General features: G+C 69.3%; 78 protein-coding genes and 1 pseudogene. 41 read left to right on the forward strand and 38 right to left on the reverse strand.

Annotation, left to right across the window (positions count from 1 at the left end; translation table 11 throughout):
* Window positions 1-934: 934 nt before the first annotated feature.
* The 3 genes and pseudogenes from G6048_RS08140 to G6048_RS08150 all read left to right on the forward strand — a co-directional run bounded on the left by G6048_RS08140 (window position 935) and on the right by G6048_RS08150 (window position 4,329).
* Window positions 935-1,870 carry a dihydropteroate synthase gene (locus G6048_RS08140; protein ID WP_165338771.1) on the forward strand — a complete coding sequence of 312 codons (936 nt, stop codon included), beginning with the start codon at window positions 935-937 and terminating at the stop codon, window positions 1,868-1,870.
* 150 nt (window positions 1,871-2,020) lie between these two features.
* Window positions 2,021-2,771 (forward strand): annotated as a pseudogene (locus tag G6048_RS08145) (transposase family protein).
* Between the two features lie 340 nt (window positions 2,772-3,111).
* A complete protein-coding gene (locus G6048_RS08150) occupies window positions 3,112-4,329 on the forward strand; it encodes a DUF6236 family protein (protein ID WP_165338772.1) in 1,218 nt (405 codons plus the stop codon).
* A gap of 125 nt (window positions 4,330-4,454) precedes the next feature.
* Here G6048_RS08150 and G6048_RS08155 read toward each other — a convergent pair whose 3' ends face one another.
* The 3 genes from G6048_RS08155 to G6048_RS08165 form a co-directional block, all read right to left on the reverse strand.
* Window positions 4,455-4,787: a hypothetical protein gene (locus tag G6048_RS08155; protein ID WP_165338773.1), complete on the reverse strand. Its 333-nt coding sequence runs from the start codon at window positions 4,785-4,787 to the stop codon at window positions 4,455-4,457.
* Between the two features lie 502 nt (window positions 4,788-5,289).
* Window positions 5,290-5,967 carry a response regulator gene (locus tag G6048_RS08160; protein ID WP_165338774.1) on the reverse strand — a complete coding sequence of 226 codons (678 nt, stop codon included), beginning with the start codon at window positions 5,965-5,967 and terminating at the stop codon, window positions 5,290-5,292.
* Window positions 5,964-7,169 carry a sensor histidine kinase gene (locus tag G6048_RS08165; RefSeq protein WP_165338775.1) on the reverse strand — a complete coding sequence of 402 codons (1,206 nt, stop codon included), beginning with the start codon at window positions 7,167-7,169 and terminating at the stop codon, window positions 5,964-5,966. The genes G6048_RS08160 and G6048_RS08165 overlap by 4 nt, the downstream gene beginning before the upstream one ends.
* 472 nt (window positions 7,170-7,641) lie before the next feature.
* On the opposite strand from G6048_RS08165, the gene G6048_RS08170 reads away from it, so the two are divergent.
* Entirely contained in the window at window positions 7,642-9,837 is a 2,196-nt protein-coding gene (locus tag G6048_RS08170; protein WP_165338776.1) for an MMPL family transporter, read from the forward strand.
* A gap of 33 nt (window positions 9,838-9,870) precedes the next feature.
* Here G6048_RS08170 and G6048_RS08175 read toward each other — a convergent pair whose 3' ends face one another.
* The 6 genes from G6048_RS08175 to G6048_RS08200 form a co-directional block, all read right to left on the reverse strand.
* A complete protein-coding gene (locus G6048_RS08175) occupies window positions 9,871-11,820 on the reverse strand; it encodes a DUF2264 domain-containing protein (RefSeq protein WP_165338777.1) in 1,950 nt (649 codons plus the stop codon).
* 43 nt (window positions 11,821-11,863) lie between these two features.
* On the reverse strand, window positions 11,864-12,844 hold the full coding sequence (locus G6048_RS08180; RefSeq protein WP_165338840.1) for a hydroxyacid dehydrogenase: 981 nt from the start codon (window positions 12,842-12,844) through the stop codon (window positions 11,864-11,866).
* 83 nt (window positions 12,845-12,927) lie between these two features.
* Window positions 12,928-13,797 (reverse strand): carbohydrate ABC transporter permease, encoded by an 870-nt coding sequence (locus G6048_RS08185; protein WP_165338778.1) that lies wholly within the window; start codon window positions 13,795-13,797, stop codon window positions 12,928-12,930.
* On the reverse strand, window positions 13,794-14,771 hold the full coding sequence (locus G6048_RS08190; RefSeq protein WP_165338779.1) for a carbohydrate ABC transporter permease: 978 nt from the start codon (window positions 14,769-14,771) through the stop codon (window positions 13,794-13,796). Before G6048_RS08190 ends, G6048_RS08185 begins: the two co-directional genes overlap by 4 nt.
* Before the next feature lie 8 nt (window positions 14,772-14,779).
* Window positions 14,780-16,090 (reverse strand): ABC transporter substrate-binding protein, encoded by a 1,311-nt coding sequence (locus G6048_RS08195; RefSeq protein WP_165338780.1) that lies wholly within the window; start codon window positions 16,088-16,090, stop codon window positions 14,780-14,782.
* Between the two features lie 172 nt (window positions 16,091-16,262).
* Window positions 16,263-17,378: a LacI family DNA-binding transcriptional regulator gene (locus G6048_RS08200; protein WP_165338781.1), complete on the reverse strand. Its 1,116-nt coding sequence runs from the start codon at window positions 17,376-17,378 to the stop codon at window positions 16,263-16,265.
* A 246-nt stretch (window positions 17,379-17,624) separates the two neighbouring features.
* On the opposite strand from G6048_RS08200, the gene G6048_RS08205 reads away from it, so the two are divergent.
* The 6 genes from G6048_RS08205 (at window position 17,625) to G6048_RS08230 (ending at window position 22,277) form a co-directional block, all read left to right on the forward strand.
* Window positions 17,625-18,776 (forward strand): acyl-CoA dehydrogenase family protein, encoded by a 1,152-nt coding sequence (locus G6048_RS08205; protein ID WP_165338782.1) that lies wholly within the window; start codon window positions 17,625-17,627, stop codon window positions 18,774-18,776.
* Window positions 18,777-19,211: 435 nt separating this feature from the next.
* Window positions 19,212-19,607: a TetR/AcrR family transcriptional regulator C-terminal domain-containing protein gene (locus G6048_RS08210; RefSeq protein WP_235989539.1), complete on the forward strand. Its 396-nt coding sequence runs from the start codon at window positions 19,212-19,214 to the stop codon at window positions 19,605-19,607.
* A 122-nt stretch (window positions 19,608-19,729) separates the two neighbouring features.
* Window positions 19,730-20,599 carry an alpha/beta fold hydrolase gene (locus G6048_RS08215; RefSeq protein WP_165338783.1) on the forward strand — a complete coding sequence of 290 codons (870 nt, stop codon included), beginning with the start codon at window positions 19,730-19,732 and terminating at the stop codon, window positions 20,597-20,599.
* Window positions 20,600-20,741: 142 nt separating this feature from the next.
* A complete protein-coding gene (locus G6048_RS08220; RefSeq protein WP_165338784.1) occupies window positions 20,742-20,978 on the forward strand; it encodes a hypothetical protein in 237 nt (78 codons plus the stop codon).
* Window positions 20,978-21,361 (forward strand): toxin Doc, encoded by a 384-nt coding sequence (locus G6048_RS08225; RefSeq protein ID WP_165338785.1) that lies wholly within the window; start codon window positions 20,978-20,980, stop codon window positions 21,359-21,361. The genes G6048_RS08220 and G6048_RS08225 overlap by 1 nt, the downstream gene beginning before the upstream one ends.
* A gap of 103 nt (window positions 21,362-21,464) precedes the next feature.
* Window positions 21,465-22,277 carry an SAM-dependent methyltransferase gene (locus G6048_RS08230; RefSeq protein ID WP_165338786.1) on the forward strand — a complete coding sequence of 271 codons (813 nt, stop codon included), beginning with the start codon at window positions 21,465-21,467 and terminating at the stop codon, window positions 22,275-22,277.
* Window positions 22,278-22,296: 19 nt separating this feature from the next.
* On the opposite strand, the gene G6048_RS08235 is transcribed toward G6048_RS08230, so the two are convergent.
* The 11 genes from G6048_RS08235 to G6048_RS08285 form a co-directional block, all read right to left on the reverse strand.
* Window positions 22,297-23,106, reverse strand: coding sequence for a creatininase family protein (locus tag G6048_RS08235; protein ID WP_165338787.1), 810 nt, complete (start codon window positions 23,104-23,106; stop codon window positions 22,297-22,299).
* Window positions 23,103-24,104 carry an aldo/keto reductase gene (locus G6048_RS08240; protein ID WP_165338788.1) on the reverse strand — a complete coding sequence of 334 codons (1,002 nt, stop codon included), beginning with the start codon at window positions 24,102-24,104 and terminating at the stop codon, window positions 23,103-23,105. Before G6048_RS08240 ends, G6048_RS08235 begins: the two co-directional genes overlap by 4 nt.
* A gap of 16 nt (window positions 24,105-24,120) precedes the next feature.
* Window positions 24,121-25,479, reverse strand: a complete 1,359-nt coding sequence (locus G6048_RS08245) for an NAD(P)/FAD-dependent oxidoreductase (RefSeq protein ID WP_206341327.1) — start codon at window positions 25,477-25,479, stop codon at window positions 24,121-24,123.
* A 3-nt stretch (window positions 25,480-25,482) separates the two neighbouring features.
* Window positions 25,483-25,797, reverse strand: coding sequence for a MocE family 2Fe-2S type ferredoxin (locus G6048_RS08250; RefSeq protein ID WP_165338789.1), 315 nt, complete (start codon window positions 25,795-25,797; stop codon window positions 25,483-25,485).
* A gap of 13 nt (window positions 25,798-25,810) precedes the next feature.
* On the reverse strand, window positions 25,811-26,899 hold the full coding sequence (locus tag G6048_RS08255) for a fatty acid desaturase family protein (protein ID WP_206341328.1): 1,089 nt from the start codon (window positions 26,897-26,899) through the stop codon (window positions 25,811-25,813).
* Window positions 26,900-27,073: 174 nt separating this feature from the next.
* Entirely contained in the window at window positions 27,074-27,568 is a 495-nt protein-coding gene (locus G6048_RS08260; protein ID WP_165338790.1) for a PaaI family thioesterase, read from the reverse strand.
* Window positions 27,569-27,611: 43 nt separating this feature from the next.
* Window positions 27,612-28,586, reverse strand: a complete 975-nt coding sequence (locus G6048_RS08265) for an LLM class flavin-dependent oxidoreductase (RefSeq protein ID WP_165338791.1) — start codon at window positions 28,584-28,586, stop codon at window positions 27,612-27,614.
* 27 nt (window positions 28,587-28,613) lie between these two features.
* Entirely contained in the window at window positions 28,614-31,064 is a 2,451-nt protein-coding gene (locus G6048_RS08270) for a bifunctional acetate--CoA ligase family protein/GNAT family N-acetyltransferase (RefSeq protein ID WP_165338792.1), read from the reverse strand.
* A 64-nt stretch (window positions 31,065-31,128) separates the two neighbouring features.
* Entirely contained in the window at window positions 31,129-32,208 is a 1,080-nt protein-coding gene (locus G6048_RS08275) for an amidohydrolase family protein (RefSeq protein ID WP_165338793.1), read from the reverse strand.
* Between the two features lie 70 nt (window positions 32,209-32,278).
* Window positions 32,279-33,244: an electron transfer flavoprotein subunit alpha/FixB family protein gene (locus G6048_RS08280; protein ID WP_165338794.1), complete on the reverse strand. Its 966-nt coding sequence runs from the start codon at window positions 33,242-33,244 to the stop codon at window positions 32,279-32,281.
* 43 nt (window positions 33,245-33,287) lie between these two features.
* Window positions 33,288-34,073, reverse strand: a complete 786-nt coding sequence (locus G6048_RS08285; RefSeq protein ID WP_165338795.1) for an electron transfer flavoprotein subunit beta/FixA family protein — start codon at window positions 34,071-34,073, stop codon at window positions 33,288-33,290.
* A gap of 175 nt (window positions 34,074-34,248) precedes the next feature.
* Between G6048_RS08285 and G6048_RS08290 the strand changes: the two genes are divergently transcribed.
* The 8 genes from G6048_RS08290 (at window position 34,249) to G6048_RS08325 (ending at window position 42,640) form a co-directional block, all read left to right on the forward strand.
* Window positions 34,249-35,556 (forward strand): phenylacetate--CoA ligase family protein, encoded by a 1,308-nt coding sequence (locus G6048_RS08290; protein ID WP_165338796.1) that lies wholly within the window; start codon window positions 34,249-34,251, stop codon window positions 35,554-35,556.
* Entirely contained in the window at window positions 35,556-36,266 is a 711-nt protein-coding gene (locus tag G6048_RS08295; protein ID WP_165338797.1) for a hypothetical protein, read from the forward strand. The genes G6048_RS08290 and G6048_RS08295 overlap by 1 nt, the downstream gene beginning before the upstream one ends.
* 22 nt (window positions 36,267-36,288) lie before the next feature.
* Window positions 36,289-37,203, forward strand: coding sequence for an SDR family oxidoreductase (locus tag G6048_RS08300; RefSeq protein ID WP_165338798.1), 915 nt, complete (start codon window positions 36,289-36,291; stop codon window positions 37,201-37,203).
* Between the two features lie 11 nt (window positions 37,204-37,214).
* Window positions 37,215-37,709: a Zn-ribbon domain-containing OB-fold protein gene (locus G6048_RS08305; protein ID WP_165338799.1), complete on the forward strand. Its 495-nt coding sequence runs from the start codon at window positions 37,215-37,217 to the stop codon at window positions 37,707-37,709.
* The gene (locus tag G6048_RS08310) at window positions 37,706-38,857 is read left to right on the forward strand and encodes a thiolase family protein (protein ID WP_165338800.1); all 1,152 of its coding nucleotides are present in this window, start codon (window positions 37,706-37,708) and stop codon (window positions 38,855-38,857) included. Before G6048_RS08305 ends, G6048_RS08310 begins: the two co-directional genes overlap by 4 nt.
* A 14-nt stretch (window positions 38,858-38,871) precedes the next feature.
* The gene (locus G6048_RS08315; RefSeq protein ID WP_165338801.1) at window positions 38,872-40,116 is read left to right on the forward strand and encodes an acyl-CoA dehydrogenase family protein; all 1,245 of its coding nucleotides are present in this window, start codon (window positions 38,872-38,874) and stop codon (window positions 40,114-40,116) included.
* A gap of 244 nt (window positions 40,117-40,360) precedes the next feature.
* Entirely contained in the window at window positions 40,361-41,494 is a 1,134-nt protein-coding gene (locus tag G6048_RS08320) for an acyl-CoA dehydrogenase family protein (RefSeq protein WP_165338802.1), read from the forward strand.
* 207 nt (window positions 41,495-41,701) lie between these two features.
* Complete coding sequence (locus G6048_RS08325) at window positions 41,702-42,640, forward strand: serine protein kinase RIO (protein ID WP_165338803.1); 939 nt, start codon at window positions 41,702-41,704, stop codon at window positions 42,638-42,640.
* A gap of 123 nt (window positions 42,641-42,763) precedes the next feature.
* Here the strand turns inward: G6048_RS08325 and G6048_RS08330 are convergent, their stop codons facing one another.
* Genes G6048_RS08330 through G6048_RS08355 form a run of 6 tightly spaced genes read right to left on the reverse strand, consistent with a single transcriptional unit; the run spans window position 42,764 to window position 48,164 of the window.
* Window positions 42,764-43,921, reverse strand: a complete 1,158-nt coding sequence (locus G6048_RS08330) for an acyl-CoA dehydrogenase family protein (protein ID WP_165338804.1) — start codon at window positions 43,919-43,921, stop codon at window positions 42,764-42,766.
* A gap of 15 nt (window positions 43,922-43,936) precedes the next feature.
* Window positions 43,937-44,467, reverse strand: a complete 531-nt coding sequence (locus G6048_RS08335) for a DoxX family protein (protein ID WP_328825710.1) — start codon at window positions 44,465-44,467, stop codon at window positions 43,937-43,939.
* Complete coding sequence (locus tag G6048_RS08340) at window positions 44,464-45,375, reverse strand: SDR family NAD(P)-dependent oxidoreductase (protein ID WP_165338805.1); 912 nt, start codon at window positions 45,373-45,375, stop codon at window positions 44,464-44,466. Before G6048_RS08340 ends, G6048_RS08335 begins: the two co-directional genes overlap by 4 nt.
* 44 nt (window positions 45,376-45,419) lie before the next feature.
* A complete protein-coding gene (locus G6048_RS08345) occupies window positions 45,420-46,574 on the reverse strand; it encodes a CaiB/BaiF CoA transferase family protein (protein ID WP_165338806.1) in 1,155 nt (384 codons plus the stop codon).
* 44 nt (window positions 46,575-46,618) lie between these two features.
* Complete coding sequence (locus tag G6048_RS08350; RefSeq protein ID WP_235989540.1) at window positions 46,619-47,395, reverse strand: enoyl-CoA hydratase/isomerase family protein; 777 nt, start codon at window positions 47,393-47,395, stop codon at window positions 46,619-46,621.
* 13 nt (window positions 47,396-47,408) lie between these two features.
* Window positions 47,409-48,164, reverse strand: a complete 756-nt coding sequence (locus G6048_RS08355; RefSeq protein ID WP_165338807.1) for an SDR family NAD(P)-dependent oxidoreductase — start codon at window positions 48,162-48,164, stop codon at window positions 47,409-47,411.
* A 129-nt stretch (window positions 48,165-48,293) separates the two neighbouring features.
* Here G6048_RS08355 and G6048_RS08360 point away from each other — a divergent pair, with 129 nt between their 5' ends.
* The 6 genes from G6048_RS08360 (at window position 48,294) to G6048_RS08385 (ending at window position 54,984) form a co-directional block, all read left to right on the forward strand.
* The gene (locus G6048_RS08360; protein ID WP_165338808.1) at window positions 48,294-49,436 is read left to right on the forward strand and encodes an acyl-CoA dehydrogenase family protein; all 1,143 of its coding nucleotides are present in this window, start codon (window positions 48,294-48,296) and stop codon (window positions 49,434-49,436) included.
* An 81-nt stretch (window positions 49,437-49,517) separates the two neighbouring features.
* Window positions 49,518-51,008 carry an aldehyde dehydrogenase family protein gene (locus G6048_RS08365; protein WP_165338809.1) on the forward strand — a complete coding sequence of 497 codons (1,491 nt, stop codon included), beginning with the start codon at window positions 49,518-49,520 and terminating at the stop codon, window positions 51,006-51,008.
* Between the two features lie 46 nt (window positions 51,009-51,054).
* The gene (locus tag G6048_RS08370; protein ID WP_328825711.1) at window positions 51,055-52,626 is read left to right on the forward strand and encodes an AMP-binding protein; all 1,572 of its coding nucleotides are present in this window, start codon (window positions 51,055-51,057) and stop codon (window positions 52,624-52,626) included.
* A 4-nt stretch (window positions 52,627-52,630) separates the two neighbouring features.
* Entirely contained in the window at window positions 52,631-53,785 is a 1,155-nt protein-coding gene (locus G6048_RS08375; protein WP_165338811.1) for a thiolase family protein, read from the forward strand.
* Entirely contained in the window at window positions 53,782-54,195 is a 414-nt protein-coding gene (locus G6048_RS08380; RefSeq protein ID WP_165338812.1) for a Zn-ribbon domain-containing OB-fold protein, read from the forward strand. Before G6048_RS08375 ends, G6048_RS08380 begins: the two co-directional genes overlap by 4 nt.
* Window positions 54,196-54,234: 39 nt before the next feature.
* On the forward strand, window positions 54,235-54,984 hold the full coding sequence (locus G6048_RS08385; protein WP_328825712.1) for a FadR/GntR family transcriptional regulator: 750 nt from the start codon (window positions 54,235-54,237) through the stop codon (window positions 54,982-54,984).
* Window positions 54,985-55,158: 174 nt separating this feature from the next.
* Here G6048_RS08385 and G6048_RS08390 read toward each other — a convergent pair whose 3' ends face one another.
* The 3 genes from G6048_RS08390 to G6048_RS08400 form a co-directional block, all read right to left on the reverse strand.
* Window positions 55,159-56,130, reverse strand: a complete 972-nt coding sequence (locus tag G6048_RS08390) for an ABC transporter substrate-binding protein (RefSeq protein WP_165338813.1) — start codon at window positions 56,128-56,130, stop codon at window positions 55,159-55,161.
* An 86-nt stretch (window positions 56,131-56,216) separates the two neighbouring features.
* On the reverse strand, window positions 56,217-56,534 hold the full coding sequence (locus tag G6048_RS08395; RefSeq protein ID WP_328825713.1) for an SUMF1/EgtB/PvdO family nonheme iron enzyme: 318 nt from the start codon (window positions 56,532-56,534) through the stop codon (window positions 56,217-56,219).
* Between the two features lie 86 nt (window positions 56,535-56,620).
* Window positions 56,621-58,981, reverse strand: coding sequence for an arylsulfatase (locus tag G6048_RS08400; protein ID WP_165338814.1), 2,361 nt, complete (start codon window positions 58,979-58,981; stop codon window positions 56,621-56,623).
* Window positions 58,982-59,388: 407 nt separating this feature from the next.
* Here G6048_RS08400 and G6048_RS08405 point away from each other — a divergent pair, with 407 nt between their 5' ends.
* A complete protein-coding gene (locus tag G6048_RS08405; protein WP_165338815.1) occupies window positions 59,389-60,306 on the forward strand; it encodes a LysR family transcriptional regulator in 918 nt (305 codons plus the stop codon).
* Window positions 60,307-60,458: 152 nt separating this feature from the next.
* Window positions 60,459-61,439 carry a zinc-binding dehydrogenase gene (locus G6048_RS08410; RefSeq protein ID WP_165338816.1) on the forward strand — a complete coding sequence of 327 codons (981 nt, stop codon included), beginning with the start codon at window positions 60,459-60,461 and terminating at the stop codon, window positions 61,437-61,439.
* A gap of 46 nt (window positions 61,440-61,485) precedes the next feature.
* On the opposite strand, the gene G6048_RS08415 is transcribed toward G6048_RS08410, so the two are convergent.
* The gene (locus G6048_RS08415; RefSeq protein WP_165338817.1) at window positions 61,486-62,259 is read right to left on the reverse strand and encodes a methyltransferase domain-containing protein; all 774 of its coding nucleotides are present in this window, start codon (window positions 62,257-62,259) and stop codon (window positions 61,486-61,488) included.
* Between the two features lie 230 nt (window positions 62,260-62,489).
* Here G6048_RS08415 and G6048_RS08420 point away from each other — a divergent pair, with 230 nt between their 5' ends.
* The gene (locus tag G6048_RS08420) at window positions 62,490-62,849 is read left to right on the forward strand and encodes a hypothetical protein (protein ID WP_235989541.1); all 360 of its coding nucleotides are present in this window, start codon (window positions 62,490-62,492) and stop codon (window positions 62,847-62,849) included.
* Between the two features lie 94 nt (window positions 62,850-62,943).
* On the opposite strand, the gene G6048_RS08425 is transcribed toward G6048_RS08420, so the two are convergent.
* Window positions 62,944-64,119 (reverse strand): epoxide hydrolase family protein, encoded by a 1,176-nt coding sequence (locus G6048_RS08425; protein WP_165338818.1) that lies wholly within the window; start codon window positions 64,117-64,119, stop codon window positions 62,944-62,946.
* A 102-nt stretch (window positions 64,120-64,221) separates the two neighbouring features.
* Here G6048_RS08425 and G6048_RS08430 point away from each other — a divergent pair, with 102 nt between their 5' ends.
* Window positions 64,222-64,797 carry a CGNR zinc finger domain-containing protein gene (locus G6048_RS08430; RefSeq protein WP_165338819.1) on the forward strand — a complete coding sequence of 192 codons (576 nt, stop codon included), beginning with the start codon at window positions 64,222-64,224 and terminating at the stop codon, window positions 64,795-64,797.
* 67 nt (window positions 64,798-64,864) lie between these two features.
* Window positions 64,865-65,269 (forward strand): nuclear transport factor 2 family protein, encoded by a 405-nt coding sequence (locus tag G6048_RS08435; protein ID WP_165338820.1) that lies wholly within the window; start codon window positions 64,865-64,867, stop codon window positions 65,267-65,269.
* 47 nt (window positions 65,270-65,316) lie between these two features.
* Here the strand turns inward: G6048_RS08435 and G6048_RS08440 are convergent, their stop codons facing one another.
* The 3 genes from G6048_RS08440 to G6048_RS08450 are packed head-to-tail and all read right to left on the reverse strand — an operon-like array spanning window position 65,317 to window position 68,261.
* Entirely contained in the window at window positions 65,317-66,339 is a 1,023-nt protein-coding gene (locus tag G6048_RS08440) for an LLM class F420-dependent oxidoreductase (RefSeq protein WP_165338821.1), read from the reverse strand.
* Window positions 66,336-67,472 (reverse strand): acyl-CoA dehydrogenase family protein, encoded by a 1,137-nt coding sequence (locus G6048_RS08445; protein ID WP_165338822.1) that lies wholly within the window; start codon window positions 67,470-67,472, stop codon window positions 66,336-66,338. The genes G6048_RS08440 and G6048_RS08445 overlap by 4 nt, the downstream gene beginning before the upstream one ends.
* 21 nt (window positions 67,473-67,493) lie before the next feature.
* The gene (locus G6048_RS08450) at window positions 67,494-68,261 is read right to left on the reverse strand and encodes an enoyl-CoA hydratase/isomerase family protein (protein ID WP_165338823.1); all 768 of its coding nucleotides are present in this window, start codon (window positions 68,259-68,261) and stop codon (window positions 67,494-67,496) included.
* 101 nt (window positions 68,262-68,362) lie between these two features.
* Here G6048_RS08450 and G6048_RS08455 point away from each other — a divergent pair, with 101 nt between their 5' ends.
* The 3 genes from G6048_RS08455 (at window position 68,363) to G6048_RS08465 (ending at window position 72,445) form a co-directional block, all read left to right on the forward strand.
* A complete protein-coding gene (locus G6048_RS08455; RefSeq protein WP_165338824.1) occupies window positions 68,363-69,229 on the forward strand; it encodes a crotonase/enoyl-CoA hydratase family protein in 867 nt (288 codons plus the stop codon).
* A gap of 28 nt (window positions 69,230-69,257) precedes the next feature.
* Entirely contained in the window at window positions 69,258-70,859 is a 1,602-nt protein-coding gene (locus G6048_RS08460) for a GMC family oxidoreductase (RefSeq protein ID WP_165338825.1), read from the forward strand.
* Window positions 70,860-70,987: 128 nt separating this feature from the next.
* Window positions 70,988-72,445 carry a glycoside hydrolase family 1 protein gene (locus tag G6048_RS08465; RefSeq protein WP_165338826.1) on the forward strand — a complete coding sequence of 486 codons (1,458 nt, stop codon included), beginning with the start codon at window positions 70,988-70,990 and terminating at the stop codon, window positions 72,443-72,445.
* Here the strand turns inward: G6048_RS08465 and G6048_RS08470 are convergent.
* Both G6048_RS08470 and G6048_RS08475 read right to left on the reverse strand, forming a co-directional pair.
* Complete coding sequence (locus G6048_RS08470; RefSeq protein WP_165338827.1) at window positions 72,424-72,942, reverse strand: MaoC family dehydratase; 519 nt, start codon at window positions 72,940-72,942, stop codon at window positions 72,424-72,426. The genes G6048_RS08465 and G6048_RS08470 overlap by 22 nt on opposite strands.
* Before the next feature lie 70 nt (window positions 72,943-73,012).
* The gene (locus tag G6048_RS08475) at window positions 73,013-73,834 is read right to left on the reverse strand and encodes an enoyl-CoA hydratase/isomerase family protein (protein ID WP_165338828.1); all 822 of its coding nucleotides are present in this window, start codon (window positions 73,832-73,834) and stop codon (window positions 73,013-73,015) included.
* A gap of 146 nt (window positions 73,835-73,980) precedes the next feature.
* Here G6048_RS08475 and G6048_RS08480 point away from each other — a divergent pair, with 146 nt between their 5' ends.
* From G6048_RS08480 to G6048_RS08495, 4 genes are read left to right on the forward strand one after another with little or no spacing between them, the layout of a single operon-like run.
* On the forward strand, window positions 73,981-75,105 hold the full coding sequence (locus tag G6048_RS08480) for an acyl-CoA dehydrogenase family protein (protein WP_165338829.1): 1,125 nt from the start codon (window positions 73,981-73,983) through the stop codon (window positions 75,103-75,105).
* Between the two features lie 38 nt (window positions 75,106-75,143).
* Window positions 75,144-76,322 carry an acyl-CoA dehydrogenase family protein gene (locus G6048_RS08485; RefSeq protein ID WP_165338830.1) on the forward strand — a complete coding sequence of 393 codons (1,179 nt, stop codon included), beginning with the start codon at window positions 75,144-75,146 and terminating at the stop codon, window positions 76,320-76,322.
* Window positions 76,319-76,849 carry a nuclear transport factor 2 family protein gene (locus G6048_RS08490; RefSeq protein ID WP_165338831.1) on the forward strand — a complete coding sequence of 177 codons (531 nt, stop codon included), beginning with the start codon at window positions 76,319-76,321 and terminating at the stop codon, window positions 76,847-76,849. The genes G6048_RS08485 and G6048_RS08490 overlap by 4 nt, the downstream gene beginning before the upstream one ends.
* Window positions 76,846-77,613 (forward strand): SDR family NAD(P)-dependent oxidoreductase, encoded by a 768-nt coding sequence (locus tag G6048_RS08495; protein ID WP_165338832.1) that lies wholly within the window; start codon window positions 76,846-76,848, stop codon window positions 77,611-77,613. Before G6048_RS08490 ends, G6048_RS08495 begins: the two co-directional genes overlap by 4 nt.
* 32 nt (window positions 77,614-77,645) lie before the next feature.
* On the opposite strand, the gene G6048_RS08500 is transcribed toward G6048_RS08495, so the two are convergent.
* Window positions 77,646-78,857, reverse strand: a complete 1,212-nt coding sequence (locus G6048_RS08500) for a CaiB/BaiF CoA transferase family protein (RefSeq protein WP_165338833.1) — start codon at window positions 78,855-78,857, stop codon at window positions 77,646-77,648.
* 143 nt (window positions 78,858-79,000) lie between these two features.
* Here G6048_RS08500 and G6048_RS08505 point away from each other — a divergent pair, with 143 nt between their 5' ends.
* Genes G6048_RS08505 through G6048_RS08525 form a run of 5 tightly spaced genes read left to right on the forward strand, consistent with a single transcriptional unit; the run spans window position 79,001 to window position 82,419 of the window.
* A complete protein-coding gene (locus G6048_RS08505; RefSeq protein ID WP_165338834.1) occupies window positions 79,001-79,495 on the forward strand; it encodes a PaaI family thioesterase in 495 nt (164 codons plus the stop codon).
* A 4-nt stretch (window positions 79,496-79,499) separates the two neighbouring features.
* Window positions 79,500-80,345 (forward strand): enoyl-CoA hydratase-related protein, encoded by an 846-nt coding sequence (locus tag G6048_RS08510; protein WP_165338835.1) that lies wholly within the window; start codon window positions 79,500-79,502, stop codon window positions 80,343-80,345.
* A gap of 49 nt (window positions 80,346-80,394) precedes the next feature.
* Window positions 80,395-80,874, forward strand: a complete 480-nt coding sequence (locus G6048_RS08515; protein WP_165338836.1) for an FAS1-like dehydratase domain-containing protein — start codon at window positions 80,395-80,397, stop codon at window positions 80,872-80,874.
* Window positions 80,871-81,293: a MaoC family dehydratase gene (locus tag G6048_RS08520; protein ID WP_165338837.1), complete on the forward strand. Its 423-nt coding sequence runs from the start codon at window positions 80,871-80,873 to the stop codon at window positions 81,291-81,293. Before G6048_RS08515 ends, G6048_RS08520 begins: the two co-directional genes overlap by 4 nt.
* 1 nt (window position 81,294) lies before the next feature.
* Window positions 81,295-82,419, forward strand: a complete 1,125-nt coding sequence (locus tag G6048_RS08525) for a serine hydrolase domain-containing protein (RefSeq protein WP_165338838.1) — start codon at window positions 81,295-81,297, stop codon at window positions 82,417-82,419.
* A gap of 40 nt (window positions 82,420-82,459) precedes the next feature.
* On the opposite strand, the gene G6048_RS08530 is transcribed toward G6048_RS08525, so the two are convergent.
* Window positions 82,460-83,641 carry an amidohydrolase family protein gene (locus G6048_RS08530; protein ID WP_165338839.1) on the reverse strand — a complete coding sequence of 394 codons (1,182 nt, stop codon included), beginning with the start codon at window positions 83,639-83,641 and terminating at the stop codon, window positions 82,460-82,462.
* Between the last annotated feature and the right edge of the window lie 189 nt (window positions 83,642-83,830).

The raw sequence follows: 83,830 nt of genomic DNA on the forward strand, positions 1-83,830 counted from the left end.
CCCCCATCCCGGGGGCCCCACCCCCCGTAGTCCCAGAAGTCTCGCCGGAGGCGTCGCCCACCGGCCGGGTCGCTGTCTTTTCGGTCACAGGGAAAAGGCGTCGCATGCCGTGCAGTGTGGCACGGCCCTTACTGATCGTTTCAGAATGAGGTGTGGGGCTCGTCAGGCTGCTTCAGCCATTGAGGCGATGCAGGATCTGATTTGGGATCATCGCCCGGCAATACATCTACCGGGGAACGTGGTAAGCGACAACGTCCTGGTCAAACAGATCGGTGGCTACATCAAACTTTTAGTGCGAAAACGCGAAAACCCTCGCCTGGACCGCTACCGCAGACGAGATCCTCGCCAGCTCTGACTCGTCCAGACCAGTGTGAAGAGACTCGTCAATAGCAACTCGAAGTAGTGCAATTCAGAGTAAGAAGACACTAATCGGATTTGCGGCACCATTAGTCCAGGGCCGGGACCTGTGATCCCCTTAACGAATTGTTGCATCTTGGGGGAAGATATTGCATGTGCCGAACTAATTTGGTGCGGTGGATTCTTGACGCCGGATCCATCCCTGATGCATGCTCGACCAGCGCGCAGTTCTCTGGTCGGACCCACCAATTTCCGTCCGTGGGCCAAGTGGCGAAGATGTTTTCACTCGGCCCGCACCGGCAGCCCCGCGCCTCTCGCAGCCCTTCGCAGCCTTGCGAGTAACCTCACCCCCCTCGCCGAATGAACCAACAACGCCGCCATCCACGACCGCACCCCGACGCCGTACGCGAGTGATGAGCACGCATCATGCCTGACGGCTGGCTCATCCTGCCGACATAGGAATGTTGCATGGCTTGCCGAGACGGAATGCAGTGGATTGACTCGAAGCGATCTATATGTCCACCGGACAGGTATTTGCAGTGGCTCATGATCTGTATCCTATTGAGAGTGAGTTCGGATGATTTCCCTGACTGATTTGGTAGATTTAGCGCGGCGGTTTGAGAGTGACCTCTCCTTACCAGTCGACCTGCTTCGCGTGGGGAATCGGAAAATCGATGTCGACGCCACCCCTGCCATCATGGGATGTGTCAATCTTTCTCAGGACTCGACCTATCGAGAGAGCATCGCGACCTCAACTCATTCCGCTATCCGAAAAGGGCGCATTCTCGCGGCGCAAGGAGCCGATATCGTCGATATAGGCGCTGAGTCCAGCAATCCCCGTACTGTGCAGGTCACCATACGCGAGCAGATCTCCGCCTTGGTGCCAGTCGTGGAGGAACTTGCTTCGCAAGGCATCGTCGTTTCGATCGAGACCTACGAGCCTGCAGTTGCCCGATCGTGTCTGGAAGCTGGGGCGCTCGTCTTGAATTACTCCGGTGGGTTGGCGTCAGATGGTGACATATTTCCCATGGTAGCCGAACATCAGGCCACGATTATTCTGTGTTATGTCGAAGGGGAGAACTCTCGGGACGTCAGCGCAAAGGGTATCGACGAAGACCCCATTCCTGGGATGCTTGACTACTTTGATAGGCGCGTGGATCACGCTCGCTCGGTGGGAGTCGATCGAATCGTCATTGACCCTGGAATCGGCTTCTCCCATGAGAGATCTGTACCCGCCAATGTTCGCACTCATTATCAGGCCAGGGCCCTCCTCAATACATTCCGGTTGCGACGCATAGGTCTTCCAATCTGCCACGCCTTGCCGCATGCTTTCAGTCTCTTCGAGGATGAGTTCCGCACCGCCGAAGGCTTCTTTACGGTGTTGGCACACCTTGGAGGAACAGGCATTTACCGCACGCATGAAGTACCTAGGATCAGGGCGATACTAGGTGCTCTCCGGGCACTCGGCCCTCAAACGTTCAATCTGGACAAGGCCGAATCGACCGCCCAGTGAATTCGTTGAGGTTGAAGTCGGGTTGTCGTCGGCGTGAGTGAACTCTTTTTCCAACCTGCCAAGCCAGATGGGTAGTTGGGCTGACAGGCAGGTGAAACCCCTGGTAGATGGGTTTTCGACCAAGAGAACCTTCTCCACCAGGGGCTTAGTGTGCTTGTCTACCCGTCCGGCATCGACGTGTCCAGCTCCACCCTGCGCTTCCTTACCGCCCGGCTGCGGGCCCGGCGCCGCGAGCGCGGGACGCGCTGGCGCTGTGTGAGCGCGGGCCGCCAGGCCCTGCTCGCTCTCGCGCACCCGTGCTCCGGTCACACCTACGCCCAGCTCGCCGCCGGGTTCGGCGTCCGCACCACCGCCTTCCGGTACATGGCCGAGGCCGTCGACGTTCTGGCCGCCCTCGCGCCGAGCCTCTCCGAGGCGATGAAGACCGCCTCCACCAAAGCATTCGTGATGCTGGACAGCACCCTGCTCCCGATCGACCGGATCGCCGCCGACCGGCCCTTCTACTCCGGGAAACACGGGATGAACGTGCAAGTCCTCACCGATCCGGTGGGACGGCTGCTGTGGGCATCGCCCGCGCTGCCCGGAGCCGTCCACGACCTCAACGCCGCGCGGACCCACGGTGTCATCGACGCACTGGCGGAAGCTGGCGTGGTGTGCTGGGCCGCCAAGCTACCGGGGCGCCAGCGGCACCATACGCGTTCCCTTCTGGGGGCGCTGGGAGAAACTGTCTGCAGGTCAGCAGGCCGCCAACCGCTCACACGCGAGGATCCGCGCACTCGTCGAACAGGCCATGGCCACCCTCAAGACCTGGCGGCTCCTGCGCAGGCTGCGCTGCTCCACCACCCGTATCACCAGCCTCGTCCAGGCCATCCTCACCTTGCACCTGACCTGCTCAAACTGAGGTTGGTAAACGCTCAATGTCGTGATAATCCGCTTGAGACAGGAGAGTTTCGAGGTCCAGGTGGCTGGGTGACTTCAACGCTCGCACGAGTTTCGCACGGACCACTGACATGCCGGCCGCGTTTCTCCGTAGCCCGCTAGCCGTGGAACAGGGACTGGCGAAGGCCCGCAACCGGCGCATCCCGAGGACCGCGCAGCTGCGCCGCGAGATGCCGGCTCATGTTGGTCAGGCGACATCGCTACGCCGGCTGACTCCGAGATGTGGGATCGCCGTGTCCGGGAAAGAGATCCTGAGTACGGTCGGTGCCGGAGATCCCGCAGCAGACGCCCAAGGGGGAGCGGTGGCACCGCGTATCGGCCTGTACTTTCCGTACGTTCATATCCGGGACGCCGCTTGGGTCAAGGCCACCGCGCTGTACTGGCCGGCGCTGGCGCGCGTCGCCGCGGCCGAGTATCCGGTCCACGACTCCGACACCGTCCGCGCTCTCGCGGACGGACTCGACTTCATCCAGCAGCTGCCTCCGGGCCCGGCGGCCGAAGCGGTCGCCCCGCACTTCATCAACGTCATCCGCGAGCACCACGCCGAGCTGCACCGCTACCTTGGCGTGTCCCCCGAGGACATCGACGAGAGCGACCCGAGCGATCCGGAGTGGCGAGCGGTGAACCGTTACGGTCTCCCGGGGGAGATCTGGCGGCCGCGTGACGAGCGGACGTCCCTGGTCGAAGTGCACTGGGATGAGTTCGCTCCTGCCCTGCGCCAGGTGCTGCTCGACTCCCAGCTGGGCCTGAACACCCACCGCCCCACCCTCCTGTCCGGCGACGAGGAGTACGACTGGATGTCGGTGGACCCGAAGCTCGCCTGGGTCTACAAGTTGGCTTTGACGGAGGAGCTGGCCCGGCAGCACGGGCTGACGCCGATCACCGACAACCCCGCCTCCCAACAGCAGGTGCACGACTGGGATGAGGCGCGGATCTTCGCTGAGCTCTTCGATCACCACCCGCACGACTCAAGCCCGGTATCCGTGGTCGGAATGCTGACCGCACAGCTCCCGCTGCCCGAGGGTATCGCGGACGTACCCGTCGACATCATCATCAAGCTGCGCACCGACTACCAACCCGAGTTCGACCGCTTCGTCGACGCCCTCGACGCGGCCGCCGCCGAGCTGACCAGCTCCCTCCTGGAAGAACAGGGTCCGCAGATCGTCGCCCTCCACGTGGCGCATATCCGCCGGACGCACTTCGAACAGCCACTCAACGACCTCAAGGCCGCGATCAAAGGACTCAAGCTCGGCACGGGACTCGGGTTGATGAACCTGCAGACGCAACTGCCCGCCTTGGGAGCCATCGGCGGCGCGGCAGCGCAGTGGCCGGCCGTCACCGCCGCATCGATCGGCTTCGGCCTGGTCGGGCTCCACCACGTCACGGCCAAAGAACGCGACCGCATCCGGTCCGACTCGCCCGTCACCTACCTGCTCCAGGCCGAGAAGGTGGCCGACCCGCCCTCCTTCATCAACAGATGGACGATCGCAGGCGCCCGCGGTCTCGGCATCAACATCTAGTCGGCTCCAGCGGCTACTTGTAGCGCCAGGTCCGATGCACGCTTAGCACTTCCGTCTGCCACAACGCCTGTGCTTCGCCGCTGTCCCGAGGCACCGTGCGGCCGACGGCAGCGGCGACTCATCGATCACCCTGCGCCTGACCTGCTCAAACTGAGGTTGGAAACGCTCAGTGACAGCCCGGTTCTGACGAAGTAGTCGTCGATCAGGGCGGGGCGGTGCCGGATCGTATTCACGCCGTAAAGGTCTGGGCCAGGTGCTCTGGTGTGGTGAAGGCGGTGTTGGACAGCCAGCCGCGCCGCCGCAGCGACCGACCGCGAGCTGGGTCTTGCCGACGCCCACAGCCCGTGCACGACCAGCATCGCGACGTCGTTCGCCGAGGTGAGGCACTGCCGCAACCCCCGCAGCGTGGCGTCGCGGCCGGTGAAGTTGGTGTTGCGCGGCGGCAGCCGGTACGCCACGGTCGCGGCGCGGCGCGGCGCCTGCCCCAGCCCGACTCAATGCCAGGGGCATCAGGATGAGGAGCACCACCCACGGGTGGGCCCGCACAAAGTCGAGTGGCCCTGGCCGGACGCCGCGTTGAAGGCAAGGCTGCCGACGAACAGCACGAGCAAACCGGCCATCGCGCTGGCTAGCCTTCGCCACATGGTTCCCGATGACGGACGATGCGCTCAATCGGCCCACGGTTCACGCCCTACTCCCGGACGGCACCACCGTGTGCATCTGCCCGCTGGTGAGGGCCGATCACGAGCAGGTGCAGGGGTTCTACGAGGAGATGTCCCCGGAGAACCTGCGGCTGCGGTTCTTCGCCGCGAGCCGCCGGTTCCGGGGTATCGGGTCCTACTGGCCGCGATGCTGGGGCGGGTCATCAGCCTCGCCGACAGGAGAAGACGAGCTCTTGACAAGCAGTGCATCGAGCGCCTGTTGAGCGCCTACGACCAGCCGCCAGAACAGGGCCGTAGCTCAGTGGCCGACATCGTGGTCGCCCGCTTCGATGAGGCCGCTTTCGTAGGCGCAGATCACGATCTGGATGCGGTCACGCAGCCCGAGCTTGGTGAGGATGCTCGACACATGTGACTTGACGGTGGCGGCACCGATGACGAGCTGCTCGGCGATCTCCGCGTTGCTCGCGCCCCGGGCGACGGCGGTCATGATCTCGCGTTCGCGGCCGGTGAGCCGTTCCAGGCGGGCTGCGACGGCGGTGTTGACGGTACGGCGCTGTGTGAATCGGTCGATGAAGCGTCGGGTGATCGAGGGGGCCAGCAGCGTTCCGCCTTCGGCCACGGTGCGTACGGCGGTGGCCAGTTGTTCGGGGGGAATGTCCTTGAGTACGAAGGCACTGGCGCCGGCGCGCAGCGCCTCGTAGACGTACTCGTCCGGGTCGAACGTGGTCAGGATCAGTACGCGGGGGCCCCAGTCGGCCTCCTGAAGGATCCGGGAGGTCGCTTCCAGGCCGTCCATCTCGGGCATGCGGATGTCCATGAGGATCACGTCCGGGCGGTGCCGGCGTGCCGCCTCGAGCGCCTCGAGGCCGGTGCCCGCCTCGGCCACGACCTCGATGTCGTGATGGACCCGGAGAATCATGGTGAAGCCCCGCCGTACCAGCGCCTGGTCGTCGGCCACGACGACGCGGATGCTCACGTGGGCTCCCCCTTGACGGGCAGACGGGCGGTGAGCCGGAATCCGCCGCCAGGACGCGGCTGGGCGTCGAGGCTTCCGCCGAGCAGATGGGCTCTTTCCCGCATGCCGACGATGCCGTGGCCGGGCGGCCCCTTGTGTGCGGTCGGCACAGTCTGGACGGCGGCGCCGTGACCGTCGTCGAGCACCTCGATGGTGAGGCCGTCGCCTTCGTCGCGCAGATGCACGTGGGTGTGGGTGCGTGGTCCGCTGTGTTTGAGCACGTTGGTCAGGGCCTCCTGGACGATGCGGTACGCCGAGAGGTCGACGCGGGCCGGAAGAGGGTCCCGGATGCCGTTGGTGACCGAGACGTCAAGGCCCGCCTCGCGGACCTCGGCCACGAGGCGGGGCAGATCGGCCAGACCCGGCTGGGGCCCCAGACCGTCGCGCTCGGAGTCCGGCCGCAACACTCCCAGCAGGTGCCGTAGTTCGTCCAGCGCCTGGCGTCCCGCCTCCTCCACCGCCGCCATCGCCTCCAGGGCGCCCTGCGGATCCTCGGCGGCCACCATCCGGGCCGCGCCGGCCTGCACCGTCATCATGCTCACCCGGTGGGCGACCACGTCGTGCAGCTCACGGGCGATGTGGGTGCGCTCCTCGGCCACGATCCGCCGCGCCTCGGCGGCCCGCTCCTGGACGAGCCGGGCGGCCCGCCAGGCACGCAGCCGCAGGCGCCGGCCGAGATACCAGGCGCCGGACATGACGAGGACGCCGAAGAGGTCCCCCGAGGGAGTGTCGAGGAGAAGGCCGTCGATGACGAGGCCGGCGACGGCCGCGACGACGGCGAGCGGGCCCCACCGCTGGTCGTCGGCGTGCCGCCCGACGCTGTACAGCGCGACGATCACCAGGAGGCCCAGCGTGGAATAGCTGCTTCCCAGCGTCGGCGCCCACATGGCCAGCACCACGTACGCGACCGCGACCGGCCGCGTACGGCGGACGTAGATCGCCGCACCGGCCACCGCGCAGAGCAGCAGGGCGGGGTGGAAGATGCCGGTGGCCGGGCGGACGGCCATCGAATCTCCCGCGGCCTCCTCGAGGAGCGCCACCCACAGGAACAGCGCCACCGCGAGGACGGCGTCCGCGCCGCGCGGCCAGCGCGTGAACGGGCCGCGGAACCTGCGCGGCACGCTCCGGCCCGGCATCTCGGCATGCGGCGCCCTGCGGTCCATCGTCGCTCCAACAAGAGGCGTCCGGTGCCCTGGTGGGACGGTGCAGGTCATCGGGACGCACCGGGCACGTCATCGTAAATCCGGCTCGCAGGCACCGTCACCCGCCTGGGGACGGATACGGTCTCCGCCGCCGGCAGGAGGCGCCGCACGGTTCTCCCCGCCGCGCGCCGGAGAACCGAACCCGCCGTGCGGCGGGAGACGGCACCGCTGCCGTCTCCCAGGATGGGACTGCTCACTCCTGCTGCCGCCGAACGCCGATCAGGTGTGGCCGGTCGGCAGCCAACCACCGGAGCCCGTCCGGCAGTTGATGCCGGTCGGCTAACCCAACCACGGGACTCCAGTCGGCAGTTGTGACCTGTCGGCAGTCCAACCACGGAAGCCCGCCCGGCAGTTGTCGCCGGTCGGCGACCCAACCACCGGAGCTCAGCCGACACGTGCCGTCAGCCGGCACCCGTCCCTCAGGAGCACCACCATGAACCACGTCACGCGCCGCATCGGCGACGCGAGTGCCCGCCGGCCATGGGTGACCATCGCCTCCTGGCTGGCCGCCCTGGTCCTCGTGCTGCCTCTGGCCGGCCTGGCCGGTGGCTCGTTCGTCGACGACCTCGTCGCTCCCGGCAGCCAGAGCGAGGAGGCGATGGAACTCCTCGAAGAGCGCTTCCCCGAAGCGTCCGGCGGCAACGCCATGGCGGTGTTCGCCGCGCCGGAAGGGGAGCGGATCGATCGCCACCGGCCCGCCATTGAGGCGGCGGTCGCCCGGATCGCCGAGGTCGAGCACATCACTACGGTCACCGATCCCTTCACCGCCGGCACGGTCTCGCCCGACGGACGGATCGGCTACGCCCAAGTCACCTTCGACGTACCGACGATGGAGGTGAGTCCCGAGCAGATCGATGCCCTGGGCGGCGCGATCGAACCCGTACGCGGCGACGGTGTCGTCGCCGAACTCGGCGGCGACACCGTCTTCATCAACGCCGAGACGCCGACTTCGGGCGCGGAGGCGGCGGGTCTGCTGGCCGCCCTGGTCATCCTGGTGGTCGCGTTCGGCACGATCGTGTCCGCGCTGGTCCCGATCGCGCTCGCCCTCGTCGCCGTCGCCGCCGGACTGGGCGGCATCACGCTGCTGGCCCATGCGATGGACGTCTCCACCGCCGCCCCCACGATCGGCGCGATGATCGGCCTGGGCGTCGGCATCGACTACGCCCTGTTCATCATGGCCCGCTACCGCGAGAACCGCGCCGCCGGCCAGGACAACTCCAACGCGCTCTCGAACGCCATGGGTTCGTCGGGCGCGGCGGTCCTGTTCGCCGGCGGCACCGTCGTCGTGGCGATGACCGCGCTCGCATTGACCGGCCTGGGCTTTCTGACCTCGATCGGTCTGAGCACCTCACTGGTCGTGCTGTTCGCCGTGGCGACCGCCCTGACGCTGCTGCCCGCACTGCTGTCCCTGCTGGGGGACCGCATCCACAAGGGCCGGCGCCGGAGCTTCCGTACGCGCCGGGTGAAGAACCCCGACAACCCCGACACCCCAGAGAACCTCAAGAACCCCGAGAACACGGCATGGTGGCGGTTCGCCCACCGCGTCTCCGGCCGGCCGTGGCCGTACCTGCTCGCCGCGTCCGCGGCGCTGTTGGCACTGGCGCTCCCGGCGCTGCGTATGGAGACGGGCTTCCCCGACGCGGGCAACGACGCCACCAGCACGACCCACCGCCGCGCCTACGACCTGCTGGCGGAGGGCTTCGGCCCCGGTTTCAACGCCCCGCTGCTGATCGTCGCCGACCTGCGCAGTCCCGGCGTGGACGCCGAGGGCATCCCCGGGCTGTCCCGCCGCCTCGCCGACGACCCCGGCATCGCGTCGGTCGGCGAGCCCCAGATCTCCGCGGCGGGGGACACCGTCGTCCTGCCCACGCTCCCCACCACCGCCCCCGCGGACGCCGCGACCTCCGACACCCTCGAACGCATCCGCGACGTCGTCCCCGACAACGTCGCCGTGTCCGGCCTGACCGCCATGACCGACGACCTCACCCGCCAACTCGCCGACACACTCCCGGTGTTCATTGCCGCGATCATCATGGTGTCGTTCCTGCTGCTGATGCTGGTGTTCCGCTCCATCGTGGTACCGCTGAAGGCCGCCGTGATGAACCTGCTGTCCATCGGCGGCGCGTACGGCGTCGTCGTGGCCGTCTTCCAATGGGGCTGGCTCGGGGAGCTGTTCAACCTCGACGAAACCCTGCCGATCGCCTCACCCATGCCGACGATCTTCTTCGCCGTTCTCTTCGGCCTGTCCATGGACTACGAGGTGTTCCTGCTCTCGCGCGTCCGAGAGGAGTACGACGCCACGGGTGACCCCAAGGAGTCGGTGGCCCGCGGCATGGCGGTCACAGGTCGCGTCATCACCTCCGCCGCGCTGATCATGACGGTGGTCTTCCTCAGCTTCGTCGTGAACCCCTCACCGCTCGTCAAGATGATGGGCCTGGGGCTGGCGACGGCCGTCGTGCTCGACGCCACGCTCGTCCGGATGGTGCTCGTACCCGCGGCCATGGCGTTGCTGGGCCGCGCGGCCTGGTGGCTGCCCGGTCCTCTCGACCGCCGACTGCCCCGCTTCGGCACGGAGGTCGCGGCTGTCCCAACCTCGCCCGAACCCGTGCTTGCCCCCAACCGTCAGTGACACGGAGCACCGATGACGAAATGCGGCCTGGCGTCACGCCGGCAACTCGGTGACCGTGGGGAGCGTGAGCACGCCGTCGCCGAAGTCCACGACCGTACGGGTCCCTTCGGCCCAACTCACGGTGACGGTCAGGCCGTTCACCTCGGCGGTGGCCTGCCCGGCGAGCGGTGCAGCGTCGCCTTCGCCGGTGAGGGAGGCGAGCGCGGCGAACACCGTGTCCGCCGGGTCCCCGCCGACCCTTCCAGTGAGTTCGGGGACCAGGGCCCATTGGCCGTACGCCGTGCCCTGTGGGGCGCGGACGGTGCGCTGCGTCTGCCAGCCGTGCAGGCCGAGCAGTTGACTGGTCACCTCCGGTCCGGCGAGACGTAGCTCCGCGGCCTGCTGGGTCTCCGCTTCGGCGGCGGCCTCCGGTGACAGGGCGACGGCCCAGCCGCTGTGGTGGATCGGTGTCCCGGCCGGTACGCCGACGGTGCGGTGGACGCGCAGTTCGAGGTTGCCGCGCGCCAGCGTCAGGCTCTCGATCCGGACCGAGGGCAGGACCGGGCCGTCCTCGGGGAAGACCGGCCGGTGCCAGGAGGCGAGCCAATTCGGGCCTGCGGCAAGGGGGTTGATGCGGATACGGGCGCTGCGGGAGCCGCGTACCTGGAGCGCTATGTGGTTGTCGGGGGTGTTGGCGGCACTGGTCGGGCCGGTGCGGGTGGAGTACGCGAGGCGGGCGTAGAGCGGGTTGCCGGGGGCCCGCTCCGGCTCCCCCGAGAGGAGTTTGTAGCTGCCGTGGTTGTGGAGGCGTACGAGACCGTCCCGGCCCGTGGTCTGGATGAGCAGTCCGGGGGAGGGCAGGGCCAGTGCGCGGTCGGGGCCCTCGGAGGGGGCTTTCTCCTCGGTGGCCGTCCATACCGGGTCCTCCGGCGGGAGGAGCAATCCCAAGAAGCCTTTGGACGCCCAGTACGGGGAACCGGGCCCCGAATAGCGCTGGAGCGTCGCCTCGTGCGGCCCGTACCAGCCGAGGCTGAGGATGCCGTCGTCGGTGAGTGCGCCGCGGTCGAGGAAGTGGCGCAGCGCGCCGCTGAGGATGCGGCGGGTGGCGCCGGGGGCCAGTGGCGTCACGCCGGTGAGGGCGCCGAGGGCCACGGCGGCGACCGCCGCGAAGCGGTACGTCAGGGAGCGGCCGTGGTGGATGGGGGCGCCGTTCGCGTCGAAGAGCAGGGCGAAGCCGTCGAGGAACTCCCGTAGTCGCGGGCCGAGTTGGTCGAGCAGCGCCTGGTCGCCGGCGAGGTGTGCGTGGAGGAGCGGGTACATGTGCAGGGCCCAGCCGTTGTAGTGGTCGAAGGCCCGGCCGTCGCCGTCGGAGTACCAGCCCTGCCCCTGGTACCAGCCCTCCAGCAGACCGAGCCCGCGCTCGATCGCGCCGCGCGTCTCGGCGTCGCCCCGCCCGGCGGACTCCAGGAAGCCCGCGACGGTCAGCGGGAACAGGTACCAGTTGTTGGGAGCGGGCGTGTGCCGCAGCGCGCCGCGCAGCCACTCCTCGACGCGGTCCTGGTCGTCGGCGGGCAGCGCATCCCAGGTCCACGGCGCGGTCAGCCGCAGGGCCAGCGCCACGGACGCGGACTCCACCATGGGCTGGCCGTGGATGCCGTGGTGGCCGATCACCGGCCAGGACTCCAAGTCACCGCGGCCGGGCGTGCGGGTGCCGCGCGCGAGCCCGGCCGTGTAGCGCTCCAGGAAGCCGTGCGGGTCCTTGCCGGACGCTCCGGCGGTACGGAACGCCGCCAGCAGGAACGTACGGGCGAAACCTTCAAGACCGTCCGAGCGCACCCCCGACTTCGAGGGCGGGCCCGGCAGGTCGATCAGGGCCTGGCCGGGGGTGGCGTAGCGGAGGACGGCCGCGAGCAGCCGGTCGGCGGTGGCCTCCCAGTGGGCGCGGGTGTACCCGGTGTAGGGGCTCAGGGTGCGGTCTTCGGCGGGCAGCGGATGCTCTGACACTCCAGCCACGTCTCCTGTTCATTTCCGGCTCCGGCGGACGCGCTCAGGCGAGCCGGGCCAGATGTTCGGGCCGTACGGGATGGGCGAACGGGCGGCCGAGGGCGTACGACTCGACCTCGGCCAGCGCCAGATCGGCGAGGCGGCGCAGCTCGCCGCCCTTCGAACCGGCGATGTGCGGGGTGACCAGGACGTTGGGGCAGTCGAACAGCGGTGAGTCGGCGGGCAGCACCTCCGGCTCGGTGACGTCCAGGATCGCGTTCAGCCGCCCGGAGACCACCTCACGGGTGAGCGCGGTCTGGTCGAGGACGGCGCCGCGGGCGGTGTTGATCAGCGTGCCGCCGGTACGCAGTCGCGCCAGCAGGTCGCGGCCGACCATGCCGCGGGTCTCGGGCAGCAGCGGCGTATGCACACTGACGACGTCGCTCTGCTCGAACAGCTCCGGAAGCGCGACCGGCTGCGCTCCGAGCGCACGCGCCTCGGTGGGCGTGACGTAGGGGTCGTGGAGCAGCACCGTCAGGTCGTGCGGGCGGAGCAGGTCGATGACGCGGCGTCCGATGATCGAGGCGCTCAAAATGCCAACGGTTTTACGGTAGTTGCCCGCGTCGGGATGGCGTTCGTTCCAGTCGACGCGGCGGCGCTCGGTGCGGTAGACGCGGGCGGTGTCCAGGACCCGCTTGTTGGCGAGCAGGATCATGGCGAGGGTGTACTCGGCGACCGGCACGGCGTTGGCCGCGGCGGCCGACGATACCGCGAGGCCGCGCTCCCAGCAGGCGGGGGTGATGTGGTGGCGTACGGTGCCGGCGGTGTGCACGACCGCGCGCAGCCGGGGCGCGGCGTCCAGGGCCGCCGCGTCGAGGGGCGGGCAGCCCCAGCCCGTGATGAGCAGTTCGGCGTCGGCGAGCGCGCGGTGCGCGGTGGGGGTGGTGAGGTCGTCCAGGACGAGGTGCGGGTCGATGTCGGTGAGGGCGGCGAGGCGGGTCCATACATCGGTGTCGAGGACCTGTTCCGCGGTCTTCTTCGCCATGGCCAGTACGGCGCGCGGTCGGGGCCGGGGGCCGGGATCGGTGACTTGGGGTTCCGTACGGTGCAACTGGCGCTCCCTGCTGGTCACTTGACGCTTCCCGCGGTCAGTCCGGACTTCCAGTAACGCTGCAGCGCGACGAACGTGACGATCAGCGGGACGACGGCGAGCAGCGAGCCGATGACGACGAGCGGGTAGTACTCGGGGGAGACGGTGGCGGAGCTGTTCCAGGTGTAGAGGCCGAGGCTGAGCGGATACAGGTGCTGGTCGGACAGCATCACCATGGGCAGGAAGAAGTTGTTCCAGATCGCGGTCAGCTGGAAGAGGAAGACGGTGACGAAACCGGGGCCGAGCATGCGCAGGCTGACGCGTATGTACGTCTGCAGTTCGCCCGCGCCGTCCACGCGGGAGGCCTCCAGCACCTCGTTGGGTACGTAGCCGCTGCTGAGGATGCGGGCGAGGTAGACGCCGAAGGGGTTGAACAGGACGGGGATGAAGACCGCCCAGAAGGTGTTGACCAGGCCGATGCCGGAGGCCACCAGGTACAGCGGGAGGGCCAGCACGGTCTGCGGGACCATGACGCCGGTGAGGACGAGCCCGAACAGCTTCTCCTTGTGCCGGAACTCGTACTTGTCGAAGGCGTACCCGGCACTGACGCTGATCAGCGAGCCGACGAGGGCGCCCACGACCGCGTACAGCAGGCTGTTGAGGTACCACTCGCCGTAGAGGCCGCCGTCCATGGCGAACAGGTCGGAGAGGTTCTGGGCGAAGGAGAAGTCGCTGAGGGAGAAGATGTCCGAGCCGAAGAGGGCGTCGGCGTTCTTGGTGGAGGCGAAGAGCAGCCACAGGGCGGGCAGCAGGGTGTAGAGGGTGGCGATCAGGACGACGGCGTTGACGACCGTACGGCTCGTGAGTCTGCTCGTGGCGATCCTGCCAGGGGTGGTGGTCGTGGTCATCGAGCGCTCCGATCCCTGCGGCCGGCCCAGCGCGTCACCGCGTACGACAGGGCGCAGGTGACGATGAGGAGGATGACGGAGGCCGCGGAGGCCAGTCCGTAGTTGTTGCGGCGGAAGGCCGCGTCGTAGATGTACATGTTCAGCGTGAAGCGGGAGTTGACCATCGGCGTGGCCTGGTTCATCAGCATCGGCTCGGTGAACAGCTGGAGCGCGGCGATCAGGGAGAACATGCACACCATGAGGACGGAGCTCCTGATGATGGGCACCTTGACCAGCAGCGCCGTACGCACACCGCCCGCGCCGTCGATACGGGCCGCCTCCAGCACCTCGCGCGGGAGGGCCTGCAGCGCCGCGTAGAAAATCACCATGTTGTAGCCGAGGCCGCTCCACAGCGCGATGTTGACGATCGACGGCAGCACGGTGTGCAGTCCGAGGAAGTCGATGGTGATGTCGGCCTGGGCGAAGAGCTTGATGACCGGGCTGAGGCCGGGGGTGTAGAGGTACAGCCAGATCACGGCGGCGATGATGCCCGGCACGGCGTGCGGCAGGTACAGCAGCATCTGCGCGGTGCGGCGCAGCCGGATCAGGCCCGAGTCGAGCAGCAGGGCCAGCGCGAGGGCGCCGATGACCACGGCCGGGACGAAGATCACGCAGTAGAGGGCGACGCTGCCGAACCCGGCGAGGAAGCTCGGGTCGCTCAACACCGCGATATAGCTGCGCAGTCCGGTGAAGACGGTCTCCCCGCCGCCGAAGCCGAGGCCGTCGTGGTCCTCGGAGAAGAAGCTGAGGCCGATGGCGTAGCCGACGGGGACGAGGAACACGGCGACGAGCAGCGCCGTGAACGGGGCGAGCAGTGCGACGGTGGCGAGTGTCTGCTGCCGGCGTCCGGCGCGGCGGGTGCGGACGGGGCTCGCGGCAGGCGGTGCTGTGCCCGTCCGCTTGCCCCGCTTTCCTGGGGTTATCACTGTGCTCACGGCGCACCTCAGTGGGTAGTGACCGACAGGCCGAGGCTCTTCAGGTCGGGCAGGGTCTTGCTCTGCGCTTCGCGGAGGGCGTCCAGGACGGTGCCGCTGCCCGCACCGGCCCGCGCGAGTCCGTCGTCGCCGGAGCTGATCGTCGACACCATGCGCGGCCCCCACTTCCAGCGGGGGTCGATCAGCTCGGCTTCCTTCTCGAAGAGACCGAAGATGTCCTGGCCCGAGAAGTAACTGGTGTCCATCTCCTTGCGGGCCACCGGCACCAGGTCGGGCACGGACGGATACGCGCTGCTGATGCCGCTGGAGAGCTTGGCGCGCAGCGCGTCCGCGCTGGTGACCATCCAGGAGATGAACTCGAGTGCTTCCTCAGGGTGGTTGCTGTCCTTGGTGACCATGAAGGTCGAGCCGCCCTGGGTGCCGAGAACCGGCTTCTTCGGGTCCCACTGCGGCAGGGGCGCGATGGCCCATTTGCCCTTGCCGCCCGGTGTGGAGGCCATCATCGAGCCCGCCGCCCAGGCGCCCGCCAGCCAGCCCGCCGTCTCACCGCTCTGCAGATGCGCTCGCCACTGCTGGCTGGACGCGGGCTCGACACGCACCAGGTCGTCGTCCAGCAGGCGCTGCCAGTACGCGGTGACCTTGCGGGTCGGGGCGTCGTCCATGGAGATACGCCACGTCTCGCCGGAGGTGTCGTACCACCGTGCGCCGGCCTGCCAGCAGTAGCTGGCCATGTAGAGCGTGCCGTTGGTGGTAAAGAGGCTGGCGATACGGGAACGGGGCTGGGCCTCCTTGAGCTTGCGGGCCGAACTCTCGAACTCGGCCCAGGTCTTGGGAACGGGGATGTCGTGCTCGGTGAACAGGTCCTTGCGGTACAGGAAGACCATCGGCTCGATGTCGACCGGCACGGCGTAGGTGCGCTCGTCGAAGGTGGTGAGGTCCATCGCCTGCGGCATGATTCGCCGGCGTACGGACTCGGGCAGCAGGGTGGTGATGTCCCGGGGCACGCCGTCGATGGCGAAACCGGGCAGCTGGGGGTACTCGATGGTGGCGACATCGGGGGCGTTGCCGGCCCGCGCGGCGTTGCTGAGCTTGGCCCAGCCTCCCTGGTCGCCCGAAGGGACCTGCTCGAAGTCGACCTGGATCTTGGTGTGGGTGCGGTTGTACTCGTCCACCATCTCCTGGCTGCCGCGCAGCGGTGACCAGAAGCTGAGGCGAACCGGCCCGCTCTCGGCGGTGTCGCTGCCGCTGGAGGCGGTGCAGCCCGCCAGCAGCAGGGTGAAGATCATGAGCAGTACCGCCGGGCGTCCTCGACCAGGCATGGGCCCTCCCGCGTCCTTGCTGGGGTTAGGGGCATCCTGATCGCTGACAGAAAAAAGCGTCAATACATCGAACAGAAGAAACTGAAACGGTCAAACGCTCATTCGTGTTCGGGGAGCCTCCCGGCGGGCCGCTGGGCCGCTGGGTCGCCGTCCGCGCCGCCCGGCCACTGCTTCAACCGCTCGACCGCGGACCGGTCGGGGACGCGGGCGCGACGGCCGTGGACTCCCTGATCACCAGGCCCGGCAGCAGCTCCAGATGACGGGTGGCACCGGGACGCAGGCCGTCGCGCGCCGCGTCGAGCCGGCGCAGCAGCAGGTCGATCCCGGTCCGGCCGAGCTCCGCCTTGGGCGGGGCGACCGCCGTCAGCGGGACGGGCCCCATGTCGGCGACCACGTCGTTGTACGCGACCACCGAGCAGCGTCCCGGCACATCGATCCCCGCGGCCTGCAGCCGCTGCACCAGCACCAGAGCGTCCCGGTCGCTGTGGATCAGCACCGCCGTCGCGCCGCTGTCACCCACGACCTCGGCCAGATCCTCCGCCCGTGGGTCCGACGCGCTCGGGTCCGGCCCCGCGGTACGCGAGCTGAGGATCGTACGGCAGTCCTCGGCCAGCCCTCGTGCGGCGGTCTGCGCGGCGAACTCGGCGCGGATCACGCGCGCGGTGGGGCTGTCGTCGCGCGCCGCCAGTACGATCCGCCGGTGCCCGAGGCGGACCAGGTGCCCGAGCGCCAGATGCACCCCGTACGCGTGGTCCGAACGCACGCAGTCCAGCGAGTAGATCGCACTGGTCCGCGCCGGACGCCGCTCCACCAGCACCGTGGGCACATCCAGGGCGGACAGCCACGAGTGGTCCGCCTCGGCCTCGGCCTGTGTGCGCCAGTGCGGCGACAGCAGTAGCCCGCGCGCCCCCGCGTCCAGCGCCTGGCGCACCGCCTCCCGCTCCGCCCCGCCCTCGTCGGCGGCGAGGTGCAGGGCGAGCCGCAGGCCGGCCTTCTCCGCGGCCTCCCGCGCGCCCTGCACGGCCTCGGTGAGGTAGGTGTTGCGCTCGGAAACGATCATGGCGACCGCGTCGCCCCCCGCTGCGCTCTCCTCGGGCACCGGCCGCAGCGAACGCGCCACCCCGTGCCCGCGGCGCACTTCTCCGCGCTGCGCCAGCTCCTCGACGTCCCGGCGCACGGTGACGACGGAAACGCCGAGTTCGTCGGCGAGATCGGTGATCCGCGCGACACCCCGGCCCCGCACCACCTCCGCGATCCGGTCCTGCCGCTTCTGCGCCGACTCCCGCATGTCCCCACCGCTCCGTCCGCGTCGGCCGCGCGGCCCGGGCGTGAGCGCGCGGCGGCTTGCGCGATCGTATTCGCGCGATGCGGCCATGATAGCGATCAATCGATCAGGTGGGGTGGGGTAGTACTGGGACCGGCTCGGGGCGGTCCTGGTCTCGGAGCCGCGCCATGTCCGCCGGCATCAGCATCCGCTAACATAAAATAATTAGATAGATGAATCGGCGATTTAATGGAGCTGCTAGGAGTGGCCGTGGACTTCGGGCTGACCGACGAGCAGGACCTGTTGCGCGCGACGGCACGGCAGTTCGTCGCGGACGTCTGCCCCGCCGAGCGGGCGAAGGAGTGGGACGAGGGCGGAGTCGTACCGCCCGAGTTGTTCGCCGGGATGGCCGAACTCGGCTGGTTCTCTTTGCCGTTCGCCGAGGACGAAGGCGGTGACGGCGGCGGACCGCTGGAGCTCGTCCTGATCGCCGAGGAGCTCGGGCGGGCCAGTTTCGACGTGGCCATGTGCTACATCGGCGTACTCATCCCGGGCATTACCGTGTTCCGCTGGGGAAACGAGGAACAGCGCCGCTTCATCCGCGACCGCGTCATGACCGGACGCCACCGGCTCGCCGTCGGCCTCAGCGAACCGGACAGCGGCTCCGACGCCGCGGCGCTGCGCACCACCGCGGAGGACCACGGCGACCATTTCCTCGTACGCGGCCAGAAGGCCTGGTGCACGGGCGCCGGGCTGCCGGACACCACCATCGCGACGTACGTGCGTACGGGCCCTCGTGAGCCCAAGCACGGCGGTATCAGCCTGCTGCTCGTCGACCCAGCGACCGAGGGGGTCGAGGTGCGGCGGACGCCGACCCTGGCCCGGCACATCCTCGGTACCAACGAGGTCTTCTTCAACGATGCCCTGGTACCGAAGGAGAATCTGGTCGGCCCGCGGGACGAGGGCTGGAAGGTCATGCTCTCCAACATCGAGCTGGAGAAGGTGATCATCAGTGGCGGCTATCTGGGCGCCGCCCAGGCCACGTTGGACGAGATGCTGGAGTACGCGCGAACCCGGCACGCCTTCGGCCGCCCGATCGGCAACTTCCAGTCGCTCGCCCACGCCATGGCCGACCTGCAGACCGAGATCGACTCCGCCCGCCTGCTCGCGTACCGCGCGGCATGGCTGCTGGCCCAGGGCAAGCCCTGCACCAGGGAGGGCTCGATGGCCAAGCTCAAGGGCTCGGAGACGTACGTGGCCGCCGCACGACTGGGCATGCAGGTCTGCGCGGGGCACGGCTTCTCGACGGAGAGCGTGATGAGCTTCCGCTACCGCGAATCCATCGTCGCCACGATCTCCGGCGGCACGAGCCAGATCCAGCGGAACGGGATAGCCCGGAGCATGGGCCTGCGGTCCTACTGAGTGCGGGCCGACTTCGTGCTGATCTCGAGCTGAGTTCGAGTTCCCACCGACGCCCGCCCTTGTCCTGGACGTCACCCGGCCGTCAACGCGCGCCGCGATCCTGTGGCGATGGACATGACGGCACTGGCCGCACGCTGCTCGAGCCCATCCCGGCCCACCGCACCGCCGGTATCGAGGTGCTCCGGGCCGCCGACGGCATGGCCGAGGTCGCGCTGGAGGCCCCCAAGGAGCTGACGAACGTCATCGGTTCACTGCATTCCAGCGGCCTCATCGCCCTGATCGACGCGGTCGGGCTGGCCGCGATCATCGCCACGAGCGAGGCGAACGAAGAGATGGAGGACGTCGTCCCCCTGGGCGCGGCGGCTTCCCTGGAGTTCCTGGCCCCCGCCCGAGGCCGCATCCTGGCCACCTGCCGCGTCTCAGCGGACGCTCTCGATGCGCCGGGTCCTGTCCCGGCACCGCTGGGCGATCGGTCTGATGGAATCGCGGGCCTCACCCGGGCCGGAGACGCTGCGGCATCACGATGCCGTCCTCGGATGCCTTCGCAAGGCCGGTTTCTCCGTCGCGCTGACCGCGCACGCGTACTCGGCCCTCGACAGCTACATCTACGGGTTCGCCCTCCAGGAACGCGACTTGCCCTTCGACACGCCCGACAAGACCGCGGAGCTGGCGCAGGCCATCCTGGCGCAGGTCCCGGCCGACCAGTACCCACACCTGGCCGAACTGACCACCGAGCACATCCTCAGCCCCGGCTACGACTGCAGCAACGAATTCGAATTCGGCCTCGACCTGATCCTCGACGGACTCCAGAGGGCCGGACAGGCCACGTGACCGGCGTCTCCAGGTGGGGAGGGCGGCCCAGCGCCGCTGCGCGACGCCGTCTTGCGCCAAGGCCGTCGAGGCTGCGGGCACGGGGCCGATGAGTTTCCGATGGGGACGGGGTCTACACGGTTATGACTGCACACAAGCTCGAGACCCCCGAGGTCGACCTCGTCTACGACGTCCACGGCCCGCTGCCGACGGCCGACGGACGCCCACCGCTGGTCATGATCGGCCAGCCCATGGACGCCAGTGGCTTCCGCGCGTTGGCGTCGCACCTCCCCGACCGCACCGTGATCACCTACGACCCGCGCGGCCTTGGCCGTAGTACCCGCAAGGACGGCCGCGTCGACCACGTACCCCAGACCCAGGCGGCCGACGTGCACGCCGTCATCCAGGCGCTCGGCGCGGGCCCGGTCGAAATGTTCGCGAGCAGCGGCGGTGCGGTGACCGCGCTCGCCCTCGTGGCGGCCTACCCCGAGGACGTGACCACCCTGGTGGCGCACGAGCCGCCGCTCATTGAGGTGCTCCCCGACGCCAAGGCCGCCGAGTGCGCCCGGGCCGGCTTCCGGGACGCGTACCAGGAGAAGGGCTGGGGTGCCGGCATGGCGGCGTTCATCGCGATGACGTCGTGGGAGGGCGAGTTCACCGACGACTACTTCGCCCAGCCCGCGCCGGATCCCGCCGCCTTCGGGATGCCGGCCGAGGATGACGGCTCTCGTGACGATCCGCTGCTGTCCGACCGGTCCTGGGCGGTCAGCAGCTACCAGCCCGACGTCGACGCGCTCACTGCCGCGCCGACCCGGATCGTGATCGCCGTGGGCGAGGAGTCCCAGGACACCTTCACCGGACGCACCTCGGTGGCGACGGCCGAGCTGCTCGGTCAGCAGGCAACGGTGTTCCCGAGCCACCACGGCGGCTTCGTCGACGGCGAGTTCGGCTACCCCGGGCAGCCCGAGGCCTTCGCACACAAGCTGCGCGAGGTCCTCGACAACGCCGGCTGACGATCGTCCTGCAGTAATCCGCCGCCCTGACGGATCGGCGCAGGGGGCCGTGCGTTCGTCCAGAAGCCGTGTGGTGACTCCGTCCGCGGCCGACGGAGTCACCAGTTCACACGGGCGGCACCTACTAGGTACCATCCGGTGTATGCCATCCCTGAACGTGTCCTTCACCGACGAGGAGCTCGAGGGCGTGCGCGTGGCCGCCGCGGCCGAGGGCAAGAGCCTCAAGCAGTACCTGCACGACCTCGGCGTCCGCGAGATGCAGCGCCAGCGGTTCGTCGCCGGAGCCACCGCATGGGCCGACAGGCTGCGCGGTGAGTTCGACGAGGCATTCCCCGACGAGGTGCCGCCCTCCGAACGCGACGGGGCCGCAGCCGCCTGATGCCGCCCATCCTCTACATCGACGTCCCCTGGCTTCTGGACGTCCAGGAGGCCGCCCTCGGGCACGAGGACATGACGGTTTCCGACTACTCCGCGCTCGTCGCGGCCGTCGGGCGCCACAAGACCAAGCTGCCGACGCTCCAAGCCTCCGACCCGGACGCCGCATGGCGTGCGGCCGCACTGATGCACACGCTCGTGCGCCTTGAGCCGCTTCCGCACCGCAACAGCCTGTTTGCGGCGTTCGTCACCGCGCAGTACATGGGCCAGTCCGGTGAGGGCATCGACCCGCCCTACGGCGCCCTGTCCGACCTCGTACGCAAAATCCGCGACACCCGCCTCAGCGTCCACGCAGTCGCCGACCAACTGCGCTCCTGGAGACTGTGATCAGCCCAGGTTCGCCGTGCGGGGCTGAACTCGCTGAGATGCAGGGGCCGTTGCGGCTAGGTTGGGTGAGAGCCACTGGACGCGCAGCAGGGGGATGTTCTCCATGGGGGACGACGACTCAGCACGGCAGGTAGGGGCCAGGATCGATACGTCAGTGCCGCACTCGGCGCGGATCTGGAATTACTGGGTGGGGGGCAAGGACAACTACGAGGTCGACCGCGAGGCGGGGGACCAGGTGAAGGCGGTGTTCCCGGGCATCGTCGACGACGCCCGTCACACCCGGGCATTCCTGGCGCGTGTGGTCCGCTATCTGGCGGGCGAGGCGGGCATCCGGCAGTTCCTGGACATCGGCACGGGCCTGCCGACCGCCGACAACACGCACGAGATCGCCCAGCGGGTGGCGCCGGAGTCACGGATCGTCTACGTCGACAATGATCCCCTCGTACTGAGGCACGCCCAGGCGCTGCTGACCAGCACCCCCGAGGGCGTCTGCGACTACATCGATGCCGACGTACGAAACCCGGACCTGATCCTGGCCGAAGCCGCCAAGACGCTGGATTTCCGCCGCCCCATCGGGCTGATGATGCTGGGGATTCTGGGCAACGTCCCTGACTACCAAGAGGCGCGAGCCGCCCTGAAGCGCCTGCTGGACGCCCTGCCCTCCGGCAGCTACCTCGTGGTCAACGACGGCACCACCACCGACCAGAAACGGAGCGAGGCCGTCCGCCAGTTCAACGAGAACAGCGGCAGCCCGCATCCCTACACCAACCGAAGCCCAGAACAGATCACCGAGTACTTCCGCGGGCTGGACCTCGTGGAGCCCGGAGTGGTGCCCACCTCCATGTGGCGGCCCGACCCCAGCCCGTGGCCGGCCGGCGACGTAGCGGTGCTGTGTGGTGTGGGTCGTAAGAGCTGAGTAGGGTCGGGGACGGGAGTCACTCCCGAAGGGTGCACCATTCGTCGGAGCGGGCGGCGACGCGCTGCCAGACCTCCTCGGCCTCCTCGAAGGACATGAAGGGGGCGTCGGCTTCGGGAAGTGGCTGGCACCCGTCCACGATCACCTTGATCGCGTCGAGGCTGGCCTCGATGATGGCCCGGCCCTCGTTCTCGCTGGCGAGATGGGCGTCGTCGCCCTGGGCGAAGCGGCCGAGGGGTGTGGTGTTGCGGTCGTCCAGGCGGGTGAGGTCGACCAGTTCCGGGCGGACATACATGAGTTGGGAGATCTCGTAGCGGCCTGCGTGGTCGCCTTCGAACTGGCCCATGACCAGTTCAGGGTCGCTGACCGCGGTGATCGGAATGTCGCGGGCGCGGCGGAACTCCTCGACCGCCAGCCGCAGATCGGGCTGGTTGGCGTTGTGGCCCGTCAGAATCACGGCGGCGCGGAAGCCCGCGTTGACGAACGCCCGGAGCTGGTGGACCAGCAGGCGCAGGACCACATCGGGCGGGAGGCTTCCCATGCGCGGGTTGACGTCGCCCATCACTTCCTTGAGCCACGGCCGGTGGTAGCCGGTCTCGTGGATCTGGTACGTCTGCGTCGGCGCGACGATGCCGCCGAACCGGCGCGCCGCCTCATCGCACAGGTAGACGGCCTTGTGGGTGTCCAGGCCGAATGCGGCGACGTGGCCGTGCGGCTCGCACAGGCCCATCGGCATGTAGACCAGGGGTAGTTGGGCCAGGCGCTCTTCGAACTCGCGCGGCAGCAGGTCTTCCCAGCGGACTGTGTCCGGCGGTGTGCTGGTCGTCATCGGTACTCCCCAAAGATCTTGGTTTCGTTGAAGTTCTTGATGAAGCGGTGCTTGAAGCGCAGCAACTCGTGGATCTCGGCGGGGAGTTCGGGCTCTTCCAACGCCGCGATGTTCGCCTCGCAGTACTCCCGGACCTGCATCGAGGAGATCGCCGTGGTCACGCCCTGCGCCTGGACGACGAACTTCAGGGCGAGCGCGGCGAGCGAGCCGGCGTACTGGGGCACGTACTGCCGTAGCTCGTCGACCTTCCGCAGGTAGACGGCGCGGGGCACGATGTCGTCGAAGTAGCCGTACCGGAAGTCGTCCTCGGCGAAGACGGTGTCCTCGGTGAGCGTGCCGGTCAGTCCGCCCTCGTCCAGGACGCAGCGCGCGATCACGGCGACGTCGTGCTCGACACAGGTCGGCAGGAGGTTGTCCAGGGCGATCGGGTCGAAGATGTTGATGATCGTCTGGACGGAGTCGATCAGGCCGGACTGCACCAACGGCAGCGCCATGTCGCTGCGGTGGTCCGGGATCGAGATCCCGATGTGGCGTACGAGTCCTTCCTGCTTGAGCTGTTGCAACTCGTCCATCCAGTGCCCGTTCACGCCCCAGGTGGGCCACCAGATGTGCAGCTGGAGGAGGTCGACGTGGTCGAGGCCGAGTTCGGTGAGCGAGCGCTGGGTGCTGGCGATGATGTGGCCGGGCGGGTGGGCGAGTTCGGGGTCTACGGGGGTGCCCCAGCCGCGCTGCCCGGAGAGGTTCTCGACTTTGGTGGCGACGAAGGGACGCGTTCCGGACCACTGGCTCAGTGCTTTGCCGACGATGCGTTCGGAGTTGCCGTAGGCCCGGGCGGTGTCGATGAAGTTGACGCCGCGGTCCAGGGCGTACAGCAGGCTGTCGATCCAGTGGGACTTCGAGTCGTCGGCGTTGCCGCCGAACCAGCCGGCGAGTCCCATGGCTCCGAAACCGAGTTTGCTGATCGGTTCGCCGGAGCGGGGGAAGGACGAGTGGTGCATGGAGGGTGTCTCCTGTTCAGCTCGGTGCCTGCCGCAGCAGGGTCTTGAGCGGTACGGCCGGGTCGGTCAGGGGTGCCGGGTCCGGGACCGCCCGGCGGGCGATGAGGATCTCGGCCAGGCTGATGTCCTTGGCCACGGCGTTGCCGGTGCCGACCGCTGCGGCGTACAGCAGCCGGCCGTCGTCCCCGAGGCCGAACCGGATGGTCACCCCGTCCGGACGGTCGCGTACGACTTCTCGCGCTGCGGCGTCGGGCAGTCCGGCGATCTGCAGAGTGAGGTCGAACTGGTCGGACCAGAACCACGGAACGGCGGCGAACGGCCGGCCGTCGCCCAGCATGTTCCGCGCCACCGCCCGGCCCTGGTCCTGGGCATTGCGCCAGGCCTCCAGGCGGATGCGGCGCCCGCCGTAGAGAGGGTGCGGAAAGGAGCAGCAGTCGCCGGCGGCGAAGATGTCGGGGTCGGAGGTGATGAGGCGGTCGTCCACCCGTACGCCGTTGTCGATGGCGAGGCCGGCCTTCTCCGCGAGCGCGGTCTCGGGTACGGCACCGACACCGGCGACGACGGTGTCGAAGGCCAGCGGCAACGCTTCCGAGGGGCGCGGGACTGTGTACGTGTGCGGCTCCGCCGCGGGGCCCGACCAGCCACGACGGTGCGGCAGACGTTGGACGGCAGGTCCCGGCGCTTCCCGCGGAGCGCCAAGCTCCAGCAACAGCGCGCCGTCCTGGCGCGTGAGCCGTTCCATCGCCAGCCCGCAGCGCAGATCGACACCGGCCTGTCGGTGCCGGTCGGCGACCGCGGTGGCGATGGCGGCCGGTACCGCCCGGCTCATCGGGCGCGGCGCCGCCTCGATCACGGTGACGGCACAGCCCCGCGCCGCAGCGGCCGCGGCCACCTCCAGGCCGATGAAACCGGCGCCGATCACGCCGATGCGCGCACCCGGCCGCAGCCGGTCCCGCAGGACGATCGCGTCCGCACGGCTGCGCAGATAGTGCACGCCGCCTGCTTCGATGCCGGCCACCGGCAGTCGCCGGGCACTCGCCCCCGTGGCCAACAGCAGCCGCTCGTACGGGATCCGGCGCCCGTCGGCGAGCACGGCCTCGTGACCTTCGCGGTCGACACCGGTGACGGTGGCTGCCGCGACGTACTCGATCCCGGCGTCCCGCAGCGCGCCGTCCTCGTACAGCGCCGGGGGCTCGACGTTTCCTTCGGACCCGGTGAGCACGTACTTGGACAACGGCGGGCGCTCGTACGGCCGCGAGTGCTCCGCGCCCACCAGAGTGATCGGGCCGTTCCAGCCCGCCTCACGCAGCTCGAACGCGGCCCGCGTACCGCACTCACCGGCCCCGACGACCACCATCCCCGGTGCGGCACCCACGGGTCAGCCGATCCCGATGAAGACGGTGCCGTCCTCGACCCGGACCGGATAGGTCGGCAGATCGACGAGGACGGGAGCGCCATCGGCTCTCCCGGTCGTGTAGTCGAACCGCCCGTTGTGCTTGGGACATTCGATGGTGTTGTCCATGACCAGGCCGTCGCAGAGGAGCATCCGTTCGTGGGTGCAGTGCCCCGCGGTGGCGTAGAAGTCGTCCTCCGGGGAGCGGTAGATGGCGTAGCCGACCCCCTCATGCTGAAAGGGGATGACGTCTTCAGGGTCGATGTCGTCGGTCTGACATGCGGCGATCCACGTGGACATGCGGGTGTACCTCCTACTGGGCGAGCGCACGGCCATCGGAGCGGGCGTGCAACGGCGGCGCCCCCGGCGGCAGTTCACGGCGCACGTAATACGTCGGGTCCTTCAGCTGGCGCAGCACCGCCGGGATGATCTCCTTGTACGCCGCCCACAGGGACGGGTACGCGGGAGCCAGCTGGTCCTTGATCTCCTCGTGCAGCTCCGGCAGCCGGTGGTAGGGGATCATCGGGAACATGTGGTGCTCGACGTGGTAGTTCATGTTCCAGTACAGGAACCGGTGGACGCGGTTCATGTGCACCGTGCGGGTGTTGAGCCGGTGGTCGAGTACGTTCTCGCCCATCCCGGCGTGCTGCGTGAGGCCGTACACGTAGAGCATGTAGCCGCCGTACACCCGCGGCAGGCCGACGAACATCGCCGGCAGGATCGAGCCGGTCAGCACACAGGCGGCGATCACGGCGGCGTAGATCGCCAGCCAGATACGCGCCGTACGGAACACCTTGGCCCGCTCGATATCGGGGACGTAGGTGCGCTGCTCGGCGGTGAGCCGTCCGAACGCGTGCAGCACGGTGTCGCGCAGCGCCACGGGTACGTCGACCAGGCCGAAGAAGTTGGCCAGGAGCTTGGCCAGCCGGGCCGGGCGCATCACCTGGATCTCCGGGTCGCGGCCGAGGATCAGCGTGTCGGTGTGGTGCCGGGTGTGGCTCCAGCGCGACACGGTCGGGTTCCTCATGACCATGAAACAGGCCAGCTGGTACACGGCGTCGTCAAGCCGGCGGCTCTTGAAAGCGGTGCCGTGCCCGCACTCGTGCCAGCGTGAGTCCGACGCCGACCCGTACAGCACTCCGTAGGCGGCGAAGAACGGCACCGCGAGCCAACTGCCCCAGAAGACGGCGCCCAGTGTCCCGAACACCGCCATGGCGCCCAGCCAGATGACCGTGTCACGGATCGCCGGGCCGTCCGAGCGGCGCATGAGCTCCTTCATCCGGCGGCGCGGCACGTCGCTGCGAAACCAGTCGGTGCCGTCGGCCAGCCCCGCCTCCACGGCGCGTTCGCCCTCAGGGCCGACCAGGCTGTAGCGCTGCAGACGTTCTCTGGCCTTCACCATGCATCCCTGTCCTCTCCATCGAGCCGGTCATGCGCGGGTAACTGGAGCGCTCTACTGGAGCGCTCTAATTCCGGTAATGGTGAGAGCGGCCACCTCGCATGTCAAGACATTCGGTTGCAATAAGTTTCGGCAGGCGGCAGGAGCGCTTCCGCCGGTTCCCGCTAGCAGCGGAAGTTACTGGTCCGCCAGCCACGCCTCGTGGCGAGCGAAGTGCCCCGGATCCCGCGTGACCCAGATCCCCGACGCCCGCGCCAGCACCGCGCCGCCCGGCAGCAGTGTCATCTCGCCGGCGATGTACCAGCGAGAACCCTCGCGCCGCTCGACCCAGGCCCGTACCTGAACCGGTCGTTCCACCGGCACCGGTTTCACGAAGCTCACCGTCAGTTCGGCCGTTACGCTCAACACCCGGTTCAGCAAGGGGAGATGGCCCAGGCACTCGTCCATGACGGACGCCGTCCAGCCGCCGTGCGCGACGTTCGGCCCGCCTTCCTGGGAGCGGGGGCAGGCCAGTTCGAACCACGCCACGCCGTCGTCACGGAGCCATTCCTTGTCCACGCCGAGACGGCACGCGCCGGCCGCTCGGCAGGCCCCGCACAGCGCGACCCCGCCTGTCGTACGCGGCGGCTCCTGGAAGTCCGATCCGGCCCACTGGGCGTTTGGCGTCGGCATGCGCGCACTCCCTCGTCTCGAACGTCGGCAGATCGTCGGCGGATCAGACGTCGGCCAACAGCGGCCGCAGCTTCCCGGCGATCAGCTGAACCTGCCGGGCGACCATCTCCTCGGGCATCCCGGCCAGTGAAGCCCACAGGAACACCCCTTCGGCCGGCAACCCGGCCACGTACTCCTTGACGGCCTCGGCCACCAACTCCGGCGTACCGTAGAGGAATTGGGCGAACCCGTTCGCGCGCAGGCCGGTCTCCCGCCACTTCTCCGGATCGATGGGGCGGGGGAGCGGCTGGTCGGTGCCCTCCACCATGTACCGGCGATAGCTGTCCCACTGGTACGCCAAATGCTGGCGCACCACCGGCCAGTCCCCATCCGGATCCTCGGTGACGAAGGTCGTGAACGAACCCTGCATCCGGGCCACCGACTCCGCGTGCCCGCCCTCCGCGAGCCCCTCGCGATACGGCGCGAGCAGCGCGGGATTCAGCGACAGCAGCCCCGTGCCCAGCCGGCCCGCCCGCCGGGCCCCTTGCGGGCCCTGGTAACCGAGCCAGATCGGCAGCGGGTCCTGGACCGGACCCGGGGTGACCGAGGACGATGCCCACAGTTCGCGGATCTCGCGGACCCGGCGGTCGGTGGTGGAGTACCGCTTGCCGAGATCCGCCCCGTACAACCGGTATTCGGGTACGCGATACCCGGTGCCGAGTCCGAGATCGAGCCGTCCCTCGCTCAGGATGTCCACGAGTGCGGCCTGTTCGGCTATCTCGGGTGCCGCGTGCAGCGGCGCGGGGATCACGGCCGTGCCCAGGCGCACCCGGCGGGTGCGCGCGGCAGCGGCGGCGGCCATGGTGAGTGGCTGCGGGAGGTAGCCGTCCTCGAAGCCGTGGTGCTCGGAGAACCAGACCGAGTCGATCCCCAGACGGTCCGCCTCCTCGCACATCTCGAGGGCGAAGCCGTAGACCCGGGACCAACTCCGTTGCCAGAGCGGCGGGTTGCGCAGATCGAAGTAGATGCCGACCTTCATGACTCAGACCACCTCACGGTCATTCACTCAGACTGCTTCCCGGCTCTTCGGCTCGCAGAGCCGGATCTCGGCCCGGGTGACCGCGACCCCTTCTCCAGGAGGCGAGAGTCGTACCGGCCGCAGGTCCATCGACTCGATCTCCGGGAGGTCCTCGACCATCGCGGAGATCCGCAGCACGGTCTCCTCAAGGGCTGCCAGGTCCACACCTCGGCCACCCACCCGGCCGTCCAGCAGCGGTGCCGCCCGCAGCGAGCGGATCATCTCGCGCGCGTCGCGGTCGCTGAGCGGGGTGACGCGGTACGCGACGTCCGCCATGAGGTCGGCGTAGTCCCCGGTGAGCCCGAACGCGACCACCGGCCCGAAGACGGGATCGGCGTCGACGCGCAGGAACGCGTCCCGGCCGGGACCGGATCCCGTTTCGTCGCTTACATCGCTTACGTCGATCCCGTAGCACCCCAGCAACTCCCGGGCCACGGACGCCGGAACCGAACCAGCGGACAGCCCGGCGAGCAGCGCCCGCGCCCGCTCCGTGTCGATGCCGTCGAGGTCCGGTACGAAACCGGCCGGGCGGCTCCGCCATGCCTCGTACGCCGCCGCATGACCGAGTGAGGCGGCGGCCGACTCGGGGAACGCGTACGTCGGTACGACCAGTTCGCCCCGGCGCAGCAGATCGGCGACGCCCGCGCCGCCGAGGAAACTGGTCACCACCGGCTTGGAGGGCTGGGCCGACGCCGCGTCGAGGATCGCCGACGCCACCTCGTCGGCCTTGTCCGCCAGCGGAGGCATGAACAGCACGATCGCGGCGTCGACCTCGTCGTCGGCGAGTACGGCGTCCAGTGCCTGCCGGTAGTGCGCGGCGGTGGCCATCGGCGTGAGGTCGACCGGGTTGGCGACCTCCGCCCGGGGCGCGAGCGCCGAGCGGAGCGTCTGACGGGTGCGGTCGCCGAGCGTGGCGACCCGCAGCCCGCTCGCCGCGCAGGCCCCGACCGTCAGCGCGGCCGGGCCGCCCGCGTTGGTGAGTACGGCGACCCGGTTGCCGGGTGGGGGAGGTTGATGGGACAACAGCAGGGCGACGTCGAACAGTTCCTGGAGGCTCCGCGTGCGGATCACCCCGGACTGCGCGAACAGCGAGTCGACTGCCGAGTCGGCGTGCCCTGGATGCACCGCGACGATCGGCTTGCGCGGCGCGACCCGGCGGGCGATCCGGGCGAACCGGCGCGGATCTCCGAAGTGCTCGACGTGCAGCAGGATCACCGAAGTGCCGGGGTCCTCGTCCCACCACTGGAGCAGATCGTTGGTCGACACGTCGACGGAGTGCCCGACCGACACGAAACCGGAGAAGCCGAGGCGCAGCCGCCGGGCGAGGTCCAGCACGGTGAGGCCGAGCGGTCCGGACTGGCTGGACATCGCGACCCGGCCGGGCGCGGGCAGGGCGGGCGAGAAGGTCGCGGCCAGCCGCGCCCCGGAGCTCGTGTTGACCACGCCCATGCAGTTCGGGCCCACCAGCCGCATCCCGGAGGCCCGTGCGAACCGGGCCAGCTCCAACTCGGCCGCGCGCCCGGCGGGACCCGTCTCCCCGAAACCGGTGGACACGACAACCACCGCCTTGACGCCGACCCCCGCACACTCCCGTACGACTCCGGGAACGGCCTCGGCCCGTACGGCGACCAGCACCAGATCCGGAGGCTCGGGCAGCTCCCGGATGCTGGGATAGGCCCGTGCCCCGGCGATCTCGTCCGCGTGCGGATTGACGGGGAAGACGCCGCCGGGGAAGCCGTCGCGCAGCAGATTGGCCACGAGCTCGTGGCCGATGGTCAGCGGACTGCGGTTGGCGCCGACGACGGCGACGGAGCGCGGTTCGAGCAGGGGCCGCAGCGAGCGCCGTACGGCCGTGTGCTCACGCCGCTCTGCCCGGGCGACGGCCTCGGCCTGCGGGTCGATGGCGATGTCGAAGTGGATGATCTGGCCGGGCGGCCCAGTCTCGACCCGGTAGCCGGAGCCGAGGAACACATTGATCATGCGTACGTTGTCGGCGAGCAGGTCCGCTTCCAGGACCCGGATCCCACGGTCCCGGGCCGCCGCGGCGATGTGTTCGAGCAGCAGCCGCCCGAAGCCCTCGCTCTGGTGGTCGTCCCGGATCGTGAACGTGACCTCGGCGTGGTCCGGCCGTTCGGCGTCGCGCAGATAGCGGACCAGGCCGACGATGTCGTCACCGGCGAGGGCGACGAGGGCCAGCTCGTTGAGGTAGTCGACGTGCGCGCCGCGCCGGATCACCTCGTCCCGGGCCCGGACCACCGGGCCGAGGGAACGGAACGCCAGAGTCGCCCGCGACAGCCGGCCGACGAAGTCGACCAGCCGGTCGGCGTCGTCCGGCCGGATGGGGCGGATGAACGTCGACCGGCCGGTCCGTACGAGCCCCGGCTGTTCCAGATCCTCTGGATATTCGGGAGATGCGGGAGCTTCGGGTTGGCGGGTCATGAGCGCTTCTTCGCGCCTCCTCGCGGACGGGGGTTCAGCGGCCGGGCTTCAGCGGATGGCGCGTTCAGACGGCGGCCTCTTCGGGCGTCTGCTCCGGCGGGCTGAACAGTTCGTTGAAGGTGCCGCGGGTGACCCGTTCACGGATCTTGTCGTCCACGCCCTCGAAGAGCTCGTGCAGCGTCGACTGGGTGTGGCCGTACGTGCCCTCGAGGTGGGGATAGTCGTCGCCCCACATCACGTTGTAATAGCCCGTCGCCTCCACGACCTCCACGGAGCTCTTGTCGTGCTGGAAGGAGGCGTACACCTGCTGGCGGATGATCTCACTCGGCAGCCGGTTCAGTTTCGGCCGTACGAACATGCCGTGCTGGCGGTAGGCCTCGTCCATCCGGTCGCCGATCGCAGGCACCCACCCGGCGCCGCCCTCGGCGATGAGGATCTTCAGGTCGGGGTGGCGGTCCAGGGCGCCGCCCGCGACCATGTGGGCCACCACGCGCATGCCCGGGTAGGTCGTCTCCATGTAGTTGACGACCGCGCCGCCGGGGCCGCGGAAGACCACGTTCTCGCCGCCGGTGCCGATGTGGAAGGCGAGCACCACCCCTGCTCGTTCGGCGGCGGTCCACAGCGGCTCCCAGTGGTCCAGCGCGTACTCCTCGCCGGGCCGTGTGGAGCACGGCAGGAACACCGACTTGAAGCCGAGCTCCGCCACGCGTTCGACCTCGGCGACCGCGTCGTCGATGTCGGCCGTGGACACGCAGGCGGGTGTGATGACGCGCTTGTTCTTGCCGAGGATCTCGGAGTGCGCCCAGTCGTTCCAGGCGCGTACGGTCTCCCGGGCCAGCTCCCGCTCGGTGATCGAGACCAGCCAGAAACCCATGGAGGGGAAGGCCAGTTGGCTCCACACGCCCTCCTGGTCGAGGTCCTTCAGGCGTACGTCGAGATCCTTGGCGCCCGGCGGGCGCATGGCGTCCATGAAGTCGTTGAGCTGGCGGTCGATGCGCTCGCCGTCGATGTACAGCACCTCGTACTTCTCGCCGCGCTCACTGCGTGGCGCCCGGTCGGCGAGACGCGGTGGCAGGGCCTCGGTCCACAGGTCGTCGGGCTCCATCACATGGGAGTCTCCCGAGTTGACCCAGATCTTCGTCATAGCGCTTCCTTCGGGTCAATGGATGCAATTAGTTAGACACTTTAGTTGTTGCTTTGGGCTACGGGAAGCCTCAGCCGCGCCGCCGGTCGATCTCCTCGGCCAACTGCGGCAGCACCTTGAAGAGATCACCCACGACGCCGTAGTCGGCGAGCTCGAAGATCGGGGCGTCCGCGTCCTTGTTGACCGCGACGATGGTCTTCGAGGTCTGCATGCCCGCCCGGTGCTGGATCGCTCCGGAGATCCCGGCGGCGATGTAGAGCTGCGGGGAGACCTGGGTGCCCGTCTGCCCGACCTGGTGGCTGTGCGGATACCAGCCGGCGTCCACCGCGGCCCGCGAGGCGCCGACGGCCGCGCCCAGCGCGTCCGCGAGCCGCTCGATGACGGCGAAGTTCTCGGCGCCGTTCACGCCCCGGCCCCCGGAGACCACGATGTCGGCCTCGGTCAGCTCGGGGCGGTCGCCGCCGACGCGCGGCGTGCGCGACAGGACGCGGGTGGCGGTGGCGGCCGGGTCGAAGGTGACGTCCACCTTCTCTACGACGGGGGTGGCCGGTGCGGGTTCGGGGGCGGTGGCGTTCGGCTTGACCGTGATGACTGGAACGCCTTCGGTGACATGGGCCGTGACCTGGTACGTCGCCGCGAACACGGACTGCTCGGTGACCGGCCGCCCGTCCTCGTCCGCCGTGATGTCGACGGCGTCGGTGATCAGCCCCGCTTCCAGACGCACCGCGAGCCGCGCGGCGATCTCCTTGCCGTCGAGGCTCGACGGCAGCAGCACGGCGGCCGGCCCGCTGCTCGCGGCGATCTGCGTGAGGGCGTCGACGGCCGGGGTGACCAGGTGCTCCGCGACGTCCGGGGCGTCCACGACGTACACCTTCTGTGCGCCGTACGTGCCGAGGACATCGGTCGCGGTGTCCGCGCCCGGCCCGAGGTAGACGGCCGACGGCTCGCCCAAGCGGCGTGCCAGGGTGAGGAGTTCGAGGGTCGGCTTGCGTACGGTGCCGTCGACATGGTCGACGAGGACGAGGATCTCGGCCATGGTGGAGTGCTCTGCCTTTCTGGTGGTTGGGGGCTGGGGACTGTCAGGCGAACTTCTTGGCCGTGAGGAATGCGGCAAGGCCGACGCCGCCCGCCCCCTCGTCCGCGACGATCTCTCCCTTGGCGCGCGGCGGTCGCTTGGCCGCGGTGTCGACCGCCGACCGGGCGGCGGACCGGCCGGTCCACTCCGGCTCGATGTCCAGGTCGGCCAGGTCAAGGGTCTCCACGGGTTTCTTCTTCGCCGCCATGATCCCTTTGAAGGATGGATAGCGGGCGTCGCCGGACCGGTCGGTCACCGACACCACGGCCGGCAGCGTGCCCTGGACGCGTACGGTCGCGGACTCGCCCTCGCGGCGGCCGGTCACCGAGCCGTCCTCGATGGAGATCGCGAGCTCGTCGAGATGGGTGACGGCCGGGACGCCGAGCCGTTCGGCCAGCATCGCCGGGACGACGCCCATCGAGCCGTCCGTCGAGGCCATCCCGCAGACGACCAGGTCGAAGCCGTGTCGCTCGATCGCCTTGGCCAGCACCAGTGACGTACCGAGCGCGTCACTGCCCTGGATGTCGTCGTCGCTCACATGGATCGCGCGGTCGCCGCCCATCGCGAGCGCTTTGCGCAGGGCGTCCTTCGCGTCGTCCGGGCCGACGGTGAGGTACGTGACTTCGGCGTCGACGCCCGACTCGGTGATGCGCAGGGCCTGTTCGACGGCGTACTCGTCGAGTTCCGACAGGACGGAGTCGACCGCGTCCCGGTCGGTGGTGCCGTCCTCGGTGAACGTCCGGTCCGCCGTGGCGTCCGGCACGTGCTTCACGCAGACAACGATCTTCAACGCGGTACCTCCACTCTGGTTGAATGAGTGCTAATAGTTAACTATATCCTGAGGGCTGATGCGAGAGACGGCTCAGTGTCGGTCGGAGTCTCGACTCGATTCCGACGAATTAGTTGACTCATTACGCTGATAGCTGGAAGATCTGGGCAGCCGAACGAGGCTGCGAGGAGGCGCCATGGCCGGTGACAGGTACTTCGAGCCGCAGGTGGAGACGATGCCCCGCGATCAGCTCCGGGCGTGGCAGCAGGAGCGCGTCGTGGAGCTGGTCGAGTACGCGTATGGCAACTCGGCCTTCTACCGCGAGCTCTGGGACGATCACGGGGTACATCCGCGGGACATCCGGACCCTGGAGGACTTCCAGAACCGTGTCCCCTTCATCACCAAGGACATGGTGCGCGCCTACCGTGCCCGCACCAAGGACCCCTTCGGCGGACTGCTCTGCGTCCCGCCCGAGGAGCTGACCTCGGTGTCCTCCAGTTCGGGCACCACCGGCGACCCGGAGTTCTTCGCGGAGATCTGGGAGGACGCACCGCCCCTGGTCACCGCACAGGTACGCGACCTGTGGGAGGTCGGGCTGCGGCCCGGAGACATGGTACTGAGCCCGCCCGGGACCTTCCGCAACTTCATGGACGGCGGCTACCAGGCGCTCGGCGCCGTGGTGGTCGAGGTGGACACCTGGCTCGGCAAGATGCACGAGGTCGTCGAGGCCGTCCGTACCTACCGGCCCGCCTACCTCCAGATGATCTACCCACAGCTGGTGGAGCTGGAACACCTGGCCGACAAGGTGGACCTCAAGGAGGCGTTCTCCTCCCTCAAGGGCGCCTCGTGTGCCGGCCAGCCGCTCAGCCGCAGGATGCGCGAGCGGGTCCGCGACGACTGGGGCATCGACGTCTACGAGTACACCAGCGCGGCCGACACCGGCACCGCCTGGGAGTGCCGGGAGCACGACGGCTTCCACCTCTGGGAGGACACCGTCTTCGCGGAGTGCCTGGACATCGACGAGTCCGGGTCGCGGGAGGTCGCGGACGGCGACGTCGGTGAACTGGTGGCCACCGACCTCGACAACCGGGCCGCGCCGCTGATCCGTTACCGCAGCGAGGACCTCGTACGGCTGTCCCGAGACGCCTGCGGCTGCGGACGCACCCACGCCCGGATGTGGGTGGCAGGCCGACGCGGCGACGAGACGCTGGTCCAGGGACGTTCCGTGGTCCTGCGGGACATCTGGCAGGCGGTGGAGGACCAGCCCGAGACCGTGGCGGGCGTCTTCCAGATCGTACGAGCGTCACGCGAGGTCGACGAGCTGCGGCTGCGGGTCGGCTACGACCCCGAACTGACCGGCGACGTCGAGGCGTTGGCAGGGCGGCTCGGTAAGGCCGTGCACGAGCGGACGGGTGTCGAGCCGGTGCTCGACCTGCGGACCGAGGAGGAGCTGTTGCAGACCATGACCAGCGTCGCCAAGTTCCCGAGGGTGGTGAAGAGCTGATGGCACGCGCCGACACTCTGGCCAGGGCCCGCGAACTCGACCGGCCCCAAGTCGCCTACATCGTGCGTTTCCCCGCCGCCGACGGCATGCGGGACACCGAGCTGACCTGGGCGGAGATGGACCGCGACGCCGCGTGGACCGCCGAACGACTGCGCGGCCACGGATTCGCCGCCGGGCAACGGGCGCTGCTGACCGCCTCCGGGTTCGAGGGCTTCTGGGGCCGCTCGGTCATCGGCGCGCTGCGCACGCTGAAGGTGACGTACGGCATCGCCGAGGCGATGGGCTGGGACCACCGCCGCACCGCGGTCTTCCACCGCGAACTGAAGCCGCACGCGGTGATAGGCCTGTCCGCCGAGACCTTGGAGGGCCTCAGCGGCGGCGCCGACATCGGCGAGATGTTCCGGGCGACTCAGGTCGTACTGGCCCGCCCGGCCGCCGTGCCGGTGCTGCGCCAGGCGGGCGTGCCGGCCTCCTTGATGACGACGGTGGGCCCGGCCCTCGCGCTGGAGTGTCCCGAGCGGGCCGGAGCACACGTCAACGGAGCCGAGTGGCGGGTCGGTGAGCGGGACGGAGGGCTGTTCATCGCGGCGGGGGAGGGGCGCGGGTCCGGGCTCCCCGAGACGCCGCTGGGCATCGCGGGCCAGGTGGTCACCGGCCGGTGCGGCTGCGGCAGCCATGACCCGCGCGTGCTGCTCACCGAGATCAACTAAGCGTCAACGTCTAGGAGTTGGGATGTCGCAAGGAGTGGTCGACGGCCGCGTCGTGGTCGTCACCGGTGCCGGCAACGGGATCGGCCGGGCACATGCCCTGGCGTTCGCCGCGCAGGGCGCGAAGGTCGTGGTCAACGACCTGGGCGGCTCGCGCGACGGCGCAGGCGCCTCGGCCGGCCCCGCCCAGACCGTGGTGGACGAGATCACCGCGGCCGGCGGCGAGGCGGTGGCCAACACCGACGACATCTCGTCCTGGGACGGTGCCGCGCACCTCGTCCAGCAGGCCGTCGACACCTTCGGCGGCCTGGACGTACTGGTCAACAACGCGGGCATCCTCCGCGACCGGATGATCGTGTCGATGACCGAACAGGACTGGGACAGCGTGCTCGCCGTCCACCTCAAGGGCAGCTTCGCCACCCTGCACCACGCGGCGGCGTACTGGCGCGAGCGCGCCAAGGCCGGGCAGCAGAACGACGCCCGCGTCATCAACACGACGTCGCCGTCCGGCATCTTCGGCAACCCCGGCCAGTCGAACTACGGCTCGGCGAAAGCGGGTCTCGCCAGCCTCACGATCATCGCCGCCGCCGAGCTCGCCCGGTACGGAGTGACGGTCAACGCCATCGCGCCGACCGCTCTCACTCGGCTGACCGAGGACATCGAGATGATGAAACGGGCCGCCGAGACCCAGGACCTGACCCCGGAGGCCATCTCGCCCCTCGTGGTGTGGCTGGGCTCGGCCGCCTCCCGCGAGGTCACCGGCCGCGTCTTCGGTGTCATGGGCAACCGCATCACCGTCCTGGAGGGCTGGGTCAACGGCCCCGGCGCGAGCGCCGAGTCCCGCTGGACTCCGGAGGAGCTGTCCTCCGTCGTCCCGAACCTCGTGGCCAAGGCGGCACCGAACGCCGACGCCCTGGGCAACCGCAACGGCACGGCGTGATGGGGCGCGACATGATGCAGCAAAAGCCTGTAGCCGACGGCCTGTTCACCTGGCCCCCCACCGCACAGCCCCGGCTCATCGGCACCGAGTGCACGGCCTGCGGACTGGTCAGCTTCCCCACCGAGACGCACTGCGTACGCTGCGGCAGCCCGGACGCCAAGGAGCGGCTCCTGGCCGACAGCGGCACGCTGTGGACCTTCAGCACCCAGGGCTTTCGCCCACCCTCACCGCCGTACGACGGATCCGACACGGCCGCCACTTTCGAGCCGTACGCCGTCGGCTACGTCGAACTCCCCGGCGAGGTCCTGGTCGAGGCCCGGCTCACCGAACCCGACCCGGAGAAGCTGACCATCGGGCAGCGGATGCGGCTCACGCTCGTGCCCTACACCGTGGACGCCGACGGCACCGAGGTCCTGACCTTCGCGTTCACCCCGGCCGACGAGCCGAACGAGCCCGTAGAGGCCAACGAGCCCGGCCAGCCCATCGCGCCCGAGGAGCAGTCATGACGGAAGCGGTCATCATCGGAACGGGACTGCACCCCTTCGGCCGCTTCCCGGGCAAGCCCGCGATGGACATGGGCGCGGACGCCGTACGCATGGCGCTCACCGACGCGGGCGTCAACTGGCCCCAGATCCAGGCCGGTTACGTCGGCAGCTTCGAGGTCGCCAACCCGGACGCGATCGTCGGCCGCCTCGGCCTGACCGGCGTACCCCTGCGCGGCGTCTTCAACGGCTGCGCCACGGCCGGTACGGCGGTGGCCATGGCCGCCCGCGCCATCGAGACCGGCGAGCACGACCTGACCATCGCCATCGGCATGGACAAGCACCCGCGCGGCGCCTTCGCCGCCGACCCGTCCGTCGCCGGAATCCCCTCCTGGTACGGGCAGACCGGGCTCTTCCTCACCACCCACTTCTTCGGCATGAAGATCAACCGCTATATGCACGACCACGGCATCTCCCACGAGACGCTCGCACGGGTGGCGGCCAAGAACTTCGGCAACGCCGCCGGTAACGAGAAGGCCTGGCGACGTACGCCGCTCACCGTCGAGGAAATCCTCGCCTCACCGGTCCTCAACTACCCGCTGCGGCAGTTCATGTACTGCGGACCCGACGAGGGCGCCGCCGCCGTCGTCATGTGCCGGGCCGACCAGGCCCACAAATACACCACCTCGACGCCGATACGGGTCCGGGCCACCGCCCTGCGCAGCCGCCGCTTCGGCGCCTTCGAGGTGCAGAGTCCGTCCGTGCCGGTGGGGGAGCCGGTGGCGAGTCCGACCGTGGACGCTTCCCGGGCCGCGTACGAGCAGGCGGGCATCGGGCCCGAGGACGTCGACATCGCCCAACTCCAGGACACCGACGCCGGATCCGAGATCATCCACATGGCCGAGAACGGGCTCTGCAAGGACGGCGAGCAGGAACGCCTCATCGCCGAGGGCGCCACCGAGATCGGTGGCCGGCTCCCCGTCAACACCGACGGCGGACTGCTCGGCAACGGCGAGCCCATCGGCGCGTCCGGACTGCGCCAGATCCACGAGATCGTGCTCCAGTTGCGCGGCGCCGCAGGGACCCGGCAGATCCCCGGCACGCCCCGCGTCGGCTATACCCACCTGTACGGCGCGCCCGGCGTGTCGGCGGTGACCATCCTGTCCACCTGACCGCGGAGCCCCAAATGGAACACGACATGCAGGCCTTCGCCGCCGAGGTACGCCGCTTCCTGGACGCCCACGTGGCGAAGGCCCCCGACCGCACCGCCTTCACCTGGGGCGAGGGCGACGACTCGATGGCGTACTTCAGCTCCCTCCCGCCCGAGGAGGAGCGCGAGCAGGTGCGGCGGGCGCGGGAGTGGCAGCGGATCCGTTACGAGAACGGCTTCGGCTGGATCACCGGCCCGCCCGAGTACGGCGGACGCGGACTCACCCCCGTACACGATCTCCTCTACGACGCGATCGAGTCCGAGTACGACGTCGCCGACACCGGCACGCTCAGCGTGATCGGCCTGGGCATGATCGGCCCGACGATCCTCGCCCACGCCCCGCAGCCGCTGAAGGACCACTGGCTGCCCGCGATGTACCGCGGGGACGCCATCGCCTGCCAGCTGTTCAGCGAGCCCGGCGCCGGCTCCGACCTGGCGAGCGTGACGACCCGCGCCGTACGCGACGGCGAGGACTGGGTGCTGAACGGTCAGAAGGTGTGGACCTCGGTCGCCCAGCACAGCCAGATCGGCCTCGCGCTCACGCGCACGAATCCGGACGCGCCCAAGCACCGCGGCATCACCGCCTTCCTCGTACCCATGGACACGCCCGGCGTGGAGGTCCGCCCGCTGCGGCAGATGACCGGCGGCGCGGACTTCAACGAGGTGTTCCTCACCGACGTCCGCATCCCCGACGACCACCGTCTCGGCGAGGTCGACGGCGGCTGGACCGTCGCCCTGACGACCCTGATGAACGAGCGCGCCACGGTCGGCAGCGAGGGCGCCGGACCGGTGGCCGCCGCCCTGTCGCCCGACCGGCTCTCCGCGCTGATGCGCGCCACCTGGACCTGGGACGACCGGGCCCTGCGCGGCCGGCTCGCCGAACTGCTCGTCGACGTCCTCGCCACCGAACACCTCAACGCCCGCGCTCTGCGCAAGCTGCACGCGGGCGTCGCCCCCGGCCCCGAGATGTCCGTGTCCAAGCTGCTCTACGGCCAGAACCTCACCAAGGCCGCGCACTTCGTCTCCGACGTCCTCGGCCCGCGCGCCATCGCCGACACCGGTCAGTGGGGCACGTACGCCTGGACCGAACTCCTCCTGGCCACCCCGGCGTTGAGGATCCTCGGCGGCACCGAGGAGATCATGAAGAACATCCTCGCGGAACGCGTCCTCGGCCTGCCGAAGGAACCGGTGACGACCGCTGCCAAGGAGGTACGTCATTGAATCCTCCCCCGGCTGAAGCAGGGGGATTCCTGGCTCACGCCGCCTGCGGGTCAGCGACCCGACAGGTCTTCCACGATCAACACCAGCCGGGTTGAAACCAGCCCGGGTTCGTACAGCAAAGCCTGGAGGTGCATGTGCTGTCTTGGTTCTCGATCAGCACGGCGTACGCGCTTGGTTCTCGCAACACACCGCAGACAGCTTACCCGACCGCGCGGGCGGTCCGGGGCATCCTCGGAGGAATCAAGTGATCGCCGACGAGAGCGAACTGGACGAACTGCGGTCTGCTGTACGGGACTTCCTTGAGGCGAAGTCGCCCGAGGAAGCCGTCCGCAAGCTCATGGAGAGCGAGCCGCGTTACGACCCGGCCGTGTGGGCCCAGTTGACCGAGCAGCTGCGGCTGCCGGGCCTGGCGATCCCCGAGGAGTACGGCGGTGACGGCTTCGGTCCCGTCGAACTCGGCGTCGTCCTGGAGGAGATGGGCCGCGCACTGCTGTGCGCACCGTTCTTCGCGACGGTCGTCCTGGCCGCCCAGGCCGTGCTGGCTTCGGGTGACGCCGAAGCCTGCGCGCGTCTTCTCCCCGGTATCGCCGCGGGAGCGACCACGGCCACGCTGGCCGTCGCCGAGAACAGCGGTTCCTGGGACCCGGCCCTGATCTCCGCGCGTGCGGTGCGCGACGGGGAGGGCGGAGTGGGCGGAGGGGGCGGCTGGAGACTGACCGGCCGCAAGGGCTTCGTCATCGACGGTACGACGGCCGACCTGGTCCTGGTCGTCGCCCGTACCGTCGGTGGTCCCTCGCTCTTCGCCGTCGACGGTCCAGCGCCCGGCCTGACCGCCGAGTCCATGGAGACGCTGGACGCCACCCGGGCGATGGCCCGGCTGACGCTGGACGCCGTCCCCGCGACGCTCATCGGCTCCGACGGTGCCGGCGGACGCATCATGGCCAAGGTCCTGGACTACGCCTCGGTCGCCCTCGCCGCCGAACAGTCCGGCGGCTCCCGCCGCTGCCTGGAAACGGCGGCCGAATACGCCCGCACCCGCCACCAGTTCGGCCGGCCCATCGGCTCCTTCCAGGCCGTCAAGCACAAGTGCGCCGACATGCTGGTCCAGGTCGAACTGGCCGAGGCCGCCTCCCGCGAGGCCGCCCGGCTGGCCGCCGAGGGCTCCCCGGACTACCCGGTCGCCGCAGGCGTGGCACATGTGGCCTGCTCACGGGCGTACATGTTCACGGCGATGGAGAACATCCAGGTCCACGGCGGCATCGGCTTCACCTGGGAGCATCCCGCCCATCTGTACTTCCGCCGCGCCAAGTCCTCCCAACTCCTGTTCGGGGGCCCGGCGGTGTACTCCGAGCGGCTGCTGGACCGGCTCGGTATCTGACCGAACCGCTGCGCCGCCGCCAGGCCCTTGGGGCCACTCGACGCGGGCCGACTTTATTCGGTTGCCGCTCCCCGTGTCCGCCCCTCACCATGGGCGAGACACCGGGAGCTGCCCGGTGCTCCACGAGAGGAGGCACGACCGTGACTACGACTGTCCTCGGCCTGCCCGCAGACCGCCTCCCTCTCACTTCATGGAGCACCTCCAGCGATGTCTCACGACGATCTCTCGCAGCACCTTCAACACCCGGCATTTCCTGACGACTTCAGCACCGACGCCTACCGCTATGTCCCGCCGTCGGACGACCTGGGCGACGTCGACGACCGGTTCGTCTTCGACTTCCGTCCCTACGACGACCTCGAGGACGGCCAGCGCTGGTCGACCTGGCTCAGCGTCGAACCCCTCTGCCGAGGCCCCGAGCCGCTCCCGGACTGGGTGGTGACCTCGCAGGGCGCGATCGACACCGAGCTCGGCGTCCTCAAGACCGGCAAGGAGGCCGACGTCCACCTCGTCGAGCGCGCCGACCCGCTCGACCCCGCCGCCAGCGTGGTCATGGCGGCCAAGCGGTACCGCTCTGCCGAGCACCGGACCTTCCACCGCTCCGCGTCCTACACCGAGGGCCGCTCGATGAAGCGCTCACGTGACGAGCGGGCCCTCAAGCGGAAGAGCACCTTCGGCCGACGGGTCGCGGCCGGCGAGTGGGCGGTGTCCGAGTGGGGTGCGCTGGTGCGGCTCTGGGACCTCGGGCTGCCGGTTCCCTACCCGGTCCAGATCGACGGCACCGAGATCCTGATGGAGTGGATCACCGTCGTCGACGAGGACGGCGCCGTCGAGACCGCGCCCCGGCTCGCCCAGACTCGACCCTCACCCGAGCTGCTGGCAGCGTACTTCGAGCAACTCACCGATGCGCTCGCGACGATGGTGCAGAACGGCCTCGTGCACGGCGACCTCTCGGCGTACAACATCCTGGCGGCGGGCGAGCGACTGGTCATCATCGACCTGCCACAGATCGTCGACCTGGTCGGCAACCTCAACGGGATGAACTTCCTCCAGCGCGACTGCGCCAACATCTGTGGCTGGTTCCGCTCACGGGGCCTCGATGTCGACGAGCACGCGCTGTTCGCGGAGCTGATGGCGCACGCCTTCTAGGACCGGGCCGGGGGAGGCGATTCCGCGCGGAGCGAGTACAGGATCGGCAGGTGGGAGTCTCCGAAGGGGAGCCGGTACAGGCCGTCTTCGCCCGCCGGGAATGACACATCTCGGTGGGCGGGTTCAGCCGCGGGCGGCCTCACCGAGCAGCGCCTTCGCGATAATGACCTGCTGGATCTGGCTGGTGCCCTCGTAGATGCGGAACAGCCGGGCGTCGCGGTAGAAGCGCTCCACGGCGACCCCGCGCATATAGCCCGCGCCGCCGTGGATCTGCACCGCGCGGTCCGCCACCCGCCACACCATCTCACTGGCGAAGTACTTCGTGCAGGACGGGCCGATCTTGGTGTCCTCGCCCGAGTCGAAGCCCCGGGCCGCCTCCAGGACCGTGGCCCGCCCGGCGTAGTAGTCGGTCATCGAGTCGGCGATCAGGCCCTGGATGAGCTGGAAGGAACCGATGAGCTTTCCGGACTGCTTGCGGGTGCTCGCGTATGCGACCGACTCGTCGACCAGGCGCTCGGCCATCCCGACCATCAGGGCCGAGATGTGCACCCGCCCGTGCGCGATACAGCCCATCGCAGTGGAGAAGCCCCGGTTCAAGCCGTCCTCGCCGCCGACCAGGGCTTCGGCCGGTACGCGTACGTCGTCGAAGAAGACGTCCGCTGTCCAGGCCCCGAGCTGACCCATCTTGTGGTCCTTGGGTGCCACGGTCAGGCCGGGCGTGCCCGCCGGGACCAGGAACGTGGAGATGCCGCGCGTGGGCGGGGCATCGGGGTCGGTGCGGGCGAAGACCATGAAGACATCGGCGAGCGGCGCGTTGGTGATGTAGCGCTTGGCGCCGTTGATCACCCATTCATCGCCGTCGCGGTGCGCTCGCGTGGTCAGCGTCGACGGGTCCGATCCGGCATCGGGTTCAGTGAGGGCGAAGGACGCCAGCACGTCGCCGGAGGCGATCCGCGGCAGCCAGTGCGTCTTCTGCTCCTCGGTGCCGCCGACCATGAGGACATGCCCCGCGATGCCGTTGTTGGTGCCGAACATCGAGCGCAGGGATGGGGTCGTGTAGCCGAGCTCGAACATCAACTGGGCTTCCTCGTACGTCGACAGGCCGAGCCCGCCGTACTCCTCGGGCAGCGCGAAGCCGAAGAGTCCCATCTTCTTGGCCGCCTCGCGGATGTCCGCGGGCATCTCGTCCTTCTCGTCGATCTCCGCCTCGAGCGGCACGACGCGTTCCCGGACGAAACGCCGGACCTCGGACAGCACCGCGGAGAAGTCATCCGCGTCCATGTCGCCTCCCTGGGCTCACTGCTCTGACTCGTCGGGATCATTGGGATCATCGGGATCCGGCCGGTAGCACACCGCGAGCAGCGCCGCCGCGCTCGCCGCGCCCACCGCGGCGGCGAGCAACGCGGGCCCCGCGCCTGCCCGTTGGCTTCGCAGCAGCCCGTCGACCGAGTACCGGCCGTTGCCGAGCGCGGCCAGCGCCACGGCAGCTCCGCCGACGACACCGACGTACTCCCAGCCGCCCTTGAAGACGAAGAAACCCTTGCCACGGTGGTCGGTTCGGGCCGCCACGGCCATCAGGCCGACGGCCGCCGCGGCCGGGAGCGGGTTCGCGGCGCCCAGAGTGAGGCCGACGCCCGCCGCCATCTCGGTGCCGGCCGCCATACGGGCGTGTACGGGGGCGGGTTCGAGCCCGAGCGATTTGAACCATCCCGTGGTGCCCTCGATACCACCCGGCCCCGCGACCTTGTTCCAGCCGTGCGCGAACAGCATCGGCCCGAGCGTCGCGCGCAGCAGCAACGCCGCGACGTCGCCGCTTCGCGCCTTCACTGGCCCACTCCGGTGGCCCGGCCCGCGGGAGCGGCGCCGTACAACTGCGGTACGGCCTCGACGAGTTCCTCAGGAGTGAGCGCTTCGCCGGACCGGCTGGGGTGCACTCCGGTCACCGTCCAGCCCTGCAGGCGGTTGAGCCGATTGCCCTCGATGCGCAGCACCTGGCCGGTCAGCCAGGACGCGGCGTCGGAGGCCAAGTACACGATCACACCCGAGGCGTTGGCCGGATCGCCCGGGTCGAAGCCGTCGACGGCCGTCTGCGGCTGGCCGACCGCCAGGCCCTCCGTCATCCGGGTGGTCGCGATCGGTGAGATGGCGTTCGCGGTGACGCCGTACCGTCGCATCTCCAGTGCGGTGACGACCGTGAGACCGGCGATCCCGGCCTTCGCGGCGGCGTAGTTGGACTGGCCCTGGTTGCCGAACAGCCCAGTACCGGACGTTGTGTTGATGACGCGACCGGCGACGCGCTCGCCCCGCTTCGACGCCTCGCGCCAGTACGCGCACGCATGCCGCGTCAGCGCGAAGGTGCCCTTGAGATGGACGGCGATCACCGCGTCGAACTCGGTCTCGCTCATCGAGAACAGCATGCGGTCGCGCACGATCCCCGCGTTGCTCACGACGATGTCCAGCCGCCCGAACTCCGCGACGGTGTCCGCCACCATGGTCTCGGTCGCCGCCCAGTCGGTGACCGAGGCGTGGTTGGCCATCGCCCGGCCGCCGAGCTTGGTGATCTCGGCGACCACGTCGTCGGCGGGGGAGTCGCCGGTCTGTTCACCGTGTACGCCGGCACCGGGATCGTTCACCACCACGGCCGCCCCGGCCTCGGCGAGCGCCAGGCAGTGCGCGCGGCCGAGGCCCCGCCCGCCACCCGTCACGATCGCGACCTTGTCGTCGAGGATGCCCACGCCGTACCTCCGGATCAGTTGAATCAGCTTGCTTGTCAGCTCAGTCAGTTCAGTTCGCCGAGTACTTCGTCGGTGTGCTCGCCGAGCGTCGGCGCACCCGCCCGCGGTTTCTCGTCCACACCCCAGAAGCCGACGGGCGTGGCCACCGTTCGCAGCGGCGGCGCGTCACCCATGCCGGGCTGCTCGACGAACGCCCCCACCGCCTCGGCCTGCGGATCCGCCGCAACCTCCGCCAGCGTCTGCACCGGAGCCCACCACACGCCCTCCGCGTCGAGACGCTCCGCCCACTCGGCGAGCGGCAGCTTCGCGAACTCCTCGTCGAAGATCGCGATCAGCTCCCGTACGTGGCCACGCCTGGCCTTGCCCGTCGCGAACCGCTCGTCCGTCCCCAAGTCGTCCCGGCCGAGCGCCTTGATGACTCCGGGCCAGTGCCGGCTGCCCTCCAGACCGACCAGCCAGAACCAGCGTCCGTCGGCGGCCTGGTAGGAGTTGTAGAGCGGGGACTCGTGCTCGGTGCGCGGCCGGGTGCGACCGCGCTTGCCGAAGAAGTTCTGCAGCGCCAGGTCGTTGCCGTTCGCGTACGTCCCGGAACGCAGCAGCGATACGTCCACCACGCCGCCCTCGCCCGTACGCGCCCGCCGCAGCAGCGCGGCCAGCACCCCGGCCACCAGGTTGGCGGCGGCGGTACGGTCACCGAGTCCGGGCCGGATGCCGGGCGGCGGCTCACCGGCCGGGTTCAGCATGGCGGCGATACCGGGCCGCGCCCAGAACGCGGAGACGTCGTATCCGGCCCGGTCACGCTCGGCTCCGGTCCAGCCGTACCCCGTCAACGTGCCGATGACCAGGCGGGGATGGCGTACCCGTATCTCCTCCGGGGCCAGGCCAAGCCGCTCGAGCGCACCGGGCCGGAGGTTGGTGACGAACACGTCGGCGCGTTCCAGCAGGCGCTCGAGCGCGTCCTTCCCCTCCTCGGACCGCAGGTCGAGGACCACGCTGCGCTTGCCCCGGTTGTCCGTCTCGAAGGGCGGTGCGCTGTCGATGTCCTGGCCCACGTGCCGCAGCGTGTAGCGGTTCGGGTCACCGGTCGGCGCCTCCACCTTGATCACGTCCGCGCCCCAGTCGGCCAGCATGGTGGCGGCGGCCGGAGCCGCCACCCACATGCCCAGCTCGACCACGGAAAAGCCCTCAAGTGGCCGCACGGCCCACCTCCACAAGCGGTTCTGCACATCTCGGAAGTTGCTTGCTACGCCCCGCGGAACTCCGCCGGACGCCGCTCACGAAAGGCCCTCAGCCCCTCGGTCTGGTCCTCGGTGCAGAACAGCACCGACACGGTCTCGCGCTCGTACGCGATCGCCGTCTCAAGGTCCATGCCGAGCCCGTGGTCGATCAGCCGTTTGCCGGCGGCGAGCGCGAGCGGCGCACCGGCGGCCAACCGCGCGGCCAGCGTCTCGGCGGCTTTCAACGCCTCACAGGGCTCGGCCAGTTCGTTGACCAGGCCCAGCGCGTACGCCCGCTCGGCGTCGATCGGTTCGCCGGTGAGGATCATCTGCTTGGCGATCGCGGGCGGTACCAGTCGCGGGAGCCGCTGGGTGCCGCCCGCGCCCGGCAGCACCCCGAGCTTCATCTCGGGCAGCCCGAGCCGGGACCCGCGTTCGGCGACCCGCAGATCGCAGGCGAGCGCGAGCTCCAGACCGCCGCCGAAGGCGAATCCGTGGACTGCCGCCACCGAGGGTTTGGGGAAGTTCTCCAGGAGGGCGTACGCGTCGGTCAGCCGGCCCACGAAGGCGCGGAACTGCCCGGGCGTCGTGCACGACTCGATCTCCCCGAGGTCGGCCCCGGCCGAGAAGGCCCGGCCCGCTCCGGTCAGTACCAGCGCCCGGACGTTGTCGTCCTCGCGTACGTCGGCCAGCGCGTCCCGCAGCAGGCCGACGGTCCCGGAGCCGATGGCGTTGAGCCGCTCCGGCCGGTTCAGGGTGAACACGGCCACCCGGTCGCGTACTTCGACGCGCAGCACGCTCATCAGCTCAGCCCTTTCAGACCATCGTGAGGCCGCCGCTGACCGAGAGCGTCTGCCCGGTCATGTACGCGGCGTCGTCGGACGCGAGGAAGGCCACCACACCGGCGATGTCGGCGGGCTGGGCGATACGGCGCAGCGGAATCGCCCGCGCGGTCGCCTCGTACATCTTCTGGCTGTACTCGGCGACCTGGCCGAGCAGTGCCGTCTCGGTGGGTCCCGGACAGACGCTGTTGACGGTGATGCCGTGCCGGGCGACCTCGCGGGCCAGTGCCTTGCCGAAGGCGATGACGCCGCCCTTGGTCGCGGAGTACACGACCTCGCCGGAGGAGCCGACGCGGCCGGCGTCGGAGGCGATGTGGATGATGCGTCCGCTCTCGCGCTCGATCATCGAGTCCAGGACGGCCCGGGTCATGGTGATCGTGCCGCGCAGATTGACGGCGATGATGCGGTCCCAGTCCTCTTCGCGGCTGTCGGCGAAGCGGCCGATCACATCGACCGCCGCGTTGTTCACGAGGACGTCCACCGGGCCGAGTTCGGCGCTCACCCGCTCGACGGCGGCGCGTACGGCCGCGCCGTCGGAGATGTCCGCACCGACTCCGGTGGCGCGGACGGAGTACCGCTCGGCGAGCTGGGCCGCGACCTTGTCGGCGGCCTGCGGGTCCAGATCGCAGACGGCGACGGCGGTCCCGTTCGTCGCGAGCCGCTCGGCGATCGCCTCGCCGATGCCGCGTCCTGCTCCGGTGACGAGGGCCACCTTGTCCCGTCCGCTCACGCGTCCTCCACTCGCCAGCTGCCTCGGTGCTCGCCTCGGTACTCGTCTGGGCACTCGCTTGGGCGCCGATACAGCGCTATCGTATAACTACTTCAGCTAAATAAGCGAGATGCATGAGTGGAGTCGAGCATGCGCCGTACGATCTTCACCGCGGAACACGAGCTGTTCCGGGACACCGCCCGGACGTACTACCAGCGCGAATGCGCTCCGTACACCGAGCAGTGGGAGCGCGAGGGCCAGGTGAGCCGGGAGGCGTGGGCCGCCGCGGGCAAGGCCGGGCTGATCGGCTGGCAGTTCCCGGAGGAGTACGGCGGCCAGGGGCTGTGGGACTTCCGCTACAACGCCATCATGGCGGAGGAGATGCACGCCACCAGCTCGGTCGGCATCGGCCTCGGGCTGCAGAACGACGTCATCCCGCCCTATCTGATGCACCTCACCACGCCCGAGCAGAAGGCGCGCTGGCTGCCCGGCGTGATCAGCGGCGAGACGATCTGTGCGCTCGCCCTCTCGGAGCCGGGAGCCGGATCCGACCTCAAGAACATCCGCACCACCGCCCGCCGGGACGGTGACACCTGGGTGATCGACGGCTCCAAGACCTTCATCACCAACGGCATCCTCGCCGACCTCGTCATCGTCGCCTGCAAGACGGACCCCGACGCCGGACACAAGGGCATCAGCCTGATCGTCGTCGAGCGCGGAACCGAGGGCTTCGAGCGCGGCCGTAAGCTCGACAAGGTCGGCATGAAGGCCCAGGACACCGCCGAACTCTTCTTCCATGGCGTCCGGGTACCCGCCGAGAACCTCATCGGGCAGGAGGGGCGCGGCTTTTACCACATGATGGGCAACCTTCCGACGGAGCGGCTTGCCATCGCGGTCGCCGCGCTCGCCTCCGCCGAGCGGGCCTTCGGACTGGCCCTGGAGTACGCCAAGACCCGCACCGCCTTCGGCCGGCCCATCGGGGAGTTCCAGGCCAACCGCTTCGCCCTCGCCGACATCAAGGCCCAGCTGGGCGTGGCCCGGGTCTACCTGGACGGCTGCATCATGGCGCTGGTCGATGGCGAGCTGACGGCCGACGAGGCTGCCGCGGCCAAGTACTGGACCACCGAGACCGGCTGGCAGGCCATCGACCGCTGTATGCAGCTCTTCGGCGGCTACGGCTACGTCAACGAGTACGAGATCGCCCGCATCTGGCGGGACAGCCGGGTTCAGCGGGTGTTCGGCGGGACCTCGGAGATCATGCAGGAGATCATCGGGCGCTCGCTGGGGCTGTGAGCAGCTGTCCGGTCCATTGACTGTCTTGGATAAATAGGTTAGCTATTTGTGCGAGATGCGGTGACGGCTCGAGGAGGATCCGTGGTCACGGTCGATGTGAAGTTGCACCAGGAGAGAGCCGAACAGGACCTGCCGCTGCCGCGGCTCGTCATCGGCGGCAAGGACGTCACCGACACGAGCGGCGGACTCTACGAGCACCGGAACCCGGCGACCGGCCTCGTCCAGTCGCACATCCCGCTCGCCGGCCCCGCCGAGGTGGACCAGGCCGTGGCCGCCGCCCGGCAGGCCTTCGAGGTGTGGGGCACCATGCGCCCCGCCGAACGGCGCCGGCTGCTCACCCGCTTCGCCCAGCTGATCCGCGACCACATCGAGGACTTCGCGGCGATCTGCCCGCTGGAGAACGGCGTCTGCGTCGGCGGCTGGGCCGAGAACGTCGGACCGCACGTCGCCGACTGGACCGAGTACTACGCCGGCTGGGCCGACAAGATCGAGGGCATGGTGGGCGCCGCCTACAGCCCGCACGAGAACGTCGAGTACACCATCGCCGAGCCGTACGGCGTCATCGGCCACATCATCACCTGGAACTCACCCGCGCTCTCGCTGGCCATGAAGGTCCCGCCCTCGCTCGCCGCAGGCAACACCGTGGTCATCAAACCGGCCGAGTCCACCCCGTTCTCCGCGCTGCTCTTCGCCGACCTCGCCCGCGAGGCGGGCATCCCCGACGGCGTCATCAACGTCGTCACCGGACTCGGCGACGCGGGCGAAGCACTCGTCTCGCACCCCGGCATCGACAAGATCTCCTTCACCGGCGGGCCCGCCACCGCGCGCCGCATCATGGAGACCGCGGCCCGCAGCCTCAAGCCTGTCCTGTTCGAACTCGGGGGCAAGTCCGCCAACCTGCTCTTCGCCGACACCGATCTCGACAGCGTCGTCCCGTACTGCGCCGCCTTCGCCATGAGCAACACCGGCCAGGGCTGCGCGCTGCCCACCCGGATGCTCGTCGAGCGTTCCGTCTACGACGAGGTCGTCGCGCGCGTCGCCGGAGTCGTGGCCCACCTGCCTGTCGGCGACCCGCTCGCACCGACCACGTACATCGGCCCGCTGGTCAACGCCGCCGCTCGCGACCGCGTCCAGGAAGTGATCGACAAAGCGATCGCCGACGAGGCCGGCCGGCTGATCTACGGCGGCGAACGCATCGAGTCCGACGGCTACTTCGTGACCCCCACCGTCTTCGCCGACGTCGACAACCGCAGCGACCTGGCCCAGCGCGAGATCTTCGGACCGGTCCTCGCCATCACCCCCTTCGACACGGAGGAGGAGGCCCTCGCGCTGGCCAACGACACCGAGTACGGACTCTCCGCCTACATCCAGTCCCGCGACATCGCCCGGGTCAACCGGCTGGTGCCGCGCCTCAAAGCTGGAACGGTCTACGTCAACCCCGGCCCCAACCCCATCACTTCGCCCGCCACGCCGTTCGGCGGCGTGGGCATCAGCGGGTTCGGCAGGGAGGGCGGCAGGGCTGGCCTTGAGGAGTTCATCAGCGTCAAGGGCGTCGGGATCAGCCGTGCCTGACAGGACATCAGGAACTTCGGGAACCAGGCCTTCTGGAGTGAGATCAGTGAATCGTGCCCGCCGCCTGACCTTCGGCGACCTCATCCGCGAGCACCGCCGCTCGTACCCCGACGCGATCGCCCTGGTCGACGGCGAAGTCCGGCTGACCTGGCCCGAGTTGGACGAGCGCACCAACCGGCTCGCCGACGCGCTCACCAGCACCGGGGTCGGACCCGGCGACCGGATCCTGTGGCTGGGCCAGAACTCGTTCCGGATCTGGGAACTCCTCGGTGCCGCCGCGAAGATCGGTGCCATGGTCTGCCCGGGCTACTGGCGCTGGGCCGCCCCGGAGATGGCGTACGCGATCGAGGACTTCGACCCCCGCGTGATCGTCTGGCAGGACGAGGAGATCGGCGACACGGTCGGCAAGGCTCGGGCCGAACTGGGCGGTGAACACCGGGCGTTGTGGTTGCGCCATGACGCCGAAGGCGCGGAGTCGTACGAGGCTTTTCTGGCCTCCGGTTCGCCCGAGGACCCCCAGACGCACGTCGACCCCGACTCCGCGCTCCTCGTCATCTACACCGCGGCCATCAGCGGACGGCAGTCCGGCTCGATGCTCTCGCACCGCAATCTGCTCGCGATGGGCGCGAGCGCCGCCTGGATGGGCGACATCGGCCAGGAGACCGCCTTCCTGGGCGCCGGACCCATGTTCCACATCGGCAACTACCAGTTCTGGGGCATCCCGGCCTTCGTGCACGGCGGAAAGAACGTGGTCGTCCGCCGCGTGATCGCCGAGGAACTGCTCCCGGTACTCGCCGCCGAGCGCTGCACCCACGCGTATCTGATGCCCCCGACCATCGCGCAGCTCGTCGCGCTCAACCGCGAGGCCGGCCACGACCTGTCCCAGCTGCGGGCGAGTGTCGCGGCACCGGTGTGGGAGGGCATGGTGCCCACGGACACCAGCCGCTTCACCCGCAACGGCGGCGGCGAGGGCCGGGGTTACGGCCAGACCGAGGTGACCGGGTTCGCCGTCACCGGCGCCTACGGCGGGACCGGCACCGGCAACGCCGGACGTCCCGGGCCCTTCACCGCCGTACGCATTCTGGACAGCGGCGGCAGGGAGTGCGAGGCCGGCGAGGCCGGCGAGATCTGCGTACGCGGGGACCTCGTGCACCTCGGTTACTGGAACCGGCCCGAGATCAACGAGGAACGCTTCCGCTTCGGCTGGTGGCACACCACGGATCTGGGGCGGCGGGAGGCGGACGGCACGATCAGCTTCCTCGGTACGACGACCCGGATGCTCAAGTCCGCGGCCGAGAACATCTTCCCCGCCGAGGTCGAGAACTGCATCGAGTCGCACCCCGCCGTGAAGGAGGCCGCCGTGATCGGCGTCCCGAACGAGCGCTGGGCCCAGGACGTCAAGGCCGTCGTGGTCCTGCGGGACGACACCGAGGTCACGGCCGAGGACATCATCGAGCACTGCCGGGCCCGGATCGCCTCGTACAAGAAGCCCAAGACGGTGGAGTTCATCGACGCCCTGCCCCGCACCGGCGGCTACGCCAAGGACTACGACGTGCTCGACTCCCGCTTCGGCGGCGGAGGTTACCCCGGCGGCGACACGCTCGGCGCGGGACGGTGAGGCCGTGACCGACCGCCGGTCGCCCGTCATCGCGGGGGTGTACGCCACCGAACAGGCGCTGACCCTTCCTCATCGGGATGCCATGGACCTCGCCCTCGAAGCGGTACGCGGCGCGGTGGCGGACGCCGGTCTGAAGCCGTCCGACATCGACGGGGCTCAGGTTGACTGGCCGGGCCCCGGCGGCGTACCGGGCGAGGGCAGTTCCTGGGCCCGGATGCTCGGCCGCGACCTGCGCTGGACCAGCGACTCCATGCTGGACAACGCGGGCTCCCGGGGCCTGCTGAAGGCGGCAGCCGCCGTGCGCGCCGGGTACGCGGACACCGTCGTGGTCGGCGGCTGCAAGCTGGTCTCGCGCGGCGCGGGGCCGGTCGGCGCCGGCGTACCGCTGGAGTTCGCCGACGTCTGGGGCAGCTACGTCGTCGCCCAGTTCGCCCTGGTGGCGGCCCGGCACATGCACGAGTACGGGACCACCTCCCGCCAACTCGCCGAGGTCGCCGCCACCATCCGCAACAACGGCACCACCAACCCCGAGGCGATGATGTACGGCCGCGGCCCCTACACCGCCGACGACGTGCTCGCCTCCCGTATGGTCGCGACCCCCTTCCACCTCCTCGACTGCTGCATCGTCGGCGAGGGCGGCGCCGCGCTCGTGGTCACCACTGCCGAACGGGCCCGCGACTTGCCGCAGTCGCCCATCGCCGTGCTCGGTGGCGCGATGGAGTACCACCAGGCCGCGTACGCCAATCCGGCGCTCCTGAGTGAGGTCGGCATGCTCGGCCGAGACGCCGCCACACGCGCGTACGCGATGGCCGGGATCGGCGCGCAGGACGTGGACGTCTTCTCCCTCTACGACCCCAACTCCTTCGAAATCATCCGGCAGTTGGAAGCCCTGGGGCTGTGCGGCGAGGGCGAGGGCGGTCCGCTGGCCGCGAGCGGAGCCATCGCCGTGGGCGGCAAGCATCCCGTCAACCCGGACGGCGGCTGTCTGGCGTACGCGTGGAACGGCACGCAGCAGATGACGCTCAAAGTCGTCGAAGCGGTACGGCAGTTGCGGGGCGCCGCCGTGCACCAGATCACGGGCGCGGAGTTGGCCGTCGTCGGCAACGCCGGGTCCGGAGCGCAGCATTACGAGATGAGCGTGCTGGGGAGGACCGGATGACCGGCAGACCTGTTCCGCTGCCGACGGAGTTGTCGGAGCCGTTCTGGGCGGCGGCCCGGCGCGGCGAACTGGTCGTCCCGTACTGCCCTTCCTGCGACCTGCGGTTCTTCGTACCCGAACCCGCCTGCCCGGGGTGCATGTCGCCGGACTGGCGCTACGAGCCGAGCGCGGGCCGGGGAACCGTCTACTCGGTGACGGTGGTGCACCGAGCGCCAGGCCCGGGCTTCGACACACCTTTCGCGCTCGCCGTGATCGACCTGGACGACGGCGGCACCCTGCTGTCCCACGTGGACGCCGGCACCCCGGACAAGGTCGGCATCGGCCTGCGCGTACGCGTGGACTTCCGCCCCTTCACCGACGAGATCACGCTGCCGTACTTCGTACCGGACGCGATCGACGGACTCGACTGACAGTGACCGGATGACCGAGTGAGGGCGGAGGTGGACACCGTGGCGAACACGCCGGTACGGGTCCCCAAGATGGCCGAGCTGGTGGCGGCACAGCTGCGCCGCAAGATCGTACGCGGAGAGCTGACGGAGGGGGAGGCGCTGCCCGCCGAGACGGCGCTGATGGCGGAGTTCGCCGTGTCGCGGCCCACGCTGCGCGAGGCGTTCCGGGTGCTGGAGTCGGAGTCGCTGATCAGTGTGCGACGGGGTGCGCGGGGCGGGGCCCGGGTGCAGGTGCCCGAGCAGACGGTGGCCGCGCGTTACGCGGGCGTGGTGCTGGAGTACCGGGGCACGACCCTGAAAGACGTCTATGACGCCCGTACGGTCCTGGAGGCGCCGTGCGCCGGACTGCTCGCCGGGCGGCGCACGGACGAGGACCTGTCGCGGCTGCGCGCCGCGGTCGCCGAGGCGGAGCTGCTGATGGACGACCCGTCGGCCTTCATCCGCGCCCATATGGAGTTCCACGCGCTGGTGGTGGAGCTCGCGGGCAACGAGACGCTGACCGTACTGACGGGCATGGTCCGCCACATCATCGACCAGGCGAACTGGTCGCATGTCGACCTCGACGCGGGGACTCCCGAGAACATCCGGGCCAACCGGCGGGGTTTCCGCGCCCACGTCGCCCTTGTCGACCTCGTCGCTGCGCGCCGCGCGGAGGCTGCCGAGGAGTTGTGGCGGGTGCATCTCCAGGAGGCGGAGGACTATTTGCTGCAGAACCGGTCGATGACGACGGTTCTGGACCTGCTCGGCTGAGGGGCGTCCCCCTCACCGGCTCACGAGGAGGGCACGGCGCGGAAGCAGGGCTGATTCGACGTCCTCGTACTCACCGGAGTGGTGCCGGCCGCTCTCACCGCCAAGGACGCGTCCAGAGTCCGCACCGGGTACGGCCCGGCGAAGAACTCGCGCTCTGCTTCCCGCGCGTGGCCTCTAACCGAGCCAGGCCTTGACCTTGTCGGGGTTCGCGTCGATCCACTTCTTCGCCGCTGCCTCCGGTGTCATCTTGTCGAGCGCGATGTACTTGGCGACGGTGTTCTGGTCTTCGTTGGTCCACGTGAAGTTCTTCACCAGGTCGTAGGCCGGGCTGCCCGACTTGGCGAACTTCGTGCTGACGATCTTGTCGAGGTCGAACACGGGGTAGTCGCAGGCGACTTTCGCCTTGTCCGCGTCGCAGCCTTCTGTGTGCTTGGGCAGGTCGACCTTGACCAGCGGCACCTCGGACAGGAACCACTGCGGCTCGTAGAAGTAGCCGATCACCCACTTCTTGTTCTTCTCGGCTTCCCGGAATGCCTGGATCAGCGCGGTCTCGCTGCCCGCGTACACCACTTTGAAGTCCAGCTTGAGGTTCTTCGCCAGGGCTTCGTCGTTGGTCTGGAACGACGGGTCGCCGTCCAGGAGCTGGCCCTTGCTGCCCGACTCGGATGTCTTGAAGTCGGCGGCGTACTTGTTGAGGTTCTTCCAGTTGGTGATGTCCGGGTGCTTCTTCGCGATCCACGGGGGGATGTACCAGCCGATGATTCCCTTGTTGCCGGTCGAGCCGAGGTTCACGGCGATCTTCTGCTGGTCGATGTACTTCTTCTTCAGGTCGTCGTGGCCCCAGTTCTCCACGATGGCGTCGACCTCGCCCGTCTCGAAGCCCTGCCAGCTGATCTCCGCCTTCAGGTCCTTCGTGACGACCTTGCAGCCGAGTTCCTTCTCCGCGACGTTCTTGATGACCGCCGCGTTGGCCTCGTAGCCCACCCACGGGCTGATCGCGAGGTTGAAGGTGCCGCACTTGCCCGAGGCGGCGTCCGCCCCGGAGGATTCCTCGCCGACCTTCGCCCCGCCACAGGCGGTCAGGGTGAGACCGAGTACGGCCATCCCCGCCGCGCCGGAACGCCAATGTCCTCTACGTGGTGCCATGGTTCTGCTCCTTGTGCGCCGGGTGTATCGCGCCGTTGTCCGAGTGGTGGAGTCGAGATCCGGATCGATAGGGGTGTCGATAGGGGTCACGTCATGTCCAGTGCGCGATGACGCCAGTCGGCGCCCTCGACCTGGCGCCACCAGGGCGCGGCCGCCACCGCCCGGGTGGGCGGGAAGTCGTCGGGGAGCCGCCCGGCGAAGACGAACGACCAGCCGATTCGCTCGGCCGAGGTGCGGTACCCGGTGTCGGCGGCGAAGCGCGCGAACTGTTCGTTGGACACCGCGCAGGCGTCGATCCAGAAGGGGGCGACGTGCACCGTACGCACGGGACCTTCCCCGTCGGCCGGGTAGGCGAGGGCGTCCTGGCTGCCCATGAGGAACTGGCCGGCGGGGACGGCCACCATGCCCTCGGTGACCGCCGGGCGGACAGTGGATTGCCGGAGTCCCGGCGGCCGGCCCACGCTCCGACTGCCGGACGGTGCGCAGCAGTTCACTGGGCCCCCATGACGCGCCGGTGCAGTCCGCCGTCGAACTCGGACGACTCGGCGCTCTGGGCGCCCAGGTCGATGCGCATCGTGTGAAGGGTTCCGGTGAACTCGTTGTCGAGTACGGGGTAGTCGTCGGTGACCGGTGTGCTCAGGTCCACTCCGACGTCGAGTGTCTCGTCGAAGGAGAAGTAGTACGGGATGGTCTGATCGACCCGCCCGGTCGCGTGCTTCTCACCGTCCACCAGAAGCGTGGCGGTCCCACCCTTGCCGAGTCCGCCCCCGTCGTAGTCGAACTCGAGCCGGACCTCGTGCCGTCCCGGTGCCAGGGGCTCGCCGCCGCGCACGGTGTACAGGTTCATGCCGAAGTAGTTGTAGGCGTAGGCGGGCCTGCCCTCGGTGACGTACAGGGTCCAGCCGCCGAACCGGCCGCCCTGCGCGATGAGTACGCCCTCGGCAGTAGTGTCCGGCAGCTCGATGTCCGCGGTGATGCTGTGCGAGCGGTTCTTGATGTTGGGTGTGGTCTCCTCGGTGAACCGGCGCATGCCCGCGCGGTAGGTGACGGAGGTGCGGTCGCCGAGCAGATCGATACGGCCGGCCACGGCCGGGTTCTCGCGCTCGGTGACCCGGTCGTCCAGGGGGAAGACCTGGTACTGCGCCGCCTCGATCAGGAACAGGTCCTGCAACTGGCGCAGCTTCTGGGGGTGTTGGGCGGCGAGGTCGTGCGCCTGACTCCAGTCCTCGCTCAGGTCGTAGAGCTCCCAGACGTCCTCGGCGAACGGCCGGTCCCCCTCCGGCACCATCTCCCAGGGGATGCCGTGGCGGGTGACCGCCATCCAGCCGTCGTGGTAGATGCCGCGGTTGCCGCACATCTCGAAGTACTGGGTACGGCGGTGCTCGGGCGCCTGGGGGTCGGTGAGCGTCTGTTTCATGCTGGTGCCCTCGATGGGCTGCTGCGGCACCCCGTCGACGCTGAACGGCGCCGGAACGCCCACGCAGTCGAGGATTGTCGGCAGTACGTCGATGACGTGCGAGAACTGGTGACGGAGCCCGCCGCGCTCGGGGACCCCGCGTGGCCAGTGCAGGACCATGCCGTCCCGAGTGCCGCCGAAGTGTGAGGCCACCTGCTTGGTCCACTGGTAGGGCGTATTGAGCGCGAGGGCCCAGCCCGCGGGGGCGATCGGGTAGCTGAGCGGGCCGCCGATCTCGTCGAGGTGGTCGATCATCTCGTCCGGGTCGTCCACGATGCCGTGCCCCAGCCGGTGCTCGACGATCGTCCCCTCGATGCCGCCCTCGCCCGAGGCGCCGTTGTCGCCCAGGACGTAGAGGATGATCGTGTTGTCCAGCTCGCCCAGTTCCTCCAGAGCGTCGAGGAACCTGCCGACCTGTACGTCCGCGTGTTCGGTGAAGGCGGCGAAGGTCTCCATGAACCTGGCCGCCAACTTGCGCTGGTTGTCGGTCAGTTCGTCCCAGTGCGGAACGCCTTCCGCCCAGGGCGCGAGCTCCGTCTCCGGGGGTACGACGCCAAGTTCCTTCTGGCGTTCGAGGGTCGCCTCACGCTGCCGGTCCCAGCCGTGGTCGAACCGGCCGCGGTACTTCTCCTGCCATTCCGGGCCGACGTGCAGGGGCGCGTGCGCGGCGCCGAGCGCGAGGTAGGTGAAGAACGGCCGGTCCGGGGTCAGGGTGCGCTGCGTACGAACCCAGTCGATGGCGTGGTCGACGAGGTCCTCGGAGAGGTGGTAGCCGTCCTCGGGCCGGCGGTCCGGCTCGACGGGGGTGGTGCCCTGGTACAGCAGCGGGTACCAGTGGTTCATTTCGGCGCCCATGAACCCGTAGAAGGTGTCGAAGCCCTCCCCGGTCGGCCAGCGGTCGAACGGCCCGACCGCACTGATCTCCCGCGGCGGGGTCTGGTGCCACTTGCCGAAGGCCGCCGTGCTGTAGCCGTTGCCTTGCAGGATCTGCGCCATGGTCGCCGCGCTGCGCGGCCGGAACCCGTTGTACCCGGGGGCCGCGGTGGCCATCTCGGTGGTGCCGCCCATGCCCACCGAGTGATGGTTGCGCCCGGTCAGCAGGGCCTGCCGGGTCGGCGAGCACAGGGCCGTCACATGAAAGCGGGTGTAGCGCAGCCCGCCCTCCGCGAGCCGGTCCGCGGCCGGCATCTCGCACGGCCCGCCGAACGCGCTGGAAGTGCCGAAGCCGAGGTCGTCGACCAGCACGATCACCACGTTCGGGGCACCCTCCGGCGGCGGGACCGGACCGATGGGCGTGAACGCGGTCTCCTGGTCGTGAACGTCCATCGTGGTCGTCAGCGGCCGACGGGCGTCAGGCCGGGGGAGCACGTGCCGACCGGCGTCGAACTCAGTCATGTAATTCTCCGATTCGGTCCCCTGCGAGGAAATGTCACACCCTCTTATCGCGGCCGAATTACCGGCGTAATGCAGCTGGACTTCAGCGGTCCGGGAGTACCCCTGCCTGCGACGCAGTCAAAGTGTCATTCGCCGCAGAAGCCGGTCAACAAGCGTTCTGAATTTTCGTGGACCGGTTTTGAATGAGGGCTATAGAAAGCTTCTATAGCGGGGCTTGGCATCCGAGCCCCGCGCGGCGGGGCGTCCCGCCGTGGGGGCCGCGCAGCGGTGAGGCGCCGCCGTAGTCGGATAGGGCCGGGCGCCGGCCCTCCTCGGATCGGCCGGGGGCACCGCCGTCGTCGGACGGGACGGGCGTCGAGATCGCCACGCGGGCGCCGGACGGTTCGAAACGGCGATAGAAATGTTCTATGGAACGTCGCCAGGTCGAGTACTTCCTCGCCGTAGCCTCGCACCGGAGCTTCACCAGCGCCGCCCACACCCTGCGCGTGGCACAGCCGTCGCTGTCCCACGCGATCCGTCTGCTGGAGCGGGAACTGGGCACCCCTCTCTTCCACCGGCTCGGTCGCGGAGTCGTGCTGACTTCGGCGGGAGAGGCGTTTGTGGAGCCTGCCCGGCAGGTCATGCGCGATCTGGAGACCGCTCGGTCGGTGGTGCGCACCATCGCCGGACTGGCGGGCGGCACGCTGGACATCGTCGCGCCGACGACGTTGGCGGTCGATCCGCTGGCGGACCTCGCCGGGGCCTTCCGCGGGCGCCATCCCGCGATCGACATCGTCATCGTCGAGCCACCGGACGCGGCCGCGGTCGCGAACGTGGTGCGTACCGGCGAGTGCGAGTTGGGGCTCGCCGATGTGCGGACGGACGGCAAGACCGTCGAGACCTTGGAGCTGTGCCGACAGGAGGTCCTGGTGGTGGTGCCACGGTCCGAACGCTTTCCCCAGGTCGGACCCGTGGCGCTCGCTGAGGTGGCCCGGATGGATCTCGTGGCGACCGCGCGCGGTACCGCGACCCGGGCTCTGATGGATCAGGCGCTGGGCGGGGAGGGAGGCCGTCCGCGCATCGCGGTGGAGACGGTTCATCAGGCTGCGGTCGTCCCCTTGGTGCTGGCCGGAGCGGGAGCGACGCTACTGCCGCGTTCTCTCGCCGAGGAGGCGGCGCGGCGCGGCGCGGTGGCGCTGGCGCTCAGCCCGCGCCTGGTCCGGCCGGTCTGGCTGATGTGGCGGCATGGGCCGCTCTCACCTGCCGCGCAGGCGTTCATCGATGTGGCCCGCGAGGTTTTCGCGAGCCCGGTGGCAGCGTTGCCGGAGGATGACAAGCAAGAGTGACCCCAGCAGGGTCTGATCGGCCTCGACGAGGTGTGCACCGTCGCGTGGGGAGCAACGCCGCCGAGAGGTGCCCGGCACGAGAAGCTTGACCTCAAGTCAACTTGAGGTCGCAGAGTGGCTGTTCTCCTGCAGATCTACCGGAAGGAACGGTCATGCGCGCCGTCGTGCTGCACGAGTTCGGACCCGCTGAGAACCTGCGTCATGAGACTGCGCCCGATCCCGTACCAGGACCGGGCGAGGTCCGCGTCGTGGTGAAGGCCGCGGGAGTTCACCAGATCGAGACGGCGATGCGGGAAGGGCTGGCGATCGGTCCGCCACTCCCCGAACTCCCGGCAATCTTCGGGGGAGAGGTGGCCGGCATCGTCGAGTCGGTCGGGCCAGACGTGGACGAGGCCTGGATCGGCGCCAAGGTGGTGACCGCGCATGGCAGGCCGGGAGGCTACGCCGAACTGGCCGTCGCCGACGTCTCGTCCCTGCACCGGATACCGGCCGGACTGGCGTACGAGGCCGCCGTCACCATGGTCGTCACCGGTACCACCACCATCGGCTTGCTCGACATCGCAGAACTCACCTCCGGCGACACGGTCCTGGTCACCTCCGCGGCCGGTGGCATCGGCCGTCTGCTCGTCCAGTTCGCCCGCCGCCTCGGCGCCACGGTCATCGGGGCAGCGGGTGGACCGGACAAGACGGCAGCCGTGCGAGAGCTGGGAGCCGACGTCGCCGTCGACTACAACCTGCCGGACTGGGCGGGCACCGTACGCGACGCCTTGGGCGGGCGCGGCGTCACGGTCGTTCTGGACGGAGTCGAGGGCGACAAGGGGCGGGCCGCCTTCGGGCTGCTGGCCGAAGGCGGACGTTACATCACCATCGGCGCGGCCTCGCGGGAGGATTTCCGCCCCGACGAGGCGGAGTTGAAGGAACGTGGCGTGACCTTCACCGACGCACTGACCCGGCTGTTGGAGGGCCAGGACGCGCCCACCGACGAGGCCCGCGCGCTCGCAGCGGCCGCCGACGGGAGTCTGGTGCCCGCCTTCCAGACCTTCCCCCTGTCCCAGGCCGCTGCGGCACACGCCGCCCTGGAGACGCGGGCTACAACGGGCAAGGTCGTCCTTGTCCCCGACGCCCACGGGTGAGCGTACGGCCGACGTCGAACATCCCTGCATGAGTCCCGGCCCGTCGTCAGTGGGAGCAGATCACCGTGACGAGTGTGAAGGAGGCGAAGAAGGTTCCCTCGGAGAGTGAGGCGAACCACCGACGACCACGTGCTTCGTCGATGTGCCCGTCCTGGATGGCTGTCTGCATGTTGCGGCCGAGCCCAAGGGTGCGATCCGCGTCCTGGAAGTCGAGGAAGACCGGTGTAGTCGCCCTCACCGTCTCGACGAGGAAGCCCGTTTGCTCCGCGAGACGGGCGAGGCTGCGGCCGATGGTCGCGTGGCGGACCACTTCCGACGTGGTGTAACGCGTGAACGTGCGACTCGTGGCGAGATCCTCCGCATCGACCACCAGGGTGTCCCAGTCCGGCTCCGCCAGAGCGATCCGTGCCCCTGGCCGCGTTACCAGCTGGAGCTGTTCCAGCACAGAGGCCGGCTCGGCGACATGCATGAGCACCCGGTCGATCTTGGCCCGGTCCACCGTGCCGGGCTCAACGGGGAGTGCGTGGGCGTCTCCCTCGCGGATCTGCACCACCGGCACGTCGCTGGTGCGTCGGCGGGCTTCGGACAGCATCGCCGGGTCGCGGTCCACACCGATCACTGTGCCGCTCAAGCCGACCCGTTCTGCCAGCGTCGGCAGGTCTGTGCCCGGGCCGCATCCCACGTCGAGCGCGGTCTCGTCTGGCTGAACGTCCAGCAGCTCCATCAACTCCTGCTTGTAGCCGCGACCGGCGGCGCTGGCCGCGGCTCGCAACATGTAGGCAGCCGGGTCAGGACGGGGAGCACCGAGAGTTGTGGACATGGAGGAAGTGAAACAGGTTCATGATCAGCGGGCAGCGCGATTCCAGGACAGGCAAGTGTCTCTGGCAGACACCTGAGATGGCGGCTGCGGCGATGGCGACCGCAGGGAGGCGGAGGACCCGGCATGACTGTTGCGCCGGGATCGGAGGACCTGGATGGTGACACCAGGCCCAAGCGAACCCGTTCGAAATCATGGGACCATGTGCGTCATGACGATGAACCGAAAGGTCCATGCCGCGTAGCCGGCCAGGACACATCCGGGCCGGCATCTCCCGTCACCGGACACCAGATGCAAAGCCAGTCATCGACGGCTTGTCCTCCCGTGCGCTGTCCGAGATCTTCCGTCTCGAGCGCACCCGCAATTACCTGCATCCAGGAGACGTCAGCGCGGCCGTGCTCTTGTGGAAGAACTACGTCCAGCGTCCTGAGCGCCAACTGTGGCACGACTACGAGTGGGGCAATGTGCACTGGTACTGCTGCGGCAATCCCTTCGAAGCCCGCGCTCTCCTCAACACCGTGACGCAGGCCATTTCACCGCGAAGCGCACGTGAACTCCGCCAAATCATCAGCCGGTTTGACGGCTCTTCGTAGCTGAGTGTGGGGGCGGGGATGTTGACGAGCGGGTATCGATCTCTATCATCCGAAAGACCTCGACATACTCCACGCTATCTTCGCCGAGCCGCGTTCACCGATGAGCGGCCAGCACTGCCGCGAGGCCCTCTTGTAGGTCTTTGACGAAATACTCGGGAACCTCCAGCGACGGGAAATGTCCCCCTTTCTCGGGCGTCCTCCAACGTACGATCTGCCGGAACCGCTCCTGTGCCCAGGCGCGCGGAGTGCGCGACTCGATGTCGCGGGGATACATGGTGATTGCTGACGGGACGTCGACCCGAAGGTCGGGGTCGAGCGAGTTGGGGCTTTCGTAGTAAATGCGGGCCGCCGATGCGCCGGTCCGCGTCAGCCAATACAGGGTGACGTCGTCAAGAATTCTGTCTCTGGAGATCGTCTCGAACGGGCTGTCTTCGGTGTCCGACCACTCGGCGAACTTGTCGAGGATCCAGGCCAGAAGCCCGACCGGTGAGTCGACGAGCGAGTAGCCGATGGTCTGCGGTCGGGTCGCCTGCTGCTTCGCGTACGCCCGGTGGTGGCGCCAGAAATCGCGGGTTTCCTCGGCCCACTTGCGCTCAATCGCCGTCAGCCCGTCCGTGGTCAACCCGGGCGGTGCCAACGCGAGTGTTGTGTGGATGCCGAGAACGTGCGCCGGGAACCGGCCGCCGAGAACCGTGGTGACATTGCCTCCCCAGTCGCCGCCGTGGGCTACGAATTTGCTGTAGCCGAGCCGTCCCATCAGTTCCACCCATGCGGCCGCGATCTTTTCGACTCCCCACCCGGTGGTGGCCGGCTTGTCGCTGTAACCAAAACCTGGCAGTGACGGGACCACGACGTGGAACGCCGGCGCGTCTGCGTCTTTCGGATCTGCCAGCTCGTCTACGACATCGATGAACTCGGCAACGCTGCCTGGCCAGCCGTGCGTCAGGATCAGAGGAGTGGCGTCTGCGCGCGCGGATCGGCGGTGCAGGAAGTGGATTCCCAGATCATCAATGGTCGTGCGGAACTGGCCGATCCGGTTCAGGCGCTCTTCGAAGTACCGCCAGTTGTACCCGGTGCGCCAGTAGTTCACGACATCGACGAGGTCGGCGAGTGGAACGCCCTGTTCCCATCGGCGAGGGTCGGGCGCGGCGCGATACACCGTCTCGGCCTCCGGTAGCCGCGCCGCGGCCAGTCGCGCGCGTAGATCGTCGAGGTCGGCGTCGGTCGCGTGGGCTTCAAATGCTTGCACGTCGCTGGTTGGACGGAGCATGACACCTCCTGGCCATCGCGGAACCGGCTACGGAAATCGCGAACCGGCTAAGACGGTTCTAGCAGGCCTCCACGCCGGCGAGCAACCAGCTAAGGTGGTTCCATGCCTGCTGGGTTCCCCGACTTTCGCCTCGGTAGCGTGCTGGCGACCAGCTTCACGGCGACCTTGACGGAGCGTCAGGGCGACGCTGTGGAGCGAATTCCCACGCCGCACCGACTCGTCGACTGGCTGGCAGTGAACGGCCTCGCCGTGGACTCCTGCACCACTGCCCAGCTCGACCTCGCTCGGGAACTGAGGGAGTCGATTCACGCCGCCGCGACAGCGGCCGCGATCCAGGACGCTCTCCCTGCGTCTGCTGTCCACGTCATCAATGACTGCAGCATTCAGGGTCGGGCCGCGGCGATCCTGACGCCCGAGGGCAAGCGGCGATGGCGGCTCAGCTCGGCTTCCTGCGTGGAAGACGCCCTCAGCGTGATAGCCGCCGACGCGATCAGCATCATCGCAGGCGAACGAGACGGAAAACTGGCCTTGTGTGCGTCACCAACCTGCAAGGCCGCCTTCTTCGACACCAGCCAAAGCCGCACCCGCAAATGGTGCGACATGAATACGTGCGGGAATCGTCAGAAGAAGGCGCGCTTCCATGCCAAACAGCGCAAAAACCCCAGATCGGTGGAGTGATCGTTGCCTGGGTATACACAAGTGAGTACGCCCAGCGGATGCCGTCCGACCTGTAAGGTCGACACACATGACGGCAGAGTCACCGGCGCAGACCGTGCAACGCCTGTTCCCACTGCTTGCCGAGGGAAAGAGTGCGGAGGCGGCGGCGCTGTTCGCCGACTCGGTGTCGTTCTCCATCCCGCACCCGCCGGGCATTCCGTGGGTACCGGAGGTCGACTCGGCGGACGGCATGCGGACATTCTTCGAGCTGCTGCAGACCCATGTGCAAGCCAAGGAGTTCGACCTCCGCCAGGTCATCGCCGAGGGCGACGATGTGGTGCTCATCGGGCGCATGGTCTCCGAGGTCAAGAAGACGGGCCGGGACATCGACACCGCGTTCGCCCTGCACGCCACGGTCCGGGACGGGCGCATCACCCGCTACCACCTCTACGAGGACACCTACGCCGTCGCCAAGGCCTACTTCGACGACTGATCGTCCGGCGGGCTCGCTCAGCTCGTCTTTGAACCTGAAACCCAGCCTCAGCCCTCGCGCAGCTCCCGCACAATCGGCTCCCACACCTCGGCGTCGATGTCGTACGCGGTGTAGAACGACACCCGGTCGACCAGCGCCCCGTACCGGCCGCGGATCTCCGCCGCCACCCGCTCCGGCTCCGCCACCACCGCGAAGGCATGCAGCACCTCATCGTCGACGAGCCGCCCCATCACCTCCCACTTGTCCTCGCGCCGGGACGTCGACAACTCGTGCAGTTCGTCGCCGAGTTCGCCCCAGCCGTGCAGTTCCAGTACGCCTCGGTAGGCGGGCGTGCTCCCGTAGAAGGCGATCTGGCGCCGGGTGCCGTCCACGGCGCGGGCCATCTCCTCCTCCGTACGGCCCGTCGCGGTGAGGAGGAGATGGGAGACGGAGACGTCGCCGCGCGTGCGGCCCGACTTCGCCAGCCCGGCCTCGACGGTCGGCACGGTGACCTCCCGCAGATACCGCTCGGTGGTGAAGCCGTGGGCGAGGAGTCCGTCCGCCACCTCCCCGGCGACCCGGGTCATCGCCTCCCCGACGGCGGCCACGAAGACCTTCGGAGCGCCACCGGTAGCGGGCGGGGGAGAGAAGAAGGGGGACATGAGCGTGTGCGAGTAGAAGTCGCCTTGGAAGTTGAGCTTCTCGCCCTCGTTCCAGGCGGCCCAGATGGCCCGCAGCGCGCTGACGTATTCCCGCATACGGGCCGCGGGCCGGCTCCACGGCATCGAGAATCGCCGCTCGATGTGCGGCTTGATCTGGCTGCCGAGGCCGAGCGAGAAGCGGCCGCCGGAGTAGGTCTGCAAGTCGTGGGCGGTGTACGCGAGTTGCATGGGGGAGCGGGCGAAGGCCACCGTGATCGCCGTACCGACCTCGAGCCGGTCGGTGTGCTCGGCCGCGAGCAGCAGCGGCAGGAACGGGTCGTGCTTGGACTCCGAGGCCCACAGGCCGTCGTAGCCGGCCTTCTCGTGGTGCCGGGCCTCCTCGGCCACCTCGGCCGTGCCCCACACGTTCAGCTTTCCGTCGACCTTCATGCGGATTCTCCCACCCTCTCCAAACCGATGCGCCGCGCGAGCAGTTCCCGGTGATACGCCGGATCGCCGAACAGCAGCTGTGACGTCTTGGCCCGCTTCAGATACAGATGGGCCGGATGCTCCCAGGTGAAGCCGATACCGCCGTGCACCTGGATGTTCTGCTCTGTCGCCTGTAGACAGGCGTCCGAGCAGAACGCCTTGGCCAGGCTCGCCACGGCGGGTAGCTCCGGATCCTCGCTCTCGGCGGCGAGCAGCGCGTAGTGCGCGGCGGCCCGCGCCGATTCCACCTCGAGGAGGACATCCGCGAGCAGATGCTTCACGGCCTGGAAGGAGCCGATGGGCCGCCCGAACTGGTGGCGCACCTTGGCGTACTCCACCGCCATGTCGAGCGCGCGCCCCGCGACCCCCACCTGTTCGGCCGCCAAGGCCACCGCGGCGCGGTCGAGTACCTCCGACGCCAGGTCCCAGCCGTCGCCGTGCGTACGCAGCCGGGTCGCCCGTACGTCGTGGTAGTCGAGGCGTGCCTGTCGGCGGGTCGGGTCCATCGTCGGCAGGGGGTCCCGGATCAGCCCGGCCGCATCGCCGTCCACCCAGAAGACGCCGATGCCGTCGCCGGTACGGGCCACGGTGAGCACGACATCCGCGCTCGCGCCGTCGAGTACGAAGGTCTTGTGGCCGCTGAGCAGCCAACTCCCGGCCGATTCACGGGCGTTGAGGCTCACACCATCGGCATCCCAGCGCGCGGAGTCCTCCGTCAGCGCCACGGTCGCCACCAGTTCACCGGCGGCCAGCCCCGGCAGCAGCCGCTTGCGGGCCTCCTCGTCGTCGCAACGCAAGAGAAGCGTGGTCGCCAGCACGGCGGAGGCAAGGAACGGCGTACTGGTCAGCGCCCGTCCCAACTCCTCCATCACCACGCCCACTTCGACCGGCCCGCAGCCCGCGCCCCCGTACTCCTCGGGGATCGCAAGCCCCTGCAGACCCAACTCCGCGCCCGTCCGGCGCCACACCGCCCGGTCGAAGCCCTCCGGCGTCTCCATCAGTCGCCGCACCTCGGTCTCGGGCGAGGTGTCCGCCAGGAACGCCCGTACGGTGCGCCGCAGTTCCTCCTGCTCGTCGCTGAACGCGAAGTCCATGTGAACTCACTCCTCTCCGGTTCAGCGGCCGGCGCGCGCCGCGATGATCTTCTCGACGATCGCGATGTGGTCCGGTGCGTGCATGCTGTCCCGCTCCGCGAGCAGAGCCGGTTCCAGTACGGCGGAGATGGCCTGCTCCAGGTGCAGGTTCACCGCCCGCTTGGTCTCGCGCAGCGCCTGCGCGGGCAGCGCGGCCAGCCGTCCGGCGAGATCCATGGCCTCGGCCCTGAGCTTGTCGTCCGGCACGACACGGTTGGCGATGCCCAGCCGGACCGCCTCCTGAGGGGACACGCGGTCGCCGAGGAACAGCAGCTCCTTGGCCCGGGTGAGGCCCACGAGCAGCGGCAGTACGAGTGCGCCGCCGTCCCCCGCGACCAGGCCGACTTGGACATGCGGATCCGCGATATGGGCGCCCTCGGCGATCAGTACGAGGTCGCTGAGCAGGGCGAGGCTGCAGCCGAGGCCGACAGCGGGCCCGTTCACCGCCGCGACGACCGGGAGCGGGCAGCGCACCATGCCGAGGATGATCCGCCGGGCCTCGTCGACGTTCTGCTCCCGGAAGGCGGGGTCCCGCTGGACGCGGGTCATGACCTCGAAGTTGCCGCCGGCGCTGAACGCCCGGCCGCGCCCGGTGAGTACGACCACCCGCGCGTCCGGATCGGCCGCCACGTCGTCCCACACCGACGCGAGAGACGAATGGAGCTCCTCACTCGTCGAGTTGAGCTGGTCCGGCCGGTTCAGCTCGATCAGCCGGACCGGCCCGTGGGCCGTCACCACGAGATCCGTCATCGCCACCGCCCAGCACTCAGGAAACAGTCAGTAGAGTTGAATGCTATAACTATTTAGAGCTGACTGGGAACCGTCACGGTGATCGACCGCGGAGGACGCGCATGCCGGAGCAGGAGTACGAGACCGTACGAGCCGAAGTGGCGGACCGCATCCTCACCGTCACCCTCAACCGGCCCGAGAAGCTGAACGCCTTCAACCCGCAGATGATGGCCGACCTGCTCGACATCTTCGACTCCGCGGACACCGACGACGACGTACGCGTGATCGTCGTGACCGGCGCCGGACGCGGCTTCTGCGCGGGCGCCGACGTCAGCTCCGGCGGCACGTCCTTCGACCACCGCAAGGCGGGCGCCAGGCATCGGGACACCGGGGGTCGGGTCGCCCTGCGGCTGTTCTCCTGCACCAAGCCGGTCATCGCCGCGATCAACGGCCCGGCGGCGGGCGTCGGCGCCAGCATGACCCTGCCCATGGACATCCGGCTGGCGTCGACCAAGGCGAAGTTCGGCTTCGTCTTCGCGCGCCGCGGCATCGTGCCGGAGTCCGCCGCGAGCTGGTTCCTGCCGCGGGCCGTGGGTATGCAGCGGGCCATGGAATGGGTGGCGACGGGCCGCGTCTTCGGCCCCGACGAGGCGCTGGCCGCCGGCCTGGTCCGCTCCGTCCACCCGCCGGAGGAACTGCTCCCGGCGGCGTACGAACTCGCCCGTGAGATCGCCGAGAACACCTCCGCGATCTCGGTCGCCCTCTCGCGCCAGATGATGTGGCGGATGCTCGGCGAGCCCCACCCGATGACCGCGCACCGCCTCGACTCGCGGATCATGAGCCAGATCGGTGGCGGCCCGGACCCCGTAGAGGGCGTCGAGTCCTTCCTCGCCAAACGCCCGCCCGAGTTCCCGGGCCGGGTCAGCAAGGACATGCCCTCCGTCTACCCCTGGTGGCAGGAGGAGGAGTTCCGGCCCTTCGGGGAGTAGCACCAGTCATTGAGCGCCAGGAGACGAGATGACGACGTACGACTACATCGTGGTGGGCGCGGGCTCGGCGGGCTGCGTACTCGCCAATCGCCTCTCCGAGGACCCGAAGACATCCGTGCTGCTGATCGAGGCGGGCGGCCGGGACACGACTCCGCTGATCAAGATGCCCAAGGGATTCGGCAAGCTCCTGGGCGATCCGCGGTACGCCTGGCACTACCCCGTCCAACCGGTCGGCCCGACCCGCCGGGTCGAACACTGGGTGCGCGGCAAGGCCCTCGGCGGATCGAGTTCCGTCAACGGCATGGTCTACAACCGCGGAGACCGCGCCGACTACGACGAACTGGAGCGCCTCGGAAACCCCGGCTGGGGCTGGGACACCATGCTGCCGGTCTTCAAGAAGATCGAGGACAACGCCCTCGGCGCCTCCGAACTCCGGGGCGCGGGCGGCCCGTTGCACATCTCCACTGCGGCGAAACCGGAGCCGCTGTGCGAGGAGGCGATTGCCGCAGGGACCGGACTGGGCTGGCAGCGGACCGACGACCTCAACACGGGCGACGGTGAACGCATCGGGTACGCCATGGCCACCATCAAGAACGGGCAGCGGTTCAGCGCCGCGCGCGCCTTTCTGCACCCGGTCGAGGACCGGCCGAACCTGACCGTGTCGGTGGACACCCTCGTGACGAAAGTCCTGATCGAGAAGGGCAGGGCCGTCGGCGTACGGACCCGCAGCGCGGGCCAGAAGACCGACATCCGTGCCCGACGCGAAGTGATCCTCTCCGCCGGCAGCATCGCCACGCCGAAGATCCTCCAGTTGTCCGGCATCGGCCCGGCCGAGACTCTCAAGGAGGCGGGCGTCGACGTCCTGGTGGACAGACCGCACGTAGGCGGCCGGATGCGCGAACACCGGTGCTTCGTCGTCCAGTACCGACTGAAGGACAACCTCGGCTACAACAAGGCACTGAGCACCCCGCTGCGGCAGGCGTTTTCGGGAGCGAAGTACCTGGCGACCCGCCGTGGACCGCTCGCCGCTCCCGCCTTCGACGTCATCGGCTTCTTCAAGTCCCGCCCCGAACTCGCCCGCCCGGACGCGCAATTGCTGATCGCGCCGGTCTCCCTCATGCCGGAGATCCCCGGTAAGGAGACCGGCGTGGAGCGCGAGCCCGGCGTGATGGGCCTCGGCTACATCCTCCGCCCCACCGCCGAAGGCAGCCTGCACATCACCTCGGCCGACCCCGAAGCGCCGCTCACGATCACGGCGAACTACTACGGGTCCGACCACGACCGAACCGTCGGAACGGCCCTCTTCCGCAGAATGCGCGAACTCTTCGAAACCGAGCCCATCGCCGGACGAATCATGGCCGAAACGCTACCCGGGACCGCCGTCCACGACGACCAGGAGATCATCGACGCGGGCCTCGACCACGGGCGCTGCGGCTACCACGCCATCGGCACCTGCGCGATGGGCCCGGCCGAGGACGATGCCGTCGATGCCCGCCTGCGTGTACGCGGTGTCGATGGCCTGCGGGTCGTCGACTGCTCGGTCATGCCGACCATGGTGTCGGGCAATCTCAACGGGCCCATCATGGCCATGGCCTGGCACGCTGCCGACCTCATCCGCCACGGAAGCTGAAACCTGACCGCCTCCTGACAGAATCAGGAGATCTGTCCGAAACATTGTCGTAGTTTCGCCGAAGTGTTAGCGTCCGGACGACGTCATTCAGTTGAATGCGTTAAACCATTCCGCCCTGGACGGTGACCATGAGCGATGGTTTCCTGTACGAATCCTTCCGCGGCGTCGACTGGGGAGTCGCCACCGCGGACACCCTCGCGGCCCCGCCGCCGCCCCCGCCCGAGCGTGGCGGGCACTTCCGGCAGTGGACCGACGACATCCGGCAACTGGTCGGCGTCACCCCGGACTCGCACCGGATGGTCGCCGGCTGGCCGCGGCTCCAGCCCGACGGCCCCGGCACCTGGGACCAGGAGGCCCTGGACCGCTGCGACCGCGAACTCGACGCCCTCCTCGAACTCGGCCTGCGGCCCGGCCTGACCCTGCTCGACCGGTCACTGCCGCCCTGGCTGGAGGCCGCCGGAGGCTGGCTCGACCGAGACACCGCCGAGCACTTCGCCGCGTACGCCGCCGAACTGGGCCGCCGCTTCGGCGACCGCGTGACCCGCTGGATCACCTCCACCGACCTGGCAGGGCCCACTCTCGCGGACCACGTGGCCGGGATGTACACACCGGGCCGCGGCATCGGCCGCGCGGGCCTCCCCACCGTCCACCACATCCTGCTCGCCAACGGCCTCGCGACCCGGGCCCTCAGAGCGGCCGGCGTCACCGGCCGGATCGGCACCACGGTCACCCTCGTCAGCGGCTACGCGGCCACCGACGACCCCTTCGACCGCCTCGCCCTCGAGCGTCTGGAGAGCTGGACCAACCGCCTCTTCCTCGACCCCATGATGCTCGGCGAGCACATGGTGACCGAGGACGACGTCTCACCCGTCGAGGCCACCGGCTGCGTGCGCCCCGGCGATCTGGAGATCATCAGCGCCGGCCAGGATCTGCTGGGCCTGTCCTGGCACACCCCGTTCCGTGTCACCGCACCGGAGAACCTGCCCCGCGTACTGCCGGCCAACAAGTGCCAGAGCACCCTCAACGAAGTGAACCGCCTGCTCGTCGGCCTGGGCTTCGCGATCACCCCCTTCGACGACGTCGAGACGACGGCGTACGGCTGGCCCATCCTCCCCGAGGCGCTCGCCGACGGCGTCGCCGACCTCCACGACCTGTACGGAGACTTGCTCCCCCCGCTGTCCGTCATCGACAACGGCATGGGCGATCTGGACCTGGTCGACGAGACCGGGCACAGCGACGACGCCCGGCGCCGGGCCCTGCTGCGCGCCAGGCTCTCCTGGCTGGGCCGGGTGATCGCTCGGGGCGTGAACGTCTGCGGCTACGAGTACTGGTCCGTGCTCGACAACCTGGAAGCGAAGTTCCGCTACACCCGCCTCTACACGATGGCGGTCCCGGACCATGAGCCGCCGCCGCGCCCGACGATGCCCTCGGACTGGGTGCATGGTGGAGCGTTCGCCGGCCCCGTCGGATCGGGATTTGCATCCGGATCCGGATCCGCGGACGGTTCCGCGCCCGGCCTGACCCTGGTGCCGGGCGCTCCCCGCGGACAGAGGGAGCAGCGGGGTCAGAGCGTCGGGGCCCCGTAGTCCCTGCCCCGGATCAGCCGTACCGGGGTGTAGACGAGCACGTCCTCGTCCCGCTGGTTGCGTACGGTGATCCGGCTGGTCACCACGCCCCGGCCGGGCTTGCTGGACGGACGCGAGTCCGTGGTCTCCACGACCGCGTACAGGGTGTCGCCGACATAGACCGGCCCCCGCACGGTCAGCTCCATGTGCAGGAAGGCGAGGCCCGTGCCGTGGAGTACGTTCGTCTGGAGCACGAGTCCTTCGGCGATGCAGTACGTCAGCCCGCCCGGGACGAGTCGTCCGGTGTAACCGCCCTCCGCGGCGTGCGTGGCGTCCCAGAAGAGCGGCTCGTTGAAGCCGCCCCAGGTGATGAAGTTGACCAGGTCGGTCTCGGTGATGGTGCGGCGGGCGGTCCGGAAGACCTGGCCCTTCGGCATGTCCTCGTAGGTCAACCCCCTTACCAGCGGGGGGACTTCGGTGGTCGCGGCAGTGGCGGTGGCCGTGGGCTCGGACGTCATCGCGGGCTCCTCATGCATCCGTAGGTCATGCGGGTCATGCGGGACATGCAGGACATGCAGGTCACGTAGGTCAGAGATCGATCGGGTGCTTGTCGGCCACACCCTCGAAGTCCGGCGCACGCTTCTCCCGGTGGGCGGCCAGACCTTCCGTGACCTCATGCCCCCCGAACCCGAAGAACTCCAGGCCCAGCGAGGCCTCGAAGATCGGCTGAGCCGTGCGGTACCAGTGGTTGAGGGACCGCTTCGTCCAGCTGATGGCGCTGGCGGAACCGGCCGCAAGGGTCGTCGCGATGCGCAGCCCCTCGGCGTGCACCTGCTCGTCGTCCACGCACTTGGAGACCAGACCGATGCGCTCGGCCTCCGCCCCCGTGAGCGGCTCGCAGGTCAGCAGGTAGTACTTGGCCTTCGCCATGCCGCACAGCAGCGGCCAGCAGATCGCCGCGTGGTCACCGGCCGCGACACCGAGCCGGGTGTGCCCGTCCACGATCTTCGCCTTGCGTCCGGCGATGGAGATGTCGGCCAGCATTCCGATGACCAGGCCCGCGCCCACCGCCGGGCCGTGGATCGCGGAGACCACCGGCTTGGAGCAGTTGATCACCCCGTACACCATGTCCCGCGCCTCCCGCATCACCCGGGCACGCACCGCGTACTCCTCGGTCAGGGCCTCGATGGAGTCGAAGGTCCCGCCCGCCGAGAACGCCTTGCCGGCGCCCTGGACCAGCACCGCGCGGGTCTCCTCGTCCCGGTCGATCACCGGCCAGATGTCGGCCAGTTCGCCGTGCATCCGCGGATCGACGGCGTTGAGATTCGGGCCGTCCAGCACGATACGGAGGACCCCGGGCGCGGGCCGCTCGAAGGTGAGGCTGGTGAACTCGTCATAGCGGTCGGTCACATCGCACCCCTGGTTCATTCAGTGCCTGGTTGGTTCAGCGGCTGGTTCATTCAGTGTGGATACTATAATTATCTAACTGTATCGTGGATGGGTAGCACGCGGGCAACACCGGGGAGCCGGCACCTCCGGGGACGGGAAGGCGCGCCATGGATCTCACCTTCGGCTTCGGCGAGGAGCAGGACGAGCTGCGCAAGGTCGTCCGCTCCTTCCTCGCCAGACACTCCACCGAGGCCGACGTACGCCGCCTGGCCGCCGGCCCGGAAGGCTACGACCGGGTCGTATGGCGGCGGATGGCCACGGAACTCGGCCTCCAGGGGCTCGCCATCCCCGAGGAGTACGGCGGCTCGGGCTTCGGTTACGCCGAACTCGGCATCGTCTTCGAGGAGACCGGCCGCGCCTTGCTCAGTGCCCCGTACTTCGCCACTGTGGCCCTCGCCGCCGAGGCCCTCTTGCGCTGCGACGACGAAGCGGCCCGCCACGACTACCTGCCGGGCATCGCCTCCGGCGACACCGTGGCCACGCTCGCGCTGACCGAGGCGGACGGCCGCTGGGACGAGCAAGGCATTCGGCTCAACGCCCTTGGAACGAGAGGAAATTGGCGGCTGACCGGCGTGAAGACGTACGTCCCCGACGGCCACCTCGCCGATCTGCTGCTCGTCGCCGCCCGTACCCCCTCCGGCGTCAGCCTCTTCGCCGTCGAGAGCGACGCACCAGGCGTCACCCGCACCGCGCTCCCCACCCTCGACCAGACCCGCAAGCAGGCACAGATCGACTTCGCCGACACCCCCGCCCGGCTGCTGGGCACCGAGGGCGCGGCCTGGCCCGCGATCGAGCGCACCCTCGCCACCGCCTCCGTACTGCTGGCCGCCGAACAGGTCGGGGGAGCCGCCGCCGCGCTGGACGCCGCCGTGGCGTACGCCAAGATCCGCGAACAGTACGGGCGGGCGATCGGCTCGTTCCAGGGCATCAAGCACAAGTGCGCGGACATGCTCGTCGAGATCGAGTCGGCCCGCTCGGCGGCGTACGGCGGACTGTGGGCGCTCGACGCGGGAGGCGAGGCCGAGATCGCCATCGCGGCGGCCCTCGCCCAGGCCTTCTGCTCGGAGGCGTTCACCAAGGTCGCGGGCGAGAACATCCAGGTGCACGGCGGAATCGGCTTCACCTGGGAACACCCCGCACACCTCTACCTCAAGCGGGCCAAGAGCTCCGAGATGCTGCTCGGCACGCCGTCGTACCACCGGGAGCTGCTCGCTACCCGGCTCGGCATCTGAACCCACGCGATCTGAATCCACGCGGAGGAGAACACGCAATGGAGCTGGACTTCGGCGCCGCGGTACGCGACTTCCGGGACGAGCTGCGCGACTGGCTGGCCGAGCACCTCGTGGGCGAGTTCGCCGCACACCGGGGCGTCGGCGGCCCCACCGACGGCGCCGCCTGGGAGGTCCGGCTCGCCTGGGACCGCGAGCTGTCCGCAGGGAACTGGCTGGGCATCAGCTGGCCGCAAGAATACGGAGGCAGAGGGCTCGGACTCCTTGAGGAGATCGTCTTCGAGTACGAGTACGCGCGCGCCAACGCCCCGTACCGCGCGACCGGCAACGCCCTCGACCTGCTCGGCCCGATGCTGCTCGCGATGGGCAGCGAGGAGCAGAAGAAGCGCTTCCTGCCGCCCGTCCTCGCTGTCGAGGAGCTCTGGGGTCAGGGCTTCAGCGAACCGGGCGCCGGTTCCGATCTGGCGTCCGTACGCACCCGCGCCGAGCGCGACGGCGACCAGTGGGTGGTCAACGGGCAGAAGGTGTGGACCTCCTTCGGTATCCACGCCGACTGGCTGTACGTCCTCGTCCGCACCGACCCGGACTCCCAGCGGCACAAGGGACTGAGCATGCTGCTCGTGCCCGCCGACCAGCCGGGCGTGGACATCCGGCCGATCCGCAACCTGGCGGGCCAGGACGAGTTCGCCGAGGTCTTCTTCTCCGATGCCCGCACCGGCGCGGACATGGTGGTGGGCGAGGTGGGCCAGGGCTGGCGCACCGCGATGGGCACCCTCGGTATCGAACGCGGCACCACGCTCCTGCCCCAGCAGCTCACCTTCGAGCGGGAGGCCGACGCCCTGATCGAACTGGCCCGCGAACGCGGCGCGCTGCACGACCCCATGCTGCGCCGCCGGATCGTGGACGCCTGGATCTCCGTACGCATCATGCGCACCACCAACATGCGGACCGTCGCCGAACTGGTCGCGGGCCGCACACCCGGAGCGCAGTCCACCACGGCGAAGCTGTACGCCTCGACACGGCATCAGCAACTGGGCCATCTCGCCATGGAGTTGGCGGGACCGGCCGGACAGATCATCGGCGAGGACTACGAACTCGTCACCCGGCAGCGCTCGTTCCTGCTCTCCCTCGCGGAGACCATCTACGGCGGCTCCAGCGAGATCCAGCGCAACATCATCGGCGAGCAACTCCTCGGCCTGCCCAAGGACCCACGGCCATGAGCCCAGCCGACATCCGTGCTCTCGAGGACCGTATCGACCGCATCGAATCGCAGCTCGCCATCCAGCAACTCCCCATCCGTTACGCCCTCGCCGTGGACGCCCGCGACCTCGACGCCTGGACCGGCTGCTTCCGCCCCGACGTCGACATGGGCCGCCACGGCCGCGGCCGACGGGTCCTGCGCGCCCACATCGAGCCCCAACTGCGCGGCTTCCACCGCTCCGTTCACCAGATCTGCGGCCACCGCATCGAGTTCACCGGCCGCGACACCGCGACCGGCGCGGTCTACTGCCGGGCCGAGCACGAGGTGGGGGAGCGGTGGATCGTGATGGCGATCTGCTACGGGGACGAGTACGCGCGGGTGGACGGCGAGTGGTACTTCTCCCGCCGCCGTGAACAGCACTGGTACGCGGCCGATGTCACCGAGCGGCCGCAGACGGTGGACTTCATGGGCTGGGAGGGTGCCGGAGAACCGGCCCTGCCGGACGCCTTTCCCTCGTGGGCACCCTTCTGGAAGGAAACGACATGACGGAGCGACGTACGCGGCTGGCCGGGAAGGTGGCGCTGGTCACCGGAGGCGGACAGGGCGTGGGACGTGGGATCGCGCTCGCGCTGGCCGCCGAGGGGGCGGCGGTGGTGATCTCGGGCCGTACCGAGAGCAAGCTGAAGGACACCGCCGCCGAGATCGCCGAGCGCGGCGGGCGGGCGTGCACCGTGGCCGGGGACGTGGGCGAGCGTGACGACGTCGACCGCATGGTGGCCGAGACGGTACGGGAGTTCGGCGCACTGGACGTCCTCGTCAACAACGCGCAGTCGTCGGTGCAGCGCAAGCTGGAGAAGACGTCGTACGACGATGTCGAACTCACCTACCGCAGCGGCCCGTTGGCGACCTTCCACGCGATGCAGTCCGCGCTGCCTCATCTCAAGGCGAGCCGCGGCAGCGTCGTGAACCTCGGCTCCTCCGCCGCGGTGCAGGGCGATCCGACCTTCGGGGCGTACGCGATGGCCAAGGAGGCGATCCGCGGACTGAGCCGGGTGGCAGCGCGGGAGTGGGGCCCGTACGGAATCCGGGTCAACGTCGTCTGCCCGGCCGCGCTGAGCCCGGCCGCGGAGGACTACCTCGCCACCCACCCGGAGAAGGCCGCACCGCTGTACGCCGGCATCCCGCTGGGCCGCCTCGGCGACCCCGAGTCGGACATCGGCCGCGCGGTTGCGGCCCTGGTCAGCGAGGAGATGGTGTATCTGACTGGCGCGACACTGATGCTGGAGGGCGGCCGGACGCTGATCGGCTGACGGGACGGCCGCCCGCACTGCACCTCAGGTCGTCATACGACGCCCCGCGCCCGCAGCTCGACGAGCTGATCCTCCGTCACCCCGGCCAGTCGGCCCAGGACTTCGGCGGTGTGCTCGCCCAGCGACGGCGGCGGAGCATACTCCCCGACGGGAGTCGCCGAGAGCCGCAGCGGGCTGGCGAGCAGCGGCAGCCGCCCCGACACCGGGTCCTCGACTTCCACCAGCATCTCCCGGTGCTGGACCTGCGGATCGGCGAAGACCTCGGGCAGTTCGTTGATCGGGCCGGCCGGGACATCGTGCGCGTCGAACGCGGCCAGCCACTCGTCCCGGGTCCTGGTCCGCAGGATCTCCTCCAGTACGGGCACGATCTCGTCCCGGTGGGTGATCCGTGCGGCGGTCGTGGCGAACCGCGGATCCTGGAGCAGCTCGCCGTGGTCGACGGCCGCGCAGAAGGCCGCGAACTGCTTGTCGTTGCCGGCTACGACGAAGATGGGCTTGTCCTTGCACGGGAACGCCTGGGACGGGATCCCGCCGTAGCCGCCGTTGGCGCGGCGCCGCGGGACCTCGCCGGAGACCAGGTAGTTCATCGCGAAGTGCGAGAGCGTGGCGAGCCCGCAGTCCAGCAGGGACAGGTCGATGAACTGGCCCTCGCCGGTGGTGTCCCGGTGCCGCAGGGCCGCGAGGATCGCGGTGGAGGCGTACAGCCCGGTGAGGATGTCGATCATGCTGATGCCGACCTTCATCGGCTCCTCCGGATGCCCTGAGACGCTCATCATCCCGGACATGGCCTGGAAGATGCCGTCGTAGCCGGGGCGAGAGGCGTACGGGCCGGTCTGCCCGAAGCCGGTGACGGAGAGGTAGACCAGCCGCGGGTTGAGCGCGCGCAGGCTCTCCTGGTCGAGGCCGTACTTCGCCAGGGTGCCCGCGCGGAAGTTCTCGACGACGACGTCCGAGCGCGCGGCCAGGGCGCGGATCAACTCCTGCCCCTCCGCGGTGGCGTGATTGACGGTGACCGACTTCTTGTTGCGGTTGCAGGCGAGGAAGAACGCGGCGGTGTCCGTCGGCTCGCCGCCGCGGTCGGTGAGGAACGGAGGTCCGTACGTCCGCGAGTCGTCGCCGACTCCGGGGCGCTCGACCTTGATCACCTCCGCGCCCAGATCGGCCAGCGTCTGGGTGGCGAGTGGCGCCGCGAGGATACGGGACAGATCGAGGACGCGGATCCCGGCCAGGGCGGTCGACGGCATCAAGGGCCTCCCGTTCACGATGAATGAGTTATATAAATAATACATCTGGCGGGACTCGGGTGTAGCCTCATGATTGCTTCAACTATCCAATTCATGTAACTATATGGCGCTGGGTTGCGGAGCCGGAGATGGAAGGTGCGCGGATGACCGTCACGGCGAGGACCCTCACCGACCAGGAACAACGCGAGCGCCGCGAGTGGTTCCGGGCCCGCTGGGAACGCGGGGTCAAGTTCAACCGCAGCGCCGGTATGCGCGTACTGCGCTGGGACCCGGACGGCATCGAGATGACGATGCCCTTCACCGAGGCGCTCTCGGCCCACGAAGGCGTCTTCCACGGCGGAGTCGTCTCGGCGCTGATCGACACCGCGGGCTCGGGAGCCGTGATCGCCGGCCATGACTTCACCAAGGGCAGCCTGCTCAGCACCGTCTCCATGTCGGTGCAGTACCTCGCGCCCGCCCGCGGCCACGAGGCCATCGCCTACGCGCGCTGCGTCCGACGCGGCAGCCGCCTCCACTTCGCCGAGGTCGACGTACGGATGCCGGACGGCCGGGTCTGCGCCCGGGGTCAGGTGGTGGTGACCATCTCCGGGGAGCGAGCCGGCGTCGGCGACCCCGTCGAACCCTTTGCCGAGGAGTGACACGATGACCGAACAGCCCACAGAAGACCTGGTGTTGTACGAGGTCGACGAGGACGGTGTCGCCACCGTGACCCTCAACCGGCCCGAGCGCAAGAACGCCTGGAGCATCCCCATGGAGCAGCGGTTCTTCGCGCTCCTGGACGAGGCCGCCGCCGACCCCGCCGTCCGCGTGGTCATCATCACCGGGGCGGGCAGGGCGTTCTGCCCCGGGATGGACGTCCAGCGGCTTGAGCAGAACGCCCAGCCCGGCGAGTCCCTCAACCTTCAGGCCCGCGTGCCCATGTACAGCCGACGGAACATGCCGAAGCCCCTGATCGCCGCCGTCAACGGCGCCTGCGCGGGCATCGGTCTCATCCAGGCGCTGATCTGCGACGTACGCTTCGCGGCCCGCGGCGCCCGCTTCACCACCGCCTTCACCCGGCGCGGACTGGCCGGCGAGTACAACCTGCCGTACGTGCTCCCGCGCGTCATCGGTCTGGAGAACGCGCTCGACCTGCTCCTCTCCGGCCGCGTCTTCGACGCCGACGAGGCGAAGGAGCTGGGCCTGGTCAGCCGCGTCGTCGAACCTGACCAACTCCTCGACGCCGCCCGCGCGTACGCCCGCGACATCGCCCGCAACTGCTCCCCGCGCGCCATGGCCGTCGTACGCCACCAGGTGTACGGCGACCTCGACCGCGGCTTCACCGACGCCCTGGCCCGCAGCTACTCGGCGATGGAGTTCTTCGCTGGCTCACCGGACTTCCGTGAGGGCGTGGCGAGCTTCGTGGAGAAGCGGGAGCCCAAGTTCGAGGGCCTGCCCCCGGACTTCGACCCGGACGAGGCGACACGCGACGCGTTCCTGCCGTACTGACACCAACTGACGCCTGCCAGACGCTTATTGACCACGAGGAGCACGAACCATGACAGGGCACCCGTTCCCCGTCGAGTCCGGGCACATCCTGATGTTCGCCCGCGCCATCGGCGACGAGAACCCGGCGTACGAGCATCTCGCCCCGCCCACCTTCACCTGGGCGAGCGCCCACTTCGACCCCGACTGCCACCTGCGGCCGAAGCCCGGCGAGGAGTGGTTCGGCTCCGGAGCCGGGCCGGGAGTGATGCCGGAGGGCGGCGGAGGACTGCACGCCGAGCAGCACTTCGAGTACCACCGTCCGGTACGCGTCGGAGAGACGCTGTACGCGCACACCGTGCCGGGCCGCAGCTGGGAGAAGCAGGGCCGCACGGGACGCCTGCTGTTCAGCGAACGCATCACCGAGTACCGGGACGCCGACGGCGCACCGGTCGTCAGCGCCCGCACCGTGGCCGTCGTGCCCGAGGGCCCCGCCACCCCCAAGTCCGGGGAACCGGCGAACAGTTCCACCGGGAAGGACGACACCCGATGAGCCCGCACGTGGATGACATCAAGGTCGGCGAGACCCGCGAAAGCGTGCTCGTCGACGACTTGAAGCGCACCCGGATCGTCCAGTACGCGGGCGCCTCCGGCGACTTCAACCCGCTCCACACCGACCACGTCTTCGCCACCGAAGCCGCCGGCTACCCCGGGGTCTTCGCCCACGGCATGATGACGATGGGCATGACCGGCCGGGTCCTCACCGACTGGGTCGGCATCGAACCGCTGCTGAGCTACGGGGTGCGCTTCAAGGCGCAGGTCTGGCCCGGCGACACCCTGACCGCCACGGCGACCGTCGAGTCCATCGAGGATGCGCCCGCCGGACCGGTCGCCCAGTTCTCGCTGCGTACCGTCAACCAGCACGGCGCCGAGGTGGTCACCGGCACCGCGACGGTCCGCTTGGAGTCTTGACATGCCCGGCCACGTTCCCGTCGCGCCCGAAGCCGTGGGTGTCGACGGGCACCGGCTCGACGTACTGCTGCGCCGCATCAGGCTCGAAGTGGAGCACGGCCCGCTCCCGTCGGCGCAGGTCGCCGTCGCCAGGAGCGGCCGCCTGGTGGCGTACGAGACCTGGGGTGACGCCGGTCCGGACACCCGCTACGTCCTGCAGTCCGTCGGCCGCTCGATCGTCGCCGGCGCCGTGTGGAAGCTGATGGGCGATGGCCTGCTCGACATCGGTGAGCAAGTCGCCGCGATCATCCCGGAGTTCGCGCCGAACGGGAAGGAGGCGGTCACGGTCGAGCAGGTGCTCACCCACACCGCCGGCTTCCCCTTCGCACCACTCGGCTACCCGAAGATGCTCGACCGGGAGCAGCGGCTCGCCGCCTTCGGCCGCTGGCGCCTCGACTACCCGCCGGGCAGCCGCTTCCAGTTCCATCTCACCTCGGCCGCCTGGCTGATCGCCGAGATCACCGAGCGGCGTACGGGGCTGCCCTTCGCCGACTATCTGCGCGAGCGGATCGCAGAGCCGTTGGGCCTGACCTCGATCGAACTGGGCGTCCCCGTCGACCGGCAGCCCGGCACGGTCGCCCCGATGACCGCCACCGACCGCACCGACGACGACCAGGAACCCGACCCCTGGGGACCCTGGTACCTGTCCGACCCGCGGGTGCTGGCGGCGGGCGAACCCAGTCACGCACTCGTCGCCACCGCCGCCGATGTCGCCCTGTACTTCCAGGCGTTGGAGCACTCGGGCCTGTGGAAGCCGGAGGCGGTGGCCGAGGGAACCAGGATCCGGCTGACCGAGCATCCGTACGGCGACCAGCTCTACGGCGGCGGGGGCAGCCGGCGTACGAGCATGGGCCTGTTCGTCACTGTCGCCGGCCCCGACGCGGGCAGTCAACTTCCCTCCACCGGCTCGCCGTTGCTCTTCGGGAGTGCCGGGGCCGCGTACCAACTGGGCTTCATGGACCCGGAGACGTGTCTGTCCTTCGCGCTGCTGAGCAACGGCTACCCGCTGGCCGGTTACGACCACTCGCGGCGCGGCACCGCGCTGATGACGAACATCGCGAACCTGGCGGCGGACCTGGTCGACTGACCGGGCCCGCCGCCAGGCGGGGACTGCGGGTGCTGAACGCTCAGCGGCTGACCAGCTGCTGGGCGTTGTTGTACATGATGTCGTCCTGGACCGACTCATCCAGCTCCGCGAGGAGCTTGCGGTAGTCGGCCGGGTTCGCGATGCCCTCCGCGTGCGGGAAGTCCGAGCCCATCACGATGGACTCGTGGTAGCCGAGCCGCTTCACCAGGCTCGGGATGTCGTCCTCGGGGTAGGGCACCACGCGGATGTGCTTGCGGAAGACCTGGCTCGGGCGCTCCGCCAACTGTCCGCCGATCCATGGCCCGTTGCGGCCCATGCCCCGGCTCTTGTCCATGTGCCGGACGAAGTGCGGTACCCACTCGGCGCCGAACTCGGAGACCAGGACGTTGATGTCGGGGAACCGCTCGAAGAGGTTGTCGAAGATGAGCGCGGAGAGCGTCTCCTCGATCGGGCGCTGGCCGTAGGTGTTCATCCACTGCCAGGCGGACATACGGAAGTGGATCGGGTTGGGGTCGTGGCCCCAGGCCGGGGCGACGTTCGAGTTGTAGTAGAACTCGCTGATGTGGTAACAGACGCTGGCCTTGGCCTCGTTGACCAGTTTCCAGAACGGGTCGAAGTACGGGTCGCCCGGTGAGCGGCCGTACTGAGGCCCGGTCGGCAGCATGATGAACCGGGCGCCCTTGTTCAGGACGAACTCCAGCTCCTTCACCGCGCTGTCGAGGTCGCGCAGCGAGAGCAGGGCGGGGGAGTAGATCCGGTCCTGGTGGTTGAAGCCCCACACCTCGTCCATATAGCGGTTGAACGAGTGGTAGTTGGCGTAGAGCGGCTCGACCCCGCGTACGTACTCCTCGGCGACCAGGGCCCAGCCGCCGGGATACATGATCGTCTGGTCCAGGCCCTGCTCGTCCATGATCCGCAGCCGGGCCTCACGGTTCTGGTACGCCTCGTGCATCGGCTCGAACTGGTACGTCTCGTCGGGGTTGCCCGAGGCCATCGCCTTGAGCATCTCCTTGAGCGAGCCGGGCCGGTAGACCTGCCCGAACTCCGGCTCCAGACAGACCACGATCCTGTCTCCCGCGAGAATGACCTCCCGGCCGTCCGGCAGCGTCACGGGGGCCACGGCCTGACCGAGGTACTCCTTGGGGAGGTAGCGGGTGAAGGAATCCCGCTCCTCGTACATGTGCTGGTCGCAGTCGAAGATCCGCTTGCGCTGTTCGGCCATCGCCGTTGCCTCCCGACACCCCAGAGCTATTCAGTGCTCCTCCTATAATTATCTAACTGTTTCAAGAGTGCAAGGGTGGCGGCGAGTGAGGGGTGAGCGGGTGACCACGCCACCGTGCTCGCGTTCCTCCAGCGCTACTACCTGCACACCGCCCCGGAGGACCTCACCGACCGCGACCCGGTCGATGTC

It is taken from the genome of Streptomyces ureilyticus (genome assembly GCF_011045025.1).
GTDB lineage: Bacteria > Actinomycetota > Actinomycetes > Streptomycetales > Streptomycetaceae > Streptomyces > Streptomyces ureilyticus.

Bases quoted from the DNA above. Each gene is read 5' to 3' on its own strand.
- G6048_RS08510 (WP_165338835.1), top strand. From the start codon at position 79,500: ATGACCGAACAGCCCACAGAAGACCTGGTGTTGTACGAGGTCGACGAG.
- G6048_RS08400 (WP_165338814.1), bottom strand. From the start codon at position 58,981: ATGACTGAGTTCGACGCCGGTCGGCACGTGCTCCCCCGGCCTGACGCC.
- G6048_RS08495 (WP_165338832.1), top strand. From the start codon at position 76,846: ATGACGGAGCGACGTACGCGGCTGGCCGGGAAGGTGGCGCTGGTCACC.
- G6048_RS08460 (WP_165338825.1), top strand. From the start codon at position 69,258: ATGACGACGTACGACTACATCGTGGTGGGCGCGGGCTCGGCGGGCTGC.
- G6048_RS08525 (WP_165338838.1), top strand. From the start codon at position 81,295: ATGCCCGGCCACGTTCCCGTCGCGCCCGAAGCCGTGGGTGTCGACGGG.
- G6048_RS08215 (WP_165338783.1), top strand. From the start codon at position 19,730: ATGACTGCACACAAGCTCGAGACCCCCGAGGTCGACCTCGTCTACGAC.
- G6048_RS08530 (WP_165338839.1), bottom strand. From the start codon at position 83,641: ATGGCCGAACAGCGCAAGCGGATCTTCGACTGCGACCAGCACATGTAC.
- G6048_RS08490 (WP_165338831.1), top strand. From the start codon at position 76,319: ATGAGCCCAGCCGACATCCGTGCTCTCGAGGACCGTATCGACCGCATC.
- G6048_RS08310 (WP_165338800.1), top strand. From the start codon at position 37,706: ATGACGGAAGCGGTCATCATCGGAACGGGACTGCACCCCTTCGGCCGC.
- G6048_RS08470 (WP_165338827.1), bottom strand. From the start codon at position 72,942: ATGACGTCCGAGCCCACGGCCACCGCCACTGCCGCGACCACCGAAGTC.
- G6048_RS08275 (WP_165338793.1), bottom strand. From the start codon at position 32,208: ATGACGAAGATCTGGGTCAACTCGGGAGACTCCCATGTGATGGAGCCC.
- G6048_RS08225 (WP_165338785.1), top strand. From the start codon at position 20,978: ATGCCGCCCATCCTCTACATCGACGTCCCCTGGCTTCTGGACGTCCAG.
- G6048_RS08290 (WP_165338796.1), top strand. From the start codon at position 34,249: ATGGCCGGTGACAGGTACTTCGAGCCGCAGGTGGAGACGATGCCCCGC.
- G6048_RS08480 (WP_165338829.1), top strand. From the start codon at position 73,981: ATGGATCTCACCTTCGGCTTCGGCGAGGAGCAGGACGAGCTGCGCAAG.
- G6048_RS08280 (WP_165338794.1), bottom strand. From the start codon at position 33,244: ATGGCCGAGATCCTCGTCCTCGTCGACCATGTCGACGGCACCGTACGC.
- G6048_RS08380 (WP_165338812.1), top strand. From the start codon at position 53,782: ATGACCGGCAGACCTGTTCCGCTGCCGACGGAGTTGTCGGAGCCGTTC.
- G6048_RS08315 (WP_165338801.1), top strand. From the start codon at position 38,872: ATGGAACACGACATGCAGGCCTTCGCCGCCGAGGTACGCCGCTTCCTG.
- G6048_RS08520 (WP_165338837.1), top strand. From the start codon at position 80,871: ATGAGCCCGCACGTGGATGACATCAAGGTCGGCGAGACCCGCGAAAGC.
- G6048_RS08255 (WP_206341328.1), bottom strand. From the start codon at position 26,899: ATGGTGAAGGCCAGAGAACGTCTGCAGCGCTACAGCCTGGTCGGCCCT.
- G6048_RS08440 (WP_165338821.1), bottom strand. From the start codon at position 66,339: ATGAAGGTCGACGGAAAGCTGAACGTGTGGGGCACGGCCGAGGTGGCC.
- G6048_RS08455 (WP_165338824.1), top strand. From the start codon at position 68,363: ATGCCGGAGCAGGAGTACGAGACCGTACGAGCCGAAGTGGCGGACCGC.
- G6048_RS08405 (WP_165338815.1), top strand. From the start codon at position 59,389: ATGGAACGTCGCCAGGTCGAGTACTTCCTCGCCGTAGCCTCGCACCGG.
- G6048_RS08360 (WP_165338808.1), top strand. From the start codon at position 48,294: ATGCGCCGTACGATCTTCACCGCGGAACACGAGCTGTTCCGGGACACC.
- G6048_RS08265 (WP_165338791.1), bottom strand. From the start codon at position 28,586: ATGAAGGTCGGCATCTACTTCGATCTGCGCAACCCGCCGCTCTGGCAA.
- G6048_RS08260 (WP_165338790.1), bottom strand. From the start codon at position 27,568: ATGCCGACGCCAAACGCCCAGTGGGCCGGATCGGACTTCCAGGAGCCG.
- G6048_RS08445 (WP_165338822.1), bottom strand. From the start codon at position 67,472: ATGGACTTCGCGTTCAGCGACGAGCAGGAGGAACTGCGGCGCACCGTA.
- G6048_RS08505 (WP_165338834.1), top strand. From the start codon at position 79,001: ATGACCGTCACGGCGAGGACCCTCACCGACCAGGAACAACGCGAGCGC.
- G6048_RS08300 (WP_165338798.1), top strand. From the start codon at position 36,289: ATGTCGCAAGGAGTGGTCGACGGCCGCGTCGTGGTCGTCACCGGTGCC.
- G6048_RS08235 (WP_165338787.1), bottom strand. From the start codon at position 23,106: ATGACGACCAGCACACCGCCGGACACAGTCCGCTGGGAAGACCTGCTG.
- G6048_RS08350 (WP_235989540.1), bottom strand. From the start codon at position 47,395: ATGAGCGTGCTGCGCGTCGAAGTACGCGACCGGGTGGCCGTGTTCACC.
- G6048_RS08170 (WP_165338776.1), top strand. From the start codon at position 7,642: ATGAACCACGTCACGCGCCGCATCGGCGACGCGAGTGCCCGCCGGCCA.
- G6048_RS08500 (WP_165338833.1), bottom strand. From the start codon at position 78,857: ATGCCGTCGACCGCCCTGGCCGGGATCCGCGTCCTCGATCTGTCCCGT.
- G6048_RS08200 (WP_165338781.1), bottom strand. From the start codon at position 17,378: ATGCGGGAGTCGGCGCAGAAGCGGCAGGACCGGATCGCGGAGGTGGTG.
- G6048_RS08165 (WP_165338775.1), bottom strand. From the start codon at position 7,169: ATGGACCGCAGGGCGCCGCATGCCGAGATGCCGGGCCGGAGCGTGCCG.
- G6048_RS08140 (WP_165338771.1), top strand. From the start codon at position 935: ATGATTTCCCTGACTGATTTGGTAGATTTAGCGCGGCGGTTTGAGAGT.
- G6048_RS08240 (WP_165338788.1), bottom strand. From the start codon at position 24,104: ATGCACCACTCGTCCTTCCCCCGCTCCGGCGAACCGATCAGCAAACTC.
- G6048_RS08220 (WP_165338784.1), top strand. From the start codon at position 20,742: ATGCCATCCCTGAACGTGTCCTTCACCGACGAGGAGCTCGAGGGCGTG.
- G6048_RS08185 (WP_165338778.1), bottom strand. From the start codon at position 13,797: ATGACCACGACCACCACCCCTGGCAGGATCGCCACGAGCAGACTCACG.
- G6048_RS08180 (WP_165338840.1), bottom strand. From the start codon at position 12,844: ATGGCGAAGAAGACCGCGGAACAGGTCCTCGACACCGATGTATGGACC.
- G6048_RS08330 (WP_165338804.1), bottom strand. From the start codon at position 43,921: ATGGACGCGGATGACTTCTCCGCGGTGCTGTCCGAGGTCCGGCGTTTC.
- G6048_RS08195 (WP_165338780.1), bottom strand. From the start codon at position 16,090: ATGCCTGGTCGAGGACGCCCGGCGGTACTGCTCATGATCTTCACCCTG.
- G6048_RS08210 (WP_235989539.1), top strand. From the start codon at position 19,212: ATGCGCCGGGTCCTGTCCCGGCACCGCTGGGCGATCGGTCTGATGGAA.
- G6048_RS08305 (WP_165338799.1), top strand. From the start codon at position 37,215: ATGATGCAGCAAAAGCCTGTAGCCGACGGCCTGTTCACCTGGCCCCCC.
- G6048_RS08270 (WP_165338792.1), bottom strand. From the start codon at position 31,064: ATGACCCGCCAACCCGAAGCTCCCGCATCTCCCGAATATCCAGAGGAT.
- G6048_RS08410 (WP_165338816.1), top strand. From the start codon at position 60,459: ATGCGCGCCGTCGTGCTGCACGAGTTCGGACCCGCTGAGAACCTGCGT.
- G6048_RS08450 (WP_165338823.1), bottom strand. From the start codon at position 68,261: ATGACGGATCTCGTGGTGACGGCCCACGGGCCGGTCCGGCTGATCGAG.
- G6048_RS08250 (WP_165338789.1), bottom strand. From the start codon at position 25,797: ATGTCCACGTGGATCGCCGCATGTCAGACCGACGACATCGACCCTGAA.
- G6048_RS08425 (WP_165338818.1), bottom strand. From the start codon at position 64,119: ATGCTCCGTCCAACCAGCGACGTGCAAGCATTTGAAGCCCACGCGACC.
- G6048_RS08465 (WP_165338826.1), top strand. From the start codon at position 70,988: ATGAGCGATGGTTTCCTGTACGAATCCTTCCGCGGCGTCGACTGGGGA.
- G6048_RS08420 (WP_235989541.1), top strand. From the start codon at position 62,490: ATGCCGCGTAGCCGGCCAGGACACATCCGGGCCGGCATCTCCCGTCAC.
- G6048_RS08415 (WP_165338817.1), bottom strand. From the start codon at position 62,259: ATGTCCACAACTCTCGGTGCTCCCCGTCCTGACCCGGCTGCCTACATG.
- G6048_RS08230 (WP_165338786.1), top strand. From the start codon at position 21,465: ATGGGGGACGACGACTCAGCACGGCAGGTAGGGGCCAGGATCGATACG.
- G6048_RS08435 (WP_165338820.1), top strand. From the start codon at position 64,865: ATGACGGCAGAGTCACCGGCGCAGACCGTGCAACGCCTGTTCCCACTG.
- G6048_RS08295 (WP_165338797.1), top strand. From the start codon at position 35,556: ATGGCACGCGCCGACACTCTGGCCAGGGCCCGCGAACTCGACCGGCCC.
- G6048_RS08390 (WP_165338813.1), bottom strand. From the start codon at position 56,130: ATGGCACCACGTAGAGGACATTGGCGTTCCGGCGCGGCGGGGATGGCC.
- G6048_RS08325 (WP_165338803.1), top strand. From the start codon at position 41,702: ATGTCTCACGACGATCTCTCGCAGCACCTTCAACACCCGGCATTTCCT.
- G6048_RS08395 (WP_328825713.1), bottom strand. From the start codon at position 56,534: ATGGTGGCCGTCCCCGCCGGCCAGTTCCTCATGGGCAGCCAGGACGCC.
- G6048_RS08515 (WP_165338836.1), top strand. From the start codon at position 80,395: ATGACAGGGCACCCGTTCCCCGTCGAGTCCGGGCACATCCTGATGTTC.
- G6048_RS08485 (WP_165338830.1), top strand. From the start codon at position 75,144: ATGGAGCTGGACTTCGGCGCCGCGGTACGCGACTTCCGGGACGAGCTG.
- G6048_RS08430 (WP_165338819.1), top strand. From the start codon at position 64,222: ATGCCTGCTGGGTTCCCCGACTTTCGCCTCGGTAGCGTGCTGGCGACC.